General features: G+C 71.2%; 108 protein-coding genes and 2 pseudogenes (1 of these 110 running past the window's edge). 58 read left to right on the top strand and 52 right to left on the bottom strand.

The features are described 5' to 3' along the window. Positions 1-586 (bottom strand): annotated as a pseudogene (locus Ate02nite_RS48820) (hypothetical protein); the annotation flags it as partial. Between the two features lie 153 nt (positions 587-739). Here Ate02nite_RS48820 and Ate02nite_RS18990 point away from each other — a divergent pair. Genes Ate02nite_RS18990 through Ate02nite_RS19010 form a run of 5 tightly spaced genes read left to right on the top strand, consistent with a single transcriptional unit; the run spans position 740 to position 5,529 of the window. After that, positions 740-1,591, top strand: a complete 852-nt coding sequence (locus Ate02nite_RS18990; protein ID WP_438871226.1) for an ABC transporter permease — start codon at positions 740-742, stop codon at positions 1,589-1,591. Next, positions 1,584-2,384, top strand: a complete 801-nt coding sequence (locus tag Ate02nite_RS18995) for an ABC transporter permease (protein WP_203807325.1) — start codon at positions 1,584-1,586, stop codon at positions 2,382-2,384. The genes Ate02nite_RS18990 and Ate02nite_RS18995 overlap by 8 nt, the downstream gene beginning before the upstream one ends. Then, positions 2,381-3,331, top strand: a complete 951-nt coding sequence (locus Ate02nite_RS19000) for an ABC transporter ATP-binding protein (RefSeq protein ID WP_203807327.1) — start codon at positions 2,381-2,383, stop codon at positions 3,329-3,331. Before Ate02nite_RS18995 ends, Ate02nite_RS19000 begins: the two co-directional genes overlap by 4 nt. Before the next feature lie 3 nt (positions 3,332-3,334). Further along, entirely contained in the window at positions 3,335-4,183 is an 849-nt protein-coding gene (locus tag Ate02nite_RS19005) for a glycoside hydrolase family 16 protein (RefSeq protein ID WP_203807329.1), read from the top strand. Positions 4,184-4,194: 11 nt separating this feature from the next. Further along, entirely contained in the window at positions 4,195-5,529 is a 1,335-nt protein-coding gene (locus Ate02nite_RS19010; protein ID WP_203807331.1) for a glycoside hydrolase family 16 protein, read from the top strand. Here Ate02nite_RS19010 and Ate02nite_RS19015 read toward each other — a convergent pair. Then, complete coding sequence (locus Ate02nite_RS19015; RefSeq protein WP_203807333.1) at positions 5,526-6,080, bottom strand: helix-turn-helix domain-containing protein; 555 nt, start codon at positions 6,078-6,080, stop codon at positions 5,526-5,528. The genes Ate02nite_RS19010 and Ate02nite_RS19015 overlap by 4 nt on opposite strands. A 65-nt stretch (positions 6,081-6,145) precedes the next feature. Between Ate02nite_RS19015 and Ate02nite_RS19020 the strand changes: the two genes are divergently transcribed. Together Ate02nite_RS19020 and Ate02nite_RS19025 are read left to right on the top strand one after the other, a co-directional pair. Beyond that, positions 6,146-6,835, top strand: coding sequence for an AzlC family ABC transporter permease (locus tag Ate02nite_RS19020; RefSeq protein ID WP_203807335.1), 690 nt, complete (start codon positions 6,146-6,148; stop codon positions 6,833-6,835). Beyond that, positions 6,829-7,137 (top strand): AzlD domain-containing protein, encoded by a 309-nt coding sequence (locus Ate02nite_RS19025; RefSeq protein WP_203807337.1) that lies wholly within the window; start codon positions 6,829-6,831, stop codon positions 7,135-7,137. The genes Ate02nite_RS19020 and Ate02nite_RS19025 overlap by 7 nt, the downstream gene beginning before the upstream one ends. Here Ate02nite_RS19025 and Ate02nite_RS19030 read toward each other — a convergent pair. The 3 genes from Ate02nite_RS19030 to nadA form a co-directional block, all read right to left on the bottom strand. After that, positions 7,134-7,751: a DUF3043 domain-containing protein gene (locus tag Ate02nite_RS19030; protein ID WP_203807340.1), complete on the bottom strand. Its 618-nt coding sequence runs from the start codon at positions 7,749-7,751 to the stop codon at positions 7,134-7,136. The genes Ate02nite_RS19025 and Ate02nite_RS19030 overlap by 4 nt on opposite strands. 95 nt (positions 7,752-7,846) lie before the next feature. Further along, on the bottom strand, positions 7,847-9,205 hold the full coding sequence (gene murA, locus Ate02nite_RS19035; protein ID WP_203807342.1) for a UDP-N-acetylglucosamine 1-carboxyvinyltransferase: 1,359 nt from the start codon (positions 9,203-9,205) through the stop codon (positions 7,847-7,849). Between the two features lie 254 nt (positions 9,206-9,459). Continuing rightward, positions 9,460-10,629, bottom strand: coding sequence for a quinolinate synthase NadA (gene nadA, locus Ate02nite_RS19040; protein ID WP_203807344.1), 1,170 nt, complete (start codon positions 10,627-10,629; stop codon positions 9,460-9,462). Positions 10,630-10,697: 68 nt separating this feature from the next. Here nadA and Ate02nite_RS19045 point away from each other — a divergent pair, with 68 nt between their 5' ends. The 4 genes from Ate02nite_RS19045 (at position 10,698) to Ate02nite_RS19060 (ending at position 13,847) form a co-directional block, all read left to right on the top strand. After that, positions 10,698-11,801, top strand: coding sequence for a glycerate kinase family protein (locus tag Ate02nite_RS19045; protein ID WP_203807346.1), 1,104 nt, complete (start codon positions 10,698-10,700; stop codon positions 11,799-11,801). 87 nt (positions 11,802-11,888) lie between these two features. After that, positions 11,889-12,257, top strand: coding sequence for an iron-sulfur cluster insertion protein ErpA (gene erpA / locus Ate02nite_RS19050; protein ID WP_203807348.1), 369 nt, complete (start codon positions 11,889-11,891; stop codon positions 12,255-12,257). Positions 12,258-12,367: 110 nt separating this feature from the next. After that, on the top strand, positions 12,368-13,348 hold the full coding sequence (locus Ate02nite_RS19055) for a carbohydrate kinase family protein (RefSeq protein WP_203807350.1): 981 nt from the start codon (positions 12,368-12,370) through the stop codon (positions 13,346-13,348). A gap of 1 nt (position 13,349) precedes the next feature. Next, a complete protein-coding gene (locus Ate02nite_RS19060; protein WP_203807352.1) occupies positions 13,350-13,847 on the top strand; it encodes a P-loop nucleotide/nucleoside kinase family protein in 498 nt (165 codons plus the stop codon). On the opposite strand, the gene Ate02nite_RS19065 is transcribed toward Ate02nite_RS19060, so the two are convergent. Both Ate02nite_RS19065 and Ate02nite_RS19070 read right to left on the bottom strand, forming a co-directional pair. Next, positions 13,840-14,052, bottom strand: a complete 213-nt coding sequence (locus tag Ate02nite_RS19065) for a sulfurtransferase TusA family protein (protein WP_203807354.1) — start codon at positions 14,050-14,052, stop codon at positions 13,840-13,842. The genes Ate02nite_RS19060 and Ate02nite_RS19065 overlap by 8 nt on opposite strands. Beyond that, the gene (locus tag Ate02nite_RS19070) at positions 14,049-15,155 is read right to left on the bottom strand and encodes a cysteine desulfurase family protein (protein WP_203807689.1); all 1,107 of its coding nucleotides are present in this window, start codon (positions 15,153-15,155) and stop codon (positions 14,049-14,051) included. Before Ate02nite_RS19070 ends, Ate02nite_RS19065 begins: the two co-directional genes overlap by 4 nt. A 288-nt stretch (positions 15,156-15,443) precedes the next feature. Between Ate02nite_RS19070 and ctaC the strand changes: the two genes are divergently transcribed. Next, positions 15,444-16,289, top strand: a complete 846-nt coding sequence (gene ctaC / locus Ate02nite_RS19075) for an aa3-type cytochrome oxidase subunit II (RefSeq protein WP_203807691.1) — start codon at positions 15,444-15,446, stop codon at positions 16,287-16,289. Positions 16,290-16,299: 10 nt separating this feature from the next. Then, positions 16,300-16,725: a cytochrome c oxidase subunit 4 gene (locus Ate02nite_RS19080; RefSeq protein WP_203807356.1), complete on the top strand. Its 426-nt coding sequence runs from the start codon at positions 16,300-16,302 to the stop codon at positions 16,723-16,725. 262 nt (positions 16,726-16,987) lie between these two features. Here the strand turns inward: Ate02nite_RS19080 and Ate02nite_RS19085 are convergent, their stop codons facing one another. From Ate02nite_RS19085 to Ate02nite_RS19100, 4 genes are all read right to left on the bottom strand, one after another. Beyond that, on the bottom strand, positions 16,988-17,182 hold the full coding sequence (locus Ate02nite_RS19085) for a hypothetical protein (protein ID WP_203807358.1): 195 nt from the start codon (positions 17,180-17,182) through the stop codon (positions 16,988-16,990). Positions 17,183-17,292: 110 nt separating this feature from the next. Next, positions 17,293-18,351 carry an anthranilate phosphoribosyltransferase gene (gene trpD, locus Ate02nite_RS19090; protein WP_203807359.1) on the bottom strand — a complete coding sequence of 353 codons (1,059 nt, stop codon included), beginning with the start codon at positions 18,349-18,351 and terminating at the stop codon, positions 17,293-17,295. Positions 18,352-18,381: 30 nt separating this feature from the next. Further along, positions 18,382-18,831, bottom strand: a complete 450-nt coding sequence (locus Ate02nite_RS19095) for a hypothetical protein (RefSeq protein ID WP_203807361.1) — start codon at positions 18,829-18,831, stop codon at positions 18,382-18,384. 51 nt (positions 18,832-18,882) lie between these two features. Further along, positions 18,883-19,869: a cytochrome c oxidase assembly protein gene (locus tag Ate02nite_RS19100; protein ID WP_203807363.1), complete on the bottom strand. Its 987-nt coding sequence runs from the start codon at positions 19,867-19,869 to the stop codon at positions 18,883-18,885. 107 nt (positions 19,870-19,976) lie between these two features. On the opposite strand from Ate02nite_RS19100, the gene ctaE reads away from it, so the two are divergent. The 5 genes from ctaE to Ate02nite_RS19125 all read left to right on the top strand — a co-directional run bounded on the left by ctaE (position 19,977) and on the right by Ate02nite_RS19125 (position 28,228). Continuing rightward, positions 19,977-20,576 carry an aa3-type cytochrome oxidase subunit III gene (gene ctaE, locus Ate02nite_RS19105; RefSeq protein ID WP_203731294.1) on the top strand — a complete coding sequence of 200 codons (600 nt, stop codon included), beginning with the start codon at positions 19,977-19,979 and terminating at the stop codon, positions 20,574-20,576. A 49-nt stretch (positions 20,577-20,625) separates the two neighbouring features. Continuing rightward, positions 20,626-21,483, top strand: a complete 858-nt coding sequence (gene qcrC, locus Ate02nite_RS19110) for a cytochrome bc1 complex diheme cytochrome c subunit (protein WP_203807365.1) — start codon at positions 20,626-20,628, stop codon at positions 21,481-21,483. Further along, positions 21,480-22,580 (top strand): cytochrome bc1 complex Rieske iron-sulfur subunit, encoded by a 1,101-nt coding sequence (gene qcrA, locus Ate02nite_RS19115; RefSeq protein WP_203807367.1) that lies wholly within the window; start codon positions 21,480-21,482, stop codon positions 22,578-22,580. Before qcrC ends, qcrA begins: the two co-directional genes overlap by 4 nt. Beyond that, on the top strand, positions 22,577-24,187 hold the full coding sequence (qcrB, locus tag Ate02nite_RS19120; protein ID WP_203807369.1) for a cytochrome bc1 complex cytochrome b subunit: 1,611 nt from the start codon (positions 22,577-22,579) through the stop codon (positions 24,185-24,187). The genes qcrA and qcrB overlap by 4 nt, the downstream gene beginning before the upstream one ends. A 219-nt stretch (positions 24,188-24,406) precedes the next feature. Next, positions 24,407-28,228, top strand: coding sequence for an NACHT domain-containing protein (locus Ate02nite_RS19125; protein ID WP_203807371.1), 3,822 nt, complete (start codon positions 24,407-24,409; stop codon positions 28,226-28,228). A gap of 42 nt (positions 28,229-28,270) precedes the next feature. Here Ate02nite_RS19125 and Ate02nite_RS19130 read toward each other — a convergent pair whose 3' ends face one another. The 5 genes from Ate02nite_RS19130 to Ate02nite_RS19150 all read right to left on the bottom strand — a co-directional run bounded on the left by Ate02nite_RS19130 (position 28,271) and on the right by Ate02nite_RS19150 (position 33,646). Next, the gene (locus Ate02nite_RS19130) at positions 28,271-28,558 is read right to left on the bottom strand and encodes an Lrp/AsnC family transcriptional regulator (protein ID WP_133872359.1); all 288 of its coding nucleotides are present in this window, start codon (positions 28,556-28,558) and stop codon (positions 28,271-28,273) included. Between the two features lie 45 nt (positions 28,559-28,603). Next, complete coding sequence (locus Ate02nite_RS19135; RefSeq protein ID WP_203807373.1) at positions 28,604-29,425, bottom strand: nucleotidyltransferase family protein; 822 nt, start codon at positions 29,423-29,425, stop codon at positions 28,604-28,606. Then, positions 29,422-29,859 carry an NUDIX domain-containing protein gene (locus Ate02nite_RS19140; RefSeq protein WP_203807693.1) on the bottom strand — a complete coding sequence of 146 codons (438 nt, stop codon included), beginning with the start codon at positions 29,857-29,859 and terminating at the stop codon, positions 29,422-29,424. Before Ate02nite_RS19140 ends, Ate02nite_RS19135 begins: the two co-directional genes overlap by 4 nt. 94 nt (positions 29,860-29,953) lie before the next feature. Further along, positions 29,954-31,753, bottom strand: a complete 1,800-nt coding sequence (locus Ate02nite_RS19145) for a RelA/SpoT family protein (RefSeq protein ID WP_203807375.1) — start codon at positions 31,751-31,753, stop codon at positions 29,954-29,956. Between the two features lie 108 nt (positions 31,754-31,861). Then, positions 31,862-33,646 (bottom strand): DEDD exonuclease domain-containing protein, encoded by a 1,785-nt coding sequence (locus Ate02nite_RS19150; protein ID WP_203807377.1) that lies wholly within the window; start codon positions 33,644-33,646, stop codon positions 31,862-31,864. 104 nt (positions 33,647-33,750) lie between these two features. Here Ate02nite_RS19150 and Ate02nite_RS19155 point away from each other — a divergent pair, with 104 nt between their 5' ends. The 6 genes from Ate02nite_RS19155 to Ate02nite_RS48825 all read left to right on the top strand — a co-directional run bounded on the left by Ate02nite_RS19155 (position 33,751) and on the right by Ate02nite_RS48825 (position 40,713). Beyond that, the gene (locus tag Ate02nite_RS19155) at positions 33,751-35,124 is read left to right on the top strand and encodes an NYN domain-containing protein (RefSeq protein WP_203807379.1); all 1,374 of its coding nucleotides are present in this window, start codon (positions 33,751-33,753) and stop codon (positions 35,122-35,124) included. A gap of 71 nt (positions 35,125-35,195) precedes the next feature. Continuing rightward, entirely contained in the window at positions 35,196-35,417 is a 222-nt protein-coding gene (locus Ate02nite_RS19160) for a hypothetical protein (RefSeq protein ID WP_203807381.1), read from the top strand. A gap of 19 nt (positions 35,418-35,436) precedes the next feature. Continuing rightward, positions 35,437-36,693, top strand: a complete 1,257-nt coding sequence (locus Ate02nite_RS19165) for a M48 family metallopeptidase (protein WP_203807383.1) — start codon at positions 35,437-35,439, stop codon at positions 36,691-36,693. Then, positions 36,693-37,832, top strand: coding sequence for a glycosyltransferase family 4 protein (locus Ate02nite_RS19170; protein ID WP_203807385.1), 1,140 nt, complete (start codon positions 36,693-36,695; stop codon positions 37,830-37,832). The genes Ate02nite_RS19165 and Ate02nite_RS19170 overlap by 1 nt, the downstream gene beginning before the upstream one ends. A 163-nt stretch (positions 37,833-37,995) precedes the next feature. Then, positions 37,996-39,999: an ABC transporter ATP-binding protein gene (locus Ate02nite_RS19175; RefSeq protein ID WP_203807387.1), complete on the top strand. Its 2,004-nt coding sequence runs from the start codon at positions 37,996-37,998 to the stop codon at positions 39,997-39,999. A gap of 48 nt (positions 40,000-40,047) precedes the next feature. Then, positions 40,048-40,713 carry a TlpA family protein disulfide reductase gene (locus tag Ate02nite_RS48825; protein ID WP_239147518.1) on the top strand — a complete coding sequence of 222 codons (666 nt, stop codon included), beginning with the start codon at positions 40,048-40,050 and terminating at the stop codon, positions 40,711-40,713. Here Ate02nite_RS48825 and Ate02nite_RS19185 read toward each other — a convergent pair. After that, positions 40,710-41,930, bottom strand: a complete 1,221-nt coding sequence (locus Ate02nite_RS19185) for an MFS transporter (RefSeq protein WP_203807389.1) — start codon at positions 41,928-41,930, stop codon at positions 40,710-40,712. The two genes, Ate02nite_RS48825 and Ate02nite_RS19185, sit on opposite strands and share 4 nt — an antisense overlap. Before the next feature lie 54 nt (positions 41,931-41,984). Here Ate02nite_RS19185 and Ate02nite_RS19190 point away from each other — a divergent pair, with 54 nt between their 5' ends. Continuing rightward, a complete protein-coding gene (locus Ate02nite_RS19190; RefSeq protein WP_203807392.1) occupies positions 41,985-42,491 on the top strand; it encodes a MarR family winged helix-turn-helix transcriptional regulator in 507 nt (168 codons plus the stop codon). 54 nt (positions 42,492-42,545) lie between these two features. After that, a complete protein-coding gene (locus Ate02nite_RS19195; RefSeq protein WP_203807394.1) occupies positions 42,546-42,956 on the top strand; it encodes a DUF4395 domain-containing protein in 411 nt (136 codons plus the stop codon). Here the strand turns inward: Ate02nite_RS19195 and Ate02nite_RS19200 are convergent. Both Ate02nite_RS19200 and Ate02nite_RS19205 read right to left on the bottom strand, forming a co-directional pair. Continuing rightward, entirely contained in the window at positions 42,953-43,621 is a 669-nt protein-coding gene (locus Ate02nite_RS19200) for a response regulator transcription factor (protein WP_020512124.1), read from the bottom strand. The two genes, Ate02nite_RS19195 and Ate02nite_RS19200, sit on opposite strands and share 4 nt — an antisense overlap. Positions 43,622-43,628: 7 nt before the next feature. After that, entirely contained in the window at positions 43,629-45,317 is a 1,689-nt protein-coding gene (locus Ate02nite_RS19205) for a GAF domain-containing sensor histidine kinase (RefSeq protein WP_203807396.1), read from the bottom strand. Between the two features lie 81 nt (positions 45,318-45,398). Between Ate02nite_RS19205 and Ate02nite_RS19210 the strand changes: the two genes are divergently transcribed. The 6 genes from Ate02nite_RS19210 to Ate02nite_RS19235 are packed head-to-tail and all read left to right on the top strand — an operon-like array spanning position 45,399 to position 50,671. Beyond that, positions 45,399-45,851, top strand: coding sequence for an SRPBCC family protein (locus Ate02nite_RS19210; RefSeq protein WP_203807398.1), 453 nt, complete (start codon positions 45,399-45,401; stop codon positions 45,849-45,851). A 14-nt stretch (positions 45,852-45,865) separates the two neighbouring features. After that, positions 45,866-46,894, top strand: a complete 1,029-nt coding sequence (locus Ate02nite_RS49995) for a hypothetical protein (protein WP_203807399.1) — start codon at positions 45,866-45,868, stop codon at positions 46,892-46,894. Between the two features lie 22 nt (positions 46,895-46,916). Beyond that, positions 46,917-47,867 carry an ROK family glucokinase gene (locus Ate02nite_RS19220; protein WP_203807400.1) on the top strand — a complete coding sequence of 317 codons (951 nt, stop codon included), beginning with the start codon at positions 46,917-46,919 and terminating at the stop codon, positions 47,865-47,867. A gap of 2 nt (positions 47,868-47,869) precedes the next feature. Further along, positions 47,870-48,541: an endonuclease/exonuclease/phosphatase family protein gene (locus Ate02nite_RS19225; protein WP_203807401.1), complete on the top strand. Its 672-nt coding sequence runs from the start codon at positions 47,870-47,872 to the stop codon at positions 48,539-48,541. Between the two features lie 25 nt (positions 48,542-48,566). Next, positions 48,567-49,925, top strand: coding sequence for a flavin-containing monooxygenase (locus Ate02nite_RS19230; RefSeq protein WP_203807402.1), 1,359 nt, complete (start codon positions 48,567-48,569; stop codon positions 49,923-49,925). After that, positions 49,922-50,671 carry an alpha/beta hydrolase gene (locus Ate02nite_RS19235; RefSeq protein ID WP_203807403.1) on the top strand — a complete coding sequence of 250 codons (750 nt, stop codon included), beginning with the start codon at positions 49,922-49,924 and terminating at the stop codon, positions 50,669-50,671. The genes Ate02nite_RS19230 and Ate02nite_RS19235 overlap by 4 nt, the downstream gene beginning before the upstream one ends. On the opposite strand, the pseudogene Ate02nite_RS19240 reads toward Ate02nite_RS19235, so the two are convergent. After that, positions 50,654-52,094: pseudogene (locus Ate02nite_RS19240) on the bottom strand (alpha,alpha-trehalose-phosphate synthase (UDP-forming)). The gene Ate02nite_RS19235 and the pseudogene Ate02nite_RS19240 sit on opposite strands and share 18 nt — an antisense overlap. An 83-nt stretch (positions 52,095-52,177) precedes the next feature. Next, the gene (locus tag Ate02nite_RS19245) at positions 52,178-52,975 is read right to left on the bottom strand and encodes a DUF308 domain-containing protein (protein ID WP_203807404.1); all 798 of its coding nucleotides are present in this window, start codon (positions 52,973-52,975) and stop codon (positions 52,178-52,180) included. Positions 52,976-53,076: 101 nt separating this feature from the next. On the opposite strand from Ate02nite_RS19245, the gene Ate02nite_RS19250 reads away from it, so the two are divergent. Further along, a complete protein-coding gene (locus Ate02nite_RS19250) occupies positions 53,077-53,808 on the top strand; it encodes a lysophospholipid acyltransferase family protein (protein ID WP_203807405.1) in 732 nt (243 codons plus the stop codon). Here Ate02nite_RS19250 and Ate02nite_RS19255 read toward each other — a convergent pair. Then, on the bottom strand, positions 53,759-54,451 hold the full coding sequence (locus tag Ate02nite_RS19255) for a Crp/Fnr family transcriptional regulator (RefSeq protein ID WP_203807406.1): 693 nt from the start codon (positions 54,449-54,451) through the stop codon (positions 53,759-53,761). The genes Ate02nite_RS19250 and Ate02nite_RS19255 overlap by 50 nt on opposite strands. A 258-nt stretch (positions 54,452-54,709) precedes the next feature. Here Ate02nite_RS19255 and Ate02nite_RS19260 point away from each other — a divergent pair, with 258 nt between their 5' ends. The 4 genes from Ate02nite_RS19260 to proC all read left to right on the top strand — a co-directional run bounded on the left by Ate02nite_RS19260 (position 54,710) and on the right by proC (position 58,162). Continuing rightward, positions 54,710-55,564, top strand: a complete 855-nt coding sequence (locus tag Ate02nite_RS19260) for a phosphotransferase enzyme family protein (protein WP_203807407.1) — start codon at positions 54,710-54,712, stop codon at positions 55,562-55,564. A 20-nt stretch (positions 55,565-55,584) separates the two neighbouring features. After that, a complete protein-coding gene (locus Ate02nite_RS19265; RefSeq protein ID WP_239147519.1) occupies positions 55,585-56,076 on the top strand; it encodes a polyadenylate-specific 3'-exoribonuclease AS in 492 nt (163 codons plus the stop codon). Positions 56,077-56,230: 154 nt separating this feature from the next. Continuing rightward, positions 56,231-57,259 carry a 6-phosphofructokinase gene (locus tag Ate02nite_RS19270; protein ID WP_203807411.1) on the top strand — a complete coding sequence of 343 codons (1,029 nt, stop codon included), beginning with the start codon at positions 56,231-56,233 and terminating at the stop codon, positions 57,257-57,259. 75 nt (positions 57,260-57,334) lie between these two features. After that, positions 57,335-58,162 carry a pyrroline-5-carboxylate reductase gene (gene proC / locus Ate02nite_RS19275; RefSeq protein ID WP_438871222.1) on the top strand — a complete coding sequence of 276 codons (828 nt, stop codon included), beginning with the start codon at positions 57,335-57,337 and terminating at the stop codon, positions 58,160-58,162. A gap of 2 nt (positions 58,163-58,164) precedes the next feature. Here proC and Ate02nite_RS19280 read toward each other — a convergent pair whose 3' ends face one another. Next, a complete protein-coding gene (locus Ate02nite_RS19280; protein ID WP_203807413.1) occupies positions 58,165-58,842 on the bottom strand; it encodes a DUF429 domain-containing protein in 678 nt (225 codons plus the stop codon). Positions 58,843-59,096: 254 nt separating this feature from the next. Here Ate02nite_RS19280 and Ate02nite_RS19285 point away from each other — a divergent pair, with 254 nt between their 5' ends. From Ate02nite_RS19285 to Ate02nite_RS49455, 5 genes are all read left to right on the top strand, one after another. After that, positions 59,097-60,581: a glycosyl hydrolase family 18 protein gene (locus Ate02nite_RS19285; protein ID WP_203807415.1), complete on the top strand. Its 1,485-nt coding sequence runs from the start codon at positions 59,097-59,099 to the stop codon at positions 60,579-60,581. A gap of 87 nt (positions 60,582-60,668) precedes the next feature. Further along, positions 60,669-62,075 (top strand): class II 3-deoxy-7-phosphoheptulonate synthase, encoded by a 1,407-nt coding sequence (locus tag Ate02nite_RS19290; protein WP_203807417.1) that lies wholly within the window; start codon positions 60,669-60,671, stop codon positions 62,073-62,075. Further along, positions 62,068-63,138 (top strand): threonine aldolase family protein, encoded by a 1,071-nt coding sequence (locus Ate02nite_RS19295; protein WP_275422910.1) that lies wholly within the window; start codon positions 62,068-62,070, stop codon positions 63,136-63,138. The genes Ate02nite_RS19290 and Ate02nite_RS19295 overlap by 8 nt, the downstream gene beginning before the upstream one ends. A gap of 3 nt (positions 63,139-63,141) precedes the next feature. Continuing rightward, a complete protein-coding gene (locus Ate02nite_RS19300; RefSeq protein WP_203807419.1) occupies positions 63,142-64,128 on the top strand; it encodes a sialidase family protein in 987 nt (328 codons plus the stop codon). A gap of 59 nt (positions 64,129-64,187) precedes the next feature. Next, positions 64,188-67,793: a glycoside hydrolase family 3 C-terminal domain-containing protein gene (locus tag Ate02nite_RS49455; RefSeq protein WP_203807421.1), complete on the top strand. Its 3,606-nt coding sequence runs from the start codon at positions 64,188-64,190 to the stop codon at positions 67,791-67,793. Here the strand turns inward: Ate02nite_RS49455 and Ate02nite_RS19310 are convergent. From Ate02nite_RS19310 to Ate02nite_RS19330, 5 genes are all read right to left on the bottom strand, one after another. Beyond that, positions 67,680-69,167 carry an MFS transporter gene (locus tag Ate02nite_RS19310; protein ID WP_239147520.1) on the bottom strand — a complete coding sequence of 496 codons (1,488 nt, stop codon included), beginning with the start codon at positions 69,165-69,167 and terminating at the stop codon, positions 67,680-67,682. The genes Ate02nite_RS49455 and Ate02nite_RS19310 overlap by 114 nt on opposite strands. A gap of 63 nt (positions 69,168-69,230) precedes the next feature. Next, complete coding sequence (locus Ate02nite_RS19315) at positions 69,231-69,734, bottom strand: MarR family winged helix-turn-helix transcriptional regulator (RefSeq protein ID WP_203807423.1); 504 nt, start codon at positions 69,732-69,734, stop codon at positions 69,231-69,233. 94 nt (positions 69,735-69,828) lie between these two features. Beyond that, positions 69,829-71,037 carry a DUF6891 domain-containing protein gene (locus Ate02nite_RS19320; protein WP_203807425.1) on the bottom strand — a complete coding sequence of 403 codons (1,209 nt, stop codon included), beginning with the start codon at positions 71,035-71,037 and terminating at the stop codon, positions 69,829-69,831. A 295-nt stretch (positions 71,038-71,332) separates the two neighbouring features. Continuing rightward, positions 71,333-72,883, bottom strand: coding sequence for an HNH endonuclease signature motif containing protein (locus Ate02nite_RS19325; RefSeq protein WP_203807427.1), 1,551 nt, complete (start codon positions 72,881-72,883; stop codon positions 71,333-71,335). Between the two features lie 176 nt (positions 72,884-73,059). Beyond that, the gene (locus Ate02nite_RS19330; protein WP_203807429.1) at positions 73,060-73,971 is read right to left on the bottom strand and encodes an AraC family transcriptional regulator; all 912 of its coding nucleotides are present in this window, start codon (positions 73,969-73,971) and stop codon (positions 73,060-73,062) included. A gap of 75 nt (positions 73,972-74,046) precedes the next feature. Between Ate02nite_RS19330 and Ate02nite_RS19335 the strand changes: the two genes are divergently transcribed. Further along, the gene (locus tag Ate02nite_RS19335) at positions 74,047-74,769 is read left to right on the top strand and encodes a class I SAM-dependent methyltransferase (protein ID WP_203807431.1); all 723 of its coding nucleotides are present in this window, start codon (positions 74,047-74,049) and stop codon (positions 74,767-74,769) included. A gap of 61 nt (positions 74,770-74,830) precedes the next feature. On the opposite strand, the gene Ate02nite_RS19340 is transcribed toward Ate02nite_RS19335, so the two are convergent. From Ate02nite_RS19340 to metF, 3 genes are all read right to left on the bottom strand, one after another. After that, positions 74,831-75,268: an HNH endonuclease gene (locus Ate02nite_RS19340; protein WP_203807434.1), complete on the bottom strand. Its 438-nt coding sequence runs from the start codon at positions 75,266-75,268 to the stop codon at positions 74,831-74,833. A gap of 70 nt (positions 75,269-75,338) precedes the next feature. Next, positions 75,339-75,986: a CDP-alcohol phosphatidyltransferase family protein gene (locus tag Ate02nite_RS19345; RefSeq protein ID WP_203807436.1), complete on the bottom strand. Its 648-nt coding sequence runs from the start codon at positions 75,984-75,986 to the stop codon at positions 75,339-75,341. 7 nt (positions 75,987-75,993) lie between these two features. Then, entirely contained in the window at positions 75,994-76,923 is a 930-nt protein-coding gene (metF, locus tag Ate02nite_RS19350; RefSeq protein ID WP_203807438.1) for a methylenetetrahydrofolate reductase [NAD(P)H], read from the bottom strand. Between the two features lie 41 nt (positions 76,924-76,964). Here metF and Ate02nite_RS19355 point away from each other — a divergent pair, with 41 nt between their 5' ends. After that, positions 76,965-78,032: a polyprenyl synthetase family protein gene (locus Ate02nite_RS19355; RefSeq protein WP_203807439.1), complete on the top strand. Its 1,068-nt coding sequence runs from the start codon at positions 76,965-76,967 to the stop codon at positions 78,030-78,032. A gap of 22 nt (positions 78,033-78,054) precedes the next feature. Here Ate02nite_RS19355 and Ate02nite_RS19360 read toward each other — a convergent pair whose 3' ends face one another. The 3 genes from Ate02nite_RS19360 to Ate02nite_RS19370 are packed head-to-tail and all read right to left on the bottom strand — an operon-like array spanning position 78,055 to position 79,125. Further along, positions 78,055-78,405, bottom strand: a complete 351-nt coding sequence (locus tag Ate02nite_RS19360; protein ID WP_203807441.1) for a lycopene cyclase domain-containing protein — start codon at positions 78,403-78,405, stop codon at positions 78,055-78,057. Next, on the bottom strand, positions 78,402-78,758 hold the full coding sequence (locus Ate02nite_RS19365) for a lycopene cyclase domain-containing protein (protein WP_203807443.1): 357 nt from the start codon (positions 78,756-78,758) through the stop codon (positions 78,402-78,404). The genes Ate02nite_RS19360 and Ate02nite_RS19365 overlap by 4 nt, the downstream gene beginning before the upstream one ends. A 16-nt stretch (positions 78,759-78,774) precedes the next feature. Further along, complete coding sequence (locus tag Ate02nite_RS19370) at positions 78,775-79,125, bottom strand: Rv2175c family DNA-binding protein (RefSeq protein WP_203807446.1); 351 nt, start codon at positions 79,123-79,125, stop codon at positions 78,775-78,777. 33 nt (positions 79,126-79,158) lie between these two features. Here Ate02nite_RS19370 and Ate02nite_RS19375 point away from each other — a divergent pair, with 33 nt between their 5' ends. From Ate02nite_RS19375 to Ate02nite_RS19385, 3 genes are all read left to right on the top strand, one after another. After that, a complete protein-coding gene (locus Ate02nite_RS19375) occupies positions 79,159-79,857 on the top strand; it encodes a hypothetical protein (RefSeq protein WP_203807448.1) in 699 nt (232 codons plus the stop codon). A gap of 124 nt (positions 79,858-79,981) precedes the next feature. Further along, positions 79,982-81,925, top strand: a complete 1,944-nt coding sequence (gene pknB, locus Ate02nite_RS19380) for a Stk1 family PASTA domain-containing Ser/Thr kinase (protein WP_203807450.1) — start codon at positions 79,982-79,984, stop codon at positions 81,923-81,925. Further along, positions 81,916-82,773 carry a deoxyribonuclease IV gene (locus Ate02nite_RS19385; protein WP_203807452.1) on the top strand — a complete coding sequence of 286 codons (858 nt, stop codon included), beginning with the start codon at positions 81,916-81,918 and terminating at the stop codon, positions 82,771-82,773. Before pknB ends, Ate02nite_RS19385 begins: the two co-directional genes overlap by 10 nt. On the opposite strand, the gene Ate02nite_RS19390 is transcribed toward Ate02nite_RS19385, so the two are convergent. After that, on the bottom strand, positions 82,757-83,629 hold the full coding sequence (locus Ate02nite_RS19390) for a LysR family transcriptional regulator (RefSeq protein WP_203807455.1): 873 nt from the start codon (positions 83,627-83,629) through the stop codon (positions 82,757-82,759). The genes Ate02nite_RS19385 and Ate02nite_RS19390 overlap by 17 nt on opposite strands. Before the next feature lie 71 nt (positions 83,630-83,700). Here Ate02nite_RS19390 and Ate02nite_RS19395 point away from each other — a divergent pair, with 71 nt between their 5' ends. Both Ate02nite_RS19395 and Ate02nite_RS19400 read left to right on the top strand, forming a co-directional pair. After that, the gene (locus tag Ate02nite_RS19395; protein WP_203807457.1) at positions 83,701-84,414 is read left to right on the top strand and encodes a CTP synthase C-terminal region-related (seleno)protein; all 714 of its coding nucleotides are present in this window, start codon (positions 83,701-83,703) and stop codon (positions 84,412-84,414) included. Between the two features lie 109 nt (positions 84,415-84,523). Then, the gene (locus Ate02nite_RS19400; RefSeq protein ID WP_203807459.1) at positions 84,524-85,678 is read left to right on the top strand and encodes a PP2C family protein-serine/threonine phosphatase; all 1,155 of its coding nucleotides are present in this window, start codon (positions 84,524-84,526) and stop codon (positions 85,676-85,678) included. Here the strand turns inward: Ate02nite_RS19400 and Ate02nite_RS19405 are convergent. After that, a complete protein-coding gene (locus Ate02nite_RS19405; protein WP_239147521.1) occupies positions 85,647-86,522 on the bottom strand; it encodes a helix-turn-helix domain-containing protein in 876 nt (291 codons plus the stop codon). The genes Ate02nite_RS19400 and Ate02nite_RS19405 overlap by 32 nt on opposite strands. Before the next feature lie 98 nt (positions 86,523-86,620). Here Ate02nite_RS19405 and Ate02nite_RS19410 point away from each other — a divergent pair, with 98 nt between their 5' ends. After that, entirely contained in the window at positions 86,621-87,319 is a 699-nt protein-coding gene (locus Ate02nite_RS19410) for an SDR family NAD(P)-dependent oxidoreductase (RefSeq protein WP_203807463.1), read from the top strand. On the opposite strand, the gene Ate02nite_RS19415 is transcribed toward Ate02nite_RS19410, so the two are convergent. Next, positions 87,306-88,649 carry an MFS transporter gene (locus tag Ate02nite_RS19415; RefSeq protein ID WP_203807465.1) on the bottom strand — a complete coding sequence of 448 codons (1,344 nt, stop codon included), beginning with the start codon at positions 88,647-88,649 and terminating at the stop codon, positions 87,306-87,308. The genes Ate02nite_RS19410 and Ate02nite_RS19415 overlap by 14 nt on opposite strands. A gap of 101 nt (positions 88,650-88,750) precedes the next feature. Here Ate02nite_RS19415 and Ate02nite_RS19420 point away from each other — a divergent pair, with 101 nt between their 5' ends. Both Ate02nite_RS19420 and Ate02nite_RS19425 read left to right on the top strand, forming a co-directional pair. Further along, positions 88,751-89,236, top strand: a complete 486-nt coding sequence (locus Ate02nite_RS19420) for a hypothetical protein (RefSeq protein ID WP_203807467.1) — start codon at positions 88,751-88,753, stop codon at positions 89,234-89,236. Positions 89,237-89,296: 60 nt separating this feature from the next. Further along, on the top strand, positions 89,297-90,478 hold the full coding sequence (locus Ate02nite_RS19425) for an MFS transporter (protein ID WP_203807469.1): 1,182 nt from the start codon (positions 89,297-89,299) through the stop codon (positions 90,476-90,478). Between the two features lie 13 nt (positions 90,479-90,491). Here Ate02nite_RS19425 and Ate02nite_RS19430 read toward each other — a convergent pair whose 3' ends face one another. Then, the gene (locus Ate02nite_RS19430; RefSeq protein ID WP_203807471.1) at positions 90,492-91,289 is read right to left on the bottom strand and encodes an SGNH/GDSL hydrolase family protein; all 798 of its coding nucleotides are present in this window, start codon (positions 91,287-91,289) and stop codon (positions 90,492-90,494) included. Between the two features lie 15 nt (positions 91,290-91,304). After that, positions 91,305-92,690: an FAD-dependent monooxygenase gene (locus Ate02nite_RS19435; RefSeq protein ID WP_203807473.1), complete on the bottom strand. Its 1,386-nt coding sequence runs from the start codon at positions 92,688-92,690 to the stop codon at positions 91,305-91,307. A gap of 35 nt (positions 92,691-92,725) precedes the next feature. On the opposite strand from Ate02nite_RS19435, the gene Ate02nite_RS19440 reads away from it, so the two are divergent. Next, positions 92,726-93,304, top strand: coding sequence for a TetR/AcrR family transcriptional regulator (locus tag Ate02nite_RS19440; protein ID WP_203807475.1), 579 nt, complete (start codon positions 92,726-92,728; stop codon positions 93,302-93,304). A 39-nt stretch (positions 93,305-93,343) separates the two neighbouring features. Here Ate02nite_RS19440 and Ate02nite_RS19445 read toward each other — a convergent pair whose 3' ends face one another. From Ate02nite_RS19445 to Ate02nite_RS19455, 3 genes are read right to left on the bottom strand one after another with little or no spacing between them, the layout of a single operon-like run. Next, entirely contained in the window at positions 93,344-94,093 is a 750-nt protein-coding gene (locus tag Ate02nite_RS19445; RefSeq protein WP_203807477.1) for a succinate dehydrogenase/fumarate reductase iron-sulfur subunit, read from the bottom strand. Continuing rightward, the gene (locus Ate02nite_RS19450; RefSeq protein ID WP_203807479.1) at positions 94,093-96,033 is read right to left on the bottom strand and encodes a fumarate reductase/succinate dehydrogenase flavoprotein subunit; all 1,941 of its coding nucleotides are present in this window, start codon (positions 96,031-96,033) and stop codon (positions 94,093-94,095) included. Before Ate02nite_RS19450 ends, Ate02nite_RS19445 begins: the two co-directional genes overlap by 1 nt. Positions 96,034-96,038: 5 nt before the next feature. Then, positions 96,039-96,686, bottom strand: a complete 648-nt coding sequence (locus tag Ate02nite_RS19455; RefSeq protein WP_275422922.1) for a succinate dehydrogenase cytochrome b subunit — start codon at positions 96,684-96,686, stop codon at positions 96,039-96,041. Between the two features lie 144 nt (positions 96,687-96,830). Here Ate02nite_RS19455 and Ate02nite_RS19460 point away from each other — a divergent pair, with 144 nt between their 5' ends. Next, positions 96,831-97,754, top strand: a complete 924-nt coding sequence (locus Ate02nite_RS19460) for a LysR family transcriptional regulator (protein ID WP_203807703.1) — start codon at positions 96,831-96,833, stop codon at positions 97,752-97,754. 387 nt (positions 97,755-98,141) lie between these two features. Further along, positions 98,142-99,845: a substrate-binding domain-containing protein gene (locus Ate02nite_RS19465; RefSeq protein WP_203807483.1), complete on the top strand. Its 1,704-nt coding sequence runs from the start codon at positions 98,142-98,144 to the stop codon at positions 99,843-99,845. 69 nt (positions 99,846-99,914) lie between these two features. Here Ate02nite_RS19465 and Ate02nite_RS19470 read toward each other — a convergent pair whose 3' ends face one another. Genes Ate02nite_RS19470 through Ate02nite_RS19515 form a run of 10 tightly spaced genes read right to left on the bottom strand, consistent with a single transcriptional unit; the run spans position 99,915 to position 109,900 of the window. Then, positions 99,915-101,318, bottom strand: coding sequence for an aminotransferase class V-fold PLP-dependent enzyme (locus Ate02nite_RS19470; protein WP_203807485.1), 1,404 nt, complete (start codon positions 101,316-101,318; stop codon positions 99,915-99,917). Continuing rightward, a complete protein-coding gene (locus tag Ate02nite_RS19475) occupies positions 101,311-102,948 on the bottom strand; it encodes an ABC transporter ATP-binding protein (protein ID WP_239147522.1) in 1,638 nt (545 codons plus the stop codon). Before Ate02nite_RS19475 ends, Ate02nite_RS19470 begins: the two co-directional genes overlap by 8 nt. Positions 102,949-103,000: 52 nt before the next feature. Continuing rightward, a complete protein-coding gene (locus Ate02nite_RS19480; protein ID WP_203807487.1) occupies positions 103,001-104,446 on the bottom strand; it encodes a phytoene desaturase family protein in 1,446 nt (481 codons plus the stop codon). Between the two features lie 22 nt (positions 104,447-104,468). After that, the gene (locus Ate02nite_RS19485) at positions 104,469-105,587 is read right to left on the bottom strand and encodes a glycosyltransferase family 2 protein (RefSeq protein WP_203807490.1); all 1,119 of its coding nucleotides are present in this window, start codon (positions 105,585-105,587) and stop codon (positions 104,469-104,471) included. Then, on the bottom strand, positions 105,584-106,354 hold the full coding sequence (locus tag Ate02nite_RS19490; RefSeq protein WP_203807492.1) for a carotenoid biosynthesis protein: 771 nt from the start codon (positions 106,352-106,354) through the stop codon (positions 105,584-105,586). The genes Ate02nite_RS19485 and Ate02nite_RS19490 overlap by 4 nt, the downstream gene beginning before the upstream one ends. A gap of 7 nt (positions 106,355-106,361) precedes the next feature. Further along, positions 106,362-106,940, bottom strand: a complete 579-nt coding sequence (locus tag Ate02nite_RS19495; protein WP_203807494.1) for a GNAT family N-acetyltransferase — start codon at positions 106,938-106,940, stop codon at positions 106,362-106,364. Further along, entirely contained in the window at positions 106,937-107,611 is a 675-nt protein-coding gene (locus Ate02nite_RS19500) for a monooxygenase (RefSeq protein ID WP_203807496.1), read from the bottom strand. Before Ate02nite_RS19500 ends, Ate02nite_RS19495 begins: the two co-directional genes overlap by 4 nt. A 6-nt stretch (positions 107,612-107,617) precedes the next feature. Next, entirely contained in the window at positions 107,618-108,091 is a 474-nt protein-coding gene (locus tag Ate02nite_RS19505; protein ID WP_203807498.1) for a YbaK/EbsC family protein, read from the bottom strand. A gap of 5 nt (positions 108,092-108,096) precedes the next feature. Further along, positions 108,097-109,098, bottom strand: a complete 1,002-nt coding sequence (locus tag Ate02nite_RS19510; protein ID WP_203807500.1) for an aldo/keto reductase — start codon at positions 109,096-109,098, stop codon at positions 108,097-108,099. Positions 109,099-109,105: 7 nt separating this feature from the next. Beyond that, a complete protein-coding gene (locus tag Ate02nite_RS19515; protein WP_203807502.1) occupies positions 109,106-109,900 on the bottom strand; it encodes an SDR family NAD(P)-dependent oxidoreductase in 795 nt (264 codons plus the stop codon). 38 nt (positions 109,901-109,938) lie between these two features. Here Ate02nite_RS19515 and Ate02nite_RS19520 point away from each other — a divergent pair, with 38 nt between their 5' ends. From Ate02nite_RS19520 to Ate02nite_RS19530, 3 genes are all read left to right on the top strand, one after another. Further along, positions 109,939-111,885, top strand: a complete 1,947-nt coding sequence (locus Ate02nite_RS19520; RefSeq protein ID WP_203807504.1) for an APC family permease — start codon at positions 109,939-109,941, stop codon at positions 111,883-111,885. Positions 111,886-111,928: 43 nt separating this feature from the next. Then, positions 111,929-112,420 carry a GNAT family N-acetyltransferase gene (locus Ate02nite_RS19525; protein ID WP_203807506.1) on the top strand — a complete coding sequence of 164 codons (492 nt, stop codon included), beginning with the start codon at positions 111,929-111,931 and terminating at the stop codon, positions 112,418-112,420. A gap of 398 nt (positions 112,421-112,818) precedes the next feature. Further along, positions 112,819-112,934: the 5' portion of an SAV_6107 family HEPN domain-containing protein gene (locus Ate02nite_RS19530; RefSeq protein ID WP_239147538.1), read on the top strand. Its footprint extends 361 nt past the window's final position; the window shows 116 of its 477 coding nt (coding positions 1-116); it begins with the start codon at positions 112,819-112,821; its stop codon lies off the right edge, out of view.

The following is a 112,934-nucleotide window of genomic DNA, read 5'->3' on the forward strand; positions in this document are numbered from 1 at the left end:
GCGGGTCGCGGTGCTGCTGCCCATCACGCTGCGCGTCGCGCTGCGGGTCGCGGTGCTGCTGCCCATCACGCTGCGCGTCGCGCTGCGGGTCGCGGCGCGGGGTCTGGTCGCGGAACTGGGGGTCGGGGGTGTTGGGCTGGCGGCCGTAGACGGGGGCGGAACTGCGGCGCTGGTCCGGCGCGGTGAGGCGGCCGGGCTGGGGCTGGCGGCGGTCGTCCTGGAGGTGGTCGGGCATGGCCATCGGGCGGTTCCACGACGGCTCGTCGCGCTGCGGCGAGGGCTGCGCGCCACCCGGGCCCGAGCTCGCGCCGGAACGCGGCGCGTAACCACCGGAGCTTCGGTCCTGCGGCGGGCGCTGGTCGTACGAGCGCGGCTCGTCCCGCTGGACGGGGGTGTGTGAATAGCGCTGCGGGGTCTCCTCGGGATGCGAGGCCTCGTAGACGGGGGTGTGCACGGCCTTCCGGCGGCCGGGGTCGCCGGGGTAGCGCTGGCCGGGCAGCGGCTCCCACTCCCAGGTGATCTCGTAGACCCAGGCGGGCTCGTCGCCCCAGCGGTCGTCGCCGATCTGCGAGCTCCAGCCGTTCATCGGGCAGCCAACAGCAAGCCCGGCGATTGGCGACGCTCCGTCACGGTCGAGTCCACTTCTCGTGCGAAAAATGTGCGGTGGCCGTCCGGAGACCCGGGTAGAGTCTCCCGGCTCCACTGCGGGGTTTGGAAGGAGATTAACGGCGTGGACCGGATTGGCGCCAGCGTGCTGACGATCTCTCCCGGTCGGCCGTTCCGCGCTTCCCTCACTACTTTCGGTGCACTGGTCTGGTCGGGTTTCCGGCGCTACGCGACCTATCGGCAGGCCACCATAGCCGGATCGTTCACCAACATAGTCTTCGGCTTCCTTCGCTGCTACGTGCTCTTGGCCGTAGCGGCCGGCGCGGTGGGCAATCGCCCGGCCGGGTATGACGTCGAGCAACTCGCGACATACGTCTGGGTGGGTCAGGGATTACTCGCTGTGACCGGAATGTGGGGTTGGGCCGAGCTGGCCGACCGGATCCGCACCGGAGACATCGCATCCGACCTGTTACGTCCGGTTCCGCCGGTCGTGTCGTACCTCGCGGCTGACCTGGGTCGTGCGTTGCACGGCGTCCTCACCCGTTTTCTCGGTCCGGTGCTGGTCGGGCTGCTGTTCTTTCCGCTGGTCACCCCGCAGCGATGGCAGACCGTCCCGTTGTTCGTGCTGTCCGTGCTGCTGGCCGTGGTGGGGTGTTTCGGCTGCCGATTCCTGATCAACGCGACCGCCTACTGGCTGCAGGACGCCCGCGGCCCGCAGATGCTGTGGACGCTCGGGTCGGGGGTGCTGGCCGGCCTCTACTTCCCGCTGCGGCTGCTCCCGGAGTGGCTGACCGTGACGCTGTGGGTCGCCACCCCGCTGCCGGGTCTGCTGCAGACCCCGCTGGACGTCCTGGTCGAACGCGACCCGCCGGCCTTGCAGGCCGGCCTGGTCGCCCTGCAGGCGATCTGGGCGGTGCTGCTCATCTGGCTGGCCACCGTGGTGCAGCGGCGCGCCGAACGCAAGCTGGTGGTGCAGGGTGGGTGAGATCCGGGCGTACGCGGCATTAGCCGGCGGGAAGTGGCGGTCGATGCTGTCCTACCGGGCGTCGTTCGCGGCCGAGATGCTGAGCAACGTCGGCGCCACCGTCCTCGACGTGACCACCGTGTTCGTGCTGTTCCGGGCAACCGCGCAGATCGGCGGGTTCACCCTGGCCCAGGCGATCCTGATGACCGGACTGACCGCGTTCGGGTTCGTGCTGGCCGACATGACCGTCGGCAACATCGACGACCTGAAGAGATATGTACGCACCGGTCAGCTCGACACCATGCTGACCCGCCCGCTGCCGGTGCTGCCGCAGCTGGTCTTCACCGATCTGCCGCTGCGCAAGCTGCTGCGACTGGTGTTCGGGGCGACCATCTACGGCATCGCGCTGGCCGCCAACGACATCGACTGGACGCCGGCCCGGGTGGTGCTGGCCGCGGTGGTGCCGGTCGGGGCGGCGTTCTTCTTCGGGGCGATCTTCGTGCTGACCGCCAGCTTCGCGTTCTGGTGGGTCGAGTCGGGGGAGATCGGCAACGGTTTCACCTACGGCGGGCGGGACTTCACGTCGTACCCGATCACGGTTTACAGCAACTGGTTCCGGGACCTGTTCGCGTACACCCTGGGCTTTGGTTTTGTCTCCTATCAGCCGGCGCTGGCGCTCCTGGGCCGGACCGATCCGCTGGGTCTGCCGGCCTGGGCCGGCTATGTGTCCCCGCTGGTGGCGCTGCCGGCGGTGGCGATCGCCACCGCGGTGTGGCGCGTCGGCATCCGCCACTACCGGAGTACGGGTTCATGATTCAGATGCGGGAACTGCGCAAGGACTTCACGGTACGGGTGAAGGCGGGCCGGCTGCGGCGGGAGAAACGCACGGTCTCCGCGGTCGACGGGATCGACCTGACCATCGAGCCGGGGGAGATGGTCGGCTACATCGGCCCGAACGGGGCCGGCAAGTCGACCACGCTGAAGATGCTGACCGGGGTGCTGTCGCCGAGCTCGGGCGAGGTGTCGGTGTTCGGGCTGACCCCGGTGCCGCAGCGCACCCGGCTGGCCCTGCGGATCGGGGTGGTCTTCGGGCAGCGGTCGCAGCTCTGGTGGGACCTGCCGCTGGGGGAGTCGTTCCGGCTGCTGCGGCACATCTACCGGGTGCCGGCGGCCGAGCACGAGGCCCGCCTGCGCCGCTGCCGTGGCCTGCTGGATCTCGACGCGTTCCTGGACACCCCGGTCCGTCAGCTGTCCCTGGGGCAGCGGATGCGCGGGGAGCTGACCGCGGCGCTGCTGCACGGGCCGCGGGTGCTCTTCCTGGACGAACCGACGATCGGCCTGGACGTGGTGAGCAAGCAGGCGGTGCGGTCGTTCCTGGCCGAACTGGGCGCTTCGGGGGATGTGACCCTGGTGCTGACCACCCACGATCTCGCCGATATCGAGCGGTTGTGCGACCGGCTGGTGGTGATCGACCACGGGCGGGTGGTCCACGACGGCACGATTGAGGCGTTGCACGCGCGGTACGGCTCGCGGCGGAGCCTGGTGGTCGAGCTCGACGAGCCGCTGCCGCCGGGTTTCACGCTGCCGGGCGCGTCGGTGACCGGCGTCGAGGCGGACGGCCACCGGGTAACGTTCGCGCTGGACGGCTCGTCGTCCGGCGCGGCGGTCGCCGCGCTGGTGGCGGTGGCCTCGGTGCGTGACCTGTCGGTGGTGGAACCGGACATCGAGGACGTCGTGGCGCGCCTCTATCAGGCGGGATGAGCTATGAACCCACTGCCCATCGTGGTTCTTCTGGTGCTGGCCACCATGCCGCGCGCGGCCGTCGGCCCGACCTTCGCGGTCGCCGCCTACCAGCCGCCCCGGGTCACCGGCGAAGCGAGCCGGACGATCACCTTCGACGGGCCGGCCGGTTCGCCGATCGACCCGGCGGTGTGGAACCACGAGACCGGCGGGGGCGGGTGGGGCAACGGCGAGCTGGAGACCTACACCGACAGCGCCGAGAACTCCTACCTCGACGGCGCCGGCAACCTGCGGATCTCGGCCTATCGGACCGGTACCGGCTTCACCAGCGCGCGGATCACCACCCAGGACAAGGTCGTGGTCCAGCCCGGCTCGTACGTCGAGGCGTCGATCGTCGCGCCGGTCGGCGCCGGAGTGTGGCCGGCCTTCTGGGCGATCGGCGCGAACATCGGCGAGGTGGGCTGGCCGGCCTGCGGTGAGCTGGACATCTTTGAGGGCACCGGGGCCACCCCGACCGAGGCCCACGCGGCCGTGCACCTAGCCGCGGCCGACGACCCGGCAACCGACAAATCGTATGGCTGGGGCGAACCGGGCGGCACCACCGACGTCGGCAGTTCCCTCGAAGACGGCCCGCACCGGTACGGCGTCTACTTCGACGACAAGATCGTCCGCTTCTACCTCGACCGCCGGCCGACCATGACGGTGCCGGCCACGGCCGCGCTCAACGCCGGTCGCTCGTGGCCGTTCGGCGGACCGCAATATCTGATTCTCAACGTGGCGGTCGACGGGACGACCGATAATTCCGCCACGGTGTTCCCACGCACCATGACCGTGCACCCGATCTCGATCTGGCACGGCGGTGTGCCCTTCTGACGAGGAGCTTCATGCTGCCGCCGATCCCCTTGATCGCCGCGGTCATGGTGGTTCTGCTCTCGATGTTCGGCACCCCCTCAGTGTCAGTTGACGACAGCAAGCCGGTGGAGGCCGTGCTCAACGGGTCCGCGTCGGTCAACCTCGACGGCTGGACGACCGCCGCCGAGCAGGGCACGATCGCGATCGAGCGGTTCACCGGCCGGACCGGCGCGCCGGAACCGACCGGCGTGCGGCTCAGCGCCGGCGGCAGCACCGGCGACTGGGCGTTCGCGATGGTCGCGATCCACCGGGGCTTCTTCGAGCCCGGCGAGTACTACCGGATGACCGCCTACCTGCGGGACCTCAAGGGCAAGGGCCGCGCCTACGGCCTGCTGCTCGCCAACGCCCAATATCAAAATCAACCCACCAGGACCGCCGAGTACGGCAAGCCGGCCGACACCAAGTGGGTCCAGGTCACCCGTACCTTCCTCGCGACCGGCACCGGCGGCACGGACACCGGGGTCTACCTGGCGCTCCCGTCCACCGGCTCGTTCCAGGTCGAGGTGACCGGGGTGAGCGTGCAGCGGGTCGATCCGCCGCTGCCACCGCAGGTGAAGGCCGGGACCGCCGCCACGACCAAGGTCAGCTTCGCCGGGAAGGCCGGTTCGCCGCCCGACCCGGACCTCTGGAACCACGAGACCGGCGGTGGGGGCTGGGGGCACGGCGAACCGCAGATCTACACCGCCAGCACCAAGAACGCCCAGCTGAACGGCGCGGGCGGGCTGGACATCACGGTCCGCAAGGACGGCAGCACGTACACCAGCGCCCGGCTCAACTCCAAGGGTGGCGTGACCGTGAAGTCCGGCTCATACCTGGAGGTGAAGGCCACCGGGCCGGCCGGCACAGGGGTATGGCCGGCCATCTGGCTGATCGGCACCGACGTCGACCAGGTCGGCTGGCCGCGGTGCGGCGAGATGGACGTGTACGAGGCGTCCGGCGGCACGCCGAACATCGCCCGCACCGCCGTGCACCTGCCGACCGCCGCCGACCCGACCAAGGAACGGGCGTACGGCTGGGCCGAGGCCGAGTCGCAGACCGACCTGGGCGAATCGGCCGACGCCGCGTCGCACCTGTACGGCGTCTACTTCTCCGGCAAGCTGATCCGCTTCTACGTCGACCGCAAGCCGGCGATGACGATCTGGGCGTCGGACGCCCTGGCGACCGGCCGCCTCTGGCCGTTCGGCAAGTCGATGTACCTGGTCATGAACATCGCGATCAACCCGCTCGTGGACTACTCGCAGACCGTCTTCCCGCGCACGATGACCATCCACGCGATCAACATCTGGGCCGGCGGCATCCCCTTCTAGGCGTGTTCCATCATGAGGACGGCCCAGGACGGCTCCAGGGCCTCGTAGTAGTGCGGCACGTCGCCGGGGAAGGCGATGTAGTCGCCCGGGCCGAGCTCGATCTGCCCGCCGGCCGGGCCCGCGAGGATGCGGCCGGCCGCGACCACCAGATGCTCGACGCTGCCCGGGATGTGCGCCTCGGCCTCGCGCGGCTGGCCCGGTTCCAGTTCGAGTACGTACAGGTCGCGGCGGGCGTGGGTCGACCCGGCCGCGAGCAGGGTGGCCGCGTACGTCGACTTGTCGGCCAGCAGCCGCGGGCCCTGACCGGCCCGGATCACCCGCACCTGACTGGTCGGCGGCTCGACGAGTCGGCTGAACGGCACGCCCAGCGCCACCCCGAGCGACCAGAGGGTCTCGATGCTCGGGTTGCCGGCGCCCGCCTCCAGCTGGGAGAGGGTCGACTTGGCCAGGCCGGCCCGGCGGGCCAGCTCGGCGAGGGAGATGCCGACGCGCTCACGTTCGCGGCGCAGGGCCGCGGCGATGGTGGCGAGCGGGGGTGCCGGCTGCTGCATGTTCGCTCCGTCGATCGTGTCGTTCGATTTGACGAACGTTGGCGTGTCGTTCAGTATTTCAAACCATGCGTACGGTACAGCGAACGGAAGCGGATCGGGCACTCCTGCGCGACGCCGCCACCATCGCCGCGGCCATGATCGCGGTGGGCGCGTCGTTCGGTGCCATCGCGATCGCGTATGGCCTGCCGACCTGGGTGCCGTTCCTGATGTCCACGGTCGTCTTCGCCGGTGGCTCGCAGTTCCTGGCGGTCGGCCTGCTCGCGGCCGGCAACCCGCTCGCCGCGCTGGTGGCCGGCCTGCTGCTCAACGCCCGGCACCTGCCGTTCGGGCTGGCCGTGTCCGAGGCCGTCGGCCCGCGCCTGCGGGACCGGCTGATCGGCAGTCACGTGCTGACCGACGAGGTGGCCGCCTTCACCCTGGCCGAGCCGGATCCGGACCGGCGGCACCGGGTCTACTGGATCATCGGGCTGACGCTGTTCACGTCCTGGAACATCGGCACCGCCCTCGGCGTGTTGCTGGGCGGCGCCACCGGCGACCCGGACGCGCTGGGCCTGGACGCGGCGTTCCCGGCCGCTCTCTTGGCCCTGATCATGCCGTCATTGACGGATCGCGCCACCCGCACGGTGGCCTTGACCGGGGCCGCGATCGCCGTCCTGCTGACCCCGGTGCTGCCCGCGGGCCTGCCGGTGATGTGTGCGCTGCTCGGTCTGCTGACTCTGGTCCGCCTGCCGCGTCGAAAGGAACGGTCATGCTGATCGCCGCGATCGTCGCGCTGGGTGTCGGCACCTACGCCATGCGGCTCGGCGGAGTGCTGCTGCGCGGGCGGCTCGAGCTCTCCGAGACGCTGCAGCGGCTGCTGCCGATGGCCGCCGCCGCGCTGCTGGCCGCACTGGCGGGCACGGCGGCGCTGATGGCCGGGACGGCGTTCGCCGGGGTCGCGCGCCCCGCGGGCGTACTCGTCGGGGGAATTCTGGCCTGGCGCAAGGCGCCGTTCGTCGTGGTGGTGCTGGCCGCCGCCGGAACGGCGGCCCTGTTGCGACTGGCCGGCGTCGACTAGATCTTGTCGCCCAGCTGGACCTGCGGCTTCGGGACGCGCATCCGGCGGAACGTGAGGCCCCGCATCACGCCGTAGAACTGCAGCGAGCCGACCCGCAGCTCGCTCTTCGGGAAGCGCTCCCGGACCAGCTTCTTGACCTTGCGGGCGATCAGCACGCTGTCGATGATCACCGCGACGGCCAGCAGCGCCCAGACGATGTTGCTGGCCAGCTGGACCTCGCGGATCTGGATCGTGGAGCCGATCAGCACGATCAGCGCGCCGCCGAAGAACCAGGTGCCGACCGTGCGCCGGGCGTCGATCAGGTTGCGGATCAGGGCCCGCTCCGGGCCGCGGTCGCGGGCGAGCAGGTAGCGCTCGTCGCCGTTGCGCATGCCCTCGGTCGCCTCGGCGCGCTCCACGCGCTGCCGCTCGCGCATCTGCTTCATCGCCTCGCGGCGGTTCTCCGGAGCCGGGGCGTTGACCTTGCGGCCGGTGTTCTGCCGCTTCGGCGTGGCCTGGCCGAGCTCCTTCTTGCTCGGCGTGTAGGCCTTCGGCCGGGCAGAAGGGTCGGTCACCTCCTCCGCGGTTTCGGGAGTGGCGACGTCGGCTGACTTGCGGCGAAAAAGCGAGGACACGCTAGGAGAGTAGCCAAGCGGCGCGGTAACAGTTACACCGCGCCGCTCATCGTGACGAAACCTTATGCATTTCTTCTGGGGTTTTCCGCCGCGGGTTAGCTCAGGCGTTCGACGTGCGCGCCCAGGGCGGCCAGCTTGTTCTCGAAGTCCTCGTAGCCGCGGTTGATCAGGTCTACGCCGTACACCCGGGAGGTGCCCTCGGCGGCCAGCGCCGCGATCAGGTGGGCGAAGCCGGCCCGCAGGTCGGGGATCACCAGGTCGGCCGCGTGCAGTTTGGACGGGCCGGCGATGACCGCCGAGTGCTTGAAGTTGCGGCGCCCGAACCGGCACGGGGTGCCACCGAGGCAGTCCCGGTAGACCTGGATGGTGGCGCCCATCTGGTTGAGCGCGTCGGTGTAGCCGAGCCGCTGCTCATACACCGTCTCGTGCATGATCGACAGGCCGCGGGCCTGGGTCAGCGCGACCACCAGCGGCTGCTGCCAGTCGGTCATGAAACCGGGGTGTACGTCGGTCTCCAGCGCCACCGGCTGCAGGTCGCCGCCCGGGTGCCAGAACTTGATGCCACCCTCGACGCCGGTGACCCCGGGCCGGCCGACCCGGTCATCGGTGACCTCGAACTCGCCGCCGATCGAGCGGAACACGTTCAGGAACGTCATCATGTCGGCCTGCCGGGCGCCGAGCACCTCGATCTCGCCCTTGGTGGCCAGCGCGGCCGCGGCCCAGCTGGCCGCCTCGATCCGGTCCGGGATCGGCTTGTGCGCGTAACCGTGCAGCTTGGGCACACCCTGGATCTCGATGACCCGGTCGGTGTGCACCGTGATGATGCCGCCCATCTTCTGCAGCACGCAGATCAGGTCCATGATCTCCGGCTCGATGGCGGCGTTGCGCAGCTCGGTGGTGCCCTCGGCGCGGACGGCGGTGAGCAGCACCTGCTCGGTGGCGCCGACGCTCGGGTAGGGCAGCTCCAGCTTGGCGCCGTGCAGGCCGTTGGGCGCGCTCAGGTGCATGCCCTCGGGCGCCTTGTCGACGACCGCGCCGAACTCGCGCAGCGCCTGGATGTGGAAGTCGATCGGGCGCGGGCCGATGTGGCAGCCGCCCAGGTCGGGGATGAACGCGCGGCCGAGCCGGTGCAGCAGCGGGCCGCAGAACAGGATCGGGATCCGGCTCGAGCCGGCGTGCACGTTGATCTCGTCGGTGCTGGCGCTCTCCACGTTCGTGGGGTCCATCACCAGCTCGCCGTCGTCGGCGCCGTCGGTGACCTTGACGCCGTGCAGTTCGAGCAGGCCGCGGACGACCTCGACGTCGCGGATGCGCGGGACGTCGAACAGGCGGCTCGGGGTCTCGCCCAGCAGGGCGGCGACCATCGCCTTCGAGATGAGGTTCTTCGCGCCACGGACCCGGATCTGACCTTGCAACGGCGTACCGCCGTGCACGACCAAGACGTCGTCGGTCAACGTAACCTCCAGCCGGCGGGCGATCGGGGCGCCCGAGTGTTTGTCGAGGGGGCAGAACGCGGGAGGGGGTACCCGATTCTGCAACCGGGGAAGCATAGCCCTGAGTGACGATTAGGGAAGTCGGCACAACGGTCACTTGGGGAGAAAGCATTACAGTCTTAAGTCAGATTTAGGGCGGCGGGTGGGGTGGCGGACGTGGCTAAGGCAACATTAAGGCGCCGCCCAGCGGACGGCGCCTTTGTCATCACTTAGGGTTACGGCAGGGCCAGCATTTGGTCGAGAGCCACCCGTGCGTGGTGTGCCGTGTCGGGGTCGACCGAGATCTGGTTCGGCACCCGGCCGGCCACCAGTTCCTCCAGCGCCCACACCAGGTGGGGCAGGTCGATCCGGTTCATCGTCGAGCAGTAACAGACGGCCCGGTCGAGGAACATGATCTGCTTGTCGGGGTGGGCCAGCGCCATCCGGCGTACCAGATTGAGCTCGGTCCCGACCGCCCAGCTCGACCCCGGCTCGGCCGCGTCCAGCGCCCGGATGATGTATTCGGTCGAGCCGACGAAGTCGGCGGCCCGCACCACGTCGTGCCGGCACTCGGGGTGGACCAGCACGTTCACGCCCGGAACCCGCTCGCGCACCTCGCGCACGCTGTCCAGGGTGAAGCGGCCGTGCACCGAGCAGTGCCCCCGCCACAGGATCATCCGGGCGTTGCGCAGCTGCTCGTCGGTCAGCCCGCCGCCCGGCTTGTGCGGGTCGTAAAGAACACAATCATCAAGATCAAAGCCCATTTCCAGTACGGCGGTGTTCCGCCCCAGGTGCTGGTCGGGCAGGAAGAACACCTTGGAGCCCTGCTCGAACGACCAGTCCAGGGCCCGCTTGGCGTTCGACGACGTGCAGACCACACCCTTGTTGCGCCCGACGAAGCCCTTGATGTCGGCCGACGAGTTCATGTAGGTCACCGGGACGATCTCACCGGTGATACCCAGGTCCTCGAAGCGCTCCCAGGCGGTCTCCACCTGGCCCAGCACGGCCATGTCGGCCATCGAGCAGCCGGCCGCCAGGTCGGGCAGGATGACCTTCTGATCGGGAGTGGTCAGGATGTCCGCGCTCTCGGCCATGAAGTGCACGCCGCAGAACAGGATGAACTCGGCATCCGGCCGGGCCGCCGCCTGCTGGGCGAGCTTGAACGAGTCGCCGGTGACGTCGGCGAACTGGATGACCTCGTCGCGCTGGTAGTGATGGCCGAGCACGAAGACCCGGTTACCGAGCGCGGCCTTGGCCGCGGTCGCCCGGGCGACCAGGTCGGGGTCGCTGGGAGCGGGAAGGTCACCGGGGCAGTCCACGCCACGCTCGGAGGCGGGATCGGTGCCACGGCCGAGCAGAAGAAGCGCGGTTGCCGTACTGGCGGGTTCGATCCAGGTCGAGGTCACGAAAGTCATCGTCGCACAGCGCGGGACGGTCATCTGCTTCGCTGAACGTGGCCTGCCACACTCAGGCGGTGCGCGTACTGATCTGTCCGGACAAGTTCGCCGGGACCCTCTCCGCATCCGCCGTCGCCGATGCGGTCGAGGCCGGCTGGTCCGCCTCCGACATCATCGTGAAACGGCCCCTCTCGGACGGCGGCCCCGGCTTCGTCGAGGTGCTCGCGGCCGCGCTGAACGGCCGGCTGATCCCGGTGGAGACGGTCGACCCGCTGGGCCGGCCGGCCCGCGGCGAGATCCTGCTGGCCGGCAACACCGCCTACGTGGAGAGCGCCCAGGCCTGCGGCCTGCACCTGCTGACCCGCGAGGAACGCGACCCCAACGTCACCACCTCGTACGGCCTGGGCCTGCTGCTGATGGCGGCGGTCGAGGCCGGCGCGGCCGAGGTGGTGATCGGGCTGGGCGGCTCGGCGGTCAACGACGCGGGGGCCGGCATGCTGGCCGCGCTCGGCGCCGCCCCGGTCGACGTGGCGGGCTACGCGCTGCCGTACGGCGGGGCCTACCTGAACGCGGCGGCGGCCCTGGCCGGCCCGCCCCGGCTGCGGCAGGTGCGGCTGGTCGCGGCCACCGACGTCGACAACCCGCTGATCGGCCTGCACGGCGCCAGCAAGATCTACGGCCCACAGAAGGGCGCCAGCGAGGAGGACGTCTACCGCCTGGACGCCGCGCTCGAGCAGTTCGCCGGCGTGCTGGAGACGGCGTTCGGGGTAACCGGCCTGGCGAACGCCCCGGGCGCCGGCGCGGCCGGTGGCATCGGCGCCGCGCTGATCGCCCTGGGCGGCCAGATCATCTCCGGCATCGGCCTGGTCACCGAGCTGATCGGGCTGGCCGGCGAGCTGGACGCGGCCGAGCTGGTGATCACCGGGGAGGGGTCCTTCGACCACCAGTCGCTGCGCGGCAAGGTGGTGGCCGGCATCGCGAACGGCGCCCGCGACCGGGGCCTGCCCTGCATCGTGGTGTGTGGCCGCAACGAGACCGGTTTCCGCGAGGCGGCCAGTGCCGGGGTCACCGAGACGGTGTCGCTCACCGATCATTTCGGGTCGGAGAAGACCGCCCTGGCCGAGCCCGCCCGGGGTCTCACCGAGATCGCGGGTGAACTTGCGCAACACTGGAGCAGGTGACCTGGGCCACCAGGATTGGGAATCATCCCGATCAGGGTTAGCGTTGGGCGGTACGGCAGATGACCGCACTTGGCAGGGAGATACGCAGTGACCACTGAAGCGCACATTCAGTCGACCGAGGCCGCCGCCCCGACCGGCGTCATTCTGACCGACGTCGCCGCGGTGAAGGTCAAGGCCCTGATCGAGCAGGAAGGGCGCGATGACCTGCGCCTGCGCATCGCCGTTCAGCCCGGTGGCTGCTCCGGCCTGCGCTACCAGCTGTTCTTCGACGAGCGCTCGCTCGACGGCGACGTGGTGAACGACTTCGACGGTGTCGGTGTCGTCGTCGACCGGATGAGCGCTCCCTACCTCGCGGGCGCGACCATCGACTTCGCCGACCGGATCGACGCCCAGGGCTTCACGATCGACAACCCGAACGCGCAGAACTCCTGCGCCTGCGGTGACTCGTTCCACTAAAGCACCGAATCCTCGTTGCAGGCCGTCCCGTTAACGGGGCGGCCTGCTGCGCGTAACGTGCCGGTAGGCTTCGCTCGTAACGCCCCCTTTCCCCAACCTCGAGGGCCGACATGAAGATCGCCGTCACCGGCTCGATCGCCACCGACCACCTCATGCACTTCCCGGGCCGGTTCGCCGAGCAGCTCATTGCCGACCAGCTGCACAAGGTCTCGCTCTCCTTCCTCGTCGACGACCTGGTGGTCCGGCGCGGCGGGGTGGCCAGCAACATCTCGTTCGGCATGGGCAAGCTGGGGCTGCGCCCGATCCTGGTGGGCGCGGTCGGCGCCGACTTCGCCGACTACCGGTCCTGGCTCGAGCGGCACGGCGTCGACTGCGACTCGGTGCACGTCAGCGAGGTGGCGCACACCGCCCGGTTCGTCTGCACCACCGACGACGACCTCAACCAGATCGCCTCGTTCTACGCGGGCGCGATGTCCGAGGCCCGCAACATCGAGCTGTCCCCGGTCAACGAGCGGGCCGGCGGCCTCGACCTCGTGCTGATCAGCGCGAACGACCCGGCCGCGATGATCCGCCACTCGCAGGAGTGCCGGGCCCGGGGCTTCAAGTTCGCGGCCGACCCGTCGCAGCAGCTCGCCCGGATGGACGGCAGCGACGTGCTGACCCTGATCTCCGGCGCCGAGTACCTGCTGACCAACGACTACGAGCGGTCGCTGCTGGAGACCAAGGCCGGCCTCACCGGCGACCAGGTCCTGGAGCAGGTCAAGATCCGGGTGACCACGCTCGGCAAGGACGGCGTCGAGATCACCGGCCGCGGCATCGAGCGCATCCACGTGCCGGTCGCCCGCGACGTCATCCCCGAGGACCCGACCGGCGTCGGCGACGGCTTCCGGGCCGGCTTCTTCGCGGCCATCGGCTGGGGCCTCGGCCTCGAGCGGGCCGCCCAGGTGGGCTCGCTGGTGGCGGCGCTGGTGCTGGAGTCGGTCGGCCCGCAGGAGTACGACGTGCGGTCCGAGGACTTCGCGAAGCGGTTCGCCGACTCGTACGGCGACGAGGCCGCCGCCGAGATCAAGCAGTTCCTCCCGACCGCCTGAGATGCTCGCCGTCTTCGCCGGGCTGCCGGGTGTCGGAAAGAGCACGCTTGCCGCGCGGGTGGCCACCGAGCTGCCCGCGGCGGTGCTCGCCGTCGACACCGTCGACTTCACGCTGCAGCGCTATGAGGTGACCGAACCGCGGCCGGGTTATGCGGCCTACGGGGTGGTGGCGGCGCTGGCCGAGGCGCAGTTGCGGATCGGCCACCACGTGATCATCGACGCGGTCAGCCCGGTGAAGGCAGCCCGGCAGCTCTGGATCGAGGTGGCCGAGCGGGCCGGCGTGCCGCTGAAGGTGGTCGAGGTCGTCTGCGGGGACGACGCCGAGCACCGGCGGCGGGTCGAGGCCCGCTACGCGTCCCGCGACCACGACAGCATCCCGGACTGGGTGCGGGTGCTGGAGCGGCAGAAGGAGTACGAGCCGTACCTGGGCCCGCGCCTGGTGGTCGATACCCACCTGGCCAAGGATCCGGTCGAGCCGGTGGTGGCGTACCTCAGCTGAGCCTGCGCACCTCGAAGGCGTTCGCCGCCGGGGAGCCCAGGTATTCCTGCTCCTTCATCCGGCACCAGGCCGGAATGTCGTTGGCCGCCGCCGGGTCGTCCGCGAGCACCCGGATCACGTCCCCGATACCGACATTTCGGATTTTGCGCGCTAAAGCGATCACCGGGAGCGGGCACTTATGCCCGAGGCAGTCCAGCTCGATCACATTCCCGCCTCGGCCCGGATGCCGGCCACCAGGCCCGGCAGCACCGACAGGAAGCGGTCGACCTCCTCGGCCGTCGTGCCGCGATGCAGCGAGACCCGCACGTTGCCGTGGCTGAGCACGCCCATCGCCTCCAGCACGTGGCTCGGCCGCAGCGTCGACGCGGTGCACGACGAGCCGGAGGAGACCGCGAACCCCTGCCGGTCCAGCGCGTGCAGCAGCGCCTCGCCGTCGACGTAGAGGCAGGAGAAGGTGACCAGGTGCGGCAGCCGCTCCACCGGGTCGCCGACGATCTCGACGTCCGGCACGGTCGCCGCCACCCGCTCGCGGATGCGATCGACCAGGGAAGACAACCGCACGGCCTCGGCCTGCGCCTCGCCCAGAACGGCGCGCAGGCTCGCCGCCGCGGCCACCGCGGCCGGCAGATCGAGAGCGCCCGGCAGGCCGGGGCGATAAAGATCATCCTGCGGGTACGGCGAGATCCAGCGCACACCCTTACGGACCACGAGCACGCCCACCCCCGGCGGACCGCCCCACTTGTGCGCGCTCGCGCTGAGCAGTGACCACCCGGCCGGCATCGGCACCCGGCCGACCGACTGGGCCGCGTCCACGTAGAGCGGCACCCCGGCCTCGGCGCAGTAGCCGGCCGCCGCGGCCACCGGCTGCACCGTCCCGGCCTCGTGGCTCGCCGAGATCAAACTGGCCAGGGCCACGCCCGGTGCCGCGACCGCCTGCTCCCAGGCGTCCAGGTCGAGCCGGCCCAGGCGATCGACGCCCACCTCGGTGGCCTTTCCCCGGGCCGCGGCGTGCAGGACGGCCGAGTGCTCGATCGCCGAATGCACCAGCGTGTCGCCCCGGCGGGCCCGTCCGGCCAGTCCACCGAGTACGGCCGCTTGCGCCGCAGCCGTACCCGACGGCCACAGTGACACCTCGTCCACCCGTACGCCCAGAGCCTCGGCGAACGCGGCGTGCGTCGCGTCCCGCAGCTGCTGGGCCCGCCGGCCGGCGGAATAGAGGCGGGCCGGATCGGCCCAGCCGTCAGCCAGCGCCGCGGTCAGCGCCTCGGCGGCCACCGGATGCAGTGGAACCGCGCTGGCCGCGTCCATATAAGCCGCCGTACCGGCGGGAACGCCCGTGTATTCCACCCTGCGAACGGTATCGTCCGGTTGTTGAGGTGTACCCGCGGCGGTTGAAGATCCGACCCCCGCAACCGAACGGTAGGGCCAGGTCGAGTAATCTGCGACCGTCGGTACGCCTTGCTGCCCAGTGTCTGATTTCGGGGCGGCGCGGCGCTGCTAAGGAGGCAAAAGCAGGTGGGCGCAAAGAGTTCGGCCGCACGGCCACGAGCGGCAGCCCGGATCGCCGGGCTCGGTCTCAGTGGTGCGGGGCTGCTGATGCTGCTCTCGGGCTGTTCCATTGAGGGCTTCGGGAAGGCATTCGGCAACTTCGGGTGGCCCAGCCGCGGCGTGAGCCTGCAGGCGCACAAGATGTATGACCTTTGGATCGCCTCGGTCATCGCGGCGCTGATCGTCGGCATCTTCGTGTGGGGCCTGATCTTCTGGTGCATCATCCGGTACCGCAAGCGTGGCGACGAGCTGCCCGTGCAGACCCGGTTCAACATGCCCATGGAGGTCCTCTACACGGTCACCCCGATCCTGATCGTGGCGGTGCTGTTCTACTACACCGCCATCGTGCAGACCGATGTGGACAAGCTCTCCAAGAACCCCGACCAGGTGGTCGAGGTCGTGGCGTTCAAGTGGCAGTGGCAGTTCAACTACCGCGACGGCATGGGCAAGGACGCCAACACGGTCGCCTCGACCGTCGGCTCGGCCGATGTCATCCCGCTGCTGGTGCTGCCGACCGGTGAGAAGATCCGCTTCGAGGAGACCAGCAAGGACGTCATCCACTCGTTCTGGGTGCCGGAGATGCTCTTCAAGCGCGACGTCTTCCCGGGCAGCGTGCGCAACGTCTTCGAGGTGACCCTCGACAAGGAGGGCCGCTACGTCGGCCGCTGCGCCGAGCTGTGCGGCACCTACCACGCCTTCATGCAGTTCGAGCTGGTCGTGGTCTCGCCGGACGACTTCGACAAATACCTGGCGGCGAAGAAGAGCGGTGCCACCACACAGGAGGCGATGATCGCGATCGGCAAGGAGCCGTACGCGGTTACCACCGAACCGCTGAACACCCGCCGCCAGTCGAGCAGCTGGAACCAGTCCAACACCGTCGCCGCGGGAAAGTAGGGGTCACTCCGTGAAGACCGAATACAAGATCTTCTCCGGTGTCGCCGGCTTCCTGTTCGCTGCGGCGGCCCTCTACGGCTTCTGGACGCACGGCGAGACCGGGCAGGTGGAGTGGATCGGCGTGGTCGCGCTGATCATGTCTGGGCTGCTCTGCTCGATGTGCGGTGGCTTCTTCTGGTTCGTGGCTCGGCGCATCGACCTTCGCCCGGAGGACCGGGAGGACGGCGAGATCGCCGAGGGGGCGGGGGAGATCGGCTTCTTCAGCCCTGGGAGTTACTGGCCGTTCGGGATCGCGCTGTCGGCTTCGATTGCGGCGCTTGGGCTGGTGTTCTGGATGTGGTGGCTGATCGCGGTTGGGCTGATTCTGGTCATCTTCTCGGCTTCGTCGATGCTGTTTGAGTACTACAGCGGGACTCGGCATACCGCCGAGCACTGAGCTCTGGCTGGGCTTGGTGGTTTGCGCTGCTGAGCTGGCTGGCTTCGCTTCGCTCAGCGGGCGCGGTCGCCTTTAGGTCAATGAGATGGGCCCGGTTTTCCAACGCCGCACACCCCGCGGCGTCGGAAAACCGGGCCCATCTCATTGACGGCGACCGCGCACGGGTTAAGTGGAACCACCCTCGTTGAGAAACAATGGGGGAGAGTGGTCAAGGCCATTGGTGGTTGCGGCCATCGGTGGTTGCGCCTGGTGGTTGCGGCCGTCAGGCCGCTCTGCGCTGGTGGGGGACCTGGGGGCGTTTGCCCCAGAGGTGGACGACGATCGGGGCCACTACCTCGGCGGCGCCGCAGCGGGTGCAGACCAGCTCGGGGCACTCGTCGTGGCCGTCGGGGCAGGGGGGCACCTCGAACATCATGTCGCCGTCGCAGATGACACAGCGCAGTTCGCGTTCCGACACGGGTGGCTCCTCTCTTCACCGGAAGCGGAATTACCCGAATGCGATTCAGACGCTGCCACGAAATCCGGGCATCTTGGAGCATTAGCGACGGCGTGTCCGCCGAGGATTTGTTATTCGGTGGCTTTCGCGGCCTGCGCCGCGGCCACCCAGCGGGCCAGCTGAGCCGTGGCGGCGCCCGAGTCGATAGTGTCCTGGGCGCGGGCGATTCCGGCCCGCAGCGTGTCCCTCAGGTCGCCCGGGAAGCCACCGTGCGCGGCGAACGCGGCCGCCACGTTGAGCACCACGGCGTCGCGCACCGGTCCGGCCTCGCCGGCGAACGTGCGGTGCGCCGCCTCGGCGTTGAACTTCACGTCGTCGCCGCGCAGGTCGGCCGGCTGGCTGCGGGGCAGCCCCAGCTCGACGGCGTCGATCACCAGCTCCTCGACGGTGCCGCCGGCCGCCTTCCAGATCCGGGTCGGCGCCGCGGTGGTGAACTCGTCCAGGCCGTCCTCGCCCCGCACCACCAGGGCCGAGTCGCCGCGCCGGGCGAACACCGCGGCCATCACCGGCGCCATCCGCAGGTCGAAGCAGCCGACCATGGCGGCGGTCGGCCGGGCCGGGTTGGTCAGCGGGCCCAGCACGTTGAAGAACGTGGGCACGCCCAGCTCGCGCCGGGTGACCGCGGCGTGCCGCATGCCGGGGTGGAAGCGGGCCGCGAAACAGAAGCCCATGCCGGCCTCGCGCACCGTGCGGGCGACGCCGGCCGGGCCCAGGTCGAGCGGGATGCCGAAGTGTTCGAGCAGGTCGGCGGTGCCGGTCGACGAGGAGGCCGAGCGGTTGCCGTGCTTGACCACGGTGACCCCGGCCGCGGCCGTGACGATCGCGGCCATCGTGGAGATGTTCACCGTGTTGGCCCGATCGCCGCCGGTGCCGACCACGTCGACCGCGTCGGTGCGGGTCTCCTCCGGCAGTTCGACCAGGGTGGCGGCAGCCAGCATGGCCTCGACCAGGCCGGCCAGCTCGGCCGGCGTCTCGCCCTTGGCGCGCAGGGCGATCGCGAACCCGGAGATCTGGACCGGCGTGGCGTTGCCCGCCATGATCTCGCCCATCGCCCAGGCGGTGTCGGCGGCGGCGAGTTCCTCGCCGCGCAGCAGGGCGCTAGTCAGGTTCGGCCAGGTGCGTGCGCCCATGGCGGGAGCCTCCGTCGGGGGGATGTGAAATTAGCCGAGGTGCCCGAGCGTGCCGAGCGGCACCGCGCCGTTGCGCCGGGCGCGCAGCATCGCGGCGACCGTCTGGCCGGTGGTCACCGGGTCGAGCGGGTAGGTCAGGGTGCCGTCCACCTGCGCGTACGCCGCGAGCCAGCGGTCGGCGGCACGGGCCAGCACGACGCAGACGGGCGGGGGAGTGGCGTACTCGTCCTTGGTCTGCCGGGCGATGCCCAGGCCGCCGGCGGGCGAGGCCTCGCCGTCCAGCACCATCAGGTCGATCTCGTACTTGTCCAGGATGATGCGGCACTCCTCCCAGGTGGAGGCGTCGACGAACTCGACCGCGAGGTCGATGGCGGGGCGGGTGCCGATGGCCATCCGGATCCGGTCCCGGACCGCGATGTCGTCGCTGTAGAGCAGGACCGTGTAGGTCTCCGGCCCGGAGGCCGCGGTTGAGTCGCTCATAAATGTGCCCCGGTTCACGTCGTAGGTGCCGTGTGATCGTACCGAACAGGGTTAATCGCCGTCCGCGCGTGGTCGTACCACTGCGGGTTGTTCTGTGATCTTGTTGGCAATCGCGGCCTCGCGGGCCGCTTCCTGGGCCTCGGCCCGGTCCAGCGCCCGGTCGACCCGCCGGGCCTCGCGCTCGGACTGCTTGATCCACTGCAGGACCAGGATGCCGAGCATCGTGACGCTCACGATCTCGCCGCCGGCCCACAGGATGCCGCCCGCCGTGACCTGGTCGTTCCACGGATCCGACCAGCTCAGATGCAGGTTGGGGTAGTAGTCGCCGCCGAGCAGCGTCTTGCTCTGCATGATGGTCAGCCCGAGCACGGTGTGGAACGGCACCGACAGCACCATCAGCAGCGCGCGGGCCGGGTAGGGCCAGCGGTTGGGCAGTGGGTCCAGGCCCAGCAGCGGCCAGAAGAACAGGCAGCCGGTGACGATGAAGTGCAGGTGGATGAACTCGTGCAGCCAGGCGTGCTCGAGCGTCTGCCGGTAGAGCCCGGTGAAGTACAGGACGAACGGGTTGGCCACGAAGATCCCGAACGCGACCAGCGGAAACGTCAGCACCCGGACCGGCCCGCTGTGGATGACCGTCAGCAGCGTCTTACGCGGAGCGCCGTGCAGGGTGCGCAGCGCGAGGGTCACCGGCGCGCCCAGGGCCAGGAAGATCGGTCCCACCATGGACAGCACCATGTGCTGGACCATGTGCACCGATACCAGCGTGGTGTCGTAGGCCTCGATGCCGCTGACCGTGACGGCCGCGATCGAGCCCAGTCCACCGGCGACGAAGGCCACCGTCCGGCCGGCCGGCCAGTGGTCGCCGCGCAACCGGAGCTGATAGACGCCGTACCCGTACAGGGCCGCGGCGATCAGCAGGAACAGCGCGATCAGGCTGGTCAGGTTGATCTCGGTGAAGATCGAGGCCGCGGTGAACGGCGGTAGAACAGTATCTCCCGCCGCGGCCAGCAGCGGGGGCGTTTCGACTAGCAACACCACCTGAGGCTAGGCCTATCCGGTCGGCGAATGTTATTCCGGGCTGCGACACGTGCCGGATTCCACCCCCCACGGCACGTTGGACTGATCGCGGGGCAATAATGAGCCTCGTGACAGCGGCCCCAGCCATCGACAAGAGCAGGATCCACTCGCTGACCCGACCGAATATGGTCAGTGTCGGGACGATCGTGTGGCTCTCCAGCGAACTCATGTTCTTCGCGGCGTTGTTCGCCATGTATTTCTCGATTCGCGCGGCGGACTACAGCATGTGGGAAGAGCACACGCCGGAGCTGAAGCTCCCGTACGCGACCACCTTCACGGTGATTCTCGTGCTCTCCTCCGTGACCTGCCAGCTCGGCGTCTTCGCGGCGGAGAAGGGCGATGTGCATGCGCTGCGGCGCTGGTTCACGATCACCTTCGTGATGGGCCTGATCTTCGTGCTGGGCCAGGCCAACGAGTACCGCAACCTGGTCCACGAGGGCATCAAGCTCAACGGCGACGGTTACGGCTCGATGTTCTACCTGACGACCGGCTTCCACGGCCTGCACGTCACCGGTGGTCTGATCGCCTTCATCGTCTACATGATCCGTACGACCATGGGCCGGTTCACCCCGGCGCAGGCGACGTCGGCGATCGTCGTGTCGTACTACTGGCACTTCGTGGACATCGTGTGGATCGCACTGTTCGCCATGATCTATTGGCTTCAGTGACCCGCGCCCGTCCATGAGTTTCAGGTCAAAACCCAGAGGGACACAGCTGATGACTTCAGGATCCCCCGCCGGCCGGTGGCGTTTCCGGGGCGTACTCGCCCGGCGTCGCACCGCGCCGAGTCGGGCGCGCCGGCGTCTCGGCGCCGCGGTGCGCATGCTCGCCGCGCTCGCGCTCGCCGGCGGCGTATACACCGCGTTCGCCCCCGGCGCCTTCGCCGACGACACCACCCAGCTCTCGGCCACCGCGCAAGAGGGTAAGCAGCTGTACGACAACAGCTGCATCACCTGCCACGGGCGCGACGCGCAGGGTGTCACCGGCCGGGGACCGAGCCTGATCGGCGTCGGTTCGGCCTCGGTCGAGTTCCAGGTGGGCACCGGCCGCATGCCGATGACCCGCCAGGAGGCTCAGGCCGAGGAGAAGAAGCCGCAGTTCGACAAGACCCAGACCAAGCAGCTGGGGCAGTACATCCAGGAACTCGGCGGCGGCCCGCAGCTCCCCTCGGACGGCAAGTACACCGAGGACCTGAAGGAGAACCCCGAGGCCCTCGCCCGCGGTGGCGAGCTGTTCCGGGTCAACTGCACCTCCTGCCACGGCTTCGGCGGCGGCGGCGGCGCACTGTCCTCCGGCAAGTACGCTCCGGCCCTGCACGACGCCTCGCCCGAGACGCTCTACGCGGCCATGCTGACCGGCCCGCAGAACATGCCGGTCTTCGGCGACAACCAGCTCACGCCCGACCAGAAGCGCGAGATCATCACCTACGTCACCGTCCAGCTGCAGCAGGACAGGGACCCGGGTGGCCTGTTCAACCTGGGCCGCTACGGACCGGTGACCGAGGGTCTGGCGATCTTCGGGGTGGGCATCACGATCCTGGTCTTCACCACCCTGTGGATTGCGGGGAAGTCATGACGGCCGTGCACGACAAGTCGACGGACGCTCCGGTCGACGTGACCGATCCCCGGCTGAGCCGGTTCGAGATCGTCAAAGAGGGCGCACGGCGTGACGAGATCGAGATCGTCACGTACGAATCGCAGTTCCCCGGCGTGGACTCCAAGGCGGAGAAGCGCGTCGTGCGCAACATCGCCCTGCTGTTCCTGATCGCGGGCGTCGGCGGTTTCGCGTTCCTCGGTTTCTACATCTGGTGGCCGTGGCGCTTCGAGCTCGGCGACACGCTGAGCGACTACTACACGCCGCTGCTCGGCATCTCGCTGGCGGTCTCGCTGTTCGGTGTCGGCTTCGGCATCCTGGCCTGGGCCAAGAAGCTGCTGCCGCACGAGGTGTCGATCCAGCAGCGGCACAACGACCCCTCGCCCAGCGAGGAGCAGATCATCACCGGCCAGACGATCCTCTTCGTGGGTGACGAGCTCGGCCAGGGCGTGCAGCGCCGGCCGCTGCTCAAGGGCGCGATCGCGATCGGCATGGCGCCGATCGGGCTGGCCGCCGCGGCGCCGCTGATCGGTGGGTTGATCGAGAACCCGCACAAGGCCGACCCGCCGATCATGTTCAGCACCGGCTTCAACAAGGCGCACAACGGTGGCAACCTGGTCCGGCTGACCCGCGACGACGGCAGCCCGATCCGCCCCGAGGACGTCAGCACCGGCGGTCAGATGACGGTCTTCCCCGGCATCCCCGGCGGCGCGACGAACGAGTGGGCCGACTCGCCGACCCTGCTGATCCACCTGCGGCCGGACGACGCCGAGCTGACCCGGACGAACGCGAACAGCGACACGCGTAACAAGGACTCGATGTGGGGCGATTACGTCGCCTACTCGAAGATCTGCACGCACGCCGGTTGCCCGGCGAGCCTGTACGAGCAGCAGACCAACCGTCTGCTCTGCCCGTGCCACCAGTCGCAGTTCATGATCACCAAGAACGCGCAGCCGATCTTCGGCCCGGCCACCCGGCGTCTGCCAATGCTGCCGCTGGGCGTGGACGAGGAAGGTTACTTCGTGGCAAAGTCCGACTACAAGGACACCGTCGGACCAGACTTCTGGGAGCGGCCGTGAAGCGCAAGAAAGTTGATCTCGCGCAGGCGCCGATCACCTTCGCCAAGGGGGTGGACGAGCGCTACAAGGCGGCCACCCCGCTGCGTGGCCTCCTCAACAAGGTCTTCCCCGACCACTGGTCGTTCCTGCTCGGTGAGATCGCGCTCTTCTCGTTCATCATCCTGCTCCTGACCGGTGTCTTCCTGACCCTCTTCTTCGATCCGTCGATGAAGGAGGTCGCCTACGAGGGCCCCTACTCCGCACTGCGTGGCGTCGACATGTCGGCCGCCTACGAGTCGTCCCTGCGCCTGTCCTTCGAGGTGCGCGGCGGCCTGTTCATGCGGCAGATGCACCACTGGGCGGCGCTGCTGTTCATGGCGTCGATCGTCGTGCACATGTGCCGCATCTTCTTCACCGGCGCGTTCCGCAAGCCGCGCGAGGCGAACTGGGCCATCGGTGTGGTGCTGTTCCTGCTGGGCTTCCTGGCCGGCTTCACCGGTTACTCGCTCCCCGACGACGGCCTGTCCGGCACCGGTCTCCGCATCGCCTCGGCGATCATGCTGTCCATCCCGGTGGCCGGCACCTGGATCTCGGCCTCGATCTTCGGCGGCGAGTTCCCCGGCCACCTGATCATCGGCCGGTTCTACATCGCCCACGTGCTGCTCATCCCGGGTGGCCTGCTCGCACTGATCAGCGTCCACCTGGGCCTGGTCTTCGCGCAGAAGCACACCCAGTGGCCGGGCCCGATGCGGACCAACACCAACGTGGTCGGCGAGCGGATGTTCCCGCGCTACGCGCTCAAGCAGGGCGGCTTCTTCATGGCCGTCTTCGGCACGGTGGCGCTGATGGCGGGCCTCTTCCAGATCAACCCGATCTGGCTGTTCGGCCCCTACCGCGCCTCCGAGGTCTCCTCGGCGAGCCAGCCCGACTGGTACGTCATGTTCATGGACGGCCTGGTCCGGCTCATGCCGAACTGGCAGATCTACATCGGTGACTACAGCATCCCGCCGCTGTTCTGGCCCGCCGTGGTCGGTCTCGGCGCGCTGACCACGGTCCCGATGTTCTACCCGTGGATCGAGGCCCGGCGCCTCAAGGACAAGCAGGTCCACAACCTGCTGCAGCGTCCGCGAGACAACCCGGAGCGGGTCGGCATCGGCGCGATGTCGCTGGCGTTCTTCCTGGTCGCGACCCTGTCCGGCGGCAACGACGTGATCGCCGACAAGTTCCACATCAGCCTGAACGCGATGACCTGGGCCGGCCGCATCGGCCTGCTGATCCTGCCGCCGCTGGCCTACTACATCTCGGTCCGCGTCTGCCTGGGTCTCCAGCAGCACGACCGCGAGGTCCTGGCCCACGGCGTGGAGACCGGCATCATCCGCCGCCTCCCGAACGGCCAGTTCATGGAGGTCCACCAGCCGCTCGGCCCGGTCGACGACCACGGACACCCGATCCCGCTCGAATACGGCGGCTGGGTGGTCCCGAAGAAGATGAACCGGGTGGGCGCCCTGGCCCCCGCCATCAAGGGCTTCTTCTTCCCGGTCGAAAAGCCGGCCGAGGCCCCGGTCTCACCCGGCATGCCGCCGGTGAGCGGCAAGGACGAACGCGAAGAAATCACCACCGGCCACTGAGCCCGGCAAGAACAAACCCGTGAGGGGTCCGCTTCGGCGGGCCCCTCACGCTTTTCTTTAAGTACGCGGCCACGACGAGTCCCCGCCGCTCAGTCCCGCGCCGTCGCTGCTCACCCTCCGCGCGCCCGCGCCGGGCGGGCCCGCGACCCACCCGTACGGACTCACCTGTTTGGACGGTGCTGGTTAAGTTGACGTGTGCGGGGTTCCGGTCGGCGAGGGGTGCGCTGGATCGCGTGGCTGCTCGTCTCCGCGGCCACCGCGATCTGCTCGCTGCTGCTGGTGCCCTACCTGGTCAACCTCGCATCGAGCACGCCGACGAAGGTCTGGCCGCTGACCCTGTTCGCGGCGCATCCGCTTCGCTGGCTGGCCGGCGTCGCGGTGGTCGCCTTCCTCGGCGCCACGTTCCTGATTCCCCCGCTTCGCCGATTCCTGGTCGGCGACCCGGCCGGCCCGGATCCGGACCCGGTGCGGCAGCAGTTCGTAGAGGATGTGCGGGCTCGGTGCGCCGAGGCGGTGGAGCAGCGGCGTGAGCTGCTGACCCCGGTCCGTCTGCGGTGGACGATCAGCACCGGCCGAGCTGGGCAGCGCGCCGCGGTGTTCCCGGCCGAGCCCGAACTGAGCTGGGCCGACCGGCCGCTGACCGGCGATCAGGGCACCCTGGCCGAGACCCTTCTACGGCTGCCGCACCGGCAGTTGGTGATCCTCGGCGACGCCGGCGCCGGCAAGTCGGCCTGCGCCGCCCTGCTCGCCCGCGAACTGGCCGGCTCCGGCGCGACACCCGCGCCCGACCTCATCCCGCTCCCGATGCCGGCGGCCGGCTGGCATCCGGGGGAGCAGGGCCTGCTCGAGTACGCCGTGAGCCAGGTGCCGGAACAGTTCCGGCCGCTGGTCCGGCGGGGTGCGGTGCTGCCCATCCTGGACGGACTCGACGAACTGCCCGGCGACCGGCATGAGCTTGCCCTGCGGCAGATCCAGAGTCACGACGGGCCGGTGGTGGTCACCTGTCGCGGAGCCGAGTACGACCGGGCCGTCGCCGCCTCGGGATGGTTCCTGCCCCGGGCCGCGGTCGTGGAGATCCAGCCGCTGGCGGCCGCGGACGTGCGGTCCTACCTGTCCCGTGTCACCCAGCAGCCGGACCGCTGGCAGCCGGTCTTCGACGCGATGGACGAGCCCCCACTGGCCGGTGCGTTCGCGTCGCCGCTGATGGTGACGATGGCGGCGGTCGGCTACCGGAAACCCGGGACCGACCCCGGCGAACTGCTCCGGCTGCCCCGGGCCGCCGTCGGGGAACGCCTGCTCGACGGCTTCGTGGCCGCCGCGTTCGAGGGCGAGGACGTGACCCGGGCCGACCACTGGCTGTCCACCCTGGCCTACCAGCTCGACCGGGCGCAGAGCCGCACGCTGCGGTGGGGCCGGCTCGAACCGGGCCTGTTCATCCGGGAGACCGTGCGGGCGCAGATCGGGCTCGGCGCCCTGGCCGCGCTGGCGGTGTTCATCGTGCCGGTCACCTGGATCTGGTTGATCATGTTCGGCGTGGTCGGCGGGCTGACCGGCGCGCTGGCCCTGCACGCGGCGGCCGGCGGCCTGATCTGCGCATGCGGCCTGGCCCGGCGGTGGCACCGGTACCGGTTCGGGGTCGAGACCGCACTGTGGATCGGCTACGGCTACCAGTTCGGCTTCCTGGTCAGCGTCCTGATCGGGGACCACGGCCGGGGCCTGCTCACCGGCCTCGGGGCCGGGATCCTCCTGGCTTTACTGCCCCACCGCGCGCCGCGGCCGCCGGCCGGGTCCGACCGGCACGGGTTCCTGCCGGCTCTCGAGTCGCCGGCCCGGTTGCGCTCCCCGATCCTCGCGGCCGCACTCCACGCCGCGGCGGCGTTCGTCCTGTTCACCGCCGTGTTCTGGCCGACCGGCACGCCGGCCGCGGCGCTCCGCACCGGGCTGGTCGCGGCCGCCGTCTTCGGGCTCGCGGCGGCCCTGGTCACCGGCGGGATCGGCGGGATCGCGTTCCGTGCCACCCACCTCCGGCTGGCGATGCGCGGGCGGTTGCCACTGCGACTGCGGGCCTTCCTGGCGAACGCCCACCGTCGTGGGGTGCTGCGCCGAGCCGGCGACGCGTGGCAGTTCCGGCACGCCATCCTGCTCGAACATCTAGCCCGGCGGATGCGGCACCGGCTGATCCTGGAGACCGCCCACGGCTGGCACCACGCGGGCCTGCTGATCGAACGCGGTGAGATCGACCGCCTCCGGCAGCTGGCCGTCCGCGACGCCGAGGCCGCCTACCGCCTGGCCGACTGGCTCTGCGACCAGGACCGCACCGCCGAGGCCGTCGACGTGCTGAGCGCACACTCCACCCCGGACCGTCTCGTCGCCTGGCGCCTGGCCGAGCTGCACCTGGCCGCGGGTGCGATCGACGAGGCCGCGCCGCTCTACGAACGCCTGGCCGAGTCCGGCGACTGGGCCGCCGCCTGGCGCCGAACCCAACTCGAGGCCGCCGGTGGGGCCGCCGCCCGGCAGCGAACCCAGCTCGAGGCCGCCAGTGGGGCCTCCGCTCGGCAGCGAACCCAGCTCGAGGCCGCCAGTGGGGCCGCCACCCGGCGCCGAACCCAGCTTGAGGCGGCCGACGGCCGGGCCGCCGTGCGGGAACGGGCCCGGGCCGGTGATCGGGCCGCGATCTGGTACCTGGTCGACGTGCTGGCCGCCGAGGGCGAGTTCGACGAGGTGGCCGAGGTGGTCCGGCAGCGGCTGCGGACGGACGACTGGCTCTCGGCGCGGCACGGGCTGGCGGTGCTGATCACCGCCCGCCGTCTCGGCGATGCCGAGCGGCTGCAGGCCGTGGTCCGGGCGCGGGCCGCCGAACTCGACCGACTCGCCCGCGACGAGGAGAACGCGCCGGGCGCGGGTGAGGGCGATGCGCCCATCAGCCGGCATCGTGCTCCAGCCGACGCGGCCGAGAGTCTGGCCACCTGGGCCGCGGCCCGGCTGGCCGAGGTGCCGGCAGCCGACGGATTGCTCGACCGGGCGCCGGCGGTCGACGGGCTGGTTGCCGGAGTGCCGGGGGCCGACGGGCTGGTTGCCGGAGTGCCGGGGGCCGACGGGTTGCTTGCCGGGATGCCCGGGGCCGACGGGTTGCTCGCCCGGTTGCGGCGGTCGGGTCGGACGTCGGGTGACGACTTCGCTGCCGTTCGGTGTCTTGCCGAGATCGCGGGCGGGGACAGCGCGATCGAGCTCCTCCGGCGGTATCGGGGAGCGGAGGCGGTCGACCTGATGCTGGCCGAGCGGCTGGCCGAGCGGGCGGAGTTCGACGAAGCCCTGGAGGTGCTCGCCCGGCAGACCATGTGGGATCACTCGGCGGGGGCCCGGCTGCGCGCCGAGATCCTGGCGGCGGCCGGCCGGACCGGTGAGCTGGCCGGCCTCGCCGCCCGCGGTGACCTCCAGGCGGCCGCCGGTTATGTGGCCGTGCTGGCCCGAGGTGGCCAGGTGGAGGAGGCAGTCCGGTTCCTCGCCCATCGCCGGGAGGGCGGGGGCGGAGCGCTGTTTGCCGACCTGGCCGTGCGTAACGGGGGCTACCTCGCCGACCTGCGGGCCGAGGCCGAGACCGGTGGGTGGCTCGCCGGTCGCCGCCTGGCCGTGCTGCTCGACCGGATCGCGGCGGAGTCCGCGGAGATTCGGTCGGCCGACTCGCCGGGAAGCCGGGCGCTGCTGCTCGCCCTGGGTGGCCGGTTGGCCGAGGCGGTCGAGGTGATCCGGCCCGGCGCGGACGTCGATGACCAGGTCAGTGGCCTGTTGCTGGCGATCCTGCGGGGCGAGCTCGGTGTCCTCGAGGACCGGCTGAGCCCGTCGCCGGGGCGCGCCGTGCCGGTGCTCGGCACGGCGGAACTACTTATCGAACAGGGCCGGCGCGACGAGGCGATCGTCACGCTGAGCTCGCCGGCCGGGCATGCCGCCGCCCATCGACTGGTCCAGCTGCTGGGTCTTGATCTTGAACCGGGCCCGCCCGCCGCGGGCGCGCGGAGGGTGACCACGACGGCGCGGGACTGAGCGGCCGGGACTTTTCCCGCCGCGTACTTTCCGGAGGTTTTGTCAGTCGGCGTCGGGGAGGCCGATGGCGAAGGCGTCCTCGAGGTCGTGCTTGGAATAGGCGCGGAAAGCGATGTGCGACTCGGTGTTGAGGACGCCGGGGGTCTTGGAGATCTTGCCGGCGATGACCTCGGCGATGTCGTCGAATTTCGCGACCCGGACGATCGCGATCAGGTCGACGTTGCCGGCCACCGAGTAGACCTCGCTGACGCCGTCGAGGGCCGCCAGCGCCTCGGCGACCTCGGGGATCGAGTCGGTGGCGCAGTCGATGTGCACGATCGCGGTGTTCACCTGGAGGCTCCTCGACGGTGAGAGCGGGATGGGCTGGTGACCATGCTATCGGCCCGGCATCGTCAAGCCGCCGGGCCCGCGGATCACGTCGGTGAGAGCCTCGGTTTCGGCGACCTCGGCGTCCGCCAGGACGACGCTGCGGGTGACCCGGCCGCGGATGTGTGCCCGCGGGCCGATCACGGACTCGTGGACCGGTCCGTCGATGTGGGCCGAGGGGTCGATGAGGCTGCCGCCGTTCGCGGCGTGGAGATTGGCTCTCAGGTAGTCGGCGGGCGTGCCGGTGTCGATGTAGAGGCCCTCGTAGGGGACCAGCTCCAGCTCGCCGGCCGCTTCCGCCGGGCGCCAGACCGTGCGGACCAGGCTGCCGTCGCCGGCCGGCAGGTCGCGGACGTAACGCCACGGGATCAGCGAGAAGCCGGCGAAACGCAGGCCGGAGAAACCGCCGCTCTCGCCGTCGCGGCAGGGCTTGGTCAGCATCCGGACGGTGTCGCCGGACCAGCCGTCGAGCAGGGCGGCGATGTCCTTGCCGGGCTCGCGAGCGGGATCGGCCAGGTAGGCGTCGGCGTTGCCGACCAGTACGCCGCGGCCGTCGATCCAGGGCTTGAGGCGTTCGACGCCGCCCGAGGTGCCGAGCGGGCCGTCCGGTTCCACCGAGAGGTGGGCCCGGTCGCCGACGTGCCGGACGATCTGCTCGCTCAGGTAGGCGGCGTTGACCGCGACCTCGGTCAGGCCCAGGCCGGCCAGCCGGGCCAGGGCCCGGTCGAGCAGCGGGACGTTGCCCACCGGGCAGAGGGCCTTGGGGATCAACTCGGTAAGCGGGCGCAGGCGCTGCCCCTCGCCGGCCGCGAGGATGAAGCCGCAGATCATGCTCGCGGGCCGATCCCGAACCGGCCGAGCAGCAGGGCGGTGTTGACCGTCAGGTGCGGCAGGTCGTCGACCGCGAACCAGGCCGCTTCCAGGACCTCGGCGCCGTCGACCACCAGGGGCGTCTCGGACGCCGGGACCTCGGCGAAGAAGATCGTGTCGACCACGCCGACGACGTGGACGATCGCATTCGGAGTGCCGGCGGTCATCTTGTCGGGATGCACCCGGACGCCGGTCTCCTCGAACAGCTCGCGGGCCGCACCGACGTGCGGGTGCTCGTTTTTCTTGAGCAGGCCGGCCGGCAGACCCCAGCCGTGGTGCGACGGCTGGCGCAGCAGCAACAGCCGGGCCGCGCCGGTCGCCTCCGAGTCGTGCAGGATGGTCACCGCGCCCACCAGGAACTTCGGCGCGACCATGCGCGCCACCCGGCGGCGCATCGACCCCGGCAAGCGATAGAACGTGGTGTACGCCAAGCCGCGCACTCGCCGAGGGAAACTCACGTAGGCAAGGCTAGCGGGGCCCGCTGTGAACTCAGTCGGGGTGGTCGACCAGGGCGATGAGCTGCTCGACGACTGCGTCTGGTTCGAGGTTGCGCTCACACACCGCGACCAGCATCGTTTCCAGGTCGGGGTAGCCCAGCTCCTCGGCCAGCCGGCGCAGCGGCACCTCGCTGGCCAGGCCGCGGTCGTGCTTGCGCAGGGTCAGCCCGATCGTCGCCCGGCCCAGCTTCACCTTGTCGGCGATGCTCATGCCGGGCTCGTTCTTCTCGTCGAAGTAACGATTGATCTGCATCTGGGCCTGGCTGGACTTGACGAAGCCGAGCCACTCCCGGCGCGGTCCGCGCGGGGTGTTGGGCTCGACCTCGGCCTGGCCCTCATTTTCGGCGAAGATCTCGACCACGTCGCCGTCGCGCAGCGGCGAGCTGAGCGGGGCTAGCCGGCCGTTGATCGTCGCGGCCAGGCACTGGTCGCCGGTGTCGGGGCTCAACTCGTAGGCCAGGTCGACCGGGGTGGAGCCGCTGGGCAGCTCGAACGCCTGCCCGTGGGCGAAGACCGTGATCTGCGCCTCGGCCAGGTCGCAGCGCAGCGAGGCGAGGAACTGGGCGGCGTCGGTGGTGTCCTGCTGCCAGTCGAGCACCCGCTTGAGCCAGGAGAGCTGGTCGGCACCGGACGGGTCGGCGGTCTCGGCGCTCTTCGGGTAGCGGTAGGTCGTCGCCACCCCGAACTCGGAGAAGCGGTGCATCTGCTCGGTGCGGATCAGCACCTCGACCAGGCGGCCGTCGGGGCCGGTCACGGTCGTGTGCAGCGACCGGTAGAGGTTGTTCTTGGGCGACGCGATGAAGTCCTTGAAGCGGCCGGCCACCGGGCGCCACTGGCCGTGGATCGCGCCGAGCGCGGCGTAACAGTCGGTGGCCGGGCCGTCGACGATCACCGCGATCCGGGGCAGGTCGAACGGGACGGCGTGACCGCCCGCGACCGTGTCCTTCCAGATCGAGTAGTAGTGCCGGGGCCGGACCGTGACCTCGGCCGTCACCCGCTGGCGGCGCAGGGCCGACCGGGCCTTGGTGCTCACCTCGGCGAGGTATTCCTGCCAGCCGGGGCGGTTCTGCACGTGGTCGTCGATGCGCGCGTAGGAGTCGGGCTCGAGGTGGTAGAGCACCACGTCGTCGAGGTCGCGCTTGAGGGCCTGGATGCCGAGCCGGTCGCAGAGCGGGACCAGCACGTCGAGGGTCGCGGTGGCGATGCGGGCCCGGCTCGCCGGGGAGCGGGCGTCCAGGGTGCGCATGTTGTGCAGCCGGTCGGCCAGCTTGATGACCAGGACCCGGACGTCCTTGCCGGCCGCGACGATCATCTTGCGGATGGTCTCGGCCTCGGCCGCCTTGCCGTAGAACGCCTTGTCGAACTTGGTCACGCCGTCGACCAGGTGGGTCACCTCGGGGCCGAAGTCGCTGTGCAGCGCCTCGAGCGTGTAGCTGGTGTCCTCCACCGTGTCGTGCAGCAGGGCCGCGACCAGGGTGGTGGTGTCCATGCCGAGCTCGGCGCAGATCTGCGCGACCGCGAGCGGATGGGTGATGTAGGGATCACCGGACTTGCGCATCTGGCCGCGGTGCATGTTTTCCGCGATCGCGTAGCTGCGGCGCAGGACACCCGCATCGGCGGAGGGATGGATGCCGCGGTGGGTCTTGGTGAGCTTGGCCACCGGGTCGTCATCGCCGCCCGGGAAGCTCAGGAACGACCGGAGCCGCTTGCCGAGTGGAATGTCCTTCGAGGCGGGCGCTTGCGTAGGGAGGGCGCGTCCAAGGGCGGCGCCGTGGCCGGCGTCGACGTCCACTGGACACCCCCTCACCGCTCGGTCGCCCGGCATCTCTCGCGCCTGGAGCGATCCGCCTGGCAAATCGCCGTGAAGCCACCCTAACCGTGCCGGGTGATTCCACTTGCCTTACAGCCTAAGCGAGCGAGCGTCATCCGAACGGTCAGTTACCGATGAGCGAACGGCCGAGTCTTTGCCCGATGCTGCGGCTTCTGCCCGGTTGAGCAGGTGAGTGAACCGCGCGGCGCCACGAACCGGTGACACCCAGTCGCCGGAAGTTTCCACCAAGCGGGTGTCGGGCTTCTCCAGCCAGGCCAGGATTCGCTCGGTCTCCTCGGCGGACGCGGCGGGCACCGGACCCGGTCCGGGTAGGACCGTCTCGGCGGTCATCCGGACCGCGTCGAGGGTCGGCCGGGGGTGTGCCCGGGGTGGCGAGGTGGCGGCCGCGGCGAGCCGGCCGTGCCGGACCACGATGATCTCCCAGCCGCCGATGTCGTCCCGGCGGGCGGCGACCATCTCGGTCAGCCGGGTCAGCGCGGTCAGCCGCTGCATCCGGACGGTGGCCCGGAGCAGGGCGATCAGCCGGGACCGCAGGACCGCGGCCTCCTCGTATCGCCGGCCCTCGCTCATCGCCTCGATGCGGCCCATCAGGGCGGCCACCACGATCTCCGGGTCGCCGTGGATCGCGGTGCGGAACGGCAGGGCGGCGGTGGCCGCGTAGACCTCCGGGGTGATCCGGTGTTCGCACGGAGCCGGGCAGCGGCCCAGCTCGGCCAGGGCGCAGGCGGGCATCGGGGTGCGCACGCTCAGGGTGTGGTTGCACTGCCGCAGCGGCAACGCGTCGTAGACGCCGGCGGCGGCCAGCTCGGCGGTGCGCCGCGAGGAGAACGGGCCCAGGTAGGCGGCGCCGTCGTCGACCAGCTTGCGGACCACCGACAGCCGGGGCCAGACCTCGGTGGTCAGCTTGAGCCAGACCACCCGATCCGGATATTTCGACCGCCGGTTGTAGGGCGGCGCGTGGGCCGCGATCATCCGCAGCTCCCGCACCTCGGCCTCGAGCGAGTGGGCGCACTCGACCGCCTCGACCCGGGTCGCGGCACCGAGCATCTCGGAGATGCGGGCCCGTTTCTCGCTGGCGGTGAAGTAGCTGCGCACCCGGGTGGCGATGTCTTTCGAGGTGCCGACGTAGAGCGGGCGGTCGTCGGCGGCCCGGAACACGTAGACCCCGGGGGCGTGCGGCAGGCCGTCGGCCAGATGCCGCTGGCGGCGCTGGGTGGGGGTGACCGCCTTGGCGAACTCGATGGCGTCACCCAGCGAGTGCACCTTGAAGCTGCCCAGCCGCTCGATCAGGCCGTGCAGCACGTCGACGGTGGCGCGGGCGTCGTCGAGGGCGCGGTGGCTGGGCTGGACCGCCGAGCGGAAGAACTGGGCGAGGGTGGACAGCTTGCGGTTGGGCACCTCGTCGCGGGTCAGGGCGCGGCGGGCCACGGCGGCGGTGTCGAGCACCTTGGGGTTGGGCCACGGATAGCCGTGCCGGGCACAGGCCGCTTTCAGGAAGCCGACGTCGTAGGGCGCGTTGTGCGCCACCAGCACCGCGCCGCGCAGGAACTCGAGCAGGCTGGGCAGCACCGTCTCGATCGGCGGGGCCGGGGCCAGCATGGCGTCGGTGATGCCGGTCAGGACGGTGATGAACGCCGGGATGTGCTCGCCCGGGTTGACCAGGGTCGCGAAGACGCCGAGCTCCTCGCCGCCGCGCACCTTGACCGCGCCGATCTCGGTGATGCCGGCGCCGTCGGCCGCGCCGCCGGTCGTCTCCAGGTCGAGCACCACGAAGGTCGTGTCGACCAGGGAGAGTGCCGCCGGATCGGTGAGAAGCGTGTCCAGAGTGCCCTGGACATATGCGGGTTGTGCCACGGCGGGGAGATTAGAGCGGGGGTACGACAGAAACGTCCCGGCGCCCGGAAAAGATCACTTGCTTCGACAAGCTTTTCTGCTGCCCACGGTGTGAGAATGGGTAGATGTACGAGCCCGCGTCTCCCGGCGATCGCCTTCTCGAAGAGGCGGCTGCCCAGGATGCGGACGTTGAGCTCCCCGAACCCAGCCTCCCGGAAGCGGTCCGGCAGCGGATCGTCACCCTCGCGGCCGCGGCCCTGCCCGCGCTGCCGGGCGACGAGGTGCCGATCCCGATGCGGAAGGTCGCCCGATTCGCCCCGAACCGCCGGGCTCGGCTCGGTGGCCGGGAGATCGCCGCGCAGCTGACCGCCGACCCGCTCTTCCGCCAGCGGATCAGCAGCCGGGTGGTCATCGACACCGGCGACCTGGGCGCCGCGGTCGCCGCCGGGGTGGCCCCGGCCGCCGCCGACCCGGTCGAGGTCGCGGCCCTGGCCTACCTGGTCCGCCCGGACGGCTGGCGGGAGCTGGTCGAGGGGGCCGGTGACGCGGTCCGGGCCGAGGCCGACAGCGCCGCCGCGGCGGGCCAGATCCGCGACGCCGAGCACCGGGCCGCCCGCGCCGAGCACGACCGGGCGGTCGCCAAGGTGGAGGCCGACAAGCTCCGTGACGAGCTGGCCCGGGTCCGCGAGGAACTGGGCCAGATTCGCGAGGAGGCGCGGTCGACCGCCCGCGCCCTGCGCGAGGCGCAGGCCGGGCAGAAACGCGCGAGCGACCTGCTGGCCACCGAGAAGGGCCGCGCGTCGCGCATCACCGCCGATCACGATGCCGAGGTACGCCGTCTGAAGACCCGCCTGGCCGAGGCGGAATCGACGGCCGCCACCGGCAAACAGGCCGCCAAGGACGCGCGGGCCGCCGACGACACCCGCCTCTGGCTGCTGATCGAGACCATCGGGCAGGCCGCCTCCGGGCTGCGCCGGGAGCTGGCCCTGGGCCCGTCCGAGAAGATGCCGGCCGATTTCGTGGCCGACGCCGCCGCCGAGCGGCCGGGCACGCCCGAGCGGTCCCGGGCCCGCGCCCAGGACACCGACGACCCGGGCCGCCTCGATCAGCTGCTCGCCCTGCCCCGGGCGCACCTGGTCGTCGACGGTTACAACGTGACCAAGCGCGGCTTCGCCGAGATGTCCCTCGAGCAGCAGCGCAAACGCCTGATCACCGGGCTGGGCGGCATCGCGGCGCAGACCGGCGACGAGGTCACCGTGGTCTTCGACGGCGCCGAGCGGGTGCACGGGCTGCCGCCCGCGCCGCGTGGCGTCCGGGTGCTGTTCTCCCGCAAGGGCGATACCGCCGACGAGCTGATCCGGCAGCTGGTCCGGGCCGAGCCGGCCGGCCGGCCGATCGTGGTCATCTCGTCCGACCGGGAGGTCGCCGACGGGGTGCGCCGGCACGGCGCCTACCCGATGGGCGCCGACTCGCTGTTACGGCGGCTCGCCCGGTCGTAATTTTTTGTCGTACCCCTCGCCTAGCGTGACGGTCACCGATGGTGGTCCCGCCACCCGGGTGAGGAGGAGTGATGATCATCGACTGCGGTCGCTGCGCCGGCCGGTCCGGCGAGTGCCGGGGTTGCCTGGTCAGCGCGCTGATCGACACCCCCGACGGCATTGCCGACCTGATGCCCGCCGAGCTGCGGGCGATCGAGGCGTTCGAGCTGGCCGGCTTCGACGTGGAGTTGCTGGAGACGCCGGAACCGCCGGTCGTGGTGCCCATGTTCACGCGCCGCCGGCACGTAGCGTGATCTTGCCTAGGATGTCCCGATGACGCCACGCGCCTGGGCCGCCGGCACGCTCGTCGTGCTGCTCGTGTTGATCGCCGGCTATGCCGCCGTGACCATCCCGTGGCACCGGCCGCCGGCGCCCCGGGCCGACCAGCTCGCCGCCCTCGCCCAGCTGCCCGGCGAGCAGGTGGCCCGGGCCCGCGAGTTCCACTCCGCGCTGCGCCCCGGGTCCTACGGCGCGATGGGGATCGGCCTGATCGTCGCGCTGGTGCTCGGGCTCACCCCGGTCGGTGCCTGGCTGGTCGGTCAGGCCGGCCGCCCGTTCGGCGGCAACTGGGTGGCCCAGGCCATCCTCGGCGGCCTGCTGGTCACGCTGGCCGGTGAGGTGGTCACGCTGCCGTTCGCGGCGTGGCGGCACACCGTCGTGGTCCGCTACGGCATCTCCACCCAGAGCTGGGGCGCGTGGACGACCGATCTGCTCAAGTCCTGGGCGGTCGGCGCGGTGATCGGGGCGGTGGCGCTGCTCGGCTTCTACACCGTCACCCACTTCGCGCCGCGCTGGTGGTGGGCGTTCGGGGCGGTCGGCGCGGCCGGGCTGGTCGTGCTGCTGTCCTTCGTGCTGCCGGTGCTGGTCGAGCCGGTGTTCAACAAGTTCACCCCGATGGCCGACGGCCCGCTGCGCACCGAGTTGATCGCGCTCGCCGACCGCGACGGCGTCCCCGTGCGCGACGTCCTGGTGGCCGACGCGTCCCGCCGGACCAACGCGTTGAACGCCTATGTGTCCGGCCTCGGCCCGACCCGGCGGGTCGTCGTCTACGACACCATGCTCACCGAGGCCACCCCCGACGAGGTGGTGTCGGTGGTGGCCCACGAGCTGGGCCACGCCAAGGACAACGACGTGCTGGTCGGCACCATCCTGGGCGCGCTCGGCACCGCCGCCGCGGTGATCGCGCTCTACCTGCTCGGGTCGTGGGCCGGCCTGCTGCGGCTGGCCGGGGTCGGCTCGATCGGCGAACCGCGTGCCATCGGCCTGATGCTGGCGATCGTCTCGGTGGCCGGGCTGGTGTCCGGGCCGGTGCAGGCGTTCGTGTCCCGGCGCATCGAGGCCCGCGCCGACGCGCACGCCCTGGTGCTGACCGGCGACCCGGCCACGTTCGAGGCCATGCAGCGCCGCCTCGGCACCGTCAACCTGTCCGACCCCGACCCGCCCACCTGGGAATATTTGTTCGCGGCCTCGCACCCGTCCACGGTGGAACGGATGGCCGCGGCCCGCGCCTACGCCCGGGGTGACCGCTGATGGCCCGCACCCTGCTGATCACCAACGACTTCCCGCCCCGCCCCGGCGGCATCCAGCAGTTCGTGCACAACCTGGCCGTCCGGCAGCCGCCCGGCTCGGTGGTCGTCTACGCGTCGACCTGGAAGGGCGCCGAGAAGTTCGACGCCGAGCAGCCCTTCGAGGTGGTGCGCCAGTCGACCGGCGTGCTGCTGCCGACCCCCGCCGTGACGCGCCGGGCCGCCGAGCTGGCCCGCGCGCACGACTGCGACCGGGTGCTGTTCGGCGCGGCCGCCCCGCTCGGCCTGCTCGCCGACGGACTGCGCCGTAACTCCGGGGTCACCCGGGCCGTCGCCATCACCCACGGCCACGAGATCGGCTGGGCCGCCCTGCCCGGCGCCCGGCAGCTGCTGCGCCGCATCGCCCGGGGCAACGACGTGATCACCTACCTGGGCGACTACCAGCGGGTGCGGCTCGACCGGGCGCTGCACGGCCTCACCGACCTCGAGCGGCTCGCGCCCGGCGTCGACGTGGCGGCGTTCCACCCCGGCGTCGACGGCTCGGCGGTCCGCCGGCGCCACGGCCTGACCGGCCGCCCGGTGATCGTCTGCGTCTCCCGGCTGGTCCCGCGCAAGGGCCAGGACATGTTGATCCGGGCCCTGCCGGCCATCCGCCGCCGGGTCCCCGATGCGGCGTTGCTGCTGGTCAGCGGTGGTCCCTACCGCCCCAAGCTGGAACGCCTGGCCCGCGAGCAGGGCGTCGAGTCCGACGTGATCTTCACCGGTTCCGTCCCCTGGGCCGAGCTGCCCGCGCACTACGCGGCCGGCGACGTCTACGCGATGCCCTGCCGCACCCGGGCGGCCGGCCTCGACGTCGAGGGCCTGGGCATCGTCTACCTGGAGGCCTCGGCCACCGGCCTCCCGGTGGTCGGCGGCGACTCGGGCGGCGCCCCCGACGCGGTCCGCGAGGGCGAGACCGGCTACGTCGTGGGCGGCCAGGACCTCGCGGCCCTGACGTCCCGCCTGACCGACCTGCTGTCCGACCCGGCCAAGGCCAAGGCCATGGGCGCGGCCGGCCGAGCGTGGGTAGAGCAGGAGTGGCGCTGGGAGGCCCAGGCCGCCCGTCTGGCCAACCTCCTCGACGGGCTTGATCGCTCGGCGTGAATGAATTCGGATGCGTCCGGAACCTGATGGACGGGCGCGGGGCGCCCGGCGTAGGAAGGGATTGGAGCTTCCGGCGCGCGGCGTTGCGCGCTGCCCGTGCGTCGCGCGTGCCCGAGCGCGGACGCGGAGCTCGCGCTGAGGGATCCCCGAGACGGAGCCTCCGATGCCGGACGCCTACTCCGAAACCGACCTCCCCGCGAACCCCGACCTCCCCGAGCCGCCACCCACCCGCGCTGAGCCGCCGCCTGCCGTCGCTGAGCCGGGGCGGGGGCGGGACGCTGCGCGAGACGACGTCGAGCGGGAGCTTGATGATGGGGAACTCGAGCTTCCCTACTGGCTTACCAGCACTGAGGAGGCGGCCAATACCTCCTTTTTGCGGATGATGCGGCGGCTGCCCAAGCTGCTGCGGGACGCCTGGGTGATCGCCTGGCAGGCGGACCGGCGGACCACGGCGGCGGTCGCCGGGCTGCAGGTCGCGGGTGGGGTGGCCAGCGCGGTCGGGCTGATCAGCGTGGTCGGGGTGTTCGACGGGCTGCTGCAGACCGGGCCGACGCCCGAGCGGGTGCGAGCCGCCGTACCCTCGCTGTTGCTGTTGATCTGTGCCTTGGCCGTGCGGGGCGCGCTCACCTCGGCCGCCGCGGCGGCCAACGGCCGGCTGTCTCCCCAGGTCTTCCAGGCCGCCGAGATGCGGCTGCTGAACCTCACCACCCGGGTCGACCTGACCACGTTCGACGACCCGGACTGGCGGGACGCCATGGAGCGGGCCCGCGACCGGGGCATCTCGGCCGCCGAGCAGCTTGTCGACCGGGCCATCGAGCTCGCCACCAACACGATCGGGCTGGTCGCGGCGGCCGGGGTCCTGGCCGTGCTGCACCCGGTGTTGCTGCCGCTGCTGGTGTTGTCGGTGGTGCCGGTGGCGTGGGCAGCGGTCCGGTCGGCGCGGCTCGGGCACCGGCGGCTGCTGCGGCTCATCGCGGTCTGGCGGCGGCAGCGGATGCTGGCCGAGCTTCTCGCGGCCCGCGAGCCGGCTCCGGAGCTGCGAGCCTTCACGCTGCGCGAGTTCCTGCTCGGCGAGGTGCGCCGGTTGCTGGCGATCTCCACCAACGAGGAGATCCGGGTGGCCGGGCGGATGGTGCGCACCACCCTGGTCGGCACGGTGCTCAGCGCGGTCGCCACCGGGGTCACTTACGCGGTGCTGCTGTGGCTGCTGTGGACGGGACGGATGGAGCTCGCCGCCGGTGGCGCCGCGGCGTACGCGATCAACATGGGTATCGGGAAGCTCCGGGAGCTGGCGTTCACCGCCAACCGGGTGTTCGAGCAGGGGCTGTACTTCAACGACTTCCAGGGTTTCTGCGAGCTGTCCCGGCAGCGCGCGGAACCCACGCCCGACGGCGTCGCCCCGGACGGCTTCCGGGAGATCAAGCTCGACCGGGTCACCTTCAGCTACCCGGATGCCGAGCGCCCGGCGGTACGCGACGTGAGCCTCACCCTCCGCCGCGGTCAGATCATCGCCCTGGTCGGCGAGAACGGCTCCGGCAAGTCGACCCTGGCCGCGCTGCTGGCCGGCCTGTACCGCCCCCAGCACGGTGCCGTCACCTGGGACGGCCGGGATGTGTCCGGCCTCGACCCGGACACGGTGCGCGAACGGGTCGCCGTGGTGATGCAGGAACCGACCCGCTGGCCGCTCTCGGCCCGCGACAACATCACCATCGGCCGCTACGACCGCGCCGTGGAGACCACACTCGTGCACGCGGCGGCCCGGGCCGGTGACGCCCACGAGTTCGTGATGGAGCTGACCCGGCAGTACGAGACGCTTCTGTCCCGGCACTTCACCGACGGCGCCGACCTGTCCGGCGGGCAGTGGCAGCGGCTGGCGGTGAGCCGCGCCTTCTACCGGGACGCGCCGCTGCTGATCTGCGACGAACCCACCGCGAACCTGGACGCGCGGGCCGAGCACGACGTCTACCAGCGGCTTCGGGAGCTGGCGGCGGGCCGGACGGTCGTGTTGATCACGCACCGGATGGCCAGCGTGCGGGAGGCCGACCGGATCTACGTGCTCGACCACGGCGCGGTGGTCGAGCAGGGCGACCACCAGGAGCTGATGGCGTCGAAGGGCATCTACGCGCAGCTGTTCACCCTGCAGGCGAGCGCCTATCAGTCGGCGTGAGTGGGATCGCAGCGACGATCGCAACCCGGGCGTGCCACAGTTGGCGCCATGGACGCGATGGGTATCGCCGTCATCGTCGCCGTGCTGGTGGTGGCCACGACGATCGGCCTGTGGCACCGCCGCACCGACGGCATGATCCGGGACGAGGCCGACGACAAGCGCAAGCGTGCTGCCCTGCTGTCCGCAGCCGGCCTCGAGGTCGTGGAGCTGCCCGACCGCAAGTCGGCGTCGGCCAACGCCGCGACGGCCGCCCGGGCCGCGACCGGGGCCGCGGCGGCCGCGATGCACGGCGGCGCCGGGGTGCACCCGAGGCCGGCGCCACCGGGGGAGTCGGGTCTCGTGCTGGACACCCGCGAGGAACCGGGCGTGGTCGAGCCGGACGCGAGTGCCGAGGGGGAGAACCTCGATCCGGGCCTGCTCGACCGGCTCGGGGTGGGGCCGTCGCCGGTGACGCTGTTGCAGTTCTCGTCGGCGTTCTGCGCGCCGTGCCGGGCGGTGCGGCGGGTCAGCTCCGAGGTGGCCGAGCTGCTGCCCGGGGTCCAGCACGTGGAGGTCGACGCCGAGAGCCACCTGGCCGAGGTGCGCGAGTTGAACATCTGGCGCACCCCGACCCTGCTGATCGTGGACGCCGGCGGCCACGTGGTGAAGCGGGCCACCGGCGTCCCGAGCAAGCCCCAGCTGATCGCCGCCGTGGCCGACCTCCTGCCGGGCTAAACCGCGGTTTCCACCAGATCGGCCGGGGCGGCCGTGGTCTCGGACGCCCGGGTCAGGTTGCGCGAGCCGGGGATCAGCAGCTGGGAGGCGCCGGCCAGGAACAGGACGGCGGCGCAGACGGTCAGCACCGGGCTGGTGCCGAAGCGGGCCGACAGCGGGCCGGCCAGCGCGTTTCCGATCGGCATGGCCAGGAACGACGTCAGGTAGTCCCAGGACGCCACCCGGCCCAGCGCGGACTGCGGGATCTGGTCCTGCAGGGCGGTCTCCCAGGCCACGTCGAAGAAGATCAGGCCGGCCCAGCCGATCACCGCGCCGAGCAGCACCGCGACGAGTTCGGCCGGCCACACGTACGCCAGTGCCCAGAGCGGCATGAGCAGCAGCGTCAGCCAGCCCGCCCGGAGCAACCGGCGGGGCTTGAAGCGCAACGCGACCGCCGCGCCGATCAGGCCGCCAAGACCCTCGGCGGCGGCGATGAAGCCGGCCGCGGGGGCGCCGCCGAGCCGTTCGATCGCGGTCACCTGCACCAGCACCAGGATCACGCCGTTGGCGACGTGGTAGAGCGTGGCCCCGAGCAGACCGCCGAGCAGCCAGTCCCGGCTGCTGATCTCGCGCCAGCCGGCGCCCAGCTCGCTGAGCATCGACGACCTCGGGCCCCGCACGGTGCGGGTGCGCAGCAGCAGGCAGGCGGCCATCGAGGCGAGGAAGCTGGCCGCGTTGACCCCGAAGCCGGCCGGCGCGCCGAACCCGGCCACGGTGAGCCCGCCCAGTGCCGGGCCGACCACCGAGCTGCCGGTCTGCAGCATGCTCAGCGTCGCGTTGGCCGACTGCCGGCGGTCGGCCGGGATGATCAGCGGGCGCAGCGCGGTCATCGCCGGGTTGAAGAAGCTGCCGGCACCCGACGACACCGCGGCCAGGGCGCACAGCAGGGCCAGGTGATAGCCGCCGGCCGCGAACATGACGGCCATCGCGGCCGCCGCCAGCAGCCGGGTCAGGTCGGCGAGGACCATCACCCGCTGCGGCTGCAGCCGGTCGGCCCAGACGCCGCCGAACAGCGAGCTGATCAGGGTGAAGGCGACCGAGCAGGCCATCACGAGGCCGAGGTCGCGGGCGCCGCCGCCGGTCGACACGACGGCGACGGCCAGGGCGACGGTCTGGAAGCCGTTGCCGATCCAGGAGAGGGTCTGGCCCGCGGCGAGCAGGCGGAAGTCGGTGAGCACGTTCGAGACAGTAGTTCGACGTCGAACTATTAGCAATCGAATTACAATGAGCTGGTGACTGACGAGCGGGACGGCGTGGATCTGCATGTGGCGCGGTGGGCGGCGTACTGGAAGGACGATCCGCGGTTCGCGCCCGAGGTCGAGGGCGCCCTGGTGCGGATGAACGACATCCACAAGTGGGCCCGCCGGGCCGACGCGGCCGCGTTCGCCGGCAACGAGGCCTTCACCATGGAGGACTACAAGACGCTGCACGCGCTGATGGTCCAGCCGCACCCGATGGAGGCCACCCCGGCTCAGCTGGCCGACGCCACCCATCTCACCCGGGCCGCGATGACCAGCCGGCTCGACCGGCTGGAGTCGTCCGGCCTGGTCACCCGGCAGGTCGACCCGGCCGACCGGCGGCGGGTGCTGGTGCGGCCGACGGCGGCCGGGCGGGAGGCGTGGAACAAGCACATCTTCGAGGGGATGGCCCGGGACCGGCAGATGCTGGGAGCCCTGTCGCACGACGAGTTGGTGCAGCTCAATGCCCTGCTGCGAAAGGTGACTAAGTCTATCGAGTAGGTAGTGATCAGGCTCACCGCGCGCTCACCAGGAAAAACAGCGAGGCTTCGAGACATGGAACTCGACCCCCGCGGGCAGCGCTTCGCCGCGGCATTGACCAGCGCCGTCATCATCCTGGTGCTGGCGACCGGCTCGGGCTGGCTCGCGCTGGCCCAGGCCGTCGTCTTCGCGATCACGGCCCTCGATCCCCGCAAGGGCCCCTACGGGTACGTCTACCGTGCCCTGATCCTGCCGCGCCTCGGGCCGCCGGCCGAGCGGGAGCCCGCCGCTCCGGTCCGGTTCGCCCAGACCGTCGGCCTTGGCTTCCTGACCGTGAGCGCGATCGGCTATCTCACCGGGCTGACCACGCTGGGCGTGGTGGCGGCCGCGTTCGGGCTGCTTGCGGCATTCCTGAACGCGGCCTTCGGGCTCTGTCTGGGCTGCGAGGCCTACCTGCTGATCAAGCGGGCCTCGGTCCGGGCCTAGAACTTCGGCGCGTCCGGAGCTTCCAAGAGGCCCAGTCGCAGCGCGGTCATCAGGGCCTGGGCCCGGTTGGCCGCGCCGAGCTTCTCGTACAGCTTCGAGATGTGCGTCTTGGCCGTCGACTCCGAGACGAACAGCTGCTTGGCGATGCCGGCCACGCTCATGCCGTCGGCCAGCAGGCGCAGCACCTGGCCCTCGCGCGGCGACAGCTGCGGTCCGGACGGGGCGAGCCGGCGCTTCATGGCCTCGGCCAGGTCGGCGGCGGTGAACGCGCTCGGTGCCGAGGCGGCGTGCCGGGCCGCGGCCACGACCTCGTCGGCCGGGGCGGTCTTCGGCACGAACGCGCTGGCGCCGGCCTCGAGCGCACCGAACAGCTGGTCGTCGCCCGCGTACATCGTCAGTACGACGATGCCCATGTTGGCGTTGTTCTTCCGCAGGGCCTTGGTGGCCTCGAGACCGCTGCCGTCGGGCAGGCGCAAGTCCATGATCACAACGTCCGGCTGCAGGGCACCGGCCTGGCGGACCGCCTCGGCGGCCGTGGCAGCCTCGCCGACGACCTCGAACTGACGGTCGCGCTCGAATGCGTGTCGCAGCCCCTTACGAATCAGATCGTGATCGTCGACAAGGAGGACCTTGGTGCGCGTGGTCGGCGCAGGACTGGTCGACATGCTCGGGTTACTCCCCTTCTGGAGCGGAAACGCTATCCCGCACGCTATCGCGCCGCCCCGAGGATCCGAGCACTACGGCCACGGTTGTCCCGCTGGGGTGTCGCGGCGTGATTTTCAATCGGCCCCGGATCCGTTCCGCCCGCTCGGCCATGATGGTCAGACCGTAACGACCGTCCGGGCGGTCGTCAGCGAAGCCTTTACCGTCGTCAGAGACCTCGATCTCCGCGTACGGCGGGTCCACCGTACAGGTAACCCACAGATTAGATGCTCCAGCGTGTTTGCGCGCGTTGGTGATCGCCTCCTGGGCGATCCGGAGCAGTTCCGCCTCGGTCGCGGCGGGCAGCCGCGCCGTCGATTCGTCGAAGGTGAAGTGCACGCGCAGACCGGCCGAGGTGCCCAGAGTCCGTGCGTACTCGGCGATCGCGGCGGCCAGGCCGCCGTTGCGGTCCACCTCGGAGCGCAGCTCGAACAGGCTCAGCCGCAGCTCGGTGATGACCCGGGTGACCTCGTTGCGCAGCGAGCGCAACTCCTCGGCGGTCTCCTCGGCGCCTTCCGGCAGGGTGGCCTGGGCGTTGTCGATGCCGTAGCCGACCATCACGAGTTCCTGCGCGACGCCGTCGTGGATCTCCCGGGCGAGTCGCTGACGCTCCTCATTGGTGGCCAGCGACCGCACGTCGTCGAAGAGCAGCGCGGCCTCGAGCCGGATCGCGGCCGGCTCGGTCACCCCGGTGACGTCGAAGACGACCGACGACGGGTAGGCGCTGCTCACGTCGGCCTCGAGGATCACCAGGCCGATCGTGCGGACCCCGGCGACCAGCGGAACGACCAGCGAGGAGACCTCGCCGCGGCGGTGCGAGCGGGCCTGCGAACGGCTGGCGGTCTGCGGCTGCTGGGTGGCCCACGCGTCGGCGATGGCCGAGTCGGCGTCGAGCGTCGTCTCCCAGTCGACCCGCTCGGCGCCGGTCTGGGCGAGCACCACGAGCCGGCCACCGCCGCTCGTCGACAGCACCGCGGCGCGATCACCCGGGGCGACCAGGCGCAGCTCCTCGAGCAGGTGCTCGGAGATGCCGCCCGGGTCCAGAGTGGCGCCCGGCAGCGAGCGAGCCACGCTCCGCAGCTGCGTGAGCAGGCGGGTGGCTTCCGCGTACGGCTGGGGGGTGGGTTCGGCGGGTTGCATCAGTTGTCGCATTGTATCGGCCGCGAACGTCACGATCGCGCCGAGAACCAGCCATTGCCCACCGGCCGCGAGGAAGCCCGGCTGGGTGATCGGGCTGTCGTCGCCGGTCAGCGTGCCGCCGGCGACCAGTGCCACGGCGGCCACCCCGAGCAGCGCGGCGCCCTCGGTCGGGCGCCGGCGCAGGGCCGCGGTGAGCAGCGGAACGGCCAGGTAGGGAAGCACCGCCTCGGCGCCGAACCCGGCGTCCACAGTGCCGGTCGCGTCGGCGGCGGCGGCGATCGAGCCGGCCGCCAGCCCGGTGACGGCGACCTCGGCGAACCGGCCCAGCGGGCCGAACAGGCGGTGGTCGGGTGCGAGGAACGCGGGCAGGGCGGCGACCACCAGCAGGGCGATCCAGCGCAACTGCGCCGGGTCCTGGGTGGCGATCAGCGTCAATGCCGCGACCAGAGCGAGCATGACGATGCGCGCGGCCACCGCGAGCGGCTGGACGCGCGCGGAGACACTGGCTAGCACCGGCACCTGACGGATGGTAGTCGTACCGGGCCGGAACGGCTTGGCCCGGTCGTCGGGATTGTCGGACCGAAGAGGTAGCCTCCGTTCATGGCGGACACCTCGACGCAGTCGATCCAGGTTCATGCGCCCGTCGACCGCGTGGCCGCGGTGATCTGCGATTTCCCGCGCTACCCGGAGTGGGTCGACGCGCTGAAGCAGATCGAGGTCCTTCAGGAGTACGAAGACGGTTACGCGGCCCAGGTCCGGTGGGTGATCGACGCCGGCGTGATGGCCGACGACTACACCCTGGAATACGCATATGCCGACGATCTGACCCGGATCGAGTGGCATCTGATCGAGCCGTCGAAGACGCAGAAGTCGCAGGAAGGTTCCTACGACCTCGCCGATAACGGTGACGGCACCACCACGGTGACCTACACCCTTGAGGTGGAGCTCTCCATCGGCATGCTCGGGATGTTCCGGCGCAAGGCCGAAAAGATGATCATGGACACGGCGCTGAAGCAGCTCAAACGCCGTGTCGAGAGCCTGCCGGCGAGCTGAGCGGGAGGTTCGGGATGACGGCGTCCGCACGAGAAGAGGCCGAGCGCCTGGTCGCGACGATGATCGCGATGGCCGCGAGCGGCGGCCTGGGTGCCGCGGCCCGGGCTTCGGGCGATTCCTCGGGTACGCGGGACGCGGTCACCGCCGGTCTGGGTGCCCTCGCCGACTCGGTCAGCGGGCTGGTCGGCCGCCTGGCCGGGAGCAACGACCAGGGCGACAAGTCGCACAGCTGGTCGACCGGCAGCGCCGAGTGCTGCGTCTGCCCGGTCTGCCGGGCGATCGCCGCGGTGCGCGACCCGAGCCCGGAGGCGGCCGTCCGGCTGGCCATGGGCGCCGGCGACCTGGCCTCCGGGGTCGCCAGCATGATGCGGGCGCTCTCGTCGCTGGCCGGCGACCGCCCGAAGCCCGCACCCGCGCGCCCGGCGCCACCCGCGCCCGACCCCGACGAGGCCTGGTCGTTCGCGACCCGCACGACCGCGCCTGGGGATAGCGCCGTGCCCGGCGACGACGCCGCGCCAGGCGAGAGCGAAGCACCCGGCCGCGACGATCCCCGCTTCGCGGGCGACCCGTGGGCGGCCGCTTCGGCGGCGAGCGCGGCCGAAGCAGAGGCTGAGCGCCTGCGCGCTCGCCGAGCTGCGGACGCGGCCCGGCGCAAGGCGGCAAAGGAAGCTCGTGAGGCGGCGGCGGAGGCGGCCCGCCGGGTAGCGGAAGCCGCGGCGCTGGCCGAGGCAGCCAAGGCGGAGGTGGCGGCGGCCAACGCGGAAGCGGCCGGGTCGCCCGGGTCCCGGGCCGGCGAGGCGGCCGCTGCCCGGAATGCCGGGACTGGGACGCCGAAGGCCGAGACTGGGGACACGAATGCTGGGGCGGGGCGCTCCGCCCGTACCCCTCAAAGGTTTGATGTGTGGGCCGCGGCCACCGCTGATGCGGGTGTTGGCGGCGTGGCGCGACCCACGACGGTGGATCATGATGTTCCGGGCGCTGTGGCGCCCGGTGAGCGCGACGGCGCGGCGGGCGACGCAGCCCCCGGCGACGGCGCACAGTAAGCGGGTAGCAGAAGGAGACAGCGTGACGCTGACCATCGGAGTCGACGTCGGCGGCACCAAGGTGGCCGGCGGGGTGGTCGACGAGCACGGCACGGTGCTGGCGTCCAACCGCCGCGACACGCCCGCCGAGGACCCGGCCGGCACCCGGGACACGATCGTCGAGGTGGCCGCCGAGCTGGCCGCTCAATATCCCGAGGCCACCGCGATCGGCATCGGCGCCGCCGCCTGGATCGACGCGGCCGCCTCCACCGTGCTGTTCGCGCCCAACCTGGCCTGGCGGGACGAACCGCTGCGGGACTACGTCGCCAAGGCGGTCGGCCTGCCCACCGTGCTGGAGAACGACGCCAACGTGGCGGCCTGGGCCGAGTTCCGGTTCGGGGTGGCCCGGCACGCGGACGACTCGATGGTGATGATCACCGTGGGGACCGGGATCGGCGGTGGCATCGTGCTGGACGGCAAGCTGTGGCGCGGCGCCAACGGCATCGCCGGCGAGCTCGGGCACATCCAGTCGGTTCCCGACGGCCATCCCTGCGGCTGTGGCCGGCTGGGCTGCCTGGAGCAGTACGCGAGCGGCAACGCCCTGGTCCGGTTCGCCCGGGCCGGCGCCCGGCAGGAGCCGGAGCGGGCGGCGAAGCTGCTGGCCCTGGCCGGCGGCGACCCGCTGGCGATCACCGGGCGGCAGATCACCGAGGCGGCGCACGCCGGCGACGGGGTGGCCCGGGACGCGTTCACGCAGATCGGCTACTGGCTCGGGGTGGCGATGGCCGACCTGGCGCAGAGCCTCGACCCGGAGATCCTGGTGGTCGGCGGCGGCGTGGTCGACGCCGGTGAGCTGCTCATGACGCCGACCCAGAACACCTACCGCGACCAGCTCAAGCAGCGCGGCCGGTTCCCGGTCGCCGACGTGGTGGCGGCCGAGACCGGCAACACGGCCGGGGTGGTCGGCGCGGCCGACCTGGCCCGGCGGGCCTGACCATGCCGTCGCTGCGGGTTCTCAGCTACAACGTGCACGGGCTGCGTGACGACCGGGCGGCCCTGATCGCCCTGGTCCGCGACCTGGCGCCGGACGTGTTGGTGGTGCAGGAGGCGCCCCGGCGGTTCCTGTGGCGGCACAAGTGCGCCGCGCTGGCCAACGACACCGGCATGGTGGTCGGCGCCGGCGGCCTGCCGGCGCTAGGCAACCTGCTGCTGGTCAGCCTGCGGGTCCGGGTGCACGAGGCCTGGTGCATGCGGTACCCACTGACCCCGGGCCGGCACCTGCGGGGAGCCGCGTTCCTGCGTGGTTCGGTGCGCGGCGGCGGGTTCACCGTGTCCGGTTCGCACCTGGCCACCGACCCGGCCGAGCGGCCCGCCCAGGCGGCGCTCTGGAAGGAGGCCCTCGACAAGATCGAGGGCCCGGTGATCGCGGCCGCCGACCTGAACGAGGGCCCGGGCGGCGGCGCCTGGCGCACGGTCGAGGACGGCCTGGTCTCCTCGTCGGCGGGCTCGTTCACCTACCCCGCGACGCTGCCCGCCCGGCTCATCGACGGCTTGTTCGTGACCCCGGACATCACCATCGACCGGTACGAGGTGGTGGAGTCCGACCTGGCCCGAAAGGCCAGTGATCATCTTCCTGTTCTCGCGGATCTTTCGCTCCCTTCCGAGTAGCCCAGGTATCTGGCAGTATCGCCGCGTGCACGACACTCCGGACATCGCCGACCGTCGGGACGCGGTCTGCGTCATCGGGGCCGGGGCCAGCGGACTCGCGACGATCAAGAATCTTCGCGAGCACGGTTTCGCGGTCGACTGTTATGAGCGCGAGACGTCGGTGGGCGGCGCGTGGAACTGGCGGCACGATCGCAGCCCGGTCTACGCGAACACCCACCTGATCTCGTCGCGCCCGCTGACCGAGTTCCCCGATTTCCCGATGCCGGACAGCTGGCCGGACTACCCGCATCACAGTCAGGTGCTGTCCTACCTGGAGCGCTACGCCAAGCATTTCGGACTGGGCGAGCACATCTGGTTCGGCACCGAGGTGGTGTCGGCGGTGCCGGTCGGCGACGGCCGCTGGGACGTCACCACCCGCTCGACCGGCGGTGGCTCGTCCCGGGTGCAGCGCTACGCCGCGGTGATCGCCGCGAACGGGCACAACTGGTCCCCGGCCAAGCCCGACATCCCGGGGGCCAATTCTCAGGAGGCTTGGAAGGGTCAAATCATCCACTCGGCGCAGTTCAAGGACCCGGCGCAGCTGCGCAACCGCAAGGTCCTGGTGATCGGCGGCGGCAACACCGGCTGCGACATCGCGGTCGAGGCCGCCCAGCAGGCCACCACCGTCTGGCACTCGACCCGCCGGGGCTACTGGTACGCCCCCAAGTACGTGTTGGGCCGCCCGGCCGACCAGGTGAACGACCGGCTGCTCAAGTGGCGGCTGCCCCTCAAACTGCGCCAGTGGCTCTACCGCCGCACCCTCGCGCTGACCACCGGCGACCTGACCCGTTACGGCCTCCCGGCGCCCGACCACCGGCCGTACGAGAGTCACCCGATCGTCAACAGCCAGCTGCCGTACTACCTCGGCCACGGCCGGATCAAGGCCGTTCCGGACGTGCTCCGGTTCGCCGAGGGCCGGGCCGAGCTCGCCGACGGCCGCCGGATCGACCCCGACCTGGTGATCACCGCGACCGGTTACGCCCCGCGCTTCGAGTTCCTCGCCCCCGAGCTGATCGGCACCGAAGAGAGCGGCCGCCCCGACCTGCACCTGCATGCGTTCGCCCGCAAGCACCCGACGCTCGCCGTGGTAGGCCTGCTGCAGCCGGACGCCGGGCTGCTGCCGCTCGCGCACTGGCAGAGCGTGGCGGTTGCCCGCTGGCTGCAGCTGCGCCGGGAAGATCCGGTGCGGGCCGCGGCCGTGCAGCAGAAGGAGTCGGCCCGCCCGGTCAGCAGTTGGTCGCGCCGCCAGGTGGTGGCCACCCGCCGGCACTGGTTCGAGGTCGACCACATCGCCTACCTGAAGTCGGTCGGGGAACTGCTGCGCGAGATGGAGCCGGCCACATGAGCGACCTGCTGCGCTTCGAAGACTGGACTTCTCCCGTTCCGCCGGTCGAGCGGGAGGTGCTGTCCCGGCTGGTCGAGGGCGAGGACGAGCAGCCGCCGCTGCTGTTCGTGCCCGGTCCGAGCATGGGCGCCTGGGCGTTCGCCGAGCACTGGCTCACGCACGCGGCCGGCCGCGGCTTCCCGGCCCACGCGCTGACCCCGCGGGCGGACGGTGACCTGCGGGCCCACGTCCACGACGTGGTGCAGACGGCGGCGTCGCTGCCCCGGCAGACGGTGCTGATCGGGCACGGCGCCGGCGCCCTGGTGGTGTCGCACGCGCTGGCCCGCTATCCGGCCCGGGCGGCCGTGCTGGTCGCGCCGGCGGTGGACCGCTGGGCCACGCTCGGCGCGGGCCTCAAGACCAACCCGTTCGGTACGCTGCGCGGCCGGCCCCGGTTGAACCGCAAACAGCTGTTCAGCGCGGGGGTGGACGCCGAGGCGTACCTGTCCCGCCTGGTCTTCCCTCGTCGCCTGACCGCCTCGAAGGAGGCACCGCGCCCGGTCGGCAGCCCGCCGGTGCTGGTGGTGGGCTCGCCGGACGACCGGGTCGTGCCGCGCAAGTCGCTGGACCGGGTGGCCACCCGGTACGGCGGCGCGCCGCTGCTGTTCCCCGGCATGGCGCACGCCCTGATGCTCGACACCGGCTGGCAGGAGCCGATCGACGCGATCCTGGACTGGCTGACCAAGGAGCTACACGCCGGGAGCTAGCGCCTCCCGCTGCCGCGGCAGGTGCCGGGCCAGCTGGCCGGTGTGGTCGAGGGCGGTGAGGTAGGCGCGGGCCCAGGCGTGGATGTCGTTCTCGGTGATGTGCGCGCGCATCGCGGCCATCCGCCGGGACAGGTCGGCCGGGTCGGCGTCCAGCGCCTGCAGCAGGGTCTCCTTGAGCCCGTCCACGTCGTGCGGGTTGACCAGGAACGCGTCCTCCAGCTCGTTGGCCGCCCCGGCGAACTCGCTGAGCACCAGCGCGCCGGTGTCGTCGGCGCGGGCCGCCACGTATTCCTTCGCGACCAGGTTCATCCCGTCGCGCAGCGGGGTCACCACCATGACGTCGGCGGTCTGGTAGAGCGCGGCCAGGTCGGCCCGGTCGAACGGCTGGTTCAGGTAGTGGATGGCCGGCTCGCCGACCCGGCCGTACTCCCCGTTGATCCGGCCGACCTCGCTCTCGATCCGGTCCTTCAGCCCCCCGGTAGCTCTCCACGCGTTCCCGGCTCGGCACCGCGACCTGCACCATCACCGCGTCGCGGACCTTGACCCGGCCGTCCCGCAGCAGCTCGCTGTACGCCGTGAGGCGGTGCTCGATGCCCTTGGTGTAGTCGAGCCGGTCGACGCTGAGCAGCACTTTCTTGTGCTGCCCGAGATCGTGCCGCAGCTGCCGGGCCTGGTTGACCACGTACGGCCGGGCGTTCAGCGCCTCCATCTCGGTGACGTCGATCGACACCGGGAACGCGCCGGTGCGCACCACCCGGCCGTCGAACAGGATCGCGTCGTCGGCGCCCTTCGCGTCGAGCAGCTTGCCGGCCAGCTGGGCCACGTTGTGCGCGGCCTGCGGACGCTGGAAGCCGACCAGATCGGCGCCGAGCATCCCGCGCAGCAGCTCGACCCGGCGGGGGAGCTGCATGAACAGCTCGGGCGGCGGGAACGGCACGTGCATGAAGAAGCCGATCAGCAGGTCGGGGCGCAGCTCGCGGAGCATCTGCGGCACCAGCTGCAGGTGGTAGTCCTGGATCCAGACGGCCGCGCCGGGCTCGGCCACCTCGGCGGCGGCCTCGGCGAACCGGCGGTTGACCGTGCGGTAGGTCTCCCACCAGCCGCGATCGAAGACCGGTTGCTCGACGGCGTCGTGGTAGAGCGGCCAGAGCGTCGAGTTGGCGAAGCCCTCGTAGTAGCCGCGCAGCTCGTCCTCGGTCAGCGGGACCGGGCGCAGCCGCAGCGTGCCGATGTCGGCGAGAGAGGGCGCCGGGCCGACCCCGCCGCCCCAGCCCACCCAGGTGGCGGGGGTGCTTTCGAGGATCGCGTGCAGGGCGCTGGCGAGCCCGCCCGGACTGCGCCGCCACTCGCAGGCCCCATCGGGAGCGACATTGTCATCGAGCGGGAGACGGTTGGCGACCACGACCAGCGAGCTCTGGCGCATCACCGAAGGTTACCGGAACCCGTCACTGTGCTACACCGACAGTGGTCAATTTAACCGAACGGGCAGGAACTAGACGGCTGGTACTAGACGACCGCGCCGTCGTCGTCCTCGTCGTCGCCCGAGCGCAGCCGCCACACCAGCATGACCGCGCCGGACACGATCGCCGCGAAGCCGATCAGGGTCACGTAGTCCTGGGCGATCGGCAGGATGCGCGGGAAGAGGAAGAGCACGAAACCGACAAGGACCCCGAGGATGCCGGCGATCGCGTACTTCGACAGGCGCGGCAGTGGCGGGGGATCCGGCGGGATGTACCGGTCTTCCTCCTCGTCGTCCTCGATGTCGGCGCCGAACGTGTCGAGGCCGTCCAGCAGTGACGACTCGGTGGCCGGTTTCTGGTCGGTGCGGCGGCGGCCGTAGCCGGGGGCGCCCTCGGTGGCCGGGGGAGGCGGGGCCGGCTCGGCCGGCAGCTCCTCGGAGGCGGGCCAGGGCGCGGCGGTCGGATCGACCGAGGTGTGGAAGCCGGCCACGATCTTGGCCCACTCGGCCTCGATGTCGGGGCCGGTGCTCTTGGGTTCTGCGGTCGGATCAACCGGCGGTGCGGTGGCCGGCTGACCGCCGGTCACCTGGTGCAGGTGCTCGCGGGCCACGTCGAGTTGGGTGCGATCCACATAGAGCCGGTCGGTCGGCCGGGCCGGCAGGGTGGTGGCCCGCAGGATCGGGTTGAGATCGGCCGTGGGCTGGAGGTATGCCGCGATGCCCGCGGCCTGCAGCACGTCGAGCAGGTGCTCACCGACGCGCGGATCAACGTCGCCGGCCACCGCGAAGTCGGCCGCGTCGATCCCGTTGTCCCGCCGCCCGCGGCGGGCGCCACCCGCTGTCACCCTGCACACTCCCTCGCCGACCGTGCCTTGAATGGTGACACGCCAAGTACCGGTTGCGGGAGTGCGTTGTGGCGCGCCGTCCCGCTTCGTACGCTTCGCTGGTGTTCTATTGGTTGCTGAAGTACGTGGTTCTCGGGCCGCTGCTGCGTGTCCTGTTCCGTCCGGACGTGCGTGGCCTGGCGAATGTGCCCGGGTCGGGGCCGGTGATCCTCGCCTGCAACCACCTTTCGTTCTCCGACTCGATCTTCACACCCCTGATGGTCGGCCGCAGGGTGACTTTCGTCGCGAAAGCGGAGTACTTCACCGGTAAGGGCATCAAAGGTCGGCTGATGCGCCAGTTCTTCCTCTCGACCGGGACCATCCCGGTCGACCGTTCGGGCGGCCGGGCCGCCCAGGCGGCCCTGGACACCCTGCTGCGGGTGCTGGGCGAGGGTGGCATCGCCGGCATCTACCCGGAGGGCACCCGCTCGCCGGACGGCCGGCTCTACCGAGGCAAGACCGGGGTGGCCCGGCTGGCGCTGGAGAGCGGCGCCAAGGTCATCCCGGTGGCCCTGCTGAACACCGACGAGATCCAGCCGACCGGCACCTTCATCCCGAAGATCAAGCGGGTCCGGATGCGGTTCGGCCACCCGCTCGACTTCTCGCGTTACGCCGACTCGCACGGCGACCGCTTCGTCGAACGGGCCATCACCGACGAGATCATGTACGAGATCATGGTGCTCTCCGGCCGCGAGTACGTGGATGTCTACGCCAGCAAGCTCAAGACCTCGATCGAGGCGCCGCTCAAGACACAGCCATCCCCGCTCGACGCCGCAAAGCCTGAAGGTCGGTGACCACGATCCGGCGCCCCTCGGTGCGCAGCCAGCCCCGGCTCGCGAACGAGCCGATCGCCTGGTTGACGCTCTGCCGGGAACCGCCGGCCATCTCGGCCAGCTGACTCTGGTTGAGCTCGATCGTGATCATCGGAGCCTGGCTCTCGCCGGCCAGCCGCACGAGCGTCTTGGCCACCCGCCCGGGCAGGTCGAGGAAGACGTGATCGGTGTTCTGCTCCGTCAACCGGCGGATCAGGGCACCGACCGAGCGCATCACCGCGTCCAGGATGCGCGGGTTGGAGTGCACCAGGTCCATGAACGCGGCCCGGGACAGAGTGAGCGCCTGGCAATCTTCGATCGCCTCGGCCGAGGTGCTGCGGGTCGACGCGTCCAGAAGGGACACCTCGCCCAGCACGTCCGGCGGGCGGACCACGGTGAGCACCGCGCGCTCCCCGGTCGGTGCGGTGCGGAAGATCGCGACGGCGCCGCGCTTGAGAATGATCAGGGACTCGCCGGGATCGTGCTCGACGAAAAGGATCTGCCCCTTGCGATAGTTGCGTGGAACTGCGGCGGCGATGACCCGCTGCCGAACGTCCGGCTCTAAGCCGGCGAACATCTCCACGCCGGTGAGCGCGTCGCCGGAATCCGGCAAACGATGGTCCACGGCGCTATCCCTCCCCCGGTGGGGACCGCGCCGTAGGCCCCCCGGCCGGCGTCGGCCCCTCGACGCGAACGATCACTAATAGCATGAAGCAGCCCTCCAGCGCCATTTCTCTTGTATAAGAGGCGTACGCGGGCGGACCATGATGGCCTCGTACGATCATGTCGCGCTGGTCGCTATCTGTAAACCTCCCAATAGCCAAGCGTGATTGTCGCCCGTCCTGTCCGTCGCCGGGCCGGCCGATGCCGCGATACTCCCGCCGTGCCGGACGACGACCTTGTTCTCTCCACTTTGCGCGATCAGTGGCATCTGCAGCCCAGCGAGATCGTCGCGTTGCCCGACGAACTGCTGTCCCGGGGGTGGGAGGTGTCGGCCGGGCCGGAGCGCTACGTCTGCCGGCTGTCCGAGCCGGGCGCCCGTCAGCCGGTCGAGGCCGGCCTGATCGCCGCCGAGCATCTCCGGGTGCGGAACATCGCGGCCGGCGAGCCGGTGCGCACCCTCGGCGGCCAGCTCACCGCGCAGACCCCGGCCGGGGCGCTGGCCCTGCTGCGCCGGGTGCCCGGCCGGCCGCTGGACGGCGGCGACCCGATCGATCAGCAGTGGTGGGGGGACCGGCTGGGCGTCGTACACCGGGCCCTGCAGCATTTTCACCACCCCGGCCTGCGGCCGTGGCAACCGCTCGACCCCGGCGCGGCCCATCTGACCGCGGAGCCTTGGCTCCGCGGGGCCGTCGCCGACGCGGTCGGCGCGGCCACCCGGCTGACCGTCACCGACCGGCTGACGTACGGCGTACTGCACGGTGACCCGGCGCCGGGCAACTTCGTGGTCGACCCGGGCACCGGCCGGGCCGGACTGCTCGACTGCGGCGCCAGCGGGGTCGGGCCGCTGGTCTACGACGTGGCCGCCGCGGTCGGCTACACCGGCGGCCCCGACCAGGCCACCGACCTGATCGACGGCTACCTGGCGGCCGGGCCGGTGCGCCGCGACGAGCTCGAGGCTGCGCTGCCGGTGCTGGCCCGGCTGCGCTGGGCGGTGCGGGCCGACCGGGCCGCCCGCCGGGGTGACTCCCGGACCCTCGGATGCGCCCGCAAGGCCCTGGAGTCGGCGGCCGGCTGAGGATGGACAAGGATGGTCGGGTGGCCGCATACAGGTACTTCTACGACTGCGAGTTCATCGAGGACGGCCGCGTGGTCGATCTGGTCTCGATCGGCGTGGTCGACGAGTTCGGCCGCGAGTTCTATGCGGTCAGCACCGAGTTCGATGACACCAAGGCGATCCCCTGGGTGCGCCGCAACGTCCTCGACAAGCTTCCGTCCCCCTCCGACAAGGCGTGGCGGTCGCGCGAGCGCATCCGCGAGGACCTGTACGAGTTCCTGATGGAGCCGATCCGCGGCCGCGACGAGCAGATGGAGTTGTGGGCCTGGTTCGCCGCCTACGACCACGTTGCCCTGGCTCAGCTGTGGGGTGCGATGCCGGCCCTGCCCCGGGAGATCCCGCGCTTCACCAAGGACCTGCGCCAGCTCTGGGACGACCGCGGCAAGCCGCACCTGCCGAGCATGTCCGGGCGGCACGACGCCCTGGTGGACGCGCGGCACAATCTGGCCCGCTGGGACGTATTGAAGGCTTAGCCTGGATGTCGGGGCGCTTTCGCCCACGTTTCGGGCTGCGACTACTGTTCCGATCGCAGCCCGCCCCGGGGCCGGCAACGCTGCCGAGAGTGCTTCCTGGGGCTGACGGGCTTTCTGCATCCTCGCGACCCGATTCAGGGAGGACGAGCAAATCATGCGTATCGGCGTGCTCACCGGCGGCGGCGACTGCCCCGGTCTCAACGCGGTGATCCGGGCGGTGGTCCGCAAGGGCGTCGCCGCGTACGGTCACGAGTTCGTCGGATTCCGCGACGGCTGGAAGGGCCCGCTCGAGGGTCTGACGAAGCCGCTCGGCATCGCGGAGGTCCGCGGCATCCTGCCGCGCGGCGGCACCATCCTGGGCTCCTCGCGCACCAACCCGTTCAAGATCGAGGGTGGCGTCGACCGGATCAAGGCCAACCTGGCCGAGCAGGGCGTCGACGCGCTCGTCGCGATCGGCGGTGAGGACACCCTCGGTGTCGCCACCAAGCTGAACGACCTCGGCGTCAACGTGGTCGGTGTGCCGAAGACCATCGACAACGACCTCAACGCGACCGACTACACGTTCGGGTTCGACACCGCGGTGAACATCGCGATGGAGGCGATCGACCGGCTGCACACCACCGCCGAGTCGCACCACCGCACCCTGGTCGTCGAGGTCATGGGCCGGCACGCCGGCTGGATCGCGCTGCACGCCGGCCTGGCCGGTGGCGCCAACGTGATCCTGCTGCCGGAGCGCAACTTCGACGTGGAGCAGGTCGCCACCTACGTGACCAAGCGCTTCCAGGTGGAGTACGCCCCGATCGTGGTCGTCGCCGAGGGCGCGCAGCCGCTCGAGGGCCAGATGATCACGCACAACCAGGAACTCGACTCGTTCGGCCACGTCCGCCTCGGCGGCATCGGCCAGTGGCTGGCCGAGCAGCTGGAGGAGAAGACCGGCAAGGAGGCCCGTACGGTCGTCCTCGGTCACATCCAGCGCGGTGGCACCCCGACGGCGTTCGACCGGGTGCTCGCCACCCGCTTCGGCCTGCAGGCGATTGACGCCGTCCACGAGGGTGACTTCGGTAAGATGATGGCGCTGCGGGGCACCGACATCGTCCGCGTGCCGCTGATCGAGGGCACCGGCGAGCTCAAGACCGTGCCGCTCTCCCGCTACGAAGAGGCTGAAGTCTTCTTCGGTAGCTGATCTTTTGACAAGGGGGGCGACCGACGGTCGCCCCCCTTGTTTTGTTCGCAGTGCTTCTTGACCGATGGGGTGAACGTGACCAAGCACAGTGTCGCCGTGATCGGCGCGGGCAAGCTCGGTGAGCTGGTCCTCTCCGGACTGCTGCGCTCCGGCTGGCCGGTCAGCCAGCTGCTGGCCACCACCCGCCGGCCCGAGCGCGCCACCGAGCTGGCCGAGCGCTACGGCATCCGGCCGGTGCTCAACCTGACCGCGATCACCCAGGCCGACGTGCTGCTGATCGCGGTGAAGCCGCAGGACGCGGCCAAGCTGCTTGACGACTTCGGGATGAAGGTGCCGCCCGGCAAGCTCGTGGTGTCGCTCTGCGCCGGCCTGCCGACGAGCTTCTTCGCCGAGCGGCTGCCCGGTGGCATCCCGGTGGTGCGGGTGATGACCAACACCCCGGCGCTTGTCGACCAGGCGATGACGGTGATCTCCCCGGGGCCGTACGCCACCGAGGAGCACCTCGCCCTCACCGAGGAGATCTTCAAGCCGGTCGGCAAGACCATGCGGGTCCCCGAGTCCCAGCAGGACGCGGTGACCGCGCTCTCCGGCTCCGGGCCGGCCTACTTCTACCTGCTGGTCGAGGCGATGATCGACGCCGGCATCCTGCTCGGACTGCCGCGCCAGGTCGCGCACGAGCTGATCGTGCAGACCGCGATCGGCTCGGCCGTGATGCTCCGCGACTCCGGCGAGCACCCGGTCAAGCTGCGCGAGGCGGTCACCTCACCGGCCGGCACCACCATCTCGGCGATCCGCAAGCTGGAGGAGCACGGCGTACGCGCGGCTTTCCTGTCGGCGCTGGAGGCGGCGCGCGACCGCGCCGCCGAGATCGCGTCGCAGATGTCTCGGCCAAAAAGCGAGTAGAGCTAGTACCAAATAGCGATCTTCGAACCGTTGGTCTCCTCCGGGGGCGACGGATGGCTCAGGGCCGTGCCGGTCGCCATCCGGTGCGCCGACCAGGCCACCGCGGCCGCGTCCAGGATGTCGTCGGGCGGGGCCTGCCCGGCCGGGCCGATCTGGTCGGGCAGCACGATGCCGTTGCGCGCCAGCAACTCGCGCCGACGCGCCTGACCGGCCCAGGTCTTCTTCGCGTACGCCAAGGGCTCGCCCGCCATGGTGCGGAAGGAGACCTCGGGGTGCGCCTCGAAGAGCAGGCCCGGATGCCGTTCCCAGATCGCGTTGGCCTCCAGCAGCTTGGGCCGTAAGGCCCAGGACTGCCGGCTGAGGCCGGCCCCGGTCAGGTCGCGGCAGAGCCGGTTGGCCGCCGCGAAGTCGGCCTCCATCCAGACCTGGCGGGGCGGCACCCGGAAGATGCTGCCGCGCCGCGGCCCGAGCTGGTCGGCGGCGAGGGTGTCCGCGGCGCGCCACTTGTCGGGCAGCATGCCGAGCGGGATGTCGACGCCGATGACGGCCGCACCGGAACTGTTGGCAACGATCTCGTAGAGCGAGGCGGCGAGCACCGCGCGGCCGAACGCGCCGTCGCGCAACTCGACACCGACCCAACCCAGGGCGTACGCGTCGACGCCGATCACGTGGATGCTCATCGGCCTGGGAACCCTCGGCCACCGCTATGGGCGTCGATGCCGACGTCGAAGATGGTCATGACGGCAGACTACGCGCTGTGCCCGTTCGTGTGCACCCTGTACATCTCGGCGCCGTGAAGTTAAGACCGTGATTAATCACGGTCTCGCGTCTTGACGTTGGTGAATACCTGTGACTACCGTCTCCCTCACGAACTTTTTGGAAACTTTCCTAACTGTTCACATCCCCCTTTGCTCGACCGCCTTGAGGAGACGAAGTGCAGAAATCCCTCCGCCGGGCTCTCTGGGCCGGGGTGATCGTCGCGGCCGCTACCGCCACGGTCCCCATGGTTCAGGCGTCAGCCGCAGCGGCCTGTGCCCCCGCCTGGTCCTCAACCGCCGTGTACGTCAAGGACAACGCCGCCTCCCAGAACGGCCACAACTACACCGCCAAGTGGTGGACTCAGAACGAGTCCCCGGCCACGCACAGCGGACAGTGGGACGTCTGGATCGACGGTGGAGTCTGCGGCGGAACCACCCCGACCACGCCGCCGACCACCACCCCCACGACGGCTCCGACGACGTCGCCCACCACGTCGCCGACCACCGCCCCCACCACGGCCCCGACCACGGCGCCGCCCGGAACCAGTGGCAAGAACGTCGTCGGCTACTTCGCCGAGTGGGGCGTCTACGGCCGCAACTACCACGTCAAGAACCTGGTGACCTCGGGCTCGGCCGCCAAGCTGACGCACATCCTCTACGCGTTCGGCAACACCACCGGCGGCACCTGCTCGATCGGTGACTCGTACGCCGACTACGACCGCGCCTACTCGGCGGCCGAGAGCGTCGACGGTGTCGCCGACACCTGGGACGCCGGCGCGCTGCGCGGCTCGTTCAACCAGCTGCGCAAGCTCAAGAAGCAGTACCCGAACATCAAGGTGATCTGGTCGTTCGGCGGCTGGACCTGGTCCGGCGGCTTCACCCAGGCCGCGGCGAACCCGGCCAACTTCGCCAACTCCTGCTACAACCTGGTCAAGGACTCCCGCTGGTCGGACGTCTTCGACGGCATCGACATCGACTGGGAGTACCCGAACGCCTGTGGCCTGTCCTGCGACGCCAGCGGGCCGGCCGCCTACAACAACGTGATCTCCGCGCTGCGCACCAAGTTCGGCTCGTCCTTCCTGATCACCTCGGCGATCTCGGCGGACGGCTCGAACGGCGGCAAGCTCGACGTGGCCGACTACGCCTCCGGCATCGCGAAGCTGAACCTGGTCTTCCCGATGACGTACGACTACTTCGGCGCGTTCGCCCCGCAGGGCCCGACCGCCCCGCACTCGCCGCTCACCTCGTACACCGGCATCCCGACCGCCGGCTTCTACTCGGACGCGGCGATCCAGAAGCTGAAGAGCAAGGGCGTTCCGGCCAGCAAGATGCTGCTCGGCATCGGCTTCTACGGACGCGGCTGGACCGGCGTCAGCCAGGCGGCACCCGGCGGCTCGGCCACCGGCGCGGCGCCCGGCACGTACGAGGCGGGCATCGAGGACTACAAGGTCCTCAAGACCAGCTGCCCGGCCACCGGCACGGTCGGCGGCACCTCGTACGCCAAGTGCGGCAGCAACTGGTGGAGCTACGACACCCCGTCGACGGTCGCCGGAAAGATGACCTACGTGAAGAACCAGGGTCTCGGCGGAGCGTTCTTCTGGGAGTTCTCGGGCGACACCAGCAACGGTGAGTTGATCTCCGCGATCAAGAACAACCTCTAGGCGTACGCCTAAAAGTACTCATCTCCTCAGGTGAGAAGCGGGGCACCGGGCGCAAGCTCGGTGCCCCGCTTTCGTAGGCTTGGTGGCATGCGCCGTGAGTGGCACCAGCTGAGTTACCCCGGGGTCGGTAACCCGGCCTTCCAGACCTCCCGCCCGTCCGACGACTCGGCCGAGGACGCCGCCCTCGGCCTCGATCGATGGCGGGACCTGCCCCGCGTGCAGATGCCGCCGTGGGCGGACATGGACGAGGTCGCCTCGGTCTGCAAGGTGCTCGACAACGTCCCGTCCATCGTCGCCCCCTACGAGGTCGACCAGCTGCGGGTCAAGCTCGCCGAGGTCTGCGAGGGACGCGCGTTCCTGCTGCAGGGCGGGGACTGCGCCGAGACGTTCGAGGCCAACACCGAGAGCCACCTGCTCGCCAACGCCCGCACCCTGCTGCAGATGGCGGTGGTGCTGACCTACGGCGCGTCGATGCCGGTGGTGAAGGTGGCCCGGGTCGCCGGGCAGTACACCAAGCCCCGCTCGGCGCCGACCGACTCGCTCGGCCTCCCGGCCTACCGCGGCGACCTGATCAACTCGCTGGAGGCGAACGAGGCCGCCCGCGTCGCCGACCCGCAGCGGATGATCCGGGCGTACGCGAACTCGGCCGCCGCGATGAACATGCTCAGGGCGTACCTGTCGGGTGGTCTGGCCGACCTGAACGGCCTGCACGACTGGAACAAGGACTTCGTCCGGGCCTCGCCGGCCGGCGAGCGCTACGAGGCGATCGCCCGCGAGATCGACCGCGCCCTCGACTTCATCCGGGCCTGCGGGATGACCGACAACGAGGCGCTGCGTACGGTCAGCCTGTACTGCTCGCATGAGGCGCTCGCCCTGGAGTACGACCGGGCGCTGGCCCGGGTCAGCGACGGCAAGGCGTACGGCCTGAGCGGTCATTTCCTCTGGGTGGGCGAACGCACCCGGCAGCTGGACCACGCGCACCTAGACTTCATCAGCCGGATCGCCAACCCGGTCGGCGTGAAGCTCGGCCCCGGCACCAGCCCCGACACCGCGATCGAGCTGTGCGAGAAGCTCAACCCGGACAACATCCCGGGCCGGCTCACCCTGATCAGCCGGATGGGCAACGGCCGGGTGCGCGACGCGCTGCCGCCGATCGTCGAGAAGGTCACCGCGACCGGCGCCAAGGTCGTCTGGCAGTGCGACCCGATGCACGGCAACACCCACGAGTCGTCCAACGGTTACAAGACCCGGCACTTCGACCGGATCGTCGACGAGGTGCTCGGCTACTTCGAGGTGCACCGCGGCCTCGGCACCCACCCCGGCGGCATCCACATCGAGCTGACCGGCGAGGACGTCACCGAGTGCCTGGGCGGCGCGCAGGGCATCGAGGACCTCGACCTGCCGGACCGCTACGAGACGGCCTGTGACCCGCGGCTGAACACCCAGCAGAGCCTGGAACTGGCCTTCCTGGTGGCGGAGATGCTCCGTGGCTGACCTGCGATCCACAGCGCCTACTTTCGACCTTCGGTCCGACACCGTCACCCGCCCGTCGGTCGCCATGCGGCGAGCGATGGCTGAGGCGATCGTCGGCGACGACGTCTTCGGCGACGACCCCACGGTCAACGCCCTCGAGGCCCGGGTGGCCGCGATGTTCGGGCACGAGGCGGCGCTGTTCGCGCCGTCCGGCACGATGGCCAACCAGATCGCCCTCCAGCTCGTGGTCCCGCCCGGCGGCGAACTGCTGGCCGGCGGCGACGCGCACGTCCTGGTGTACGAGATGGGCGCGGCCGCCGTGGTCGGCGGCATCTCGTCGCGTACGTGGGGTTCGGTCGGCGCCGACCTCGACCCCGCCCAGATCGGCGCGATGGTCCGCAAGCCGGGCGGTTACACGGTGGCGACCCGGGCGATCGCCGTCGAGCAGACCCACAACCTGGGCGGCGGGGGAGTGGTGCCGCTGCCCACTCTGCAGGCCCTGCGGGCCACGGTCGACAAACACAGGGCCGACCAGCACGAGATCGCCCTGCACTGCGACGGCGCCCGGATCTGGCACGCGCACGTCGCCGACGGGGTGCCGCTGGACACCTACGGCCGCCTGTTCGACACCATCTCGGTGTGCCTGTCCAAGGGCCTCGGCGCCCCGGTCGGCTCGCTGGTGATCGGCAGCGCCGAACGCATCGACCGGGCCCGGATCATCCGCAAGCGGATGGGCGGCGGCATGCGCCAGGCAGGCATTCTCGCGGCGGCGGCGGACTACGCGCTGACCCACAACATCACCCGGCTCGCCGAGGACCACGAGCGCGCCCAGCGGGTGGCGGTGGCCCTGGCAAAGTACGGGGTGGTGGACCCGACCCAGGTGCGCACCAACCTGGTCCTGGTCGACCTGAGCGGCACCCGGCTGGACGCGGCGTCGTTCGTCGCCCGAGCCGCCGCCCAGGACGTACACATCGCCGCGATGCTGCCGCACCTGGCCCGCGTCGTGACCCACCTGGACGTCGACGACAACGCCCTCGACCAGGCGATCACGGTACTGACGGGGATCCTCGCCCAGGAGGCGTGACCAATGTCCGACCCGATCGTGGTGGCGCACGCCGCCGACGGCCTGCTTCCGCACTTTCCCGACGTGGTGCGGCTGCCCGAGGGCCGGCTGCTGGCCGCCTACCGGGAGGGCACCGGCCACATCAGCCACGAGGGCCGGATCGCCGTCGTGTCCTCCGCCGACGACGGGCAGACCTGGAGCAGGCCGCGGGTCGTGGTCGACGGCGCACACGACGACCGCGACCCGAAACTGGCCGTCCTCTCCGACGGCACCGTCCTGCTGAGCTACTTCGTCCTGGAGTGGACCGGCGAGCGGACCCACGACAACCACGGCGTCCAGGTGCGGCGCAGCACCGACGGCGGCCGCACCTGGTCGCACGCGGTGCAGGTCGGCAGCCACTGGTGGGCGTCGCACGGAGCCGCCGTCGAACTGCCCGGCGGCGACCTGCTGCTGCCGGTCTACAACCGCCCGCCCGGCGAGAAGTGGCACCGGGCGGTGGTGGTCCGCAGCACCGACGGCGGCCACACCTGGCCGGCCAAGTCCGAGGTCTCGGTGGCGCACGGCAGCACGTTCCACTTCCAGGAGCCGACCCTGACCGTCCTGGACGGCCAGATCGTGGCCCTGATCCGCACCACGGTCGAGCACGCTTACCTCTCCCGCTCGACCGATCACGGCCACACCTGGACCGCACCCGTCCCGACCGACATGCCGGCCTCGTCGCACCACGCGCTGCGTCTGGCGAACGGCGAGGTTCTGGTCACCTACGGCGACCTGTCCAAGCGCTTCGCCGAACACCGTGACACGGTGGGCCGCCTGGTCCGGCGGCCGCTGGCGACCTGGGACGGCTACCCCGACATCCAGCTGTACGACTCGGGCCACCCCGACCAGGCCAACCCGTCCAGCGTGGAGCTGTCCCCGGGCCAGTTCCTGACCCTGGGCTTCGACATCCCGGCCCGCACGGTAGTCGCCTTCCGCACATCGGCCGAGGACTATCCGGGATTAGTTTCATAGGTTGACTTAATTGCGTTCAGTTGCCTAGCCTCCTCGCGAAGACATCGAGGGAGGACGATATGGCGCGCCATCGAACCAGGGCTGCCGCGGTGATCGCCGGGCTGCTCGCCGCCGGGCTCACCCCGGTCACGCCGGCCCGGGCGGCCGCACCGCCCACCCCGGCCTATCTCGACCCCCGCTACTCCTTCGCCGAGCGGGCCGCCGACCTGGTGTCCCGGCTGACGCTCCCGGAGAAGGTGGCCCAGCTGCACACCAACAGTGCGCCGGCCGTTCCGCGCCTGGGCATCCAGCAGTACACGTACTGGAACGAGGGCCAGCACGGGATCAACCGGCTCGGCGGCAACGCCCGGCACGGCAGCGTCGGCGGTGGTGTGCACGCCACCAGCTTCCCGACCAACCTGGCTACCTCGATGTCCTGGGACCCGGAGCTGATCTACCAGGAGACCACGGCCATCTCCGACGAGGCCCGCGGCCTGCTCGACCGGTCATTGTGGGGGACCGGGCAGAACAACATCGGGCCCGACCCGGCGGCGTACGGCAACCTGACGTACTGGGCGCCGACCGTCAACATGGCCCGCGACCCCCGCTGGGGCCGCAACGACGAGGGCTTCGGCGAGGACCCGGTGCTGACCGCGACCCTGGCCGGCGCGTACGTCAACGGTTACCAGGGGCAGACCCGGTCCGGCGAGCGCCTGACGCCGTACCTGAAGACCGCGGCCACCGCCAAGCACTTCGCGCTGAACAACGTCGAGGCCACCCGGCAGTCCGGCAGCTCGGACACCACCGACGCGAACATCCGCAACTACTACACCCCGCAGTTCCGCAGCCTCATCCAGGACGCCCACGTGTCCGGCCTGATGACCGCGTACAACCGGGTCAACGGCACCCCGGCGCCGGCCGACACCTACCTGGCCAACCTGCTGGCCGAGCGCACCTGGGGATTCGGCGGTTACACCACCTCCGACTGCGGGGCGATCACCGACATCTGGGCGAGCAACCGGCACAACTGGGCGCCGCCGGGCTGGACCACCAGCACCGCCGGCGGCACGACGACCTGGACCGAGACCGCGACCGGCCGGCAGCTCTCCGGCGCGGCCGGCGGGCAGGCCTGGGCGCTGCGGGCCGGCACCCAGCTGAACTGCAAGGGCGACGAGTACACCCTGGCGAACGTCCGGGAAGCCATCGTCGCGGGCGTGCTCAGCGAGGGCGTACTCGACGACGCCCTGGTCCGGGTCTTCACCACCCGGATGGCCACCGGCGAGTTCGACCCGCCCGCCGAGGTCGGTTGGACAAAGATCCAGAAAGACCAGATCGAGAGTACGGATCACCAGCGTCTCGCCGAGCAGGTGGCGGCCAGCTCCCTGGTCCTGCTGAAGAACGACGGCGCCCTGCTGCCGGCCGACCCGGCGAGCCTCGACCACGTCGTGGTGGTCGGCGACCTGGCCGGCAAGGTCACCCTCGGCGGTTACTCCGGCGACCCGACCGTGCAGGTCAACGCCGTGCAGGGGATCAGAAACGCGCTGCCGGGGGCCACCGTCACCTTCGACCCCTGTGCCACCTCGACCACCGCCACCACCCCGGCCGCCTGCGCCGCGCAGACCCTGACCGAGCTGCCCGCCGCCGACCTGGTCGTGGTCGTGGCCGGCACCGACCTCAACGTGGCGACCGAGGGCCGCGACCGGGCCACCCTGGCGCTGCCCGGCAACTACCGGTCGCTGATCGACCAGGTCGGCGCGGCCGGCAACCCGCGAACCGTGCTGGCCCTGCAGGCGAGCGGACCACTGGCCATCGAGGACGTACAGCCGAAGTTCCCGGCCGTTGTCTTCGGCGCCTACAACGGGCAGAGCCAGGGCACCGCGCTGGCCGACGTCCTGTTCGGCAAGCAGAACCCCAGCGGGCACCTGAGCTTCACCTGGTACCGGGACGACGCCCAGCTTCCCGGCATCGAGAACTACGGGCTCACCCCGGCCCAGACCGGCGGCCTCGGCCGCACCTACCAGTACTTCACCGGCACCCCCAGCTACCCGTTCGGCTACGGCCTGAGCTACACCACCTTCGGGTACGGGCCGGTCCGCACCGACCGCGCCGCCACCACCCCCGACGGGCGGATCACCGTCCGGTTCGACGTCACGAACACCGGAACCGTCCCCGGCGCCACCGTCGCCCAGCTGTACGCCACCACTCCCGCCGTCCCCGGCGTCGACCTGCCCGCCAAGCGGCTGGCCGGCTTCCGGAAGACCCGGGTCCTGCAGCCCGGCGAACACGAGACGGTAGCCATTCCGGTCCAGGCCGCCGACCTGGCCTTCTACGACGAGAAGCAACGTAGGCAGGTGGTCTACAACGGCCGTTACCGGTTCCAGGTGGGTGCCGACGCGGCGCACGTCGCCGGCGCCGTCGACGTCCGCATCCACGGCCGGATCACCCCGCGGATCACCTCGGTGACCGTCCAACCCGACCGGGTGCGACTCAGCCCCGGTGACACGCTCGACCTGCGCGGCCGGAACCCGTGGATCGCCGACGACACGGCCCGGTCCGACGCCACTCCGTCCGGCGAGCACGTCCGGGCCGACCGGGTGATCGAGGCCGTGCACAACGACGAGTCGTTCGTGAACCTGGACCGGGCCCGGGTGACCTACCGCAGTGGCAACCCGCGGGTCGCCACGATCAGCCCGTCCGGCCGGGTCACCGCGGTCGCGGCCGGCGTGACCACCATCGCGGTGACCGTCGGCGGCGTCACCGGAACCACGCCGATCGTGGTCGAGCAGCCCTTCACCCTCGACGTCCCGTCCCTGACCACGGCCGGGAGCAGCATCACCGCCACCGCCACCCTGCCCAATCCCGGCCGGGTCCCGCTGACCGGCGTGACGCTCGGCGTAGACGCCCCCGGCGGCTGGTCGGTGACCCCCGACGGCCCCACCACCTTCGCGTCGGTCGCCCCCGGCGCGACGGTGCGGGCTTCGTGGACCCTCACCCCACCGACCCAACCCGGGGCGTACGACGTGACCGCGCACGCCACGTTCCGCAGCACCAGCGGCCTGGCGACCGCGTCAGCCGCCCGTACCGTGGCCCTGCCGTTCCCGTCCCTGGCCGCGGCGTACGGCAACGCCGGGGTCAGCGACGACACCCAGCCGGCCACCGGCAACCTCGACGGCGGCGGCTACTCCTACTCCGCGCAGGCCCTGGCCGCGGCGACCCCGGCCATCACACCCGGGGCGGTCTTCCGCCACGACGGCCTCGACTTCATCTGGCCGGCCGCCGAGCCCGGCGCCGCCGGCAACGTGGTGGCCGGCGGCCAGACCATCGACCTGACCAGCGCCGGCTCGGGCACTGGTCCGGGCGCCCGGCTCGGCCTGGTCGGCACCGGGGTCAGTGGCACCGCCTCGGGCCCGGCGACCATCACCTACACCGACGGCACCACCCAGACGTCCACCCTGGCGTTCGCCGACTGGTACGCCAACGCGCCGGCCGCCGGTGGTGCCATCGTCACGTCGGTCGCCTACCACAACATGGCGAGCGGCCGGCGCGACCGCAAGGTCAGCCTCTACTTCACGTCAATCCCGCTCGACCCGGCCAAGACCGTCCGTTACCTCACCCTGCCCGACATCAGCCAGGGCGTGACCGCCTCCCAGACCAGCATGCACATCTTCACCGTCGCCATCGGCTGAGCAGCGCTGTTCTCCCGCCGGCGGGCGGCGCAGCAGCAGGGCCGTGATCAGGAGGGCGGCCACGACGAAGCCGGCCGCCACCAGGAAGGCCCGGACGTAACCGTCGTGCAGGGCGGCCACCTCGGTGGAACCCGCGGTGCGGTTGGCGGCGACCACGGCCAGGATCGACAGGCCGAGGGCGCCGCCCGCCTGCTGGGCGGTGTTGGTGAAGCCGGAGACCGTGCCGGTGTCGGCCGGGGCCGCCCCGGCCATGGCCAGCATGATGATGGCCGGCACGGTGACGCCCACGCCCAGACCCATCACGATCAGCGGCGGCAGCATGTCGGCCACATAGGACACCTCCACCGGCATCCGGGCCAGGAGCAGCAGCCCGACCAGGAACAGCGACAGCCCGGCCAGCAGCACCGGCCGCGGCCCGAAGCGGGCGGTGACCCGAGGCGCCACGAACAGCGAGACGATGCCGATCACCAGCGGGGTCGGCAGGAACGCCAGCCCGGTGCCGAGCGCGTCGTAGCCCATCACCCGCTGCACGAACAGGGCGTTCAGGAACTGGAACCCCATCCCGGTCGCGAAGATCAGCAGAACCGCGGCGTTCGCGATCAGGAGCCACCGGCGGGACAGCACGCGCAGGGCGATCAGCGGCCGCCGGGCGTACCGCTGCCGGAGCAGGAACGCGACGATCAGCACCGGGGCAAGCACCCCGGCGAGGGGCGAGCTCGCGATGATCGCGTACACCCCGGAAGAGAGACCCGCGGTGATCAGCGCGGCCCCCGGCAGGTCCAGGCCCGCGGCGAAGCCCGGGCCGGACTCGCGGGGGAGCAGCCGCCGTCCGGCCAGGTAAACGGCGGCGCCGATCGGCACGTTCACCAGGAAGATGACCGGCCAGCCGACCGCGTCGGTGAGGACGCCACCGGCCACGAACCCGAGCGCCGCCCCACCGGCCTGGGTGAAGCTGTAGATCCCCATGGCTCGCGCCTGCGCCCCCGGCTCCGGGAACAGCCGCACGATCATGCCGATCACCACGGCCGCCGCGAGGGCGCCGCCGGCCCCTTGGACGAACCGCCCGCTCACCAGCCACCCGGCCGTGGGTGCCAGCCCGCACAGCAGGCTGGCCACCGTGAACAGGGCCAGCCCGGCAAGGAAGACCCGCCAGGCGCCGAGCAGGTCGCCGAGGCGCCCGGCCAGCAGGAGCAGCCCGGCGAAGGCGACCAGATAGGCGTTGACCACCCAGGACACCCCGGCCGGCGAGAACCCGAGCTCACGTTGAATGTCCGGAACAGCGACGGCGACGATCGTGCTGTCCAGCACGATCATCAGCGACATGGCGCAGAGCACGGCGAGCGCGGCCGAGCGATGGTTCACGGAAGGGCTCATGACCCGACCGTAACAGATAATCCGCTACCGGACTATCTGCTAATCACCTACCCGCGCGCCTGCCTACCGCCCTCGCGCGCGCCGGATCGGCTGCGGCCCAGGGTCCTTGGGCGCCTCGACCAGCGCACCAAGCGCCGCCACGAACGCGGCCCGGTCGGCCGGTGACAGGGCGCCGAGCGCTTCGGAGTGCACCCGGTCGACGATCCGCTGCCCTTCCTCGGCGGCCGCGCGCCCCTTCTCGGTGACCACCACGATCCGGGCTCGCCGGTCGGTGGCCGACGGCCGTCGCTCGGCCAGGCCGAGCTGCTCGAGGTCGTCCACGGTGCTGACCATCGTGGTCTTGTCCAGGTCGGCCAGCGCGGCCAGCTGAATCTGAGTGCGGTCTTCCTCAAGCGCGTGGATGAGCACGCACTGCATCCGCGGCGTCATGCCGATGTCGGCGAGCGCGGCCCCCAGCCGGTTGGACAGCACATGCCCAGCCATGTTGAGCAGCCCGGTGATGTCCCGCTCGGTCCGTTCAGGCGCGCCGGTTCGTTCAGGTGATGCCGTGCGTTCAGGTGCTGCCATGTGGGCAATCTTATCCTTGGATTATCCGATAGCGGATGATCCGAACCTGGGACTACCGATGGCGATGGAGGCACGGGGTCCGGTCGGCGGCCTGTCACCAGGCCTTGGTGGTTACGCCGTCCAGCTCGCGGATAGCGTTACGGTTCTCGGTAGCCAGGATTGTGAGCACTCGCTCGGCATCGTCAAGGCTGGCGTACTTGCCGACCGAGGCGGACTCGGTCACGAGCGGCGACTCGAGCCAAAGCCTTCCGTCCTCCCACCGCATCTGCACGATGCCGGCGTCGTGGACGGCAGCCAGCCAGGAGTTCGTCCGAGTGGGCAGCCGCCGCACGACGGCGAGTATCTCGGGCAGACTCATCGGCTGGCCGGCGACCTGTTGCGGACCAGTTGGCATGCACTGGTAGGTGACCTCGATGAGCCCCGTCTCGCTGGGTACCGCACCTTCGTCTTCCGCACCTTCGTCTTCCGCACCTTCGTCTTCCGAGTCGAGAAGCCGCAAACCCTCGAAGCGGCCCGCCTCCCGGCCGTCATCGCTGATCAGGCGGTGCCTCTCGCGCCGGATCGTCACCGTCCGTTCGCCGTCGTCGACCCGCACGCTCGTATCGTCGGGCAACCAGGGCAGCTCGAGCGCGGCGAGCGCGCCCAGTGACATCGGCGGGAAGACCATGTTCCGGTCCGGAGCGAACCGCACTTCCGCCGTACGACCGAGCTCAGCGCTCACCGGAAATGCCGCCATCCGGCCGTGCCGGCGTTTCGCCCACCGCAGCCGGACGTGAACGCGCTCGAGCGGGTCGCCGGTCCAGTCCACCTCCAGGCCCTCACCGCGCAGGGCGGCCACCACCTCGTCGCCGATCTGCGCCTCGCCGATCTTCTTGTCGAAGGAGCCGTACGCCAGCCACAGGGTCCCGCCCTGAGCGGCCCGTTCGGCATCCTGCCCGTGATAAAAAACGTATCCGCGAGCCGGCTCCCCGGTGCCTGCCTCGTCGCCGATCTCGCTGTTCCCGCAGGACTGGCAGCACGCGAAATCCTCCCGGGCCACGATCCCCGCCAGATCGAGCGCGCGAAACGCGTCCGTGAGCCGATCGCTGTCGGTCCGAGCAGGCCACCCCGCCTGGGCATCGAGGTGCGCGGCGAGCTCGCGCGGCACGATCTCCCAGGCCAGCGAGTACAGGTCGGCGACGTCGCCCTGACCGTGCAGGTACTCCGCCACACCGGACACGATCATCCCGCACGTCATAAGGCCGCGGGCCACCTCACCACGTGCGTACTCGGTCGCGGACTGCCGAAGGTCATCGGGTTGCACCGCGGCAAGATAGCAACGTCCCAGCGTCCCAGCGTCCCAGCGTCCCGGCGTCCCGGCGTCCCGGCGTCCCGGCGTCCCAGCGTCCCAGCGTCCCAGCGTCCCAGCGTCCCGGCGTCCCAGCGTCCCGGCGTCCCAGCGTCCCGGCGTCCCGGCGTCCCGGCTGTCGGCTTGCCGAGGCGCGCCTCGCTGAATGGCGCGAAGCGGACTACCAGGCCTGGCGTGCCCTGCTCGACGGCAAGGATTTCCGAAGTTTGGCCCATGCGTCTTGATCAACGGCCCGACGTGGGTCAACGACCTATTCGCGCTGGTGGAACGCCGGGGAAAACGCCAGGTGGAAGGTGTTGCGCCGGGGCCGGCGCAGCGGGTCGACGCTGGCGGGTGGCAGGAACTCCGGGTGGCCGTCGGCGGCTAGGCGGACCTGCCAGTCGGTGTGGTGGATGACGCGGTGGTGATGCCGGCAGAGCAGGCAGGCATTGGACAGCGCCGTCGGGCCGCCGTCGGCCCAGGGGATCAGATGGTGGCCGTCGCACCACGCGGCCGGCCGGTCGCAGCCAGGGAAGCAGCATCCGCGATCGCGGAGGATGAGGGCGCGGCGCAGCGGGCCGGTGAAGAGGCGGCGGGAGCGCCCGAGGTCGAGAACCTGGCCGTCAGCGCCGAGAACAGCCGGAATGATCCGGGCGTCACAGGCGAACATCCGCGCTTCCGCGGCGCTGACCGGCGCGCCGGTGTCCAACCGCCCGGGACAGGTCGGCGCCGCACCAGGGCCGGGGGTCGGGCCGGGGGTCGGGCCGGGGGTCGCGCCGGCGCTGGTCGCCGCTGCGGCCGGATCGGTCTTCAAGGTGTCGAGGGGGATCGTTACGACCACCTGGGCCGGTTCGCCGCCGGAAGTGGGCAGGTCGCCGTTGCGCAGGGCCTGGGCGCAGATGTCGACCAGGGCGTCCGCGCGGCGCTGGGCCGGGGTGCGGGCGAGGTCGGGGTCGAAGGCGGCGTCGCGGTCGGGATGACACGGCGGGTCGCCGGAGGGGTCGAGGTAGGCCTGGTGCCGCGGGTCGGCGGCGGGGTCGAGGATGGTGGCGGGGTCGAGGATGGTGGCGGGGTCGAGGATGGTGGCGGGGTCTAGGACGGCGTCGCGGTCGGAGCGGCACGGCGGGTCGGCGGCGGGATCGCGGCTGGGGTGGCAGAGCGGGTCCAGGGCGGCGTTGACCGTGGCGGCCGCGGTGGTGTCGAGCCAGCCGGACAGGCGCACTCGGCCGTCGCCGAACGGGCTCATCGTGAAGCCGCGGGTGCGCCTCGCCTTTTCCTCCTGCCGGCGCAGCGTTTCGGCGTCGTGCCGGTCGGCGGCTTCCGGATCGATGTGGGCGAGGATGCGGGAACCCAGCCGGCCCAGGTTGGTGGGGTCGAACTCGGCCGCGAGCGCGATCAGCGCGGCTGAAGCCTCGGCCATCGTGTCGGCGCCGGTGTCGCGGGGCAGGTCGGTGAGGGCGGCCGCGATGGTTCGGGCCTGCTCGGTGGTGAGGGTGCCGGCGGTGACGGCGGCGTTGAGGGCGGGGGAGTCGAGGGCGGCGGCGAGCCTGGTCAGTTGCCGGCCCTCCCAGATGGTCGTGCGGAGTCGCTGGCGTAGCCACACGGGGGTGCTGGATTGGGCTTCGCGCCGTGGAATTCCACGGCGCGAAGCCTCACCGACGAGGCGCGCGGTGACCGCCAGAGCTTGCTGCGCGCAGGCCCAGCCCTTCTCCATCGCGGTCACCACGTCGGAGTCGGACCCGGACCACAGCGGCACGTCGCACTTGGCGAGCATGTCGCGGATCTCGGTCAGTTCCTCCAGCACCCCGACAGATTCGCACACCTGTACGACAAAAAATCAGGACGGCCGGCGGACCTGTCCCGTGCCGGCCCGCCGACCGCGATCGAGCCCGCAAGGGCGCCGCCGCGCGGTGCACCAACTCGGCCTCGCCGGCTGTGCCGCCAGCGGGTCACCGCGTAGCTGACCAGCCGCACCACGGTGGGCATCGGGACAGGGGACTACTGCTGGGTGCGGCGCCAGCGCTGTGGGGTGATGCCGTAGCGGTTGCGGAAGCGGCGGACCAGATAGGTGGCGTCGCGCAGGCCGGTGCGGGTGGCGACGGTGTCGAGCGACAAATCGGTCTCGCGGAGCATTCGCCGCACCTCGGTCATCCGCCGTTCGGTGATCCATTCCAGCAGGGGACGGCCGGTGCGCCGGCGGAGCACGGTCGTGAGGTGCCCGGGGGTGTAGCCGAGTGCGCGGGCGACGTCGGTGGCGGAGACCGGCTGGCGGAACGTCGCCTCGATCTGGGCGAAGACCCGCTCGACGAGTGGGTCCAGCGCGGGCGGAGCGCTGGGTGCCAGCCGCGCGGCCGCGACCAGAAGCCGGGTGAGCAGCGCGGCGACCGCCTCGTGGGCGCCGAGGCGGGCCGGGTCGGCCAGTTCCCCGGCCAGCTCCGCCAGCCACCCCGACCAGGCCGCCCGGTCGGGGCCGGCAATCCGGGCGGGCGGCCCGTCGGCCGCGAACAGGGCGAGCAGGGGATGGTGCAGCCAGGCCAGTGGGGAGACCGAGGCGAGGGCGGGGACGGCGTCCGGGGTGAAGGCGACCGACCACGCGCGGCCGCGGGCGATCTCCGCCGCGGCCCCGACGCCGACGACCTGCCCGGGCGACACGGCGTGCAGCTCGCCGGTCCGCAGTGACCGCTCGGTGCCGTCCACGGTGACCGAGCCGGTGCCCTGCTCGACGTAGAGCAGGACGAAGAAGTCGTGCGCGTGCCGGTGGTCCGGCGGGAGGCCGGCGTGGGTGGCTTCGGTGTCGAAGTGGGTCACCGAGACGGGCGGCAGACCGGGGCGCTGCCGGTAGCGGTAGACCAGCGTCCCGCCCGGCCGTACCGTCCGCAGGCTCGAGGGAGCAACCGAAGAAAGTCCCATATTCACCCCGCTTAGTCCTGCCTGACGACCGCAGGATATCCAAGTCTTGGAGGTGACGACGAGAGGGAGGCATCAATGGCACCTTCGACCCCCGTACGCATCCTTGATCAGCGGACTCCGGAGGAGCGGGACCGCCCGTTCCTGCCGGGTGCGCGAAAGCCCTGGCTTCTCCCGTTCTACGACGCCCTCACCCGGGTGGCCGGCGTCCGCGCATTGCACGAGCGAGCGGTCGCGCTCGCCGGCATCGAGCCCGGTCAGACCGTGGTCGATGTCGGCTGCGGCACGGGCAACCTGTCGTTCGCCGTGCTGGCGGCCCAGCCGGGCGCGCGGGTGACCGGCCTCGACCCCGACGCGCAGGCCCTGCGCCGGGCAGCACGCAAGGCCCGCCGCCGGAACGTCCCGCTCACCCTCGTCCGGGGGTACGCCGACCGGATTCCCGCCGAGGACGCCTCGCTCGACCATCTGATCTCGGCACTGGCCCTGCACCACGTCGATGACGACGGCCGCATCGCGCTCGCGCGGGACGCGTTACGCGCTCTTCGTCCGGGCGGAACGGTCACCGTCGCCGACTTCGGCGGCCCGGCGTCCGACGTCGAGAACGCCGGACATTCGGCCCGCTGGCGGCACCTGACCCGCCCGATGCACTCCCGGGTCGCGCGCAGCCCGGTGGTGTCCCGCAACCGCGGCAACGGCATCGTCACCCTCCTGGCCGACGCCGGTTTCGGCGACGCCCGGGAGGTCGCACACGCCGACCACCGGCTCGGCCGGGTCACCTTCGTGCAGGCGACCCGCCCCTGATTCGGGACGACCGGCGGACCTGCCCCCGTGCCGGCCCGCCGGCCGCGATCTGGCCGCAAGGTCAGGCGAGCGCGGCCCAGGACGGGGCGGCCGGCCGCACTCGCAACGGCATCCGCGCCTCGGACGGGGTGCGGTCGCCCTTGCGGTTGTTGCAGCGGCCGCAGGCGGCCACGGTGTTGGTCCATTCGTTGGCGCCGCCGCGCGAGCGGGGCAGCACGTGGTCAATGGTGGACGCCGGGGCACCGCAGTAGGCGCAGGCGCGGTGGTCGCGGGCCAGCACGCCGACCCGGGACCAGGCCGGGCCGCGGCTGTGCCGCCAGCGGGTCACCACGTAGCTGACCAGCCGCACCACGGTGGGCATCGGGTAGACCCCGATCTGCCGGTCGGGCTCGGCCTCGTGCACGACCGCCACCTGCCGGAACAGCATGCGGACGGCGTGCCGGAGGCTGACCCGGTGCAGCGGCCCGAAGTCGGCGTTGAGAACAAGGACGGCGCTCATCGTGGCCACCTCCCCGCGTGACTGAGCGATGAGCACACGGTAGGGAAAGCGCTCCACGAGGGACAACCGATTAATGATCTCCGAGCTCTCGCCGCACCACGACGGTGAGCTGCAGCAACCCGGCCGTGGCGAGCGCGATCCAGATGATTGTCGCGACCGTGACCAGCTGCGTCAGCGCGAAGCCGAGCAGCAGGCCGAAGATCGCGATGAGCACCCGGGTGGGTCGTTCGGCGACCGTCACGACGCCGATCTCGGCCATCCCGGCGGCGGTGGCGCGGGCCCGCGCGTACTCCTGGAGCCAGCTCGCCGCGCCGGCCGCCACCACCAGCCCGCCGGGCACGCCGGCCAGCCAGAACGCGTACAGCCAGGCGGCCTCGCCGAGCCGGTCGGCCACCGAGTCGTAGACGTAGCCGAGCCGGGTGGCCCGTCCGGTGATCACCGCGACCGCGCCGTCGAGGCCGTCGGCGAGCGCTGCCAGCAGCACCAGCACCGCGCCGGCCAGCAGACCCGCGCGGCCCAGGCTCACCGCGCCGGGCACGGCCAGACACAGAACCAGGCCGGCGGTGGTCACCGCCGACGGTCCGATGCGCTTGGCGCCGAGCCAGGAGCCGATTCCGTACGCCGTGCGCACCCAACCCCGCACGAACGGCGACGCGGTCGCCGGGTTGAATCCGCCGTGCAGCTTCGACCAGGCCGCGCAGTAGTCGTCCCAGGTCACCGCGGTGTCAGGCGGCCGCGGCGACGGTGGCGGGGGCCGGGGTGAGCAGCTGCCACACCTCGCGGGTCGCGGTGGAGCGGTTGAGGGTGATGAAGTGGATGCCGGGCACGCCCTCGTCGAGCAGTTTCTGGCACATCTCGGCGCACGCCTCGATGCCGAGCTCGCGCACCGCGGCCTCGTCGCCGGCGACCCGCTCGAAACGCTCCAGGAGCTTGGCCGGGAACGGCGCGCCGGACAGCTGGGACGACCGCTCGATGGTGGCCATCCGGGTCACCGGCATCACGCCGGGCACGATCGGGGTCTGGCAGCTCGCCGCCGCCACCCGGTCGCGCAGCCGCAGGTATTCGTCGGCGTCGAAGAACATCTGGGTGATCGCGAAGTCGGCGCCGGCCCGGCATTTGCGCACGAAGTTGGCGGTGTCGGTGTCGGTGTCGGCCGAGCGGGGGTGCTTGTAGGGGAACGCGGCCACGCCCACGCTGAAGTCGCCCGACTCCTTCAGGAGCCGGACCAGGTCTTCGGCGTAGAGCACGCCCTCGGGGTGCCGCACCCACTCACCCATCGGGTCGCCGGGCGGGTCACCGCGCACCGCGAGCACGTTGCGGATGCCGGCGCCGGCCAGCCGCCCGATCACGTTGCGCAGCTCGGCGACCGAGTGGTTGACCGCGGTCAGGTGGGCCATCGGCAGCAGCGTGGTCTCGGTGGCGACCCGCTCGGTGACGGCGACCGTGGTGTCGCGGGTGGTGCCGCCCGCGCCGTAGGTGATCGAGACGAAACTCGGCCGCAGCGACTCCAGCTCGCGGATGGCCTTCCACAGCAGCGTCTCGCCCTCGGGCGTCTTGGGCGGAAAGAACTCGAAAGAGAAGGTCGGCGCGGCATGCCGGATGAGCTCACCGATCGCCGGTGTGCCGGGAAGACGTGAGGGAAGTCCGAGAGCCACGTCAAGAACTCTACCGGCCGGGCGTCGGTTAGCGTTTCCCCGTGACCTCCCCTGTCGAAGTGGCCGGCCTGCGACCTCGCGTCGACAAGGCCCTGACCGCCTTCCTCGCCGATCAGCGCACCCGCCTGGCCGGTATCGACCCGGCCCTGGCCGACGTCTCGGACGCGCTCGAGGCGTTCGTGCTGGGCGGCGGCAAGCGGCTGCGCCCGGCGTTCGCCTACTGGGGTTACCGCGGGGCCGGCGGCGCCGACGGCGACGAGGTGGTGGCGGCGGTGGCGGCCCTGGAGCTGGTGCAGGCGAGCGCGCTGATCCACGACGACCTGATGGACCGCTCGGACACCCGGCGCGGCGAGCCGTCGATGCACCGCCGGTTCGAGAGCCGGCACGCCGGGGCCGGATGGCGCGGGGCGTCCGCGTCGTTCGGTGACGCGGCGGCGGTGCTGCTCGGCGACCTGTCGCTGGTCTGGTCGGACGAGCTGCTGCACACCTCGGGGCTGGGCCCGGCCGAGCTGACCCGGGCCCGCCCGGTATTCGACGAGATGCGCACCGAGGTGACCGTGGGTCAGTACCTCGACGTGCTCACCCAGGCGACCGCCGACACGTCGCTGGAGCGGGCCGGCAAGGTGGCCCGGTTCAAGGCCGCGAAGTACACGGTCGAGCGGCCGCTGCTGCTGGGCGCGGCGGTCGCCGGCGCCCCGGCGAGCGTGCACGAGGCGTACACCGCGTTTGGTCTGCCGTTGGGTGAGGCTTTTCAGCTGCGTGACGATGTGCTCGGCGTGTTCGGGGATCCGTCGCAGACCGGCAAGCCGGCCGGCGACGACCTGCGCGAGGGAAAGCGGACGTACCTGGTGGCGGCGGCGTTCGGCGCCCTGGACGACGGCGCGTGGGACGAACTGGACAAAGGACTCGGCGATCAGTCCCTCACCGATGACGGCGTGGAGCGCCTGCGCGCGCTGATCCGGGACAGCGGCGCCCTGGCCGCGACCGAGCAGCGCATCGACGACCTGATGACCGCGTCGCTGTCGGCCCTGGCGGCGGCGCCGATCGACGAGGAGGCGCGCACGGTGCTGCGCGCGCTGGCCGACGCGGCCACCCGCCGGACGGTCTAGCGGCACGGGCTAACGGCGCAGGCTAACGCCGCAGGCGGCGCAGCAACGCGCTGCCCTGACCGGCCTTCGGCTCGCGCTGCACGCCGCGCCGCCCCCACCACACCCACAGGTCCAAAGTCAGAAGAACCAGGGCAAATCCAAAGACCAGATCCTCAACCGGGGCGTACGCGATCCGCACTCCCACAATCGCGTCGGGGTCGTACATCACGATGTTCCGGCCGGTCAGGATGCCGTTCGAGAGCAGCTGAAAGGTGATGATGATCGGGTAGGTGGCCCAGAAGACGGCCCGGCCCAGCAGTCGCACCCGGAACACGAACAGGTCCAGCCCGATCGCCACCAGCGCCCCGGTCAGCGCGGCGGCGGTGTAGCTCACTCGTCACCGGCCAACTCGTCACCGGCCAACTCGTCGCCGGCTGGTTTGTCCAGGACGGCTCGGACGGCCTCGAACCCGAGGATCGCGCAGACCGGCACCACCGCGAAGAACAGCACCTCGTCCAGCGGCAGGCCGCCCGGGAAGACGATGCCGGTGGTCTGCGCCGGATCGAAGTGCCAGTGGCCGGCCGCGATCGCGGCCAGGTCCCAGAGGACGAAGACGATCACCACCGGAACGACGGCCAGCAACAGCCGCCGCCACCGGCGGAAGACGTGCACCCGCAGCACTGGTTCGAGCCAGCTCGCCGCCCCGAGGCAGCCCGCGAGAACCAGCAGGTAGGCGAGGTGCCGCACTAGAAACCCCGCGCCATCAGAAACCCAGAGCTTGCGCGCGCCGCTTCACCTCGCGTGCCCGGTCGCCGCCCAGCCCGAGCGCGGGGTTGCCGTCCACGGTCGGATCGGGCTCGTAGAGCCACCGGAGGGCTTCTTCGTCGTTATACCCGGCGTCGCGTAGCAAGGTCAGGATGCCGGGCAGGTGCTTGAGCACCGTGCTGTTGGCCACGAGCTCCGCGGGGACCTGGCGGACCCCGTCGTGCTTGAGGGCCAGCAGGTGCCCGTCCCGGATCATCTGGTGGACCTTGCTGATCGACACGCCGAGTTTTTCGGACAGGTCCGGCAGGTTGACCCAGGCGGCCGGTCCGGCAGTAACGGAATCGCTCACTCCTACAGCGTGCCAGATCGGAGAACGAACGCGATGAGCCTGTGGCGGAGAGTCCGCGCCGAGCTGACCGGAGCGTGGCGGTCGGTGCGCTACGACATGGGCCGCCGGCCGGTGCAGCCCGCACCGGGCGGGCCGGATATGACGTCGACCGGGATGAATACCTTCGGCGGTCCGGTGTTCGCGGAGTTCGTCCCGCCCCGGCGGCCGCGCCGGGCGCTCGCCGTCACCGGTTTGGGGGTGCTGACCGTGGTCGGTGCGACCGGTGCCTACCTCGGGGTGGTGAACGGACTCGGGTCGCTGCTGAAGGAGCCGTCGGCGGCCGCGGACACGGTGCCGGCCCGACCGGCGGCGACGAGCACCTTCACGCCCAACACCGGGATCGGTCAGGGTCCCGTGCCGGCGGTGCACAGCTCACGCCGTACCCCAGCGGTCGGCCTCGAGCCGGCGGCGGACGCACCCGGCCCGGCCACGACGGACCCGATCCCGTCGCTGCCACCGCAGCCGGCGAACGTGAGTCCGATTCGGACGACAAATACCGCCAAACCCGGATGTCGCTGCGACAGCCCGCCGGTGCCGACACCGACCGCGCCCAGCTCATCGGCCTCGCCGACGCCCTCCGGCAGTGCTTCGCCGAGCGCCTCCGTCTCACCCAGCGAGACGTCGGCCACACCCTCCGATTCGGTCGAACCTAGCGAATCCCCTGATTCCTGGCATCGCCACCGACGGCAGTAAATCCGCTTTTGTCGGGGCAGACAGCCGGTGTGAGCAGCTGGTCCGGACCGCGGGCGTACCCGTTTGGACTCAGCTATGACATCCTGGTCTGCCCCCACCGGAAAGACACATACACTTCACGCCGATGGACACCACAGTCGCCGACACGTTGATCGGCACGACGATTGACGGCCGCTACCGGATCACCGGTCGAGTGGCCCGTGGTGGCATGGCGACCGTCTACACGGCCACCGATCAGCGACTCGAACGCACCGTGGCCCTGAAGATCATTCACCCCTCGCAGGCGACGAATGTCCACTTCGTGGACAGGTTCACCGACGAGGCCAAGACGATCGCCCGGCTCACCCACCCCAACGTCGTGGCCGTGTACGACCAGGGCCGCCACCAGGGCTTGCCCTACCTGGTGATGGAGTACGTGCAGGGTCACACCCTGCGGGACGTGCTCAGCCAGCGCCGCCGTCTCAACCCCAACGAGGCCTGCGCGATCCTCGAGCAGATGCTCGCCGCGATCGCCGCCGCCCACCGGGCCGGCCTGGTCCACCGCGACGTCAAACCGGAGAACGTGCTGGTCGCCGAGGCGCCCAGCGGTGGCGCCGGCAACCTGATCGACGCCGTGGTCAAGGTGGCCGACTTCGGGCTGGCCCGCGCGGTCGAGGCGAGCAGCGTCGACGACTCCGGCCAGCTGATGGCGACCGTGGCCTACGTCGCACCCGAGCTGGTCACCGACGGGCACGCGGACGCGCGCACCGACGTCTACTCGGCCGGCATCGTGCTCTACGAGATGCTCAGCGGCCGCGTCCCATTCGACGGCGACGACCCGGTCGAGGTCGCCTGGCAGCACGTCGACAACGACGTGCCGCCCCCGTCGGCGGTCGTCAAGGGCATCCCCAAGGCGCTCGACGACCTGGTCGCCCGGGCCACCCGCCGCGACCCGGGCGCCCGGCCCACCGACGCCGGTGCCCTGCTCGGCGAGGTCCAGGCGGTCAAGGACGACCTCGGCGCGGCCAGTGTCGAGACCGCCCTGCTGCGTCAGGTGCCGCAGTCCCGGCACGCCGACGCCGACGCGACCGCGATGGTTCCGGCCGTCACCGACGGCTACGGCACCGACCGGCCCACCTGGGCCCGGCTGCCCGAGCAGAGCCGCAACACCCAGGTCTACCGGCGCGGCGACGCCGCCCTGGGCCGTAACACCGGTTTCGACCGGCGGCGCATCCTGCTGTCGGCCGCCATCGCGGTGATGGTGCTGGTGGTCATCGGCAGCACCTGGTGGGTGACGCTGGGTCGCTACACCGAGGCGCCAACCATGGTCAACATGACCAAGGAGCAGGCGCAGCTGTTCGCCCGGCAGAACAACTTCGAGCTGTTCTACGCCGACGGCGCCTACAGCGAGACCGCCCCCAAGGACACCGTGGTCAGCCAAAATCCGGCCGTCAAGGCGCGGATCGTCAACGGCGGCACGATCACGCTGGTGCTGTCGCTGGGCCCGGAGCGGTTCGAGGTGCCCGACCTGGCCGGGCTCGAGCTGACCGCGGCCAAGGCCGAGCTGGATCAGAACGGCCTGAAGGTCAAAGAGGGCACCGCGCAGTACAGCGACACCGTCCCCGAGGGCGCGGTGGTCTCCACCGACCCGGCCAAGGGCACCGAGCTCAAGCGGGGCGACACGGTCACCGTCGTGGTCAGCAAGGGCCGGGCCCCGATCCAGGTGCCCGACCTGGTCGGCAAGAACATCAACGACGCCCGTAACGCGTTGCAGGGGCTGGGCCTGACCGCGGTCGAGCGCTACAAGGACAACGACCAGCCGGCCGACACGGTCATCGCGCAGACCCCCAAGGCGGGCACCGGCGCGGCCAAGGACGCCGAGGTCACCCTGGACGTCAGCAAGGGCCCGCCGCTGGTCGGCGTGCCCGACCTGAACAACCAGCCGTGCCAGCAGGCCGCGGCCACCCTGCAGGGCCTCAACCTGCGGGTGCGCATCGAGGGCTTCAACCAGAACGGCTTCGTCCGCCAGCAGAACCCGGTGAACACCCAGGTGCCGCCGCAGACCGAGGTGGTCATCGCGTGCTTCTAGACCGTCCCATCGGTTCGCACACCAAGACGTCCGGCGGGCTGGCCAAGGCCGCCCTGCCGTACGTGGACGCGGCCGGGTCGGAGACCCTGCAGGTGTACGTCTCCAACTCGCGTGGCTGGGCCCTGCCGCCCGGTGACCCGAAGCAGGACACCCTGTTCCGGGACGGCATCGGCGAGCGCGGTCTCCCGGCGTACATCCATGCCTCTCTGCTGGTGAATTTGGGTTCGCCGACCGAGATGACCGTCGAACGGTCGATCGCGACGCTGGCCCACGCCCTCGACCGGGGCCGGGCGATCGGCGCGGCCGCGGTGGTCTACCACGCGGGCAGCTCGGTCGACCCCGAGCACGACGCCAAGGCGATGCACCAGCTGCGCGAGGCCCTGCTGCCGCTGCTCGACGACGCAGCCGCCCGCGGTCTGCCGAAACTGCTCGTCGAGCCGAGCGCCGGCGGTGGCCGCAGCCTGGCCTCGAAGGTGCAGGACCTGGGCCCCTACCTGGCGGCGGTGGAGCAGCACCCGTGGATGGGCGTCTGCTTCGACACCTGCCACGCCTGGGCGGCCGGGCACGACCTGGCCACTCCCGGCGGGATGACCGCGACGCTGGACACGCTGATCGACACGATCGGCGCCGACCGGCTGATGCTGATCCACGCCAACGACTCGAAGGACGAGTGCGGCTCGACCCGCGACCGGCACGAGACGATCGGCAAGGGCCGCATCGGCGAGGCCGCGTTCGCCGAGCTGATGACCCACCCGGCCGTCGCTGCCGTCCCGGTGATCGTGGAGACGCCGTCGGTCGAGCACGAGGGCCACGCGGCCGACATCGCCCTGCTCAAGTCCCTGCGCTGAGCAGCGCCGACAGCCGGGCGGCCGGGCCGTCCTCGTCGGCGCGCAACGACAGCAACTCCACCCGGTGGACCAGCCGGTCCACCGGCACGCCGGTCAGGCCGTCGTGCGCGGCGACCATGGGCTCGGGCAGCACGGCCAGGCCGTGCCCGGCGGCGACCAGACCGGCCAGCACGGTGGCGTCACAGCCGTCGTAGCGCAGGCTCGCCCGCAGGCCGTCGACCGGCAGCCGGGTGAACGGCGCGATCTCCGGGGCATCGATCCAGTACGCGTCGGCCAGGTCGCCCAGCCCGACCCGCGACCGGCCGTGCAACGGGTGGGTCCGCGGGACCGCCACCACCGCCCGGCTCTCCGCGACGCCGACCGCCCGCGGGCCGCCGGCACCGGGCTCGGGCAGGCGCAGCGGGTCGTTGGGTGCGGTGAAGCCGTCCACCAGGCCGAGGTCGTGCTCGCCGACCGCCACCGCCTCGACAATCTTGTCGCGATCGGCGACCCGGACGTGCGTGCGGAGCAGCGCCGACTCGGCTCGGATGGTGGCGATCGCGGTCGCCACCGGGGCCGCCCAGGACAGCGGGGTCAGCCCGATCACCAGCCGGCCGGGCGGGGCCAGCGCGCGGGCCACGTCGGCGCGAGCCGCCTCCAGGCGTACCAGGATGAGCGCCGCATGTCGTCGCAGCCGCTCGCCGGCCGGGGTCGGCGCGACCGGGCGCCGGGTGAACAGCGAAGTGCCCAGGTCGGCCTCCAGGGTCGCGATCTGCTGCGAGACCGCGGACTGGGTGTATCGCAGGCGCTCGGCGGCGGCCGAGAACGAGCCGGTGTCGGCCACCGCGAGGAAGGTACGGAGCAGGTGCGGATCCACATCAGCGATGCTAATACCGGCCGTACCAATCATCGTTGGACCTTATGTCTCAGGGCGGGCAGCATCGGGGCATGATTTCGATTGCCCTGGTCGGCGACCGGTCGCCCGCCGTGCGAGCCCATTCGCGCATCCCCGCCATCCTCGACGCCCTCCGTGAGCAGGAGCAGATCGACCTCGACGCGTACTGGATCCCGTCGCCCGACGCGGCCGACCCGGCCGCGCTGCGCGGGTTCGCCGGGATCTGGCTGGCGCCCGGCAGCCCGTACCGCAGCGAGGCCGGAGCCGTGACCGCCGCGCACACCGCCCGCACCGCCGGGATTCCGTTCCTCGGCACCTGCGGCGGTTTCCAGCACGCCATGCTGGAGTTCGCCCGCAACGTCTGTGACCTGCCCGGCGCCCGGCACGCCGAGAACGACGAGGGCCCCGGCACCGACGCGCTGATCGCCGAGCTGTCCTGCTCGCTGGTCGGGCACGAGGGCGCGATCAACCTGGCCCCCGGCTCGCGCATCGAGGAGCTGCTGGGCGCGAGCCGCACGGTCGAGCGCTACCACTGCAGCTACGGCATCGCGGCCGGTTACATCGACCGGCTCGCCGCGCACGGCATGCGTTTCTCCGGGCACGACGACTCCGGCGAGGTACGCGTGGCCGAGCTGCCCGGCCACCCGTTCTTCCTGGCCACCCTTTTCCAGCCGGAACTGCACACCGACGGCGTGCACCCGGTGATCCGTGGTTTCGCCCACGCCGCGGTCCTCGCCTCGCTGAGTGAAGGCCGCCTCGCTGAGTGAAGGCCGCCTCGCTGAGTGAAGGCCGCCTCGCTGAGTGAAGGCCATCTCGCTGAGTGAAGGCCGTCTCGCTGAGTAGCGGCCGGGAGGTTGCCGCTGGATGATGGAGCCGATGCTTGCGATGGAAGCGGTTCGGCGGCTGCTCGCGCTGCGACACGGGCGGGCCGAAGATCTGCCCGTGGTGCTGGCGCGGGCCGCGCCGCTGCTCGACGCCGAGTCGGCGGGCGTGCTGCTCATCGACTACGGGCAGCTGGCCCTGTGCCCGCTGCACGGCAGCGCGCCCGGCGACCTGGAATCACAGCCGGTCGAGACGACCGCGGCCGGGCGGTGCTTCACCACCGCGACCGAGACCTACGACGACGGTTACCTCTGGCTGCCGCTGCTGCACGGCGCCGAGCGGCTCGGCGTGCTCGGGCTGGGCGTCAAGGAGATGCCGGGGGCCGACGCCCGGCGCGACCTCGACGTGATCGCGGCCCTGGTCGCCGAGCTGATCGCGAGCCGCCGCTTCTACGGCGACGCGGTCGAGCACACCCGGCGCCGGCTGCCCATGCAGCTGGCCGCCGAGATCATCTGGAACCAGCTGCCGCCGCTCACCTGCGCGGTCGACGGCACCGTGGTGACCGCGGTGCTGGAACCCTGTTACGACGTCGGCGGGGACGCGTTCGACTACGCGGTCAACGGCGACGTGCTGCACGTCGGGCTGTTCGACACGGTGGGGCACGGCATCAGCGCCAGCGCCCTCACCACGCTGACCCTCAACACCTACCGCAACGCCCGCCGGTCCGGGCTGTCGCTCGCCGACACCTGCCGCTCGATCGACAAGTGGATCAACGCGCAGTACCCGGGCAGTTTCGTCACCGCCCTGCTCGTCGAGCTCGACACCGCCACCGGCCACTACCGGCGGATCAGCGCCGGCCACCCGGCCGAGCTGCTGCTGCGCGACGGCCGCCAACTGCCCCCGCTGCGCACCCCGACGACCCTGCCGCTCGGCCTCGGCCACATGCTGGGCCGCGCCCCCGGCATTGTCGAGCAGCAGCTCGAACCGGGCGACACGCTGATCCTCTACACCGACGGGATCACCGAGGCCCGGGACGCGTCCGGCACGCTGTTCGGCCCCGACCGGCTGGCCGACTTCATGATCACTCTGTTGAAGGGGGGCCTGACGGCCCCGGAGATCATGCGCCGGCTGATTCAGGCCATCGTGACGTACGAGGAGGGCGAGCTCCGCGACGACGCTACCGCCGCGATGCTCCAGTGGCGGCACTGAGCCCGGCGGGTTGTCCGGCGGGTTGTCCGGCGGGTTGTCCGGCCACCAGCGCCAGCCGGAACTTGGATTCGTCCTCGGTGCCCGGCACCACGGTGAGAATCACGACCTTCAGGTCGGCGTCGGACATCACGTCGCAGTCGACCTCGATCGGCCCCACCGCCGGGTGCTCGACGACCTTGTGGTCCTCGCGATGCGTGCCGACCGCGCCGGCCGACCACAGCTCGGCGAACCGTGGGTTGCCGTCGGTGAGCGACCGGATCAGCCGGGTCAGGCGCGGGTTGCCCGGGAAGCGGCCGGTGGCCTGCCGCAGGTCGGACACGATCGCCGCCTCCACCTCGTGGTGGGCGTGCGAGACGACCGGCCACTGCGACATCCCCGGCCCGTCGTCGCCGACCGGGAAGGTGTCGCGGGCGAAGTTGCGCAGCGGCACCGGCACCGTCGACGGATCGCCGAGCAGCGCGGCCCAGCCCCGGTTCCACCAGATGACCTGCCAGTCGGCGGCGAACACGGCGACGGCCGCGTCCCCGAGCCGGTTGAGGGCCCGCCGCAGGCCGGGCGGGATGTGCTCGGAGATCTCGCCGCCGGCCGGCGGCACCAGACCGGCCAGCCGGTAGAGATGGTCGCGCTCGGCCACGCTGAGCTGCAACGCCCGCGCCAGCGCGGCCACCACCTGCGCCGACGGCGAGGAAAATCGACCCTGCTCCAGCCGTACGACGTAGTCCACCGAAATGCCGGCCAGGTCGGCGAGCTCCTCCCGGCGCAGCCCGACCGCTCGCCGCGCACGCCCCGCGGGCAGACCGGCCGCCGCCGGGGAGAGCCGATCGCGCCAAGCTCGCAGAGTCACGCCGAGTTCCATGGCAGCGATTCTCGCTCGGAGTCGCGGCCCGAGGGTGGTAACGATGTTCTCTGGATGACTGCGTCCACCGCGCCGACGATGGACGCATGACGATCACCTTCATCACCGGGGCCAACAAGGGCCTCGGCCGCGAGACCGCCCGCCGCCTCATCGAACAGGGCCACACCGTGCTGCTGGGGGCCCGCGACGAGCAGGCCGGCCGCGCCGCGGCATCTTCATTGGGCGCTCGTTTCGTTCGTATTGACGTGACCGACGACGACTCGGTCACTGCGGCGGCTGCCGACGTCGAACAGCACGAAGGCCGGATCGACGTGCTGATCAACAACGCCGGTGTCCACGGCCCGATGGGCGACCCGAGCACCCTGACCGCCGCTGAGGTCCTCGGCGTGCTGGACGTCAACGTGGTCGGCGTGGTGCGGGCCAGCACCGCGTTCCTGCCGCTCCTGCGGCGCTCGGCCGACCCGGTAATCATCAACGTGAGCAGCTCGATGGGCTCCCTGGCCGCCACCCACGACCCGGCCCGCGCCGAGTCCAAGGTGATCGCCGCGCCCTACACGTCCTCGAAGGCCGCGCTGACCATGCTGACCACCCAGTACGCCAAGGCGTTGCCGGACATCCGGATCAACGCGGCCGACCCGGGTTACACGGCGACCGACTTCAACGGCAACTCCGGCCCCCAGACCGTAACCGAGGGCACCGACGCGGTAGTCACCCTGGCCACCGAGGGCCCAGGCCACGGCTCCGGCCGCTTCCTGGACCGAGACGGCGAAATCACCTGGTCCTGACCCGGCCCGCAGCGAGGGCGAGAGCCAGCAGCGCGAGGCCGGCCGCGGGAGCCAGGGCGAACGCGGCGGAGGTGCCCGCGCTGTCGGCGAGGCGGCCGGCCAGCGCGGCAGCGATCGCCGAACCGGCCGCGGTGCTCGAGTTGTTCCAGGTGAACGCCTCGGTGAGGACCGCCGGCCGGACCGACCGCTCGGTCAGGACGGCCAGCAGGACCAGCGTGGGCGGCACCGCCGCCTCGGTCAGCACCGCGGCCGCGCCGAGCCAGACCGGCGACGGCGCGACCGGCAGCAGCAGGGCCGTGCCGGTCAGATAGGCGGTGACGGCGACGAGCTGGACGGTCACCGGGGCGCGGCGCCGGCGCCGCCCGTAGAACCAGCCGGACAGCAGCCCGCCCAGACTCGCGGCCAGGATGATCGGCGCGGCGGCCCCGGGCGTGCCCTGACCGACCGCGAAGGCAGTGATCGCGACGCTGAGCGTGCCGAAGTAGACCCCGACGGCCAGGTGCAGGCCGCCGAGGAGAGGCACGAAGGCCGGCGGCCCGCCGCCGGTGCCCGCTTTTCGAGGGGGCGGGGCGGTGCGGTGCTGGGCGGCCAGGGTCCCGCCGCCGATCAGGATCAGGGCCGCGGCGATCGCGCTGGCCACGGCCGGGTTGCCGGCCGCGCCGAGCCCCGCGACCAGGACCGGCCCGAGCAGAAACGCGGTGGCGTTGGCCAGCGACTCCAACGAGAAGGCGGTAGCCAGCTCACCGGCCCGGTCGGCCGGCTTGGTCTGGTTGGCCTCGTTGGGGCGCAGCAGGTGGGCCCAGCGGGCCGCGGTTAGCGCGCCGAGCTGGGGCACGGCCGCGCCGGCGCAGGTGGCCGCGACGATCATCGCGGCCGGGGTGCGGGCGGCCAGCACGGCCGCGATCGCGGCGCCGTGCGCGACCAGGGCGAACGGCAGGACTCGCGGCTGGCCGAACCGGTCGATCAGGCGGGCCAGGTACGGCCCGAGCAGGGCTTCGGTGACCGCGAACCCGGCGGTGGCCAGGCCCGCCGTCCCGTAGGAGCCGGTGCGGGCATGCACCAACCAGATGAGGCCGAGGCCGGTCATGGCGATGCCGACCCGACCGGCGGCGGCGGAGAGGAAGAAAGCGGCGGCACCCGGGGTGCGCAACAACGGAAGGTACGCGGACGGCATGAGTCCCTCGTCGCCGCCGGACGACGCGGACCACCCGGGGTCGCCGGTGCCGGTGAAGAGGCGCGACCCGTGGCCCGACCGGGACGCTCTCAGGTTGCGGCCGGACGGGACACACGCCCGCGCCGCCACCCCGATCGCCGGGCGGAAGAAATGCACGGCCCGGACCAAGGTGGGACCGGGCGACTGACCGGACTTTATCAAGACAACAGCGGCCGCTGGTTGTCAATTTTGCATTGACAACTGTTAGGCTGGCCAACGTGGTCGAGCTGAGTGAGTTGCGGGCGATTCCGGAGCGGCGGGCGAGCCTGGAGGCCGACGAGCTCGCGCTGATCGACCGGGCCCGCCGGGCCGGCGCCACCTGGGCGGAGATCGCCGAGGCGCTCGGGCTGACCAGCCGGCAGGCGGCGGAGCAGCGGCGATTGCGCTTGGCGGCGACCTTGCGGCCGGTGCGACGAGACCTCGACCGGGCGTACGGCGAAAAGCTCTCCGACCTGCGCGCCGCCGCCGTGGAGCTGCATCGCCGCATCGGCGCCGACCGGCGATGGGATCGCCGGTTCGTCCGGGCCGCCCTCGTGCGGGAGACCCTCGCAGCCGCCCCCGAAGCGCCGGGCGGAGGGCTGTATTCGCTTGTCGATGCCGCTTTGAGTGATCTCGCCGAGGCCGAGCCGGCCCTGCCGGGGCCGACCCGGGCCGCGATCGCCCGGCTCCGGGCCGCCGTGGAGGCCGCGTCGCCGCAGGGTTGACAGATTGCCGCTCAAGTCTTGAGGATGAACCCGGTCGGCTCATTCTCGGGAGGTCGTGCGGTGCGACGGAACGCTGTCCTGTTTGTCGTGATCTCCCTGGTGTCCGGGTTCGGCAGCACCGCGATGACCCTGTCCGCCGGCATCTGGGTCTTCGACCTGACCGGCTCGCCGGGCATCGCGGCCCTGACCGGCCTGTGCGTCTACGCGCCGACGCTGGCCGCACCGTGGCTGGGCGCGCTGGTCGACCGCCTGCCCCGCCGCCCCCTGATGATCTGGACCGACCTGCTGCTCGCCGCGATCATGCTGACCCTGCTCACGGTCACGTCGGCCCGCGAAGCCTGGCTGATCTACGCGGTGCTGCTGGCCCGCGGCGTCAGCTACGTGCTGATCGACGCGGGCGAGACGGCCATCCTGCCGTCCGCCCTGCCACCGGGCCGCCTCGGCGATGTCAACGGCTGGCGCACCAGCGCCCAGGAGGGCATGAAGCTGGTGGCCCCACTGGCCGGCGCCGGCCTCTACGCCTGGGCGGGCCCGACCCCGGTGGTGCTGCTGGCCGCCGCGATGCCCCTGCTGACCGCCGCCTGCTACGCCTTGGTCCGGCTACGACCGCCCACAACGCACCCGGAGGTGGCAGTGCGTTCCCGGCGCGGGGAGATCCGGGAAGGGCTGCGGGCGCTGTTCGGGAATCCGGCGGTGCGGGTGCCGGTGCTTGTCGCGGCGGTGGCCATCGGGCTCTCCGGCCTCACCAACGCGGGGATCCTCGCGCAGGTCGTGCACGGACTGCATCTGCCGGCCACCCGGCTCGGGGTTCTCTCGGCGGCGCAGGGCGCGGGATCCATCGTGAGCGGGATGCTGGCCGGGCGCCTGCTGGCCCGCCGAGGCCCGGCCGTTATCGCGGCGGTGGGTGCGCTGGTCTTCGCCGCCGGCTGCCTGGCCTCGTCGCTGCCCTGGTGGCCGTCGATGATCGCGGGCAGCGTGCTGGGCGGGATCGGCCTGGTCTGGGCGCTGATCGCGGGGATGACCGCGGTCCAGACCGAAACCCCGGACCACCTGCTCGGCCGGGTCGGCGCGACCTCCACCACGGTCATGTTCGGGCCGGTCGCGGTGGCGATCCCGCTCGGCGCGGCGGCCGTCCAACTCGGACCCAGCGTGCCGCTGCTGACCGCCGCCGCCCTGATCCTGCCGGTAGCGCTGCTGACACTCGCCGGCGGCCGCCGCCCCGCAGCGGCGACCGCCAGCTAGTGGCTCAAGCTGGTCAGCGGAGTTCGGCGTTCATTGCGGCCAGGTAGCCGTCGCGCTGGCCGGCGTCGTTGGGGTGGAAAGAGTTGCCGGGTGGGAACGTCACGGCGTTCAGCCACGGGGTCGCCGCGCAGGCGCCGTGGCCGGCGAACAGCGGGCGCACATCCACGTAGCGGAAGCCGGCCGCGGTCGCCTCGGTCTCGATCACCTGGTTCAGGGCGTCGATGGTGTCGTTGATGGCCTCGCGCTCCGGGGTGGTCAGCAGGCTGCAGCCCAACCGTCCGGTGTGGAAGAAGCGGGGATAGCCGAGTACCAGCACCGACGCCTCCGGGGACCGGCCGCGGATCTCCCGGTAGAGCTGCCGCAGCCGGCCGGGCAGCACTGTCCGGGCCAGTTTGCCGCCCTGCGCCGCGCCGGTCAGGCACGGGGCCGGGCGGGGGTCCACGACACAGACCGTCATGGTGCCGGCGAAGCCGACGTCGTTGCCGCCGGCTGTCAGGGTGACCAGCGTGGTCGCCGCGGTCAGCGACGACAGCTGGCTTCGCCGGACGGTCTCGGTGCCGGCTCCGGCGCACGCGGCCAGCACGGCGTCATAACCGGGGTGGGCTTTCGCCCACCGCGCCGGGTAGGAGTTGGTGTTGCGCCGGCAGCCGCCCCCACTCTCACTGCCCGCACTGCCCACCCCGGCGGAGTACGAGTCACCCAGCGCGACATAGCGCAGCTCCGCGCGGCCGGCCATGGCGCACGCCGGGTCGACCACCAGGGACAGGACGAGCGCGAGGGCGGCGACGGTACGCGGCCGGAACAGTCTCACAAGTTGATCAACGCGCTACTGGCCGATCAGGGTGCGGTAGGCGGTGATGTCGGCCGGGTCGGTGGTCGCGCATCCCAGGTAGCCGTCCGGGCGTACCAGGAAGAGCGTCGGTTCCCGTACGGCATAGGCCTTGATCGTCTCTGGATCGGAGATCCGGTGGGCCGGGTCGAAGGGCAGGTCGCCGTCCCAGCCGAAGGCCAGCAGGGTGGCGTGCGGGCCGCGCAGCAGGTCGAAGACGCGGCGACCGTCGGGCAGCAGGCCGTCGGGCGCGCGGTCGCCGGCCCGGACCGGACCCGGCGTCGCGCGATGTTCGGCGGCCAGCGGACCGCCCCGGTAGGTGAGGGACAGCTGGCGCAGGACCGGATCGTCGCGGCGCATCGCGTCGTCCTCGCCGTCGACGTGACGCTGGTGCAGGCGGGTGCTGATGCCCAGCACGCCGGCCGCGACGGGCAGGCGTTCCGTCTCGTACGTCTGCAGCAGTTGATCGTCGCCGACCGCGAGTTTCCAGCCCAGGTTCCAAGCGTCCTGGATGCCGGTGTTCAGGCCCTGGCCGCCGGCCGGGGAATGGACGTGGGCGGCGTCGCCGGCCAGGAAGACGTTCCCGACCCGGTAGCGGGCGACCATCCGGATGTTGGCCCGGAAATGCGATGTCCAGCCGATGTGGGTGACCGTGAGTGACGGGTCGACCGAGGCGACCAGGTCCTCGACGGACTGGTCGGTGGGCGGGGCGGTGAGCTGGAAATCGTCGGTGCCGGGGAGCGGGCACAGGCCGAGCCGGAACGATCTGGCGTCGGCGCCGGGCCAGATGTGCCAGTTGTCGCGGTCCAGGCCGTCGATCCGGACATCGGCGATGAGCAGCCGCTCGGTCTCGTGGGTCTCGCCCTCGAACGGCACGCCGAGCTGCTGCCGGACGGTGCTGCGGCCGCCGTCAGCGCCGACCAGGTAACGGCAGGTGACGGTCTCGCCGGTGTCCAGAGTGACGTGCACGCCGGCTTCGTCCTGGGTGAACGACGTCAGGCCGGTGCCGTACTCGATCGGGACGCCGTCGGCGAGCAGGGACGAGGTGCGCCACTGCGGAACCATCAGCAGATTCGGGTACGGCACCTGGGGTGTCGGGTCGTGCAGTTCATCCATCCGCTGCCGCATCGAGGCGCCGCCGGGCAGGTGGATGAGCAGTTCCGGGTAGTCCCCGCCGTACTTCCGGAAGTCGGTTATCAGGCCCAGGTCGTCGAGGATCTCCTGGGTGCGGGGCTGCAAGCCCTTGCCCCGGGAGCCGGTGAACGGCGTCGTCTCCTTCTCGACGATGCGGAACGGGACGCCGCGGCGCTGGAGTTCGCGGGCCAGGGTGAGGCCGGTGGGTCCGGCGCCGGCGATCATGATGAATCCAGATTCAGTGAACATGGATTCACCGTACGGCAGGTTGATATTCTGCGTCAATGGCGGAGACGGGTGTGCGCAAGCTGCGGGCGGCGCAGACCGAGGTGGAGCTGAAGGCCGCGGCGATCCGGGTGTTCGGGCGGGTCGGCTACCTCAACGCCAAGATCACCGACATCACCGCCGAGGCGGGCCGGGCGACCGGGTCGTTCTACCAGCACTTCGCGAGCAAGGAGAAGCTGCTCGAAGCGTTGTTGGCCGACCTGCTGCTCGAGGGGGACGAGTCGGCGGCGGCGCCGGGGCACGGCGAGGATTTCCGCGACCGGGCCGCGGTCCGCTATCACGTGGCCGCGTTCTGGGGCTTCTACCGGCGGCATCACGTGGTGATGGAGGCGCTGCGGCAGGCGGCGATCGTCGACCCGGAGTTCGAGCGGGTCGTTCAGTCGATGATGGAGCCCGATCGCGGGCACATCGCCGCGCACCTGGCGAAGCTCGACCTGCCGGGGGAGCCGCTCGTCATCGCGTCGATCTTCGGGACGCTGGTGTCGGGATTCGCGGCGGAGTGGATGTCGAAGCTGCCGGATGACGAGGCCATCGAGACGCTGACCTCGTTCATCTACGGGGGCATCGGCGGCAGGTGATTGGCCGGACCGGGCACGCCGTTGTGCCCGGACCGGAGATCAACTGTTGCTGTTGCGCAGTGCCTTGCGGTAATCGCTGTTCAGGCGGCCGATCAGAGTCAGCGGAATGCCCTTCGGGCAGACCGTGGTGCACTCGCCGGCGTTGGTGCAGCCGCCGAAGCCGGCGTCGTCCTGCGCCTGCAGCATGTCCAGCACCCGGGTGTCCCGTTCCGGCTGGCCCTGCGGCACCAGGCCCAGGTGGGCCACCTTGGCCGCGGTGAACAGCATCGCCGAACCGTTCGGGCAGGCCGCGACGCAGGCGCCGCAGCCGATGCAGGTGGCCGCCTCGAACGCCAGGTCGGCGTCCTTCTTCGGCACCGGCGTCGAGTGCGCCTCGGGGGCGGCCCCGGTCGGCGCGGTGATGTACCCACCGGCCTGGATGATCCGGTCGAACGCGCTGCGGTCCACCACCAGGTCCTTGATGACCGGGAAGGCGGCGGCCCGCCACGGCTCGACGTCGATCACGTCGCCGTTCTTGAAGTGCCGCATGTGCAGCTGGCAGGTCGTGGTGGCCCGCTCGGGGCCGTGCGCCACGCCGTCGATGACCATGCTGCACGCGCCGCAGATGCCCTCACGGCAGTCGTGGTCGAACGCGACCGGGTCGTCGCCGTCGAGGATCAGCTTCTCGTTCAGGACGTCGAGCATCTCCAGGAAGGATGCGTCGGGGGAGATGTCCTTGACGTCGTAGGTCACCATCCGGCCCTTGTCGGACGAGTCGGTCTGGCGCCACACGCGAACCTGGATGTCCATTACTTGTAGCTCCGGGTGCTCGGGTGGACGTACTCGAATTCGAGCTGTTCCTTGTGCAGGGTGGGCTTCTGGTCGGCGCCGAAGTACTCCCAGGCCGCCGCGTACGCGAACTCGTCGTCGTGGCGCAGCGCCTCGCCGTCCGGGGTCTGCGACTCGGCCCGGAAGTGGCCGCCGCAGGACTCCCGGCGGTGCAGCGCGTCGATGCACATCAGCTCGCCCAGCTCGAAGAAGTCGGCCACCCGGCCGGCCTTCTCCAGGTTCTGGTTGAGCTGCTCGCCGGTGCCCGGCACCTTGACCCGCTGCCAGAACTCGTCCTTCAGCGCCCGGATCAGGCCGATGGCCTTGGTCAGGCCCTCCTCGGTGCGCTCCATCCCGCAGTACTCCCACATGATGTGGCCGAGCTCGCGGTGGAAGGAGTCGACCGTGCGGTCGCCGTCGATGGAGAGGAACTTGTTGAGGCGCTCCTCGACCGCGGTGCGGGCGGCGACGACCTCCTCGTGATCCTCGGAGATCTTCTCGTACGGCCCGCTCGCCAGGTAGTTGCCGAGCGTGGTGGGCAGCACGAAGTAGCCGTCGCCGAGACCCTGCATCAGCGCGGACGCGCCGAGCCGGTTGGCGCCGTGGTCGGAGAAGTTGGCCTCACCCACCACGAACAGACCCGGGATCGTCGACTGCAGGTCGTAGTCGACCCACAGGCCACCCATCGTGTAGTGCACCGCCGGGTAGATCCGCATCGGCGTTTTATAAGGATCCTCGCCGGTGATCCGCTGGTACATCTCGAACAGGTTGCCGTACTTGGCCTCGACCGCCTTCTGGCCGAGCCGCGCGATCGCGTCCGCGAAGTCCAGGTAGACACCCAGCCCGCCGGGGCCGACGCCGCGGCCCTCGTCGCAGACGTTCTTGGCGGCCCGGGACGCGATGTCGCGCGGCACCAGGTTGCCGAAGGCCGGGTAGATCCGCTCGAGGTAGTAGTCGCGGTCCTCCTCGGGGATGTCGCCCGGTTTTCTGGAATCCCCGGCGGCGAGCGGCACCCACACCCGGCCGTCGTTGCGCAGCGACTCGCTCATCAGGGTGAGCTTGCTCTGGTGGGTGCCCGACTCGGGGATGCAGGTCGGGTGGATCTGGGTGTAGCAGGGGTTCGCGAACAGCGCGCCCTTGCGGTGCGCCCGCCACGAGGCGGTGACGTTGCAGCCCTTGGCGTTGGTGGAGAGGAAGAAGACGTTGCCGTAACCGCCGGAGGCCAGCACGACCGCGTCGGCCATCTCGGTGGTGATCTCGCCGGTGACCATGTCCCGTACGACGATGCCGCGGGCCTTGCCGTCCACCACGATCAGCTCGAGCATCTCGTGCCGGGTGTTCATCTCGATGTTGCCGAGGCCGACCTGCCGCTCCACCGCCTGGTAGGCGCCGAGCAGCAGCTGCTGACCGGTTTGGCCCCGGGCGTAGAACGTGCGGGACACCTGGGTGCCGCCGAACGAGCGGTTGTCCAGCAGGCCGCCGTACTCGCGGGCGAACGGCACGCCCTGGGCCACGCACTGGTCGATGATGTTCACCGACACGCTGGCCAGCCGGTACACGTTCGACTCGCGGGCGCGGAAGTCGCCACCCTTGACGGTGTCGTAGAACAGCCGGTAGATCGAGTCGCCGTCGTTGCGGTAGTTCTTGGCCGCGTTGATGCCACCCTGCGCCGCGATCGAGTGCGCCCGGCGCGGGCTGTCCTGGTAGCAGTACGACTTGACGTGGTAACCGGCCTCGGCCAGGGTCGCCGCGGCCGAGCCGCCGGCCAGGCCGGTGCCGACCACGATCACCGTGAGCTTGCGGCGGTTGGCCGGGTTGACCAGCTTGGCGGAGAACTTACGGCGCTCCCAGCGGGTCTCGATCGGCCCGTCCGGGGCGGCGGTGTCGGCGATCGGGTCGCCGTCGTTCCAGAAGTCAGTCATCTGAATCAATCCACCAATCCGGTCATGACCGCGAACGGCACGCTCAGGTAACCGACGACCAGAACAACCGAGAGGACCAGGGCGGAGGCCCGGGCGATCCGCTCACCGCGGGCGGTCTGCTGACCCAGGGTGCGTACGGCGCTGAAGATGCCGTGCCGCAGGTGGAAGCCGACCGCCACGATCGCGAGTGTGTAGAACAGCGTTACGTACCAGCGGTCGAGCGCGAAGTCGGCGACCACGTTCGCGTACGGGTGAGCCTTGTCCCCGACCGGGTTGAGCGTGCCGGTGGTCAGGTCGAGGATGTGGAAGATCACGAAGAGCAGCACGATCACGCCGCCCCAGCGCATCGTGCGGGCCGCGTAGCTGCCCTGCACCTTGGGCCGGTGCACGTACTTGACCGGCCGGGCCGCCGAGGCCCGGCGAGCCAGGATCACCGCCGAGGCGATGTGCGCGATCACCGCGACGGTCAGGCCACCCCGCTGGATCCACAGGAACCAGGTCTTGGGCAGCAGCGGCGTGGCGATGGTCCGCAGCCAGTGCGCGTAGTGATCGAAGGCTTCCTCCCCGAAGAAGATCTTCAGGTTGCCGATCATGTGCAGGTACAGGAACAGGATCAGCATGATGCCGGTCACGGCCATGATGATCTTCAGCAGAACGGACGAGGTCCGTTTCTTGCTGCGCGAAGGCGCGACCGCCGCCTGGGGAACTTTCGTGTCTACCGCCACAGGAATGACGGTATGAAGTCCCTGGCCCATTCGTCTAATGCATGATCGGGTAGGTAACGATAGAGATAGGCTATCGAAGTGCAGCTCCAGCAGCTTCGTTACTTCTTGGCAGTCGTAGAAACCCGACATTTCACCCAAGCAGCTGACAATCTGGGCGTCTCTCAGCCAACGTTAAGTAAGCAGATTCACACGCTGGAACAGAGCCTCGGCGCGCCGCTCTTCGAACGCATCCGGGGCGCCGCCACCCTGACGGTGGCCGGCGAGACCCTGCTGCCGATGGCCCAGCGCATGGTGGCGGACGCCGACGCCGCCCGCGAGGCGGTCCAGGACATCGTCGGCCTGCGCCGAGGAGACGTACGCCTGGGCGCGACCCCCAGCCTCTGCTCCTCGCTGGTCCCCGAGGTGCTGCGCACCTTCCGAGCCGGACACCCCGACATCCAGCTGTACGTGAACGAGGGCAGCTCCCAGGACCTGATCGAGAACCTCCTGGCCCACACGCTGGACCTGGCCCTGATCGTGCAGCCCGACGGCGGCGTGGACGAGGCCCTGACCACCACCCCCGTGCTCCGCGAGAGCCTGGTGGTGGCGTCGGCCTTCGACCGCCCGCCCCCCACCACGCACGGCCAGATAGCCCTCTCCGAGCTGGAGCACACCCCGCTGGTCATGTTCCGGGCCGGCTACGACATCCGAGGGGTCACCCTGGAGGCCTGCCGCCAGGCGGGTTTCACCCCGAAGTTCGCGGTGGAGGGCGGCGAGATGGACGCGGTGCTGGCCTTCGTGGAGGCCGGCTTGGGCGTGGCCCTGGTCCCAAGCATGGTGCTGGCCAACCGCCCCATGCTGCGAGCGACGCCGCTGGCGCCCCCCGGCATGCGCCGGACGATAGCTTTGGCCCACCGCAAACGCTCAGTGCTTCCTCATGCAGCAGAGGCGCTGCGTACGACGTTGCTCGCGCACGTGGCTACGGAAGAGCTGCCCTCCGGCGTACGCCCACTCTAGAAGCGCGTCCCGTTTCGCCAGTGCGACCCTGCCGTTGACGATCAGTTGCCGGGGGGAACCTAGGGCGCTACCGGGTGCGTTCGCGGTATTTCGATCATCGATGGCTGGGCCACGATCTTTTGGGGTGGCGTCGCCATTCTGTGTCCTTTTGCGACGGTGCGTATAAAACGGTGGGCGGCACTCTTCGTGTCGATCAACCTGGTCTCGGGAGGATGGCCGGTTTCGGTCCGGAGGGGAGCCGATTCGCGCGATCTGCGCGGGTCTAGCTGGGGGTTCGTCTGGTGACATCTGCGGCGCGCCAGTTTCTCTGTTGCTGGACGTGAAACTGTGGCTACTATTCGGCCTCGTCCAAAGGCGACCTTGCGTAATCGGCCGAAGGGGGGTGTCATGTCGGATCCGCTATGGCGCGAGCCGGTGCCGGAGCATGATCCGGAAATCGGGCAGGTGGTCAGTCCGGGAGTTCGCATGATGCTCGCCGGGATGATCGTTATTGTGCTTGTTCTGGTGGCCGGTGGGACCACCTGGTGGCTCTATGCGCAGAAGCCGGTCGCCAACGGCACCGGCATCGGTGAGCGGGTGGCGGCCGGGCCCTGCGACGAGACGCTGTTGCATGTCGTCGCGGCGCCGGAGATCGCGCCCGCGGTGGAGGAAGCGGCTCGCGGCCTCAACTCGGGGAACGGGTGCGGGCCGATCGAAGTGACCGCGCAGGAGCCGGCCGTCACGGCGCTCGCGGCCGAGCAGCCCGACGTGTGGATTCCGTCCAGCAGCGTGTGGCTGCGGATTGCGCTTGTCGGCGGCGTCAACGCGTACCGGCTGGAAGGTGGGCCGATCGCCCGCAGCCCGATCGTGCTGGCCGCGCCCACCGCCGTGGCCGCGAAATTCGCCAAGGGTGACCAGACTTCCTGGATCCGGCTGATGAACGGCGTCGCCGGGCATCAGGTCCCGGCCGTCACCATGCCCGACCCGCTGCACTCCAGCGTGGGCATGCTCGCCGTCTACGGGATCCAGACGGCGATGGAGCGCAGCACGCCGGACGAGGGCATCGCGCAGCTGCGCGCGCTCACCCTGCGCAGCCGGCTCAAGGATGCCTCGGCCGACCCGGCCGAGCTGCTGCGGCGGGTCGCCGCGCAGAGCGACCCGGACGCGGTCGCCAACGACGTGGGTGTCTTCCCGATCACCGAGCAGCAGCTCACCATGTACCAGCGCGGCGGGAACACGGTCGCGCTGAAGGGCACGTTCCCGACGGACGGGCTGGTCGAGGCGGACTATCCGTTCGCGATCTCGACCTCGACCAAGCAGGCGGGGCTGGCCGAGCGGCTGCGGGCGGCGATCACCGTGCCGGCGATCACCGAGGCGGGGTTCCGGGCCTACAAGATGCCGCTCTCGGTCGAGCTGCCGGAACACTCCGACCAGGTGCTCGACCCGGCCGTGCAGTGGGCGCAATATCGCGCGCTCGAGTTCCAGGTGCTGTTGCTGATCGACTCGTCCGGTTCGATGAACAAGCCGGCCACCGACAAGACCGGTCGCGTCACCACCAAGGCGGGGCTGCTGCGGCAGTCGGGGCTGGCGGCGGCGCAGCTGTTCGGCGACGAGACAAGCATCGGCATGTGGACCTTCAACACCCCGGCACCGGAGAGTCCGCCGCACACCGAGATGGTGTCGTTCGGCCCGATCACCGGTCCGCTCGCCGGGAAGACCCGGCGGGACGCGCTGGCCGCGGCGATCACCGGTTACAGCGCGCCCAACCAGGCCGGCACCCCGCTGTTCCAGACCATTCTGGACGCCCGGGCCGCGATGAAACCGCGGGTCAAGCCGCGGGCGACCACGATGATCATCGTGTTGAGCGACGGCACCGACGCCGAGTCGAAGTACACGATGCCGAAGAAGACGTTCCTGACCCGGCTGGCGAAAGAGGGCGACGCGCAGCGGCCGGTGCCGGTCATCGGGGTGGGCTTCGGGCCGGACGCCGACATGGCCACCCTCAATGAGATCGCCCAGGTGACCGGCGGCAAGGCGATCGCCGCCAAGGACCCGGCCGACCTGGCGTCGGCGATGGCCAAGGCGTTCCTGGCCGCGCACACCCCGGCGTAACCGCTGGTCAGCAGCGCAGGCGCGGGGCCAGGCCAGCGTCAGCAGCGCAGGCGCGGGGCCAGGCCAGCGTCAGCAGCGCAGGCGCGGGGCCAGGCCGGCGGTGTCGGCGCCGCGGTCGCGGTACGTGCCGGTCAGGAAGTCGAGCAGGTGCTGCACGTCGCCGACGGTGGAGGCGACGCCGAACGACACCCGGACCGCGCCGCCGCTGGGCAGGCCGATCATCGTCAGGTAGTCGTCGATCGTGCGTACGCCCCAGCGGGCCGAACCCCGCAGCTGCCGGCGGCCGATGTCGAACGCGCCCTCGCCCGCGCCCGGATTGCAGAAGCAGCCGGTACGCAGCGACAGGCCCTGCGCGGCCGCCTCGGTGGCGACCAGGCGCTCATCGACAATCCGGCCGTCCGGGTCGAGCAGGTTGAACGCGACCGTGCCGCCGCGGTTGTCCAGGCCGGTGGGGCCGTAGAGCCGGCACATCGGGCGGCCGTTGGTGTGCCGCAGCACGGCCAGCCGGTCCAGCAGCCAGCCGGTGAGCGTGCGCACCCGCTCGCGGATCAGCTCCGGGCCGATCCGGCTGAGCCAGGACAGTCCGAACTCGACGTCCGGGATGTCCAGGAAGTTGAGGGTGCCGTCCTCGAACGCGGTCTCGTCGGGGGCCAGCTGATGCCACTCGGTGCCGACACTGACCGCGGCGATCGTGCCGCCGGCGAACCACGGCCGGCGCAGCCGCGCGAGGGCGTCCCGGCGGGCGACCAGGCAGCCGACGCCGGTCGGGTAGCCGAACACCTTGTACCAGCTGATCGGCACGAAGTCCGGTTTGACCCGGCTCAGATCCAGGGGATAAACCGGCAGGTAGGCGGCCACGTCGAGAAGTACGTCGTACCCGGCGTCGTGGGCCTTTTCAATCCAATTCAACGGATGCTGTACGCCGGTGAAGTTGCTCTGTGCCGGGAAGGCGAACAGGCCCTTCCGGGGTCGCAGGGCCGCGCCCACCGCTGCGTCGGCGATCCGCAGGTCGGGCGGCACCAGCGGGACATATCGGCGGCGACTTCCGGCCCGGCGGGCGAACTCGCGGATGCCGTTGACCGAGTTGTGGTTGTCGAACGTCATCACCAGGTCGCGACCGCGGCCGAACGGGTACGCCTCGCCGACCAGGCGGCACGCCCCGGACGCGTTCGGCGTGAAGATCGCCGCGTACTCGGCCGGATCGGCGTTCAGGAAACGCAGGACCGCGCGGCGGGCCGACTCGACCAGCTCGGTGGAGGCGACCGAGGCCGGGTTCTCCGAGTGCGGGTTGCCGAACGTCCGCGAGGTGAGCCGCTCGTGGTGGGCGCGGAGCTGGGCCTGGGCGTACACCCCGGCGCCGGTGTAATCGAGGTAGACGTGGTCGAGGTGCGAATACTCGGTGGCGCGCAACTCGTCGAGGCGGCCGGTGTCCTGATAACCCGGGTAGCGCGAGAGGAAGTCGAGCTCAACCACGGCGCCGCCCGCAGCGCAGCCGCAGCACCAGCACCGCGCCGGCCAGGAACAGCAGGGTCATGCCGCCGAGGATCAGCCAGTTCTGCCAGGGCGCCCGGGCGAACGAGTCGCCGTAGGTGGCCAGCAGCGGCGGCCCGAGCGGGGAACCGCCGTCCCGCCACAGCGTTTCCAGCCCGGCCGAGTGGCCGAGCGCCTCGAACGACCAGCGGTTCGACATGGCGAAGCTGAGCGCGCGGCCGACCGGGGCCATGACCGGTACGGGCAGGATCGCGCCGACGAACAACACCTGCGGGAAGCAGAGCATCGGCAGCAGCAGGCTGGCCTGGGCCACGTCGGAGACGCTCGCCGAGCAGAGCAGGCCGAGCGCGAGAGCGCAGGCCGAGGCGAGCAGCGCGGTCAGGTAGAGCTCGGCGAAGTGGCCGGTGGCCGGGAGCCGGTCGAGGGCCCGGAGCACCGCCAGCAGGAGCAGGTCGACAAGCGCCAGCGGGGGCAGCAGAAGAGCCACCTTGGCCGCGAGGTAGGGGCCGAGGCGCAGGCCGGCGAACACCTCGCGGCGCAGGATCGGCAGCTCGGAGCAGATCTGCAGGAGGCCGTAGGTGAGGCCGAAGAAGAAGACCCCGAACGCGATCCAGAACAGGATCATCACGGTGGTGGCCGGGTCGGGGTGGGCCGGGTCGAACGCGCCGGCCCGGAACAGCATGAGGAACATCGCCAGGATCACCAGCGGCGACCCGATCAGGATCGCCAGGGTGAGCCGGTTGGCGCCCAGAATGTCGAGATTGCGCCGGGTGAGAAGAGCGGCCTGACGCAGCGAACCGGGAGACTTGGGTGCCGGGGCCGCGGGAGCGTGGTCGGAAATATCCGTTGTAGACCCCGGCCAGGACGGCGCGTCCGCGAGCCGGCCGTAGACCCCGGCCACATCGTCCGCGTCGAAGTGGGCCGGTGCGGACGACGGTGGGCCGGCGAAGACCAGCCGGCCGCCCGGGGCCAGCACCACCACGGTGTCGCAGCGGTCGACGTCGGCCGGGTTGTGCGTGGTCAGCACGACCGGGACCCCGTCGGCGGCCAGCTCGCGCAGCAGCGTCAGCAGCTCGGCCGCGGTGGCCGGGTCGAGGCCCGAGGTGGGCTCGTCGAGGAACAGGGCGCGCGGCCGGGCCAGCAACTCGACCGCGATGCTGGCCCGCTTGCGTTCGCCGCCGCTCAGGCTGCCCACCCGGGTGTCGGCCCGGCCGGTCAGGCCCAGCACGGCGAGCACCTCGGCGACCCGGGCGTCCACGTCGGACCGGGCCGGCAGGCGCAGCCGGGCCGCGTACCGCAGGGTGCGGGCCAGCGGCAACTCCTGGTGGATGATGTCGTCCTGCGGCACGTAGCCGACCGCGGCGTCCGGCGCCGGCCGGCCGTCGTGGCGAACCGAGCCGGTCCCCGGCCGGCGCACCCCGGCCAGGGTTTCCAGCAGGGTCGTCTTGCCGGCGCCGCTGGCCCCGATGATCGCGACCAGCTCACCCGGCCGCACGGTCAGGGAGACGTCGTCGAGCAGGCGACGGCCGCCGCGGGCGACCTGACCGAGGCCGATGGCCTCGATCGGCAGGCCCGGCCGGACGGCAGCGCGCGGATCGTCCACAATCGGCACGCCCGCCACCGTACCGGTCCCGCTCAAGGACCGGATGGGCCCAAATCGGCGCTCACGCCGGTGAATGCCTACCTATCCGGTCGGCGGCAATCTTCGCGGACAGGGTGACCATCGGCAGGCCACCGCCCGGGTGTACCGAACCGCCAACCAGGTACAGGTTGCCGACCGGGCCACGGTTGGCCGGCCGCAGCAAACCGCCGGCTGTGCCGTAGATCGCACCCCCGGGCGCGGCCGCCGCGTCGGCCAGATCGGCCGGGGTGCGGGTCTCGGCGAACAACAGCCGGTCGCGCACGTCCAGGCCGCGGCGGGCCAGAAGATCAAGGACATGCTGCGCGTACGCGTCGGCCAGCCCCGGTCGTCGCCAGTCGATCGCCGACCAGGCGGTGCCGTGCCGAGGGGCGTTGACCAGCACGAACCAGGCCTCGGTGCCGGGCGGGTGCACCGCCGGGTCGGTGGCGCGGGTGACGAACACGGTCGGGTCGCTCGCCACGGTGGCGCGGCGGGCGGGGGAGCCGAAGATGGCGTTGAACTCGGCGTCGTAGTAGTCCGGGAAGAAGACGTTGTGGTGGGCCAGCTCGGGGGTCTCGCCGCGCACGCCCAGCAGCATGACGAAACCGGCGAGGCTGCGGTCGGTGAGCTGGGCCAGGCGGCCCGGGGTGGGCAGCAGATCGCGGTAGAGGGCAAGCGCGTCCACATCGGACACCACGATGTCGGCCTCGGCCCGGCCGGTCGGCAGACGCACGCCGGTCACCCGGCCGCCGGCGGTCTCGATCCTGGTGACCGGGGAGCCGGTGACGATCCGGACGCCCAGCTCGGCGCAGCGGTCCACCATGGCAGTGCCGATCGTGCCGAGGCCGCCGGGCAGGTACCAGCCGCCGAAGTGCAGCTCGGCGTAGGGGATCGCGGCCAGCGCGGCCGGCGCCCGGCGCGGGTCGGCGCCGGTGTAGGTGGCGTACCGGTCCAGGAGCATCCGCAGCCGCGGGTCGCGCAGGTAGCGCAGGCTCAGATCGCGCAGCGTGCGGCCGGGGGCGATCGCGGCCAGGTCGGTCAGCCGCCAGGAGAGCCCGGCCAGGGCGGCCGGGGTGATCTCGCGGCGGAGTACCGACCGCCAGGACGCCCGCCAGATCCGCTCGGCGCGATGCCAGAAACGGTTCCAGTCGGCCGCCGCCCCGGTGCCGAGCGCGCCGGCGATGCGTTCCAGGAAGACCTCGTGCTCCGACGACGAGTCGAGGACCGTGCCATCCGGGAAGAAATGCCGGACGACCGGGTCGAGCGGCTGCAGCGGCGGCAGCCGCAGCCCGAGGTCCGTGAAGACCTGCGGCAGCGTGAGCAGGCTCGGCCCGGTGTCGAAGCGGAATCCGTCCCGCTCGTAGACGGCCAGCTTGCCGCCGACGGTCGCGGCCCGTTCGTGCACCTCGACGTCGTGGCCGGCCGCACCCAGCCGGATCGCGGCGGCCAGCCCGCCGACCCCCGCGCCGATCACCACGACCCGGCTCATGCCGCCCTCCTGGTTTCTCTGGTCATATCGCTCGGCCTCGCCAGGTCAGGCGGCCGGCGCGGCGCAGCCGGAACGAGCGGGCGACGAGCCATCCGAACAGGACGATCGAGATGGGGTGGGCGAGGGCGGCGGGCCAGGCTTTTCCGCCGGTCGCGGTGGCGGTGATGACGCGGCCGAGGACGCCTAGGAGGTAGGCCGCCGCCGCGACGAGAGCGGGAACGCCGAAGCCCGTGATGGCGAAAATCAGCGCGGCCGCGGGCGGAAGCGCGTACAGAAGAAGCAGCAGGACCACGACGCAGCCGGCGGCGATCGGGGAGCCGAAGCTCGCCCAGAGGGATTTGGTGTAGCCGTTGATCATTTCCGGCCAGGAGTCGTACATCTGGCAGGTGGCCACGCCGGAGGCGTCGGCCAGCGCGATTCGGCCGCCGGAGCGTTTGAGCTGGCGGGCCAGGGCGATGTCCTCGAGGATCTCGGTGCGGCCGGCGGCATGGCCGCCGGCCCGGCGGTAACTCTCGGCGTCGATCATCAGCCATTGGCCGCCGGCCGCCGCGAGCGACGGCCGCGGCGACCGCTCCATGCCGCGGAGCGGCAGAAACGTCAGCCAGGACCACTGCAGGAGAGGCTGCAGGAGGGAGCTTCCGGCGCCGACAATCCGGGGGTACGGAGATAGCAGGTCAACGTCGATTCCACGCATCAGCGTCGTGGCCTCGGCGATCGCGTCCGGTGCGAGGACGACATCCGCGTCCACAAAGGCCAGGATGTCAGCATTTTTCGCGGCTTCGGCAAGCTGGTGGCAGGCGTGCGGTTTCCCGAGCCAGCCGTCCGGCAGGTCCGCGCCGGTGATCAGCTCAACCCGGTCGCCGGCAATCGCCTTCACCAGGTCGGCGGTCCCGTCCGTCGAACCGTCATCGAGCACATGGATGGTCAGCCCGGGAACGCCGCGCTGAGCCAGCAGGCCCTCCAGGCACGGCCCGACCCGCCCGGCCTCGTCCCGAAGCGGGAGCAGAACAGCAACGCGCTCCCGCGCACCGGATTCGTCGGCCGAAGGCAGGCGGCGGAGCAAAACAGCGTTGACCGCCGTGTGGACGGTCAGGGCGAGCCAGGGCAGCAGGGCCAACCATGGCAAGGCGGGCCAGGTCATGGCAGCGCCTCGGTCCGTCGGGTCCTGATCATTTTGGCGGCCAACGGGAGGACGGCGGCGCCCATCAAGGCGGCGCCCCAGGCCGCGGAAGCGGGGAGGCCCAGGAAGACCGCGTGGGCGAGCACTGACGAAGCGTACGTCCAGAACCAGAGAGTGAGGATCGGCGCGTCACCCACCGTGGGGGTTTTGATCGCCCGGCCGCCGGCGGCGGACAGCGCCAGCATCAGCAGCAGGGCGAAGCCGAGCCAGCCCAGGTAGTTGCCGATCGGGATGCCGGGCACGCCGGGCAACGCGGGAGTGGGGGAGTGCCATCGCCAGTAACCCTCGGCGACCATCTGCGGGTCGAGGAAGAGGTCCCAGGTCGCCAGGCCGGCGGCGGCCACCACGATGCGCAGGGTCGCGTTCCGGGTGAGCCGGGTGGCCGCCACCCAGGCCGGCCAGGCCATCCAGGTCCAGGCCAGCGGGATGATCAGCGGCACGTCGAGGAGTTTCGGGCCGAGCTCGCCGGAATAGTCGTAGGTGCCGAACGGGAAGCCGGTGGCCACCCCGATCGCCTCCACCGCGAAACCGCCCACCGTGGCCGTGCCGATCAGGGCGGCCGCCGCGCGCGGGCCGCGCGTCAGCCACGCGTGCGCGACCGACATGGCGTAGCCGAGCAGGACCGTGCCGACGGTCAGTGCGGCGCGGGTGCCGCCGCCGGTCAGTGGATAGCAGATCTGGGCCAGGACCAGGGCGGCGAGCAACGCCCACGGCAGCCGGGTGCGCATCGTCCGGTTAGATGCCGACGATGCCGGGTGCGTCCTCGGCGGGCCGGTCCACCAGCGGCAACTCGCGGCCCAGGATCGCGAACGCCCGCTCGTCGCCGGGGAAGAGGAAGTCGCGCAGCACGTCGACGAAGCCGAACCGGCGGTACAGCCGCCAGGCCCGGGACTTCTGCTCGTCGGCCTCGGGAGTGGACAGCAGCACCGTCTTGCCGTCGGCCATCGCGAGCAGGGCGCGCAGCTGGCGGGCGCCGACGCCGTGACCCTGCGCGGCCGGGCGGACGTGCAGCTCGACCACCTCGAAGCAGTCGGACAGCCAGTAATCGCGGTTCGGGTCGTCGAGCGCTGACCGCACCTGGTCGTGCCACCACTGGCCGGGACCGGACGTGTAGCCGTAGCCGAAACCGGCGAGCTGGCCGTCGGTGGTCAGGGTGGCCACGGCCCGGAAGCCGGGCCGGCGGACGTGGGCGCCGATGTAGCCGCGCCGGGTCTGCAGCAGCTCCTGGCGGTAGCCCATGGCCTCGCCGTAGACGGTGACCACGTCGTCAAGCCGGCGGAGCAGGTCGTCCGGCTGCCACGCAACGAGCCTCATACCTCAGTCTGCCCCTCTTCCAGCCAGCCCAGCACCGTGCGATCGCCGGCGATGCCGTCGACCGCGAACCGGGCGAACAACTCCTCGGCGTACCACCGGGCGGCCGCGGTGCGTGCGATCACCGCGCGGTGCTCCGGCTGACGGTACGCGAAGCGGGTCAGGTCCGCCGCATCCCGCCATACGCTGACCGTGCCCTGCCAGCCGATGGGCGCCTCGCCGACGCCGAACCGGGCCAGCAGGCCGGGCGCGGCGTGCACCTCCCGGACCACCGGCGGGACGGCTCGCCAGAAGGTCAGCGCCCGCGCCGGGCGTAACCGGGCGCGGGTCAGGGCGAGAACCATGCCGTCGTGCTTCCCGCCCGGCGGTTCACCGAACGGGGTCCGGCCCGACCAGGTGCCCCGGCTGGTCAGCGGGGTGAGGTCGACCGTTGCCTTGGCCACGGCCAGCCGGTCCCACTCGGGCAGCTCGATCCGGGACGAGCTGACGATCAAGGCCGCCCACCGGGTCAGATCGGAATCGCCGGGGCCGAAGCTGTCGCCCGTACCCGTACCCAGGAATTTGGCGAATTGGACTTTGTCCGGTTTTTTCTGGAGGAAGGTCAGCGCCCGGCGCAGCATGACCGCGCCGATTTTCCGCCTGGGCACCCGCCAGACGTGCAGGGTTACCGGCATGGGTGGTCAGGCCACCGCGGCAGGCGTGCCCGCGGTGACCCGGACCAGTTCGGCGTAGGTGATCGGGAAGACCGCGCGGGGTACGCCGCCGGCCGCCCAGATCACGTCGTATTGCTCCAGGGCCGTGTCGACGAGCGTGCGCACCGGTTTCGGGTGGCCCAGCGGGGCGACGCCGCCGATCGGCTGGCCGGTGTGCTCGCGGACGAACTCGGGAGTGGCCCGGCGCAGCCTGCCGATGCCCTGGTCGGCGGCCAGCTTGGCGGTGTCCACCCGATGCGCGCCCGAGGTCAGGACCAGCAGCGGCGCGCCGTCCGCGTCGAAGATCAGCGAGTTGGCGATCTGGCCGACCTCGACGCCGAGCGCGGTGGCCGCCGCGGCGGCGGTGTGCACGGCCTCGTCCAGGACGATCACCTGCGCGGCGTCGACGCCCGCCGCGTCCAGGGCGTCCCGGACCGCGACGACGTTCGGGTGGTTCTCCATGTCGATCATTCTTTCCCGAGGTAGCCCTTACCGAACACCCAGGGTGCGATCCCGTTGACGAAATCGTGCGGGAAGCCCAGCTTGAAGTCGGTGGCCGCGGTCAGCGCGTCGACCTGCTCGGGGGTCAGCGTCACGTCGAGGGTGCCGAGGTTGTCGGTGAGCTGGGCGAGCGAGCGGGCACCGAGGATCGGGATGATCGCCTTCGAGCGGGCGGTGGTCCAGGCGATCGCGACCTGCGACGGGGTGGCGCCGATCTCGTCGGCGACCTTCTGCACGGCGGCCGCGGCGGCGTGCTGGCGCTCGTCGATGTCGGCCGGTTTGTGCCGCCCGGTCGCCTCCGAGGAGGTGTATTTGCCGGAAAGAATGCCGCCGGCCAGCGGACTCCACGCGGTCACCGCTAGACCCAGCGACTCGGCCATCGGCAGCAGTTCGCGCTCGATGTCCCGGTCGATCACGTTGTACGGCATCTGCAGAGCGGTGAACGGGGACCAGCCGCGCAGCTCGGCCAGGGTCTGGCCGCGGGCGATCACCCAGGCCGGCGCGTCGGAGATGCCGACATAAAGCACTTTTCCCGACCGTACGGCGTCGTCCAGCGCCCGCATCGTCTCCTCGATCGGGGTCGCGGCGTCCCAGACGTGCACCCAGTAGATGTCGAGGTAGTCGGTGCGCAGCCGGCGCAGGCTGGTCTCCAGCGAGGCGCGCAGGTTCTTCCGGGCGTTGCCGCCGGCGTTCGGGTCGGCCGGGTCGCGGGTCGCGGTGTACTTGCTGGACAGCACGAACGACTCGCGGCGGCCGGCCAGCAGCTCGCCGAGGATCTCCTCGCTCTGCCCGTCCCGGTAGTTGATCGCGGTGTCGACGGTGTTGCCGCCCGCCTCCGCATAGGCGTCAAAGATGCGGCGGCACTCGTCGGGCGGGGCGCCGACCCCGCCCTGTTCGCCGAAGGTCATCGCGCCGAGGATCAGTTCCGACACGCGCAGCCCGCTCGGGCCGAGGGTCCGGTATCTCATGCGGCGATTAAATACCCACGGCGGCGGCGCTCGCGTCCCATAATTTCGCCGCCGCGACCGGGTCGGCCGCGTACGAGGCCGGGGCCTTCGGGTCGTGCCCGACGTAGTAGCCGCCGTCGACCAGGTCAGGCGTGGTCGCCAGCCACACCAGCAGGGCACCGGCCTTCTCCGGGGTGACCAGGAACGGCGCGAACCGGTAGAAGAGCCGGGTCAGGGTGCCGTCGCCGAAGTTGGTGCGCACCACGCCGGGGTGGAACGAGACGCTGGTGATGTCCGGCCAGCGGCGGGCCGCCTCGGAGGCGAACAGGATGTTGGCGGCCTTGGCCCCGCCGTAGGCCCGGAAGCCCCGGCCGCCGGTGAAGTCGTCCGGGTCCGGGCGGCCGGAACGATGCGCGTCCGAGGCGGTGTTGACGATCCGGCCGCCGGCCAGCCGCTCGCGCAGCAGGTTGGTCAGCAGGAACGGGCCCAGGTGGTTGCCCTGGATGGTGGCCTCGTGGCCGTCCACCGTCTTCCGGTACTGCGCGATCATGCCGCCCGCGTTGTTGGCCAGCACATCGATCTTCGGGTACGTCTCGAGCAGGTGCGCGGCCAGCTCGCGGACCTCTTTCAGCGACTCGAAATCGGCGCGGAACTGGCCCGGCTCGCGGCCGTTGCCCGCCTGCCGTACCTTCGCGACGGCGGCAGCCAGCCGCTCGGGGTTGCGTCCGACGACGACCACCTGATCGCCCTGCGCGGCCAGTTGCTCGGCGGCGGCCAGGCCCACCCCGGAACTGGCGCCCGTGATGACTACGGTCCGATCCATTGGTGCATCCTGGCATCTTCATCCACGATCGGGGAGCGATGAGCACCGAGATCAATGTGCCGGCTGTGGTCGACAGCCCGGTGCACCCGCACGTTCCCCAGCACACGGTGAGTCGCTGGCTGCTGGCCAACCGGGTGCAGCCGGTCGGTCCCGAGTCGGCCCAGACCGACCACGAGCAGCCCTGGTGGAAGGTGATGTGCCTGACCGGGGTCGACTACTTCTCGACGCTGTCCTACCTGCCGGCCATCGCGGCGCTCGCCGCCGGTGCGCTCTCGCCGCTGGCGACGTTGCTGATCGTGGCGCTGACCCTGTTCGGCATGCTGCCGATGTACCGGCGGGTCGCCAAGGAGAGCCCGCACGGGCAGGGCTCGGTGGCGATGCTCGAACACCTGCTGCCGTTCTGGCGGGGCAAGCTGTTCGTGCTGGTCCTGCTCGGGTTCGTGTGCACCTCGTGGATCATCACGATCACGCTGTCGGCCGCCGACGCGACCGTGCACATGTCCGAGAACCCGTACTTTCCGAGTTTCTTCCACGGTCACGCCGTACTGATCACCGTCGTTCTGCTGTTGATCCTGGGTTTTGTCTTTTTGCTCGGCTTCAGCGAAGCCGTCGGCGTGGCGATCCCGCTGGTCGCGATCTTCCTGCTGCTCAACGCGGTGGTCACCGTGGTCGGCCTGGTCGACGTCTTCACCACGCCGGGGGTCTTCTCCTCCTGGACCTCGGCGCTGACCTCGTCCGGGAATCCCTTCGGACCGTCCATCCTGGCCTTCCCGGCCCTGGTCCTGGGCCTGTCCGGCTTCGAGACCGGGGTCAGCATGATGCCGCTGATCAAGGCCTCGTCGATGGAGGAGCGGGTCCGCAACACTCGCAAACTGCTCACCACGGCCGCGCTGATCATGAGCGTCTACCTGATCGCGACGTCGTTCATCACCACCGTGCTCATCCCGAAGGAGGAGTTCGAACCGGGCGGCGCGGCCAACGGCCGGGCCCTGGCCTACCTGGCCCACGAGAAGCTCGGCGAGGCTTTCGGCACCACCTACGACGTCAGCAGCATCCTGATCCTCTGGTTCGCGGGCGCCTCGGCGATGGCCGGCCTGATCAACATCGTGCCCCGCTACCTGCCCGGTTACGGCATGGCACCCGAGTGGGGCCGGGCCGTCCGCCCGGTCGTGCTGGTCTACACCGCGATCAGCGTGGGCATCACGATCGCCTTCGGCGCCGACGTGAACGCGCAGGCCGGCGCCTATGCCACCGGCATCCTGGCGATGATGGTCTCCGGCGCGGTCGCGGTGACCATCTCGGCCTGGCGGGCCGGACAGCGGCGGGCCGCCGCCGGCTTCGCGCTTCTCACCCTGATCCTGCTGTACGCGCTGGGCGACAACATCATCGAGAAGCCGGACGGGATCGCCATCTCGGCGGTGTTCGTGGCCGGGATCATCCTGGTCTCGCTGATCTCCCGGGTCAGTCGCACCACCGAGCTGCGGGCCGAGCGGATCGAGTTCGACGAGAACACCCGGCAGTACATCGCCGACTCGATCGCCAACGACGGCGAGCTCGACATCGTCGCCAACCGGCGCGAGGCCGGCACCTCGGCCGAGTACGCCTACAAGGAGGACGAGCAGCGCCGGATGAACCCGGTGCCCGGCCGCAACGACATCCTCTTCCTCGAGGTCGAGGTGGCCGACCCGTCCGGGTTCAGCGGGGTGCTCGAGGTGCACGGCGCCGAGGTGGACGGCCACCGGGTGCTGCGGGTGAAGAGCCCGGCCGCGCCGAACGCGATCGCCGCGGTCCTGCTCGCGCTGCGCGACGCCACCGGCGTCCGGCCGCACTGCTATTTCGCCTGGGCCGAGGGCAGCCCGCTGGTCCACCTGTTCCGCTACCTGCTGCTGGGCCGCGGCGACACCGCCCCGGTGGTCCGCGAGATCATCCGCAAGACCGAGCCCGACATCGAACGCCGCCCGGTCATCCACGTCGGCGGGGTCTAGGAATTCTCTGGAAATTCCCGGACCCAGGTCCGAGAATTTCCGGATGGACCAGGTCCGCCGGCTGCGGATGGCCGCCGTGGTGGTCGAGGTGGTGCCCGACGACGCGCCTGCGGCGCGCGAATGCCTGCGTCGATACGCTTCCGAGCTCGCTGTCCGCTTCCCTGAGGGGTACGCCGAGAGCGCGCTGATCCGTCCCGGTGAACTGGCCCTCTCCGGCGGCGAGTTCCTGGTGGCGACGGAGGACGGCGCGGCCGTCGGCTGCGGGGCCTGGCAGGTGCTGGAACCCGGCGTCGCGGAGATCCGGCATCTGTGGGTCGGCCCGGAGTGCCGGGGTCTCGGACTCGGCCGCCGGCTGCTGTCCCGGCTCGAGCAGGGGGCCGCTGAGCAGGGGATCCGGGTCTTCCGGCTGGGCACGCACCTGTCCTTGGCGGAGGCCGCGGCGCTGTACCGGAGCAGCGGCTACCGGGAGATCCCGCCCTACGGCGATTCGCCCTACAACCAGCTCACCTTCGAGAAGTCCGTCGCCCGGGGCTGAGGGTTGCGTTTTTGTCGTACAGGCGTGCTAGCCTTCTTCTTGGTTAGAACGGATGTTCGAAAGCATTCGAACTAGCTCCGGAAGCGGTGTTTCGCGGCACGGCTTCCGGGTGCGGCACCCGCGAAGTGCTGCACATGAGGTTCCGGGCATTCGCGGGTCCGGTGCCCTCGAGACAAGGCAGGACCGCCGTCCGTTGCCCCCCGACCCCCGGGTGGCGGGCGGCGGACCCGCCGGTCAGGTCCGGCCGGGTGTGGTGTGGGGAAGCTTCACGCCCGGCCGGTTCGGCACCGCAGGTGCTGCGTCTTCCTCCGCAGCGGAGATCGGTTCGACCCCGACACGTCGGATGCGAGACACGCGAGGAGAGACGACCTATGGCGAGCAACACGGCGCCGGGCCTCATGCAGGTTCCCGGCTTGGCGCACGCGCCGACCGCGGCCATCCAGACGGAGGCCCCCACGGTCCCGGCGCACATGCTGCCGCACCGCACCCCGTCCCAACTGCTGGTGATAGCCCG

This window comes from Paractinoplanes tereljensis (assembly GCF_016862435.1).
Lineage (GTDB): Bacteria > Actinomycetota > Actinomycetes > Mycobacteriales > Micromonosporaceae > Actinoplanes > Actinoplanes tereljensis.

Coding starts and splice junctions, on each gene's coding strand:
- Ate02nite_RS19060 (WP_203807352.1), top strand. CDS start 13,350: ATGCTCGCCGTCTTCGCCGGGCTGCCGGGTGTCGGAAAGAGCACGCTT.
- Ate02nite_RS19170 (WP_203807385.1), top strand. CDS start 36,693: ATGGCCCGCACCCTGCTGATCACCAACGACTTCCCGCCCCGCCCCGGC.
- Ate02nite_RS19310 (WP_239147520.1), bottom strand. CDS start 69,167: ATGAGCCCTTCCGTGAACCATCGCTCGGCCGCGCTCGCCGTGCTCTGC.
- Ate02nite_RS19505 (WP_203807498.1), bottom strand. CDS start 108,091: ATGGAGAACCACCCGAACGTCGTCGCGGTCCGGGACGCCCTGGACGCG.
- Ate02nite_RS19445 (WP_203807477.1), bottom strand. CDS start 94,093: ATGGACATCCAGGTTCGCGTGTGGCGCCAGACCGACTCGTCCGACAAG.
- Ate02nite_RS19055 (WP_203807350.1), top strand. CDS start 12,368: ATGAAGATCGCCGTCACCGGCTCGATCGCCACCGACCACCTCATGCAC.
- Ate02nite_RS49995 (WP_203807399.1), top strand. CDS start 45,866: ATGACGGCGTCCGCACGAGAAGAGGCCGAGCGCCTGGTCGCGACGATG.
- Ate02nite_RS19450 (WP_203807479.1), bottom strand. CDS start 96,033: ATGACTGACTTCTGGAACGACGGCGACCCGATCGCCGACACCGCCGCC.
- Ate02nite_RS19395 (WP_203807457.1), top strand. CDS start 83,701: ATGATTTCGATTGCCCTGGTCGGCGACCGGTCGCCCGCCGTGCGAGCC.
- Ate02nite_RS19520 (WP_203807504.1), top strand. CDS start 109,939: ATGAGCACCGAGATCAATGTGCCGGCTGTGGTCGACAGCCCGGTGCAC.
- Ate02nite_RS19400 (WP_203807459.1), top strand. CDS start 84,524: ATGCTTGCGATGGAAGCGGTTCGGCGGCTGCTCGCGCTGCGACACGGG.
- qcrC (WP_203807365.1), top strand. CDS start 20,626: ATGACTTCAGGATCCCCCGCCGGCCGGTGGCGTTTCCGGGGCGTACTC.
- Ate02nite_RS19495 (WP_203807494.1), bottom strand. CDS start 106,940: ATGAGGCTCGTTGCGTGGCAGCCGGACGACCTGCTCCGCCGGCTTGAC.
- Ate02nite_RS19235 (WP_203807403.1), top strand. CDS start 49,922: ATGAGCGACCTGCTGCGCTTCGAAGACTGGACTTCTCCCGTTCCGCCG.
- Ate02nite_RS19005 (WP_203807329.1), top strand. CDS start 3,335: ATGAACCCACTGCCCATCGTGGTTCTTCTGGTGCTGGCCACCATGCCG.
- pknB (WP_203807450.1), top strand. CDS start 79,982: ATGGACACCACAGTCGCCGACACGTTGATCGGCACGACGATTGACGGC.
- Ate02nite_RS19340 (WP_203807434.1), bottom strand. CDS start 75,268: ATGAGCGCCGTCCTTGTTCTCAACGCCGACTTCGGGCCGCTGCACCGG.
- Ate02nite_RS19490 (WP_203807492.1), bottom strand. CDS start 106,354: ATGCGCACCCGGCTGCCGTGGGCGTTGCTCGCCGCCCTGGTCCTGGCC.
- Ate02nite_RS19500 (WP_203807496.1), bottom strand. CDS start 107,611: ATGCCGGTAACCCTGCACGTCTGGCGGGTGCCCAGGCGGAAAATCGGC.
- Ate02nite_RS19410 (WP_203807463.1), top strand. CDS start 86,621: ATGACGATCACCTTCATCACCGGGGCCAACAAGGGCCTCGGCCGCGAG.
- Ate02nite_RS19175 (WP_203807387.1), top strand. CDS start 37,996: ATGCCGGACGCCTACTCCGAAACCGACCTCCCCGCGAACCCCGACCTC.
- Ate02nite_RS19440 (WP_203807475.1), top strand. CDS start 92,726: ATGGCGGAGACGGGTGTGCGCAAGCTGCGGGCGGCGCAGACCGAGGTG.
- Ate02nite_RS19485 (WP_203807490.1), bottom strand. CDS start 105,587: ATGACCTGGCCCGCCTTGCCATGGTTGGCCCTGCTGCCCTGGCTCGCC.
- Ate02nite_RS19165 (WP_203807383.1), top strand. CDS start 35,437: ATGACGCCACGCGCCTGGGCCGCCGGCACGCTCGTCGTGCTGCTCGTG.
- Ate02nite_RS19280 (WP_203807413.1), bottom strand. CDS start 58,842: ATGAGCATCCACGTGATCGGCGTCGACGCGTACGCCCTGGGTTGGGTC.
- Ate02nite_RS19195 (WP_203807394.1), top strand. CDS start 42,546: ATGGAACTCGACCCCCGCGGGCAGCGCTTCGCCGCGGCATTGACCAGC.
- qcrA (WP_203807367.1), top strand. CDS start 21,480: ATGACGGCCGTGCACGACAAGTCGACGGACGCTCCGGTCGACGTGACC.
- Ate02nite_RS19270 (WP_203807411.1), top strand. CDS start 56,231: ATGCGTATCGGCGTGCTCACCGGCGGCGGCGACTGCCCCGGTCTCAAC.
- Ate02nite_RS19480 (WP_203807487.1), bottom strand. CDS start 104,446: ATGAGCCGGGTCGTGGTGATCGGCGCGGGGGTCGGCGGGCTGGCCGCC.
- Ate02nite_RS19435 (WP_203807473.1), bottom strand. CDS start 92,690: ATGTTCACTGAATCTGGATTCATCATGATCGCCGGCGCCGGACCCACC.
- Ate02nite_RS19375 (WP_203807448.1), top strand. CDS start 79,159: ATGAGCCTGTGGCGGAGAGTCCGCGCCGAGCTGACCGGAGCGTGGCGG.
- Ate02nite_RS19315 (WP_203807423.1), bottom strand. CDS start 69,734: ATGGCAGCACCTGAACGCACGGCATCACCTGAACGAACCGGCGCGCCT.
- Ate02nite_RS19070 (WP_203807689.1), bottom strand. CDS start 15,155: ATGGACGCGGCCAGCGCGGTTCCACTGCATCCGGTGGCCGCCGAGGCG.
- Ate02nite_RS19135 (WP_203807373.1), bottom strand. CDS start 29,425: ATGATCTGCGGCTTCATCCTCGCGGCCGGCGAGGGGCAGCGCCTGCGC.
- Ate02nite_RS19095 (WP_203807361.1), bottom strand. CDS start 18,831: ATGAGCGACTCAACCGCGGCCTCCGGGCCGGAGACCTACACGGTCCTG.
- Ate02nite_RS19015 (WP_203807333.1), bottom strand. CDS start 6,080: ATGCAGCAGCCGGCACCCCCGCTCGCCACCATCGCCGCGGCCCTGCGC.
- trpD (WP_203807359.1), bottom strand. CDS start 18,351: ATGGGCGCACGCACCTGGCCGAACCTGACTAGCGCCCTGCTGCGCGGC.
- Ate02nite_RS19210 (WP_203807398.1), top strand. CDS start 45,399: ATGGCGGACACCTCGACGCAGTCGATCCAGGTTCATGCGCCCGTCGAC.
- Ate02nite_RS19515 (WP_203807502.1), bottom strand. CDS start 109,900: ATGGATCGGACCGTAGTCATCACGGGCGCCAGTTCCGGGGTGGGCCTG.
- Ate02nite_RS19525 (WP_203807506.1), top strand. CDS start 111,929: ATGGACCAGGTCCGCCGGCTGCGGATGGCCGCCGTGGTGGTCGAGGTG.
- Ate02nite_RS19000 (WP_203807327.1), top strand. CDS start 2,381: ATGATTCAGATGCGGGAACTGCGCAAGGACTTCACGGTACGGGTGAAG.
- Ate02nite_RS19225 (WP_203807401.1), top strand. CDS start 47,870: ATGCCGTCGCTGCGGGTTCTCAGCTACAACGTGCACGGGCTGCGTGAC.
- Ate02nite_RS48825 (WP_239147518.1), top strand. CDS start 40,048: ATGGACGCGATGGGTATCGCCGTCATCGTCGCCGTGCTGGTGGTGGCC.
- ctaC (WP_203807691.1), top strand. CDS start 15,444: ATGCTGCTCTCGGGCTGTTCCATTGAGGGCTTCGGGAAGGCATTCGGC.
- Ate02nite_RS49455 (WP_203807421.1), top strand. CDS start 64,188: ATGGCGCGCCATCGAACCAGGGCTGCCGCGGTGATCGCCGGGCTGCTC.
- Ate02nite_RS19290 (WP_203807417.1), top strand. CDS start 60,669: ATGCGCCGTGAGTGGCACCAGCTGAGTTACCCCGGGGTCGGTAACCCG.
- Ate02nite_RS19510 (WP_203807500.1), bottom strand. CDS start 109,098: ATGAGATACCGGACCCTCGGCCCGAGCGGGCTGCGCGTGTCGGAACTG.
- Ate02nite_RS19140 (WP_203807693.1), bottom strand. CDS start 29,859: ATGCGCCGCCGGGTGGCGCGCATGGTCGCGCCGAAGTTCCTGGTGGGC.
- Ate02nite_RS19010 (WP_203807331.1), top strand. CDS start 4,195: ATGCTGCCGCCGATCCCCTTGATCGCCGCGGTCATGGTGGTTCTGCTC.
- Ate02nite_RS19160 (WP_203807381.1), top strand. CDS start 35,196: ATGATCATCGACTGCGGTCGCTGCGCCGGCCGGTCCGGCGAGTGCCGG.
- Ate02nite_RS19330 (WP_203807429.1), bottom strand. CDS start 73,971: ATGGGACTTTCTTCGGTTGCTCCCTCGAGCCTGCGGACGGTACGGCCG.
- Ate02nite_RS19465 (WP_203807483.1), top strand. CDS start 98,142: ATGTCGGATCCGCTATGGCGCGAGCCGGTGCCGGAGCATGATCCGGAA.
- Ate02nite_RS19155 (WP_203807379.1), top strand. CDS start 33,751: ATGTACGAGCCCGCGTCTCCCGGCGATCGCCTTCTCGAAGAGGCGGCT.
- Ate02nite_RS19020 (WP_203807335.1), top strand. CDS start 6,146: ATGCGTACGGTACAGCGAACGGAAGCGGATCGGGCACTCCTGCGCGAC.
- Ate02nite_RS19200 (WP_020512124.1), bottom strand. CDS start 43,621: ATGTCGACCAGTCCTGCGCCGACCACGCGCACCAAGGTCCTCCTTGTC.
- Ate02nite_RS19300 (WP_203807419.1), top strand. CDS start 63,142: ATGTCCGACCCGATCGTGGTGGCGCACGCCGCCGACGGCCTGCTTCCG.
- Ate02nite_RS19025 (WP_203807337.1), top strand. CDS start 6,829: ATGCTGATCGCCGCGATCGTCGCGCTGGGTGTCGGCACCTACGCCATG.
- Ate02nite_RS19335 (WP_203807431.1), top strand. CDS start 74,047: ATGGCACCTTCGACCCCCGTACGCATCCTTGATCAGCGGACTCCGGAG.